At 42.9% G+C, this 91161-nt stretch carries 98 protein-coding genes, 1 tRNA gene and 5 pseudogenes; 43 read left to right on the forward strand and 61 right to left on the reverse strand.

From position 1 onward, the window contains the following. Nucleotides 1-343 precede the first annotated feature (343 nt). Both F6K51_RS09390 and secA read left to right on the forward strand, forming a co-directional pair. Nucleotides 344-1420, forward strand: a complete 1077-nt coding sequence (locus tag F6K51_RS09390) for a hypothetical protein (protein ID WP_293019821.1) — start codon at nt 344-346, stop codon at nt 1418-1420. Nucleotides 1421-1767: 347 nt separating this feature from the next. Further along, nucleotides 1768-4584 carry a preprotein translocase subunit SecA gene (gene secA, locus F6K51_RS09395; protein WP_293019823.1) on the forward strand — a complete coding sequence of 939 codons (2817 nt, stop codon included), beginning with the start codon at nt 1768-1770 and terminating at the stop codon, nt 4582-4584. A 151-nt stretch (nt 4585-4735) separates the two neighbouring features. Here the strand turns inward: secA and F6K51_RS09400 are convergent, their stop codons facing one another. Both F6K51_RS09400 and F6K51_RS09405 read right to left on the reverse strand, forming a co-directional pair. Continuing rightward, complete coding sequence (locus tag F6K51_RS09400) at nt 4736-4936, reverse strand: hypothetical protein (RefSeq protein WP_293019825.1); 201 nt, start codon at nt 4934-4936, stop codon at nt 4736-4738. Between the two features lie 373 nt (nt 4937-5309). Further along, nucleotides 5310-6143: a DUF3153 domain-containing protein gene (locus tag F6K51_RS09405; RefSeq protein ID WP_293019826.1), complete on the reverse strand. Its 834-nt coding sequence runs from the start codon at nt 6141-6143 to the stop codon at nt 5310-5312. Nucleotides 6144-6280: 137 nt separating this feature from the next. Between F6K51_RS09405 and F6K51_RS09410 the strand changes: the two genes are divergently transcribed. Then, nucleotides 6281-6604: a PepSY-associated TM helix domain-containing protein gene (locus tag F6K51_RS09410; RefSeq protein ID WP_293019827.1), complete on the forward strand. Its 324-nt coding sequence runs from the start codon at nt 6281-6283 to the stop codon at nt 6602-6604. Here the strand turns inward: F6K51_RS09410 and F6K51_RS09415 are convergent, their stop codons facing one another. Beyond that, nucleotides 6605-6742, reverse strand: coding sequence for a hypothetical protein (locus F6K51_RS09415; protein WP_293019829.1), 138 nt, complete (start codon nt 6740-6742; stop codon nt 6605-6607). Nucleotides 6743-6901: 159 nt separating this feature from the next. Here F6K51_RS09415 and F6K51_RS09420 point away from each other — a divergent pair, with 159 nt between their 5' ends. Next, entirely contained in the window at nt 6902-7054 is a 153-nt protein-coding gene (locus F6K51_RS09420; protein WP_293019831.1) for a hypothetical protein, read from the forward strand. 40 nt (nt 7055-7094) lie between these two features. On the opposite strand, the gene F6K51_RS09425 is transcribed toward F6K51_RS09420, so the two are convergent. Both F6K51_RS09425 and argB read right to left on the reverse strand, forming a co-directional pair. Continuing rightward, on the reverse strand, nt 7095-7610 hold the full coding sequence (locus F6K51_RS09425) for a hypothetical protein (RefSeq protein WP_293019833.1): 516 nt from the start codon (nt 7608-7610) through the stop codon (nt 7095-7097). Nucleotides 7611-7693: 83 nt separating this feature from the next. Continuing rightward, nucleotides 7694-8587 carry an acetylglutamate kinase gene (gene argB / locus F6K51_RS09430; protein WP_293019834.1) on the reverse strand — a complete coding sequence of 298 codons (894 nt, stop codon included), beginning with the start codon at nt 8585-8587 and terminating at the stop codon, nt 7694-7696. A 71-nt stretch (nt 8588-8658) separates the two neighbouring features. Here argB and F6K51_RS09435 point away from each other — a divergent pair, with 71 nt between their 5' ends. From F6K51_RS09435 to F6K51_RS09455, 5 genes are all read left to right on the forward strand, one after another. Next, nucleotides 8659-8889 carry a hypothetical protein gene (locus F6K51_RS09435; RefSeq protein WP_293019835.1) on the forward strand — a complete coding sequence of 77 codons (231 nt, stop codon included), beginning with the start codon at nt 8659-8661 and terminating at the stop codon, nt 8887-8889. A 239-nt stretch (nt 8890-9128) separates the two neighbouring features. Continuing rightward, nucleotides 9129-9782 (forward strand): hypothetical protein, encoded by a 654-nt coding sequence (locus F6K51_RS09440; RefSeq protein ID WP_293019836.1) that lies wholly within the window; start codon nt 9129-9131, stop codon nt 9780-9782. A gap of 301 nt (nt 9783-10083) precedes the next feature. Then, on the forward strand, nt 10084-12120 hold the full coding sequence (locus F6K51_RS09445; protein ID WP_293019838.1) for a PAS domain S-box protein: 2037 nt from the start codon (nt 10084-10086) through the stop codon (nt 12118-12120). A 20-nt stretch (nt 12121-12140) separates the two neighbouring features. Then, nucleotides 12141-12590, forward strand: a complete 450-nt coding sequence (locus F6K51_RS09450) for a response regulator (RefSeq protein WP_293019839.1) — start codon at nt 12141-12143, stop codon at nt 12588-12590. 2 nt (nt 12591-12592) lie between these two features. Continuing rightward, complete coding sequence (locus F6K51_RS09455; RefSeq protein ID WP_293019841.1) at nt 12593-13906, forward strand: ATP-binding protein; 1314 nt, start codon at nt 12593-12595, stop codon at nt 13904-13906. Between the two features lie 22 nt (nt 13907-13928). On the opposite strand, the gene F6K51_RS09460 is transcribed toward F6K51_RS09455, so the two are convergent. Beyond that, nucleotides 13929-14723: an ABC transporter permease gene (locus F6K51_RS09460; protein ID WP_293019842.1), complete on the reverse strand. Its 795-nt coding sequence runs from the start codon at nt 14721-14723 to the stop codon at nt 13929-13931. Between the two features lie 5 nt (nt 14724-14728). Here F6K51_RS09460 and F6K51_RS09465 point away from each other — a divergent pair, with 5 nt between their 5' ends. Both F6K51_RS09465 and F6K51_RS09470 read left to right on the forward strand, forming a co-directional pair. Beyond that, nucleotides 14729-15700, forward strand: a complete 972-nt coding sequence (locus tag F6K51_RS09465; protein WP_365939931.1) for an adenylate/guanylate cyclase domain-containing protein — start codon at nt 14729-14731, stop codon at nt 15698-15700. A 297-nt stretch (nt 15701-15997) separates the two neighbouring features. Next, the gene (locus F6K51_RS09470) at nt 15998-16138 is read left to right on the forward strand and encodes a hypothetical protein (RefSeq protein WP_293019843.1); all 141 of its coding nucleotides are present in this window, start codon (nt 15998-16000) and stop codon (nt 16136-16138) included. Here F6K51_RS09470 and F6K51_RS09475 read toward each other — a convergent pair. Further along, nucleotides 16104-16568, reverse strand: coding sequence for a hypothetical protein (locus tag F6K51_RS09475; RefSeq protein ID WP_293019845.1), 465 nt, complete (start codon nt 16566-16568; stop codon nt 16104-16106). The two genes, F6K51_RS09470 and F6K51_RS09475, sit on opposite strands and share 35 nt — an antisense overlap. Before the next feature lie 401 nt (nt 16569-16969). Here F6K51_RS09475 and F6K51_RS09480 point away from each other — a divergent pair, with 401 nt between their 5' ends. Then, nucleotides 16970-17251 (forward strand): helix-turn-helix transcriptional regulator, encoded by a 282-nt coding sequence (locus tag F6K51_RS09480; RefSeq protein ID WP_293019847.1) that lies wholly within the window; start codon nt 16970-16972, stop codon nt 17249-17251. A 314-nt stretch (nt 17252-17565) separates the two neighbouring features. Here the strand turns inward: F6K51_RS09480 and hisB are convergent, their stop codons facing one another. Further along, complete coding sequence (hisB, locus tag F6K51_RS09485; RefSeq protein ID WP_293019849.1) at nt 17566-18228, reverse strand: imidazoleglycerol-phosphate dehydratase HisB; 663 nt, start codon at nt 18226-18228, stop codon at nt 17566-17568. Between the two features lie 300 nt (nt 18229-18528). Beyond that, nucleotides 18529-19305 carry an enoyl-ACP reductase FabI gene (gene fabI / locus F6K51_RS09490; protein ID WP_293019850.1) on the reverse strand — a complete coding sequence of 259 codons (777 nt, stop codon included), beginning with the start codon at nt 19303-19305 and terminating at the stop codon, nt 18529-18531. A gap of 517 nt (nt 19306-19822) precedes the next feature. Here fabI and F6K51_RS09495 point away from each other — a divergent pair. The 3 genes from F6K51_RS09495 to ntcA all read left to right on the forward strand — a co-directional run bounded on the left by F6K51_RS09495 (nt 19823) and on the right by ntcA (nt 21419). Further along, entirely contained in the window at nt 19823-20029 is a 207-nt protein-coding gene (locus tag F6K51_RS09495; RefSeq protein ID WP_293019851.1) for a hypothetical protein, read from the forward strand. A 450-nt stretch (nt 20030-20479) separates the two neighbouring features. After that, entirely contained in the window at nt 20480-20629 is a 150-nt protein-coding gene (locus tag F6K51_RS09500) for a hypothetical protein (RefSeq protein ID WP_293019852.1), read from the forward strand. A gap of 112 nt (nt 20630-20741) precedes the next feature. Then, nucleotides 20742-21419, forward strand: a complete 678-nt coding sequence (ntcA, locus tag F6K51_RS09505; RefSeq protein WP_293019853.1) for a global nitrogen regulator NtcA — start codon at nt 20742-20744, stop codon at nt 21417-21419. Between the two features lie 3 nt (nt 21420-21422). On the opposite strand, the gene F6K51_RS09510 is transcribed toward ntcA, so the two are convergent. Beyond that, a complete protein-coding gene (locus F6K51_RS09510; protein ID WP_293019855.1) occupies nt 21423-22469 on the reverse strand; it encodes a GGDEF domain-containing protein in 1047 nt (348 codons plus the stop codon). Nucleotides 22470-22579: 110 nt separating this feature from the next. Between F6K51_RS09510 and F6K51_RS38365 the strand changes: the two genes are divergently transcribed. Next, nucleotides 22580-22915: a transposase gene (locus tag F6K51_RS38365; protein ID WP_365939932.1), complete on the forward strand. Its 336-nt coding sequence runs from the start codon at nt 22580-22582 to the stop codon at nt 22913-22915. A 601-nt stretch (nt 22916-23516) separates the two neighbouring features. Beyond that, on the forward strand, nt 23517-25178 hold the full coding sequence (locus F6K51_RS09515; protein ID WP_293019856.1) for a phosphoglucomutase, alpha-D-glucose phosphate-specific: 1662 nt from the start codon (nt 23517-23519) through the stop codon (nt 25176-25178). Between the two features lie 575 nt (nt 25179-25753). Here F6K51_RS09515 and F6K51_RS09520 read toward each other — a convergent pair. From F6K51_RS09520 to F6K51_RS09580, 13 genes are all read right to left on the reverse strand, one after another. Further along, nucleotides 25754-26863, reverse strand: a complete 1110-nt coding sequence (locus F6K51_RS09520; protein ID WP_364304350.1) for a glycosyltransferase family 4 protein — start codon at nt 26861-26863, stop codon at nt 25754-25756. A gap of 76 nt (nt 26864-26939) precedes the next feature. After that, entirely contained in the window at nt 26940-27647 is a 708-nt protein-coding gene (locus tag F6K51_RS09525; protein ID WP_293019858.1) for a PIG-L family deacetylase, read from the reverse strand. Between the two features lie 22 nt (nt 27648-27669). Then, the gene (locus F6K51_RS09530) at nt 27670-28503 is read right to left on the reverse strand and encodes a class I SAM-dependent methyltransferase (protein ID WP_293019859.1); all 834 of its coding nucleotides are present in this window, start codon (nt 28501-28503) and stop codon (nt 27670-27672) included. 12 nt (nt 28504-28515) lie between these two features. Next, the gene (locus tag F6K51_RS09535) at nt 28516-29580 is read right to left on the reverse strand and encodes a radical SAM protein (protein WP_293019860.1); all 1065 of its coding nucleotides are present in this window, start codon (nt 29578-29580) and stop codon (nt 28516-28518) included. Between the two features lie 68 nt (nt 29581-29648). After that, complete coding sequence (locus tag F6K51_RS09540) at nt 29649-30833, reverse strand: DegT/DnrJ/EryC1/StrS family aminotransferase (RefSeq protein WP_293019861.1); 1185 nt, start codon at nt 30831-30833, stop codon at nt 29649-29651. Continuing rightward, nucleotides 30826-31539 carry a sugar phosphate nucleotidyltransferase gene (locus tag F6K51_RS09545; protein WP_293019862.1) on the reverse strand — a complete coding sequence of 238 codons (714 nt, stop codon included), beginning with the start codon at nt 31537-31539 and terminating at the stop codon, nt 30826-30828. Before F6K51_RS09545 ends, F6K51_RS09540 begins: the two co-directional genes overlap by 8 nt. Nucleotides 31540-31592: 53 nt before the next feature. After that, on the reverse strand, nt 31593-32570 hold the full coding sequence (locus F6K51_RS09550; protein WP_293019863.1) for a GDP-mannose 4,6-dehydratase: 978 nt from the start codon (nt 32568-32570) through the stop codon (nt 31593-31595). Between the two features lie 26 nt (nt 32571-32596). Further along, nucleotides 32597-33223, reverse strand: coding sequence for an HAD family hydrolase (locus tag F6K51_RS09555; protein WP_293019864.1), 627 nt, complete (start codon nt 33221-33223; stop codon nt 32597-32599). Between the two features lie 14 nt (nt 33224-33237). Continuing rightward, complete coding sequence (locus tag F6K51_RS09560; RefSeq protein ID WP_293019865.1) at nt 33238-33858, reverse strand: SIS domain-containing protein; 621 nt, start codon at nt 33856-33858, stop codon at nt 33238-33240. 42 nt (nt 33859-33900) lie between these two features. Further along, complete coding sequence (locus tag F6K51_RS09565) at nt 33901-34608, reverse strand: sugar phosphate nucleotidyltransferase (protein ID WP_293019866.1); 708 nt, start codon at nt 34606-34608, stop codon at nt 33901-33903. Between the two features lie 2 nt (nt 34609-34610). Next, entirely contained in the window at nt 34611-35822 is a 1212-nt protein-coding gene (locus F6K51_RS09570; protein WP_293019867.1) for an iron-containing alcohol dehydrogenase, read from the reverse strand. 5 nt (nt 35823-35827) lie between these two features. Then, entirely contained in the window at nt 35828-37111 is a 1284-nt protein-coding gene (locus tag F6K51_RS09575; protein ID WP_293019868.1) for a DegT/DnrJ/EryC1/StrS family aminotransferase, read from the reverse strand. Beyond that, entirely contained in the window at nt 37108-37878 is a 771-nt protein-coding gene (locus F6K51_RS09580; RefSeq protein WP_293019869.1) for a glycosyltransferase family A protein, read from the reverse strand. The genes F6K51_RS09575 and F6K51_RS09580 overlap by 4 nt, the downstream gene beginning before the upstream one ends. 517 nt (nt 37879-38395) lie before the next feature. Between F6K51_RS09580 and F6K51_RS38370 the strand changes: the two genes are divergently transcribed. Then, nucleotides 38396-38578 carry a hypothetical protein gene (locus F6K51_RS38370; RefSeq protein ID WP_364304357.1) on the forward strand — a complete coding sequence of 61 codons (183 nt, stop codon included), beginning with the start codon at nt 38396-38398 and terminating at the stop codon, nt 38576-38578. 123 nt (nt 38579-38701) lie between these two features. Here the strand turns inward: F6K51_RS38370 and psbU are convergent, their stop codons facing one another. Continuing rightward, nucleotides 38702-39157 (reverse strand): photosystem II complex extrinsic protein PsbU, encoded by a 456-nt coding sequence (gene psbU / locus F6K51_RS09585; RefSeq protein ID WP_293020029.1) that lies wholly within the window; start codon nt 39155-39157, stop codon nt 38702-38704. A 529-nt stretch (nt 39158-39686) separates the two neighbouring features. Between psbU and F6K51_RS09590 the strand changes: the two genes are divergently transcribed. The 4 genes from F6K51_RS09590 to F6K51_RS09605 all read left to right on the forward strand — a co-directional run bounded on the left by F6K51_RS09590 (nt 39687) and on the right by F6K51_RS09605 (nt 43463). Beyond that, a complete protein-coding gene (locus F6K51_RS09590; protein WP_070396150.1) occupies nt 39687-40325 on the forward strand; it encodes a peroxiredoxin in 639 nt (212 codons plus the stop codon). 292 nt (nt 40326-40617) lie between these two features. Next, nucleotides 40618-41604, forward strand: coding sequence for a cysteine synthase A (locus tag F6K51_RS09595; protein ID WP_293019870.1), 987 nt, complete (start codon nt 40618-40620; stop codon nt 41602-41604). 569 nt (nt 41605-42173) lie between these two features. Continuing rightward, a complete protein-coding gene (locus tag F6K51_RS09600) occupies nt 42174-42539 on the forward strand; it encodes a hypothetical protein (RefSeq protein WP_293019871.1) in 366 nt (121 codons plus the stop codon). A gap of 330 nt (nt 42540-42869) precedes the next feature. Continuing rightward, nucleotides 42870-43463, forward strand: a complete 594-nt coding sequence (locus F6K51_RS09605) for a sigma-70 family RNA polymerase sigma factor (RefSeq protein ID WP_075905283.1) — start codon at nt 42870-42872, stop codon at nt 43461-43463. Nucleotides 43464-44080: 617 nt separating this feature from the next. Here the strand turns inward: F6K51_RS09605 and F6K51_RS09610 are convergent. The 4 genes from F6K51_RS09610 to F6K51_RS09625 form a co-directional block, all read right to left on the reverse strand. Next, on the reverse strand, nt 44081-44734 hold the full coding sequence (locus tag F6K51_RS09610) for a GNAT family N-acetyltransferase (RefSeq protein ID WP_293019873.1): 654 nt from the start codon (nt 44732-44734) through the stop codon (nt 44081-44083). Between the two features lie 131 nt (nt 44735-44865). Then, the gene (locus F6K51_RS09615; protein ID WP_293019874.1) at nt 44866-46332 is read right to left on the reverse strand and encodes an aspartate aminotransferase family protein; all 1467 of its coding nucleotides are present in this window, start codon (nt 46330-46332) and stop codon (nt 44866-44868) included. Next, on the reverse strand, nt 46322-47575 hold the full coding sequence (gene ectB / locus F6K51_RS09620) for a diaminobutyrate--2-oxoglutarate transaminase (protein WP_293019875.1): 1254 nt from the start codon (nt 47573-47575) through the stop codon (nt 46322-46324). The genes F6K51_RS09615 and ectB overlap by 11 nt, the downstream gene beginning before the upstream one ends. Before the next feature lie 364 nt (nt 47576-47939). Beyond that, complete coding sequence (locus F6K51_RS09625; RefSeq protein ID WP_293019876.1) at nt 47940-48290, reverse strand: hypothetical protein; 351 nt, start codon at nt 48288-48290, stop codon at nt 47940-47942. A gap of 347 nt (nt 48291-48637) precedes the next feature. Between F6K51_RS09625 and F6K51_RS09630 the strand changes: the two genes are divergently transcribed. Next, nucleotides 48638-48796: a hypothetical protein gene (locus F6K51_RS09630; protein WP_293019877.1), complete on the forward strand. Its 159-nt coding sequence runs from the start codon at nt 48638-48640 to the stop codon at nt 48794-48796. On the opposite strand, the gene F6K51_RS09635 is transcribed toward F6K51_RS09630, so the two are convergent. Further along, nucleotides 48758-50017, reverse strand: coding sequence for a glycosyltransferase family 1 protein (locus F6K51_RS09635; protein WP_293019878.1), 1260 nt, complete (start codon nt 50015-50017; stop codon nt 48758-48760). The genes F6K51_RS09630 and F6K51_RS09635 overlap by 39 nt on opposite strands. A 153-nt stretch (nt 50018-50170) precedes the next feature. Between F6K51_RS09635 and F6K51_RS09640 the strand changes: the two genes are divergently transcribed. Next, nucleotides 50171-50344: a hypothetical protein gene (locus tag F6K51_RS09640; RefSeq protein WP_293019879.1), complete on the forward strand. Its 174-nt coding sequence runs from the start codon at nt 50171-50173 to the stop codon at nt 50342-50344. Here the strand turns inward: F6K51_RS09640 and F6K51_RS09645 are convergent. The 12 genes from F6K51_RS09645 to F6K51_RS09695 all read right to left on the reverse strand — a co-directional run bounded on the left by F6K51_RS09645 (nt 50324) and on the right by F6K51_RS09695 (nt 55316). Beyond that, complete coding sequence (locus tag F6K51_RS09645; protein WP_293019880.1) at nt 50324-50881, reverse strand: CHAT domain-containing protein; 558 nt, start codon at nt 50879-50881, stop codon at nt 50324-50326. The genes F6K51_RS09640 and F6K51_RS09645 overlap by 21 nt on opposite strands. Then, nucleotides 50850-51095: a hypothetical protein gene (locus F6K51_RS09650; protein WP_293019881.1), complete on the reverse strand. Its 246-nt coding sequence runs from the start codon at nt 51093-51095 to the stop codon at nt 50850-50852. Before F6K51_RS09650 ends, F6K51_RS09645 begins: the two co-directional genes overlap by 32 nt. A 173-nt stretch (nt 51096-51268) precedes the next feature. After that, nucleotides 51269-51907 carry a hypothetical protein gene (locus F6K51_RS09655; protein ID WP_293019882.1) on the reverse strand — a complete coding sequence of 213 codons (639 nt, stop codon included), beginning with the start codon at nt 51905-51907 and terminating at the stop codon, nt 51269-51271. Beyond that, nucleotides 51853-52125, reverse strand: a complete 273-nt coding sequence (locus tag F6K51_RS09660) for a hypothetical protein (RefSeq protein ID WP_081431411.1) — start codon at nt 52123-52125, stop codon at nt 51853-51855. Before F6K51_RS09660 ends, F6K51_RS09655 begins: the two co-directional genes overlap by 55 nt. Before the next feature lie 117 nt (nt 52126-52242). Further along, a complete protein-coding gene (locus tag F6K51_RS09665) occupies nt 52243-52587 on the reverse strand; it encodes a DUF5615 family PIN-like protein (RefSeq protein ID WP_293019884.1) in 345 nt (114 codons plus the stop codon). Nucleotides 52588-52654: 67 nt separating this feature from the next. Beyond that, entirely contained in the window at nt 52655-52891 is a 237-nt protein-coding gene (locus F6K51_RS09670; RefSeq protein ID WP_293019885.1) for a DUF433 domain-containing protein, read from the reverse strand. A gap of 303 nt (nt 52892-53194) precedes the next feature. Then, on the reverse strand, nt 53195-53668 hold the full coding sequence (locus tag F6K51_RS09675) for an S-layer family protein (RefSeq protein WP_293019886.1): 474 nt from the start codon (nt 53666-53668) through the stop codon (nt 53195-53197). Beyond that, the gene (locus tag F6K51_RS09680; RefSeq protein ID WP_293019887.1) at nt 53616-53849 is read right to left on the reverse strand and encodes a hypothetical protein; all 234 of its coding nucleotides are present in this window, start codon (nt 53847-53849) and stop codon (nt 53616-53618) included. The genes F6K51_RS09675 and F6K51_RS09680 overlap by 53 nt, the downstream gene beginning before the upstream one ends. Then, on the reverse strand, nt 53831-54346 hold the full coding sequence (locus tag F6K51_RS09685) for a filamentous hemagglutinin N-terminal domain-containing protein (RefSeq protein ID WP_293019889.1): 516 nt from the start codon (nt 54344-54346) through the stop codon (nt 53831-53833). Before F6K51_RS09685 ends, F6K51_RS09680 begins: the two co-directional genes overlap by 19 nt. A 242-nt stretch (nt 54347-54588) precedes the next feature. Beyond that, complete coding sequence (locus F6K51_RS38375) at nt 54589-54849, reverse strand: DUF3368 domain-containing protein (RefSeq protein WP_365939933.1); 261 nt, start codon at nt 54847-54849, stop codon at nt 54589-54591. Nucleotides 54850-54903: 54 nt separating this feature from the next. Beyond that, nucleotides 54904-55074 carry a hypothetical protein gene (locus F6K51_RS38380; protein ID WP_365939934.1) on the reverse strand — a complete coding sequence of 57 codons (171 nt, stop codon included), beginning with the start codon at nt 55072-55074 and terminating at the stop codon, nt 54904-54906. An 8-nt stretch (nt 55075-55082) separates the two neighbouring features. Further along, nucleotides 55083-55316: a UPF0175 family protein gene (locus F6K51_RS09695; protein ID WP_293019890.1), complete on the reverse strand. Its 234-nt coding sequence runs from the start codon at nt 55314-55316 to the stop codon at nt 55083-55085. Between the two features lie 234 nt (nt 55317-55550). On the opposite strand from F6K51_RS09695, the pseudogene F6K51_RS09700 reads away from it, so the two are divergent. Beyond that, nucleotides 55551-56344 (forward strand): annotated as a pseudogene (locus F6K51_RS09700) (IS5 family transposase); the annotation flags it as partial. A gap of 132 nt (nt 56345-56476) precedes the next feature. Here the strand turns inward: F6K51_RS09700 and F6K51_RS09705 are convergent. Both F6K51_RS09705 and F6K51_RS09710 read right to left on the reverse strand, forming a co-directional pair. After that, nucleotides 56477-56728: a hypothetical protein gene (locus F6K51_RS09705; protein WP_293019891.1), complete on the reverse strand. Its 252-nt coding sequence runs from the start codon at nt 56726-56728 to the stop codon at nt 56477-56479. Nucleotides 56729-56767: 39 nt separating this feature from the next. After that, on the reverse strand, nt 56768-56890 hold the full coding sequence (locus F6K51_RS09710; RefSeq protein ID WP_293019892.1) for a hypothetical protein: 123 nt from the start codon (nt 56888-56890) through the stop codon (nt 56768-56770). Between the two features lie 318 nt (nt 56891-57208). On the opposite strand from F6K51_RS09710, the pseudogene F6K51_RS09715 reads away from it, so the two are divergent. The 3 genes and pseudogenes from F6K51_RS09715 to F6K51_RS09725 all read left to right on the forward strand — a co-directional run bounded on the left by F6K51_RS09715 (nt 57209) and on the right by F6K51_RS09725 (nt 62624). Continuing rightward, nucleotides 57209-58475, forward strand: a pseudogene (locus tag F6K51_RS09715) (IS701 family transposase). Nucleotides 58476-58756: 281 nt separating this feature from the next. Further along, on the forward strand, nt 58757-61750 hold the full coding sequence (locus F6K51_RS09720) for a hypothetical protein (protein ID WP_293019893.1): 2994 nt from the start codon (nt 58757-58759) through the stop codon (nt 61748-61750). 136 nt (nt 61751-61886) lie between these two features. Next, on the forward strand, nt 61887-62624 hold the full coding sequence (locus tag F6K51_RS09725) for a hypothetical protein (protein ID WP_293019895.1): 738 nt from the start codon (nt 61887-61889) through the stop codon (nt 62622-62624). Nucleotides 62625-62996: 372 nt separating this feature from the next. Here the strand turns inward: F6K51_RS09725 and upp are convergent, their stop codons facing one another. From upp to F6K51_RS09755, 6 genes are all read right to left on the reverse strand, one after another. Further along, on the reverse strand, nt 62997-63632 hold the full coding sequence (gene upp / locus F6K51_RS09730) for a uracil phosphoribosyltransferase (RefSeq protein WP_293019896.1): 636 nt from the start codon (nt 63630-63632) through the stop codon (nt 62997-62999). Nucleotides 63633-63734: 102 nt separating this feature from the next. Further along, nucleotides 63735-64520 (reverse strand): CHAT domain-containing protein, encoded by a 786-nt coding sequence (locus F6K51_RS09735; RefSeq protein ID WP_293019897.1) that lies wholly within the window; start codon nt 64518-64520, stop codon nt 63735-63737. 48 nt (nt 64521-64568) lie between these two features. Continuing rightward, nucleotides 64569-65696: a tetratricopeptide repeat protein gene (locus tag F6K51_RS09740; RefSeq protein ID WP_365939935.1), complete on the reverse strand. Its 1128-nt coding sequence runs from the start codon at nt 65694-65696 to the stop codon at nt 64569-64571. Beyond that, nucleotides 65697-67124: a tetratricopeptide repeat protein gene (locus F6K51_RS09745; protein WP_293019898.1), complete on the reverse strand. Its 1428-nt coding sequence runs from the start codon at nt 67122-67124 to the stop codon at nt 65697-65699. It abuts the gene before it with no gap. A 31-nt stretch (nt 67125-67155) separates the two neighbouring features. Continuing rightward, the gene (locus tag F6K51_RS09750; protein ID WP_293019899.1) at nt 67156-68049 is read right to left on the reverse strand and encodes a hypothetical protein; all 894 of its coding nucleotides are present in this window, start codon (nt 68047-68049) and stop codon (nt 67156-67158) included. Nucleotides 68050-68057: 8 nt separating this feature from the next. Further along, on the reverse strand, nt 68058-68201 hold the full coding sequence (locus tag F6K51_RS09755; protein ID WP_293019900.1) for a hypothetical protein: 144 nt from the start codon (nt 68199-68201) through the stop codon (nt 68058-68060). Between the two features lie 634 nt (nt 68202-68835). On the opposite strand from F6K51_RS09755, the gene F6K51_RS09760 reads away from it, so the two are divergent. The 3 genes and pseudogenes from F6K51_RS09760 to F6K51_RS09770 all read left to right on the forward strand — a co-directional run bounded on the left by F6K51_RS09760 (nt 68836) and on the right by F6K51_RS09770 (nt 70747). Then, entirely contained in the window at nt 68836-69747 is a 912-nt protein-coding gene (locus F6K51_RS09760; protein ID WP_293020033.1) for an Rpn family recombination-promoting nuclease/putative transposase, read from the forward strand. 416 nt (nt 69748-70163) lie between these two features. Beyond that, nucleotides 70164-70457: pseudogene (locus F6K51_RS09765) on the forward strand (pentapeptide repeat-containing protein); the annotation flags it as partial. A gap of 47 nt (nt 70458-70504) precedes the next feature. Then, nucleotides 70505-70747, forward strand: coding sequence for a hypothetical protein (locus tag F6K51_RS09770; protein WP_293019902.1), 243 nt, complete (start codon nt 70505-70507; stop codon nt 70745-70747). Between the two features lie 203 nt (nt 70748-70950). On the opposite strand, the gene F6K51_RS09775 is transcribed toward F6K51_RS09770, so the two are convergent. Further along, nucleotides 70951-71325 carry a Nif11-like leader peptide family natural product precursor gene (locus F6K51_RS09775; protein WP_293019904.1) on the reverse strand — a complete coding sequence of 125 codons (375 nt, stop codon included), beginning with the start codon at nt 71323-71325 and terminating at the stop codon, nt 70951-70953. 205 nt (nt 71326-71530) lie between these two features. After that, nucleotides 71531-72355 carry an inositol monophosphatase family protein gene (locus tag F6K51_RS09780; protein WP_293019906.1) on the reverse strand — a complete coding sequence of 275 codons (825 nt, stop codon included), beginning with the start codon at nt 72353-72355 and terminating at the stop codon, nt 71531-71533. Between F6K51_RS09780 and F6K51_RS38385 the strand changes: the two are divergent. After that, nucleotides 72294-72464 (forward strand): annotated as a pseudogene (locus F6K51_RS38385) (hypothetical protein); the annotation flags it as partial. The gene F6K51_RS09780 and the pseudogene F6K51_RS38385 overlap by 62 nt on opposite strands. Further along, nucleotides 72449-72625, forward strand: a pseudogene (locus F6K51_RS38390) (hypothetical protein); the annotation flags it as partial. The pseudogenes F6K51_RS38385 and F6K51_RS38390, both read left to right, overlap by 16 nt. Before the next feature lie 159 nt (nt 72626-72784). Here the strand turns inward: F6K51_RS38390 and F6K51_RS09790 are convergent. Beyond that, nucleotides 72785-73351 (reverse strand): thermonuclease family protein, encoded by a 567-nt coding sequence (locus F6K51_RS09790; protein WP_293019908.1) that lies wholly within the window; start codon nt 73349-73351, stop codon nt 72785-72787. Further along, entirely contained in the window at nt 73341-73709 is a 369-nt protein-coding gene (locus tag F6K51_RS09795) for a 2Fe-2S iron-sulfur cluster-binding protein (protein ID WP_075905329.1), read from the reverse strand. The genes F6K51_RS09790 and F6K51_RS09795 overlap by 11 nt, the downstream gene beginning before the upstream one ends. An 84-nt stretch (nt 73710-73793) precedes the next feature. On the opposite strand from F6K51_RS09795, the gene F6K51_RS09800 reads away from it, so the two are divergent. The 4 genes from F6K51_RS09800 to F6K51_RS09815 all read left to right on the forward strand — a co-directional run bounded on the left by F6K51_RS09800 (nt 73794) and on the right by F6K51_RS09815 (nt 76397). Continuing rightward, nucleotides 73794-73880 (forward strand) — tRNA-Ser (locus tag F6K51_RS09800). 612 nt (nt 73881-74492) lie between these two features. Next, nucleotides 74493-75179, forward strand: coding sequence for a carbonic anhydrase (locus F6K51_RS09805; protein ID WP_293019912.1), 687 nt, complete (start codon nt 74493-74495; stop codon nt 75177-75179). Nucleotides 75180-75806: 627 nt separating this feature from the next. Then, the gene (locus tag F6K51_RS09810) at nt 75807-76226 is read left to right on the forward strand and encodes a DUF29 family protein (RefSeq protein WP_293019914.1); all 420 of its coding nucleotides are present in this window, start codon (nt 75807-75809) and stop codon (nt 76224-76226) included. 33 nt (nt 76227-76259) lie between these two features. Continuing rightward, the gene (locus F6K51_RS09815) at nt 76260-76397 is read left to right on the forward strand and encodes a hypothetical protein (RefSeq protein WP_293019916.1); all 138 of its coding nucleotides are present in this window, start codon (nt 76260-76262) and stop codon (nt 76395-76397) included. Here the strand turns inward: F6K51_RS09815 and sbcC are convergent. Next, nucleotides 76376-79396, reverse strand: coding sequence for an exonuclease subunit SbcC (sbcC, locus tag F6K51_RS09820; RefSeq protein WP_293019918.1), 3021 nt, complete (start codon nt 79394-79396; stop codon nt 76376-76378). The two genes, F6K51_RS09815 and sbcC, sit on opposite strands and share 22 nt — an antisense overlap. 130 nt (nt 79397-79526) lie before the next feature. On the opposite strand from sbcC, the gene F6K51_RS09825 reads away from it, so the two are divergent. Continuing rightward, nucleotides 79527-79664, forward strand: a complete 138-nt coding sequence (locus F6K51_RS09825) for a hypothetical protein (protein WP_293019920.1) — start codon at nt 79527-79529, stop codon at nt 79662-79664. 193 nt (nt 79665-79857) lie between these two features. Then, nucleotides 79858-80457 carry a hypothetical protein gene (locus F6K51_RS09830; protein WP_293019922.1) on the forward strand — a complete coding sequence of 200 codons (600 nt, stop codon included), beginning with the start codon at nt 79858-79860 and terminating at the stop codon, nt 80455-80457. A 116-nt stretch (nt 80458-80573) separates the two neighbouring features. Here F6K51_RS09830 and F6K51_RS09835 read toward each other — a convergent pair whose 3' ends face one another. After that, a complete protein-coding gene (locus F6K51_RS09835) occupies nt 80574-81725 on the reverse strand; it encodes a DUF3685 domain-containing protein (RefSeq protein ID WP_293019924.1) in 1152 nt (383 codons plus the stop codon). 568 nt (nt 81726-82293) lie between these two features. Between F6K51_RS09835 and F6K51_RS09840 the strand changes: the two genes are divergently transcribed. Then, on the forward strand, nt 82294-83349 hold the full coding sequence (locus F6K51_RS09840; protein ID WP_293019927.1) for a Fe(3+) ABC transporter substrate-binding protein: 1056 nt from the start codon (nt 82294-82296) through the stop codon (nt 83347-83349). 312 nt (nt 83350-83661) lie between these two features. Here F6K51_RS09840 and F6K51_RS09845 read toward each other — a convergent pair whose 3' ends face one another. Beyond that, entirely contained in the window at nt 83662-85338 is a 1677-nt protein-coding gene (locus F6K51_RS09845; RefSeq protein WP_293019928.1) for an iron ABC transporter permease, read from the reverse strand. 282 nt (nt 85339-85620) lie between these two features. Here F6K51_RS09845 and F6K51_RS09850 point away from each other — a divergent pair, with 282 nt between their 5' ends. Continuing rightward, nucleotides 85621-87006: an aldehyde dehydrogenase gene (locus F6K51_RS09850; RefSeq protein WP_293019930.1), complete on the forward strand. Its 1386-nt coding sequence runs from the start codon at nt 85621-85623 to the stop codon at nt 87004-87006. A gap of 12 nt (nt 87007-87018) precedes the next feature. Here the strand turns inward: F6K51_RS09850 and F6K51_RS09855 are convergent, their stop codons facing one another. The 3 genes from F6K51_RS09855 to F6K51_RS09865 all read right to left on the reverse strand — a co-directional run bounded on the left by F6K51_RS09855 (nt 87019) and on the right by F6K51_RS09865 (nt 88382). Continuing rightward, the gene (locus tag F6K51_RS09855) at nt 87019-87312 is read right to left on the reverse strand and encodes a hypothetical protein (protein ID WP_293019932.1); all 294 of its coding nucleotides are present in this window, start codon (nt 87310-87312) and stop codon (nt 87019-87021) included. Nucleotides 87313-87370: 58 nt separating this feature from the next. Continuing rightward, entirely contained in the window at nt 87371-88111 is a 741-nt protein-coding gene (locus tag F6K51_RS09860) for a hypothetical protein (RefSeq protein ID WP_293019934.1), read from the reverse strand. Between the two features lie 127 nt (nt 88112-88238). Beyond that, complete coding sequence (locus F6K51_RS09865; protein ID WP_293019936.1) at nt 88239-88382, reverse strand: hypothetical protein; 144 nt, start codon at nt 88380-88382, stop codon at nt 88239-88241. Between the two features lie 601 nt (nt 88383-88983). Here F6K51_RS09865 and F6K51_RS09870 point away from each other — a divergent pair. Further along, nucleotides 88984-89553 (forward strand): hypothetical protein, encoded by a 570-nt coding sequence (locus F6K51_RS09870; protein ID WP_293019938.1) that lies wholly within the window; start codon nt 88984-88986, stop codon nt 89551-89553. Between the two features lie 85 nt (nt 89554-89638). Then, nucleotides 89639-89992: a hypothetical protein gene (locus tag F6K51_RS09875; protein WP_293019940.1), complete on the forward strand. Its 354-nt coding sequence runs from the start codon at nt 89639-89641 to the stop codon at nt 89990-89992. A 206-nt stretch (nt 89993-90198) separates the two neighbouring features. Here the strand turns inward: F6K51_RS09875 and F6K51_RS09880 are convergent, their stop codons facing one another. Both F6K51_RS09880 and F6K51_RS09885 read right to left on the reverse strand, forming a co-directional pair. Next, the gene (locus F6K51_RS09880) at nt 90199-90375 is read right to left on the reverse strand and encodes a hypothetical protein (protein ID WP_293019942.1); all 177 of its coding nucleotides are present in this window, start codon (nt 90373-90375) and stop codon (nt 90199-90201) included. 254 nt (nt 90376-90629) lie between these two features. Further along, nucleotides 90630-90803: a hypothetical protein gene (locus tag F6K51_RS09885; protein WP_293019944.1), complete on the reverse strand. Its 174-nt coding sequence runs from the start codon at nt 90801-90803 to the stop codon at nt 90630-90632. Nucleotides 90804-91161 lie beyond the last annotated feature (358 nt).

Below are 91161 nucleotides of genomic sequence, written 5' to 3' on the forward strand. Positions count from 1 at the left end.
CTTCAATCAACTCAAATCACTAACAATTTGTTAACGGCCTTGGTGTAAGGGAACGATAAATTTGCCCAAAATCCCGAGTATTAGTCCAAAATTCTCCCCATCTCCCCATCTCCCCATCTCCCCATCTATTTTTTGCGAGAATGAAACAGCCCTGCCCTTAAAAAAGGGGGGAGCCATACTCAAAGTCCCCCTTTTTTAAGGGGGATAATGGGGGATCTCCGAGGCAAGAAAACACGCCCTAACCCTCACCCCTCACTCAAACAGTTAAGAAGTGTGAAGTTTAGAGCTCAAAGATGGTTAAAACAGTAGATAATAATAAATTTGGCAGAAAAAGGATAAAACTATGGCAGATTACCAGCACTGGGAGGAATCACTCGTCGCACCAATTATACGTCAGGCTCAGCAAAAACTGATGTCTCCCAGGAAATTTCATGCTCTCTGCCAACAGGTGATCAAATCAACTGGTCAAAAAAAGCTATACTTTTATCCACCACCTTCCGAGCTACTGGATGTAACTAACGGGATTACCATCAAAGAGTTAAGACAATTTTTAGATAAATTAGCCAAGTATGTCAGTAGTACCTCCTCAGAAGGACACCGCGTCACACTCTACCTAAAAAGAGTGCGGCTTAGATTAGGTAGGGTAAACAAGACAGTTGTTTTAGTAAAAAAAACCAGAGTATGTCAGCACACTCCAAAATCTGTTGTAGAGGCGAAGCCTTCTAGGAAAAAATTAGAGGTCAACTCCAAAGGGTTGTATGCCAAGGCCATGCTTTCCCAGGATTTGCCCTCCCAGGATTTGCCTACACAACCAGCTCCAATTCATCCTGAAATGCTATCTACAGGGGGAATGAAGGTTGAGGTAGAAATAGCTGGAGCTGGCATGGTTGGTCGGGTAGCTCGCCTGAGAATTAATGGCAAAGACCTGGCATTTAAAGCATTTTTTGACCCAGATTTCGTATGGCAACATGGTCCTTGGGCTGAAATTCCCATTGGGATTAGATTGAAATATGCTCAGGTAACGAAAAACTGTGCAGAATTCTTGTTTGCTAGTCAAGATTGGATGGTATCGGAATGGATTTATCCCGATACTAATCCCGAGTTTCGGCACAATGGCATCACTTATGAACAGTTTGCAGAGCAAGAAGGTCTAACTCAACTCAATTCATTAAATATATATAATTACAATCCATACAATATACGTCTTGATCCAGGGGGAATTCAGAAAGAATACTGGGGCAGACGCTGGCAGGATTTTTTAAGAGGAATTGTCTTTTACCTCAGAAAAGTCCAGCGAGAAGGATTAAAATCCCTGACACCATACCTTTCAAAAAGAATGATTACTTACCTATTCCGGCGATTAATTGTTTTAATTTCTCCTTGGAAGAGTGGCTCGATCGGAGGAAGGGAAAAGCGATGATGAGATGATGGGATAATGAGATGATGGAATGATGAGAGAATCGGTATCCCAAGTCAGACAATCAAGCCAGAGAATAAGGTATAGTTGGATCAGTATTCAATTATCTATTAGAGTCAGACTAATTAACCTTAATAAAAATCTCCCCATCTCCCCATCTCCCCATCTCCCCACACCTCCCACCCTCCCCACCCTTCCCACACTTTCATTTTTATTGACAAATATCTTCACCCTTGCCCATTACCCGATCTTCCCCCATCTTTTGACACAGGAGTTTGGTAGGATATCTATAAAAGTGTCCCTAAACGCACAACTATACATCCCACAACTATACATCTCCCTCTCCTGCTATGCTTAAGAGACTAATTGGTGATCCCAACGCACGTAAACTCAAACGGTACCAACCTGATGTTGTAGAAGTTAACCTCCTCGAAGAAGACATCCAGCACCTATCGGATGAACAACTCAGAGGCAAAACCGCAGAGTTCAAACAGCAGCTGGAGAAAGCCAACACTAGTCAAGAGCGTGATGAAATTCTTGATCAAATTCTGCCAGAAGCCTTTGCTGTAGTGCGGGAAGCAGGAAAGCGAGTTCTGGGAATGCGTCACTATGATGTCCAAGTCATGGGTGGCATTGTCCTGCACAAAGGGCAAATCGCAGAGATGAAAACTGGTGAAGGAAAAACCCTGGTGGCTACTCTACCAGCTTACCTCAATGCCATCGATAGTAAAGGGGTTCACATTGTAACCGTTAACGACTACTTAGCCCGTCGGGACGCGGAATGGATGGGACAAGTTCATCGCTTCCTAGGTCTGAGTGTCGGGCTGATTCAATCGGGAATGTCCCCGGTCGAGCGGCAAAAGAACTATGCCTGTGATATTACCTATAGCACCAACAGTGAATTAGGCTTTGACTATCTCCGGGACAACATGGCCACAGCAATGTCAGATGTGGTGCAACGTCCATTTAACTATTGCATCATTGACGAAGTAGACTCAGTACTGATTGATGAGGCCCGAACCCCACTGATTATTTCTGGGCAAGTGGAGCGACCGACTGAGAAGTACATTAAGGCAGCAGACATTGCCCGCATGCTCTATCCAGAAGATCCAGACAATGGTGAACAACTAGGACACTACGAAGTTGATGAAAAAGCCCGTAACATCTTGATGACCGATGAAGGCTTTATCCGAGCGGAGCAACTTCTAGGGGTTAAAGATTTGTACGACCCCAAAGACCCTTGGGCTCATTATATTTCCAATGCCCTCAAGGCTAAGGAACTGTTTCAGAAAGATGTCAACTATATCGTGCGGAATGGGGAAGTAGTGATTGTAGACGAGTTCACTGGCCGAGTGTTGGCAGGACGCCGGTGGAGTGATGGTCTACACCAAGCCATAGAAGCCAAGGAACGGGTAGACATTCAAAATGAAACCCAAACCCTGGCAACCATTACCTATCAGAATTTCTTCTTGCTCTATCCCAAACTCGCCGGTATGACAGGTACCGCGAAAACAGAAGAAGCGGAATTTGAAAAAATCTACAACTTGCAAGTTACCATTATTCCCACTAACAAACCCTCTAAACGTCGAGACGTCTCTGATGTGGTTTACAAGACCGAGCCAGCTAAGTGGAGGGCAGTAGCAGAAGAATGTGCTGAACTCCATGAACAAGGACGTCCGGTGCTAGTGGGAACCACGAGTGTAGAAAAATCCGAGTTGTTGTCCGGTCTGTTAGCCGAAAAGGGAGTACCCCATAACCTGCTCAATGCTAAACCCGAAAATGTGGAGCGGGAATCAGAAATTGTGGCTCAGGCAGGACGGAAAGGAGCCTTGACTATTTCCACCAACATGGCCGGGCGAGGAACAGATATTATTTTGGGAGGTAATGCTGACTTCATGGCACGGCTGAAGCTACGGGAATATTTTATGCCCAAAATAGTGCAGCCCGAGGAAGACGAAGCCTTTTCCCCCATAGCGGTAACTACTGCCAAGCCTAAATCGGACGCTGTTGGGTTTGCTCCAGGAAAGAAACCGAAAAGCTGGAAGGTTAGCCCTCAGATTTTCCCTACCAAATTGTCCCGGGAAACGGAACAAATCCTAAAAGAGGCAGTAACTTTTGCAGTTGAACAGTATGGACAGCAGAGTTTACCGGAATTAGAAGCAGAAGAGAAATTAGCGATCGCTTCAGAAAATGCTCCCACCAATGACCCAGTGATTCAAAAGCTGCGGGAAGTCTATAAAGCAATTCAAGGGGAATATGACGCATTCACCACCCGAGAACATGATGAAGTGGTAGAAAAAGGTGGCCTGCACGTTGTTGGTACTGAACGTCATGAATCCCGCCGTATTGATAACCAGCTCAGAGGACGAGCGGGACGGCAAGGGGACCCCGGTTCTACCCGATTTTTCCTCAGTTTGGAAGACAATCTTCTGCGAATCTTCGGAGGCGATCGCGTAGCAAGGATGATGGATATGTTCCGGGTTGAGGAAGATATGCCCATCGAATCCGGGATGCTCACCAGCTCCTTAGAAAATGCCCAGAAGAAAGTGGAAACCTTCTACTACGATACCCGGAAGCAGGTATTTGAGTATGACGAGGTAATGAACAACCAACGGCGGGCAATTTACGCGGAAAGACGGCGAGTGCTGGAAGGACTAGACCTCAAAGAACAAGTCATCCAGTATGCCGAAAAGACCATGAGTGATATTGTAGATGCCTACGTTAACCCAGAGTTACCACCAGAAGAGTGGGATTTACAGAGCTTGGTAGGAAAGGTCAAAGAATTTGTCTACTTACTGCAAGATCTAGAACCACAGCATCTAGAAGATATGACGGTCGGGGAAATCAAAACCTTCCTCCATGAAGAAGTCCGCAAAGCCTATGATATCAAGGAAGCTCAAGTCGATCAAATCCAGCCAGGACTAATGCGGCAAGCTGAACGATTCTTTATCTTGAATCAAATCGATAACCTCTGGCGAGAGCATTTACAATCCATGGACGCCCTACGGGAGTCAGTGGGATTACGAGGTTATGGCCAAAAAGACCCCCTGATTGAGTATAAGCAGGAAGGCTATGAGATGTTCTTGGAAATGATGATCGATATCCGCCGCAATGTGGTATACTCACTCTTCCAGTTCCAGCCACAAATGCAACCCCAAGCAGTTTGATGTATTTTTAAGTTTAAGGTTCAAGGTTGAAGGTTCAAGGTTGAAGGTTTAAGGTTGAAGGTTTAAGGTTGGCTGCTTCCTGTTGCCTTTTGCCTTTTGCCTTTTGCCTTTTGCCTTTTGCCTTGGTTGAGTATAGTTTAAGGTTTAAGGTTTAAGGTTTTAAGTTACCGAATCCCGAATCCCGATTCCCGATTCCCGATTCCCGATTCCCGATTCCCGATTCCCGATTCCCGATTCCCGATTCCCGACTTAACTCTATGGTCAATCCCCTATCCATAAACTTTTCTACCACAATACCGATTGCTACTCCACTCATCAATCCACCCACTAGTCCAGCGACGGCCCCAACCACTGTTGTCGTTTCTCCTGTTGCTACCAATCCAGTCAAAGCCGTTACCCAGGTAATAATACTAAGCTGATATAGCGTTTCTAGGACTCATGAGGTACACAAGATTGTTTCACTCTTGACTCTTGCCTTGCCCTCCTGGGAGGGGTTAGGGGTGGGTTCCTAATCCCTGCTCCCTGCTCCGAACGCGCCCCGCGTGGCCCACGGCCTCAGTCCCTGCTCCCTAAAACCTAGATATTTGTACCTCACCAGTTATAGAATTGCTATAGAAAGTTAACAACACTTAAACGGGAAGGTTAAATGTTGATTAACTTAGTAGTTATAGAAACCAATAGCTATTACTGGTTTCTATAACTGGTCTAACTTTAACTGGTCTAAACTACATCACCTTTGATGGTATTGCTGGTTGATTAGTTTCAGTTCTTTCCCAGGGGAAAGACTTGTATTTTATGTAGAAACCACCTAATACCACCAGTATGATAATAATCATACCAATACCTAGGAAGCTGGGTAGCCAAAATGCCACTTCGATATGGTTGATTTGACCAGGTTGCAGTGTCCAAACTAGCTGATGTCCATCATCGTAAATCGTGGGACGAATGGCATTGGGGGATTTCTCAATACTGTTTGCTCCCCAAGGGGTCTCTAGGCTAAACTGCAAATCGAATAGTGAAGCAGCAGTAACCACAATCTTGCCGTTATCAGAGTTGATTACCCCTAGGCTGCGCAAATCAAGGTCATAGCTTAAGTGATTTCGTTGCACCACAAAAAAGTTGTTTTGATCTAGGCGTAAATTAGAGTTAAAACTTGGGTTACTATCACTCTCTGCTGCTAATGGGGAATCTTCTGGGTGACCAACTGGGTTAAAAAACTGCTCAAACTTGGATACTAATTCCTTACCGTTGTTAAAGGGAATTGCGATCGCAATTTCTCGGTCTGAGAGGCGCTGAGTTTTGCCCTGAAGCTGCTTTGCCCGACTTTCGAGACTTCTGAGCCATTCGGTCGCCTCAGCATCGCTCAACTTTGTCAGCTGTTCTCCAAGCTTGATCTGCTGGACAATCTTGCCATGGTGTTCACCGTCAAACCTGACCCCAAGATCATAGTTGACACAACCAGACAGTAGCACTGATGCCAGCACAATCACCCCCAGAACCCGTAAATGCCTCAGAGTTCCACTAACCAACTGCCTTAAACTCACAAAATTTAACTTCACCAACCCTTCTCCTTTTTTTCTTAGTGTCCTTAGGGATTTATGAAACAATAGGTCGATTTGTTACATATATAACCTAAAACCAATACAATAGCATGTTGTAATCATGTTATAGAATCTCATAAACCAGGCCAAATCCTATGAATAAGCCTACTTTACGTAAACTGCATAGTACCTTAGCTCCAATCATCGTACTGCCTTTCATGATCACAGCAATCACCGGGATAGCCTATAGATTAGGGAGAGCCTGGTTTGGGCTTTCTAAAGATCAAACCCACTTTTTAATGGCGATTCACGAAGGAGAATATCTTGGTGATCAACTGAGGCCGATTTATGTACTTTTAAATGGTTTAGGATTAATTTTTATGTTAGTTACAGGTATAGTAATGTATTGGAAAAGTATCAGCAAGAAAGGTATTTTTTCTAGCAAAGTGACAGATAAAAAAACCGCCCCAGATAGTTAATTAACTGACTATAGCAGTTTTTAATTCGGTGAGGTACATTTTTATAGGGAGCAGGGAGCAGGGAGCAGGGAGCAGGGAGTAGGGAGCAGGGAGCAGGGAGTAGGGAGTAGGGAGTAGGGAGTAGGGAGTAGGTCGCACCTCTTGATGGAAAGCGCTAGTGGTTTTGGATGTGGATCAAGACAAGGTGAGCTTTTGCATTACTCACTTACATTACTCGCCGCCTAACCCACCCAACCCTTGGATTTAAGCAAAGTTAAAAAAACAGTCTCTGCTGGCAATATAGCTTTTTTTAGCCTAATGAGGTACACAAATTTTTTTTCCTGTTCCCTCTGCTCCTCCTGGGAGGGGTTAGGGTTGGGTTACTATTCCCTGTTCCCTGTTCCCTGTTCCCTGTTCCCTGTTCCCTGTTCCCTGTTCCCTGTTCCCTGTTCCCTGTTCCCTGTTCCCTAAAACAAAAAAACTGTACCTCACCATATTGAAAAACGCTATATCAAAGCCCAAACCAAATCAATCCACCCAGGGTTAAACTCACCAAACCAACAGCTAGCCAGACGAATTGATTATCCTTAGTGTTAATCTCAGCAGGATCTAGGGGTTCTGGTACCAAGCCTAGGCTAGGCTGCTTGCGATCGCTAAAAGACCTATACACATAACTCTCCCGGTCGTCACTTTCTGCGATCGCACCTAAGTCAGGAATGTTGGTCATCCATTCTGCTGGTCTAGTAAGCTGAGGAGCTTGCAGAATATAGAGTAAATCTTTACCTTGTTTGGAGGTGTCTAGGTCAGGATGGCTAGTCAACTGTTGGCAAAGTGCGATCGCTTCCGCTTTTTGCCCAGCTGCCTCATAAGCCATCACCAACCACATTTGCACCTCTCCCCCGAGCCGAGAGGATAGATTTACCAGATTTCTGGCTGTGGTCAAATGCTCTATAGAAGCACGATATTCTCCTCGTTCAAATGCGGCTTTTCCTGACTGGTACTCAAGGGAAAATTTTTCATTAGCCATTAGTCATTCGTTAATTATTAATTGTTAATTATTAATTGACATTTTCAATTAACAATTTCCTAGTTGCCATTTTCCCTGTGTCCTTAGTTAGTAAATTCTGATGCCACGATCATCGAACCGATTCCTTCATCGGTGAAGATTTCCAGGAGCAGGGCATGGGGAATGCGACCATCAATAATATGAGCCGCACGTACCCCTTGAGCAAGCGATCGCACGCAGCCGTTCACCTTAGGAATCATCCCACCAGAGACTACCCCACTCTCAATCAACTGCCGTGATTGTTGAATATCTAGCTGACGAATCAGGCTAGATGGGTCTTTAGGATCCTTCAAAACCCCAGGGGTATCAGTCAGCAAGATCAGCTTTTCTGCTTCTAAAGCAGCTGCGATCGCACCGGCCACCGTGTCAGCATTGATATTGTAAGCTTGGCCAGTATCATCAGCCGCCACACTAGACACTACTGGAATGTAGCCACTATTGACCAAAGACTCTACTAGCCGCACATCCACAGTGCTCACTTCCCCAACAAAGCCAATACCCTCTTGACCTTCTGGGCGTGCTACGAATAAGTTACCATCTTTGCCACACAGCCCGACAGCATTACCACCGGCGTAGTTAATCCCAGAGACCAACTCTTTATTCACCCGACCCACCAGCACCATCTCCACTACATCCATCGTGGCAGCATCGGTAACCCGCAGACCATTCTTAAATTGTGGCTCAATCCCTAATTTCCCCAGCCAGCTATTGATTTCCGGACCACCACCGTGGATAAGGACTGGTCGTACACCTACACAAGCTAAGAATACAATATCCCGGATCACCTGTTCTTTGAGATTGCTGTCTTTCATTGCCGCACCACCATACTTAACCACGACTGTGCGACCAGCAAACTTTTGGATGTAGGGTAGTGCTTCACTGAGTACCCGCACACGGGTTGCTTCAGTTTCCCTTATGTACTCTTGAGTATAGAGCATAGGCAATCACTCAAATCTATAATCACATCCACAGCAGTGTAAATCATTTTCATAGCTTAGGGCTAGATAGAATGGCTCGTTTCTTAAGAATTGGAACAGACAAAGCTTCAGGGGAACAGAGGTATAGCTGTTTTCTTCTCCTAAAAAATAGATGGGTCAAATGGTCAGATGGTGATATAGGTAGAATTTTCGACCCGACTCCCGACTCCCGACTCCCGACTCCCGACTCCCTACTCCCTACTCCCTACTCCCTACTCCCTACTCCAATTAACCTAGGACCAGGTACCTCACCCAGATATTGAAATCAGATAGTTTTTAGGAAAAATTGCGGATTTAGAAGCAAAAGCCCAGACTAATTTAACAGAATCAAACAAGGCTACTAGCTTCAAGCAGGGCTTTATCTTAGATTTACCTTAATGGGTAATTAGTAATCAGTAATTTTACCTCACTACTACCCACCAATGACCGATTACCATGAGCTCCTGTGTTAGCTTAAGTATATAGCCCAACAAACAATTGCTTATTTACCTGTTTCACCTCGATGCTGAAAATCCTTCTCAAGCAGCTGCGCCACGATCATTATATTCTTTGGTATAACAGCTTAATTATTATACTATTTTTAATTTTAAGTATTTATGTCAAGATTCAGGACAGGGGTTATATAGTCGTAGGACTTTTTGATGATCCTTTTCTTATAAATCGCCCCTACATCGGCACGTTATCAGCTGTCTCTGAATTAATGTGGTGCGTAGTAGTAACCATTTGTTTATGGTGCTGGTTATTGCTGAACAAAATCCAGCCTAATCAAAAAATAAATCGATTTATTTTTTCCTCTGCAATTGGCATTGGAATATTATTAATTGATGATGTTTTCAGGATTAATTTAATACTAGTAAATCAAGGGATTTCCAAAGCGCCGGTGTATTTTATGTATGGCATAGGTGCCATCCTGTATGGATTAGCTTTTTGGAGGATAATTCGAGCTACACCATATATACTGCTGATGATTGCGGCAATTTTATTTGTAATATCTGGTTTGGTGGATTCATCCCATTTCTCAGGACAAGGAACCCGAGCCATGCTAGAAGATGCCACTCGGTTATTGGGTATTATGAACATAACTCTCTATTTCAGCCAGGTATGCTGGCAGGTGATGCTGCAATCTTTATATAGAAAGATAAATCGAGCTTTATAATTCCCAAATTGGGAGTTAAAGTTCTCTGAGCAAAGAATTGTTGTGGGGTAATTTTAAATTACGTAATTTCACAGATTTACAGTCCCTGGTCAAAACGTTAAGAATAGAAGAACCAAGTGTGTCTTACTGTCATGGGAGGTGATTACCTTCTTGATACCCAGTTCCACTTCAAAAGGGAATTAACTCCAACGGATAAGTGGAAGATATGCTACTTGGTACGAAACTAAGCTGGTTAATCTGACCATTGCTGTTACCGTCGGTGCTGCTGGAAATTCACCCTTGCCCAATTGACCAACGGCATATGCTCACAATATTACAAGACATGTTCTCTGGTCATTATATATCCCACGAGCATTGCTATGTCTGGAAGCCTGAATTACTTGGACTTCATGCTGGTTCGGATTTGCTAATTGCCCTATCCTATTACTCTATTCTGCTGTTGGTGATCTATTTTTGGTCTCAAAACCAAGATCTGTCATTACTGAAGATTTTCTTACTATTGAGTCCCTTGGTTTTGTTCTCTGGAACTAGTCACTTGCTAGAGGTCTGGACAATTTGGCATCCAGATTATTGGCTTTCTGGTTTAGTCAAAGGGACTAGTGCCATACTTTCTCTGTCTAGCGCGATCGCACTAGTAGTAGTGATGCCAAAAGTCTTAGCATTCTCCAGTAGAGCTGCACTGGAAGCGACTAACACAGCTCTGGAAAAGGAAATTGCTGAACGTAAGCAAACCCTAGAAGAACTACTGAGATCCCAACAAACCTTGTCCCTCCTGGTAGAGCAAACTCCCCTTGGTTTCATTGAGTGGAGCCTGGATGGTGAAGTGATGCAGTGGAACCATGTAGCCGAAAAAATTTTTGGCTATAAGAAGATGGAAGCCTTTGGGCATCGTGCCCATGAATTGATGAAGCCGCAATCTTCCGTAGAGCAGTTCCAGCGAGTTCTGCAAGACTGTTTGAATTTTCAGTGTAGCAACTGCATTACGGAAAACTACCATCCACAAGATGGCAGTAGTATATTTTGCCAGTGGCACAATGCTCCCTTAATTGAATCTGATGGCACCATCATCGGAGTGGTGTCCGTGGTAGAGGATATCACGAAGCGCAAGCTAGAGGATGATGTCCTCAGCCAAGCCTATGAAGAGTTAGAACAACGAGTATTAGAACGGACAAAGCAACTAGCAGAAGCCAATGAAGTCTTAACAGCTGAAATCAGGGAGCGCCGCCAGGTTGAGTCCGAATTAGGCAACAACCTGGAGCTGCTCAACCGATTTTTGGAATATGTACCCGCAGCTATTGCCATGTTCGATCAGCAGATGAGGTACCAGTTTGTTAGTCGCCACTGGTACTCAGAGTACAACATATATGATGACAACATCATTGGCAAAAGCTACTACGACGTATTTCCAGAAACTCCTGAGGGTTGGAAGAAAATACACCAATGGTGCTTAGAGGGTTATTCAGCAGAGTGTGAAGAAGATTTGTTTATTCGCGCTAATGGTGAACAACAGTGGCTCAAGTGGGAAATCCGTCCTTGGGTTGACATTAGTGGGAAGATTAGCGGTATCATTATGAGTACTGAGGTGATTACAGAGCGTAAGGAAGCTCAAGAGGCCCTCAAACGACTTAATCAAGATTTATCCCGATCTAACCGTGAGTTAGAACAGTTTGCTTACGTGGCTTCCCATGATTTACAAGAACCACTGCGAGCGATTAGTAGCTACACCCAACTCTTAGCTAAAAAATACCAGAGTAACCTGGATGCTCAAGCGGATAAGTATATTCATTACATCGTAGATGGCGCTACTAACATGCAGCAGTTAATCCAGGATCTGCTGAGTTTTTCTCGGGTGGGAACCCATGGTAAAGAATTAGCAGCTACTGACTGCGAGGTAGTACTGAATCGGGTTTTAGACAATTTAAATGTGGCGATTATCGAGAGCGATGTCATAGTTACCCATGACTCCTTACCTGTAGTTATGGGGGATGATATACAACTGAGTCAACTTCTGCAAAATCTCATCGGTAATGCTATTAAGTTTCGCAGCCAAGAGCTACCCAGAGTCCATATTTCAGCGGAACTGAAGGGTAAGGAATGGATCTTTTCAGTTCGTGATAATGGTATTGGTATTGAGCCTGAGTACTTTGAGCGCATCTTTACTATTTTCCAGCGCTTGCATACCCGCCGTGAGTATCCCGGCACAGGCATTGGTCTAGCAGTTTGTAAGAAAATTGTAGAGCGTCATGGCGGAAAAATTTGGGTAGAGTCAGAGCTAGGAGTAGGCACAAAATTTTACTTCTCAATACCACAGCATCATCATGAGTTAAACATTATCTAGAAATTTCAGGAACTGGCATCATGAACATTATGACAAATACTCAACCAATTGATATTCTGCTGGTAGAAGATTCGTCGAGTGATGCCGAACTCATTTTAGAGGCATTATGTGATAGCAAGCTATCCAGTAAGTTTCACTGGGTTGATGATGGAGCTAAAGCGATCGCATTTCTCCGTAAGCAGGGAAAATATCAGGAAGCCCCACGTCCAGCTTTAATTGTTCTGGATCTTAATTTACCAAAAAAAGATGGTCGCGAGGTTCTCCAAGAAATCAAGGAAGACCCCCAGATAAGTACAATCCCAATTATTATATTAACCACATCTGACTCTCAGCAAGATATTATCAATACTTACAGACTAAAAGCTAACTGCTACATTTGTAAACCCATAGATTGGGAAAGTTTTATGTCGATGGTGAAGCGGATTGAAGAATTTTGGTTAGACCTTGTTAGACTGCCATTATATCAATAAATATGGACACCAATTCCCTGAAAATACTGCTAGTAGAAGATAACCCAGCTGATGCGGATATTCTCCAAATCATTTTAACTGATGCTCAAGAGATTCAGTGGTCACTGGTGCAGGTAGAAAAGTTACAAGATGCTATTGATTCCCTCAGTAAACATCATTTTGATATAGTCTTGTTAGACCTATCGTTACCGGATAAACAGGGATTGATTACGGTAACAAAAACCCACGAGGTAGTACCGGATTTACCCATTGTGGTGTTAACGGGTCTTAATGATAGAGTTACTGCCCTAGAAGCATTACGAAAAGGAGCACAAGATTATTTAGTCAAGGGCAAAATTGATAGTGAATTGCTGATGCGCACAATTCGCTACGCTATTGAGCGAGCCAATACTATGAAGCAGCTTCGACAAAGTGAGGAGCAATTGCAACGACTCAATGAAGAATTAGAACATCGCGTTGCAGAACAAACCGATGAATTAAGGCAAAAAAATCAGTACCTGCAAGAGGAAATTTCAAATCGGAAGTCCTTGGAAGAAGAACTTCGTCAGGCGTTGAATAAAGAAAAAGAACTCAATGACCTCAAATCTCGGATTGTTTCAGTCGTTTCTCATGAATATCGCACCCCACTGGCCACAATCCTCTCTTCGGCAGAATTATTAGAACATTACAGTCATAAATGGTCTTCCGAAAAAAAGCGACGTTATTTTCAGCGGATTCAAACGACGGTTCAACATCTGACTAAGTTAGTGAGTGATGTACTGCTATTCAGTAAAGCTGAGGCAGGAAAATTGGAATTCAAACCATTACCTATAGATGTGGTAGCCTTATGTAAGGAAATTGTGGAAGAATTTAAACTAACAGCTAAGACTGGGTTTACTATTAACTTTAACTGTATAGATAATTCAAAGGAAACTTCCTGCTGTAGTAATCAGGGTTGGTTTTGCAAAGCTGATCTAGATGAAAAACTATTGCGGCAGATTCTGTCTAATTTGCTCTCCAATGGGATTAAGTATTCACCGGATGGGGGTGATATCCAATTTGATCTGATCATGAGTGATGATAGTACGATGTTCCGGATCCAAGATTCTGGCATTGGCATCCCCCCAGAAGACCAAGAACGGTTATTTGAGGCTTTCCAGCGCAGTAGTAATGTTGGTACTATCTCTGGTACCGGACTAGGATTAGCAATTGTCAAAAAATGTGTTAACCTCCACGGTGGTGAGATTTGTGTAGAGAGTGAAGTGGGAGTTGGTACAGCCTTTACGGTCACATTGCCATTACACTCATCCCATTATTCAGCAAAGCCTAATACCTAGGTAAGGGTGTAAGTATGCCTAATTAGTCTTGCTGGTGAGCAAATTGGTGAGCACCAAATAGAGAAAGTGCGATCGCAAACCCCAGCAGAATCGGTATCGCATACCAGGGAAACTCAGACAGGGGTAAGTAAGCAGCAGCCCGGAGTCCAGTGCTGGTATAACTTAGAGGCAATAGATAGACAATCACTTTTAGGGCTGTAGGTAAGGTCCCTGGGTCAAAAAACGTCCCACCTAGGAAGGACATTGGAACAATTAAGAAGTTGTTGAAAAGACCAACCATTTCCAAGGATTTGACATTCAATCCCACTATCACCCCTAAACCGGCAAACACAGCACAATTAAGCACTAGCAACAAGAAAAATAAGGGATTGAGAAAACTCCATACTTTCCCAGTAAACAGCACTGCTACCAAAATAACTGAAGCAGATGTCATTAATCCCCGCAAAATCCCCGCCATCATTTTGCCGACATGCAAGGCTAAGGGATGGACTGGCATCAACAAGGTTTCCTCAAAGGTTTTGGTGTATAGCCGATCACCGCAAATGGAAAAGGTAGTGCCAGCAAAGCTAATGGTCATAGACGACAGCGCCACCATTCCTGGCAGAATAAATTCTAAATAGGATTCACCAACTGGGGGAGTCATTGTCCGATCTAAGGTACTCCCTAGGCCGAGACCAAATGCCAATATGTAGATCACTGGGGAGATTAGCCCACTAGCAACGACTTGGGTGGCTCGCACCCGTAACTTTAGCCAGTCCCCCCACAAAACCGTGAGGCTATCTGTGACTATAGTCGGTAACTGGGACGAATCAAGCAAGCATTGTGAATCTTTCGATTAACTCTATTGCTGATGCCAGCGATCAAACCCATGTCTATGCTGCATTGGTAGTCATGGATGACATTAGTGATGAAAAACGCCTCAAGACTACCATGTATCGCTATATGACCCAGGAGTTAGCAGAGGAATTACTTAAGCTTGATGACCATAAATTAGGAGGCGATCGCAAAGAGGTATCCGTTCTGTTCTCCGATATTCGTGGCTATACTGCCTTGACCGAAAGTTTAAAGGCAGAAGAGGTCGTGCGTATGCTCAACGACTATTTTGAGTCGATGGTGGATGCAATTTTTGAATATAAAGGTACCCTCGACAAATACATTGGCGATGCGATTATGGCTGTTTTTGGTTCGCCCTTGCCCCAAGAGGATCATGCTTGGAGAGCAGTGCAAACAGCTTTAGAGATGCGCCGCCGTCTCAAAGAGTTTAATCAGCAACGTGTTGAAACTAATCGAAAACCTTTAAAGATCGGCATTGGGATCAACTCCGATAGCGTCATTAGTGGTAATATCGGTTCAACTAAACGAATGGAGTTTACCTCTATTGGTGATGGAGTCAATTTAGGTGCTCGCTTGGAAACAGCTAGCAAGCAGTACGGTTGTGACATCCTAATTAGTGAAAATACTTACAGAGCCTGTCCTGAACAGATCTTGGCCAGGGAATTGGACAAGGTAATTGTTAAGGGCAAGACCAAGCCAGTATCCATTTATGAATTGGTGGGTCTAAAATCTGAACCGATTTCGGAGTACAAAGAACGAATCATTGAACATTACGATAAAGGCCGTCAGTATTACCTCCAGCGACAGTTCGCCCAAGCCATGGGTGAGTTTGGCACCATTATAGAAAAATATGACAAAGATGACCAAGCCTCTTTATTGCACCTGAGCCGTTGTCAGCGTTTTCTTCAAGAACCTCCTAAGGATGACTGGGATGGTGGCTGGAAGTTGTTAGAGAAATAGTCGTTAGTCCTTAGTAATTGGTAAAAGGATAATTGCGGGTTATAGCAATTATCAGCAGCGTTTGAGCAACATTGCTTATCCTTTTAAGGCAAAAGGCAAAAGGCAAAAGGCAAAAGGCAAAAGGCAAAAGGCAAAAGGCAAAAGGTAATACTAAAGAGGGTTTTAAGCGATGCAGCGCCGACCTGAAGGGAGCCAGTGCCTTCATGATGGGCTCCCCCCCATGAGCAACGGTTGTAGTTTCCACGGGGCTTACAGGGATGTAGGGCGGACGCAGGTGACCCAAACAGAACCCAAACCATGAGCGACTGCATCCCTGTTCCCTGTTCCCTGTTCCCTGTTCCCTGTTCCCTGTTCCCTGTTCCCTGTTCCCTGTTCCCTGTTCCCTGGACTAATCGATTAACGATTAGAGAACCTTGTGAGTGTACTCGTGCTGTTTGACATTATCTTCCTTAGTAACAACTCGCTGCATATTTAGCAACCGCTTGCGTTCTGTGGAAAAGTTGAAGTTATCAAACGTTGTGCCGAGGGGAATATGAGCGATCGCTTCTGGACAACTCTTATAAGTGCGTGCAGCGGCGAGGGCTCGGTTAGTAAAATCATCGCAAAACTGAGCATCTTCTGGGAACTCAGCGGGTTTGAGAAGGCTATCCCCTGAGATTACTTTACCTAGAGTCGTACCACAAGCCACTGAGTAAGATGTAGGAACGCTTTTAAGCAATGCTTCTAGGGAGGCTGAGGGGATGGGTTCAATAATTTGAACTTGATGAACTTCCCCCTCTTCTTTGATAAAGCAGGTGGCTAAGCCCACCACCAGGTAGTTATCGGTAGATAAATCGGGAGCATTAGCTAAGGGAGTTACAGCGGTCATAAGACGATTTCAGTAAACGATTTCAAACCAAGATATATCACGCGCCAAGATATATCAAATCAATAGCTTTGGTGGCATTCTATCAGCAGAGCAGGTCAGCTGATACCGATTAATCCAACAGCCGGTCACCTAACTCTTTTCTAAGTCTTTTATTAGAGTGATGGCTTTTTGGGATTAAAGCAACCGTAATATTACCCAACCAGGAACCATATTTGACTGGAGGTGGATGACGTATAACGGATTGAGCTGTTATTTGTAGATTTAAGGATGGCTGGGGTAAACAACCTGGAAGCGTTATGATTAGGTTTCAAAAAGCAAAAGCAGCTTTTGGCTACCTGCCATTATGTGTTTTTGTTTATACCGTTGATGATATGGCGTTGGAAAATATATAGTAAAGTATAATGCTACGTGAACATCATGACATAACACTACTAAAGTTGCGCCAGCAAGTTGGCTTAACTCAGCGAGAACTTGCTGAGGCTCTTGGAGTAACCCAAAAAACCATTTCCATTTGGGAAAGGGGTAAAATGCAGCCTAAGCTCTCCTTTTGGCAGACTAAGTTAATGATGGAAAAGCTCAACTGCACCCTTGATCAGCTAATCATTGCCACTGAGCTGAAACACCAGAATGAAAATGAAATTAAATCACCCCCAGTGGTACCACATAATCCCAGATTTTTCTAAAACTCAAGGGTGGAATCTTGGCCTTTGGCTAGGTCTGAATGATGTCCCTTGGGGGGCTGACTGCATATAATGGGTTGACTAGCGTCAGCACTAGGGCGCTAGTCGTTTGAATCTATGAGGATTAGCACAATGCTGGTGCCCTTTGGACAATCGTCCTTTGGAATATAGCTGAGTAAAAACCATGTCGTTACCAAAACTGTTACGAGCACTATGCCCAAGGTTAGCGTACTCTACGATCAAATGTAGTTAATGCTCCTTAGACCAGTCTAAAAGCTGTGGAACTCTTAGTCCCATGGCTTTTTGTTTGTTCTCAACTACAAAACCCCCTTAGAGCTTGGAATCATCCCTGCACGACGAGGATCAATTTCCACAGCCATGCGCATTGCTCTGGCAAATGCCTTGAATGTCGCTTCAATAATATGATGTGAATTGATCCCATCTAGTTGGCGGATATGTAGGGTGAGCTGACTATGGTTAACCAGTGCGACAAAAAACTCCCGCACCAGCTGGGTATCATAGGTTCCGACACGCTGGGTAGGAATTTCTAAGCCATAGCTTAAGTGAGGACGCCCAGAAAAATCTAGAGATACCAGAATCAATGCCTCATCTAGGGGAGCCAGGAAATTCCCGAAGCGGAAAATTCCTTTGCGATCGCTTAATGCTTTTGCCAAGGCTTGCCCTAGGGTAATCCCAACATCTTCGTTAGTGTGGTGATCATCAATTTCTAGGTCCCCATTTGCCTGCACCTCCAAGTCAATCAGTCCATGGGAAGAGATTTGATGCAGCATATGGTCTAAAAATGGGATGCCTGTATTAGCGGTGCAGATACCTGTACCATCTAAATTCAGTGACACTTGTACATCAGTTTCCCCAGTAGTACGCCTGACTGAGGCTGTTCGCGCCTTTAACTTAGACTCTTGGGTGTTGAGAATTATCGCTCCGCTCTCGATCTGCGTCGGGTTATCGCTTACTTGCATTACATCTGTGCTCCTGTCTAACTTAGCTTCATCCGCTCAATTGCCTCACAACGAACATGCGCAGCATGAGTGTGAGATCAATTGCGGACAGGGTTTATATCGTTTATACTAGATATAGTAGGGAATATAAATTAAGAGCTAACCGCCACCTACGTGCTTAAAAATAGAACTTATTGTATTGTTCCGGCGGGTCGGGGCATCCTGTGTCGTTAATAAAGTAACCCGTGTATCCGTGCGCCATAGCTGGAGTTGGTAAAAAGCCCACACTGAACCGTGCTTGTCAGTGTGGGAGTATGTCACCTACATCCCCATTATTTCGTAACCAGCGTCTACATATAAAACCTGACCAGTGATGCCACTGGCTAAATCACTACACAAGAAGGCAGCTGCTTTACCCACTTCTTCCTGAGTAACAGTGCGGCGCAGTGGTGCTACTTTCTCTACATGATGAATCATATCCATTATCCCCCCAACTGCTGAAGAGGCTAAGGTCCGGATTGGTCCTGCGGAGATAGCATTGACCCGAATCGTTTGGGGTCCGAGTTCTGCTGCCAGGTAACGAACACTCATTTCCAGTGCTGCTTTGGCAACACCCATCACATTATAATTGGGAATTACTTTAACCCCGCCAAGATAGCTGAGGGTGACAATGCTACCCCCATCAGTCATCAAGTGTTTCCAAGCTGCTGTTAGTCGATTGAGGGAGTAACTGCTAATGTCTAAGGCTAGGGAAAACCCCTCACGGGATGTCTGACTAAATTCTCCCGATAGATCTTCTTTATTGGCAAAGGCTAAACAGTGAATCAGGATGTCCAGTTTGCCCCATTGTTTTGCGATCGCATCCGCAATCGCTTCAATTTGGGCATCGTTTCGGACATCACAGGGCATGATAAGGCTAGGCTCGAGCGGCTCTACCAGGTCTCGAACTTTTTTCTCATAGCGACCTTTTTCGTCAGGCAAAAAGTTCACACCTAAATTTGCCCCCGCGTTGTGCAACTGTTGGGCGATCCCCCAAGCAATGGAGCGGTTGTTGGCGATGCCAGTGACAAAAGCATTTTTTCCGTTGAGATCGAGCATGGTTTTGAGGTTGAGTCGCGCTATGAGTCAGGGTTGAAGGTTAGTTAGCCATCTATGACAGCCCAGTTATTATATCCCTGAATGCAGCAACGTTGAGTTTTTCAGCTCCATCTCAACTAGTAATAGGTAATTGTGAGCCCAAGTCTGGTCAAGTATTAAATTGTTATAATTTTTATTATAAATTTTCAGTATAAACGTTTATTATCGTTTATAAGCAAGCGTGCCAGGTAATAAAACTACCTCTATCGGCGATCTGCAATCACCCGGAAGCGAAATAGCGACTAACTCCCCAAGTTAATAGGGATGGGTTATGGCAAGTTTGGTGAGGTTACTCACCCGACTAGAACCAGGGAAATGGCTATTGTGCACCCCATACCCGTTCGCTCCACACCCCAAACCGGGTCTCCTGTTTACCCTTCAGGCTTACCCCCTGAGGTCAGCACCAATCATGACCCCTGAGGTTTTTAGTGTTTGGTAGCAATTTTTACAAAAAATTAGCTCAGATTGATATTAAGTAGTGGGAATTGACACTCACCGGCCTGTTCGCGTAGCGTGGCCAAAGGCCAAACGCGAACGGCTTTGCCAAAAGGCGCGGGGATTCCTAGATCTACGAGCCGCCGTAAACCGCCGAGTTCCTATTTTTGACGCCGCCAAAAACAAGACAATACAAAACCCGCAAATCCGTGAAAACACCAAATTCCCAGTCAATTCACGACAGACCTAGAGGGCAGTTCTCCTTAGGCGTTCAAGTACTTGTTGGAAGTGCCTTAAAAGTCCGTTTCCCTTCCTTTTCCTCAAGTTCCGGTGTGCCCCACCGTACTTTGTTTTATCTCAAAGGTTATTCTTCTAGGTTCACACGCCAACTGTTGATTGACGATTGGGTTTTTAAAGAGGACTTTCCCTACCCTCTAGGCATTACTTCTTTATGGGCAATCAATTGCGGATCTCTCTTCCGGTTGAGCCAACGGTTTCTCAGCCTGTACCTATCTAGATTATACACCAAACAGACGTGGATTTTCAGAAAGCCGTCCTAGAAGGACGGGGTTTTAAACCCAATATTTTTGATAAATTTGTCGATTCCACGATGATTGGTACTAATCGCCGCTTTCCCCTCAGGGGTTAAGTAAGAATCAAGCCAAGAGCTTGCTAAAATATAGACTAGCAGTTAATACTGTTGGCCTGTTGGCAAATTAGCTCAAAACTTGCCCGGTGCGGTTACAGTCGTCGAATTAAATTCGCCACGGGTCGCACCGCCGAAATTGATGGGCAAGGGGAATTGGAAACGGTTGTAGCAGTTCACAACAAACTAAATAAAACTGTTTAAAATCCGCTAAAATAGCCTAAATATACCAGATTAATGAGCTAATCCGTGGCTTAACATCCCCGGAAGTCTCTTAAATGTAAATAGATAGGGGCATTTGTACAAAGAAATAGATATGGATAGGGTTGTGACGCAGGATACACCACTAGCGGCTGTGTTTCGTCAGATTGGTAGAGGAGCGTTTCCACCAGTCGTAGAAACCTATGAGCGAAGTAAGACGATTTTCTTTCCAGGAGATCCAGCTGAACGGGTTTACTTTTTGCTAAAAGGTGCTGTAAAACTTTCTAGAGTATACGAAGTAGGGGAAGAAATTACTGTAGCACTGCTGCGAGAAAATACGGTTTTCGGTGTTCTATCCCTGATTACTGGTCACCAATCTGATCGGTTCTACCATGCAGTTGCCTTTACAACTGTAGAGTTACTCTCTTCCCCGATTGACCAGGTCGAAAAAGCACTGAAGGAAAACCCGGAATTATCAATGTTGATGTTACGGGGGCTATCGTCTCGGATATTACAGACGGAAATGATGATCGAAACCCTAGCTCATCGGGATATGGAGTCTCGATTGGTGAGTTTTCTATTAATTCTCTGCCGTGACTTTGGGATACCCTGTGGCGATGGCATTACCATTGAACTGAAGTTGTCCCATCAAGCGATCGCAGAAGCTATCGGTTCGACTCGGGTGACTGTCACCCGTCTACTGGGAGACCTACGGGAAAAAGAAATGATTTCGATTCACAAGAAAAAAATTACTGTCCACAAGCCAGTGGTTTTGAGTCAGCAATTTACTTGAAAATTAGTGATTGCAACAACAATAAACCTGATTGCGACCATTAGATTTAGCAATCCGTAGGTTCTCGTCAGCAGATCGCAGTAGGCTTTCCCCTCTATGGTCGTCCGTATGGTTAAGGGAAGCAACACCCAAGCTAATGGTAATTCCGAGCACCAATCTTCCATCAATCTGAAACGGTTGATCGCTAATAATATGTCGCACTCGATTAGCCACTGCTAGGGCTTCTTCACAGTCAGTGTGACTAAGAATGATCACAAACTCTTCTCCACCATAGCGAAAGAGGGAATCTTGAATTCGTAGGTTATGTTTGAGACGACTTGCCAGTAGCTTGAGAGCGCGATCGCCTACCGGATGTCCGTAGTTGTCGTTGATGGACTTGAAATAGTCTACATCTAGGATAATCAGACTCAGGGGCGTTGATTGACTAAAGGCATTTTCGACTTGTCGGGGTAACTCCCATTCCATTGCCCGACGATTGCTCAATTCTGTCAAGGGATCAACCAATGCTATCCTAGATAGGAAATCATTAGTGTGCATTGCTTGCCGGTATAGTCGCACTCCTCGTAACCCTGCCTGAATTTGTGCCTTAAGCAACCGATTTTCTGCTACAGCTATGGCTGAGTCTTGATTACTGATTGAACTGATCCGTAAGTAGGCATCTGCACCGTTTTCTAGGGCTTGAGCACATTCTCTTAACTCCCAGTTTGGGTCTCGGCCCATTTTTGTAATCGCTATTTCGGGCAAGTCATTGATCAAAATGCAGTATATCCAACCGAGCAGCTTTTGTTCTTTAATATGACGACATATTTGTAAACTAGCCACCTGGGTTGCCTGCAAAATTAAAATAGCGGGTTGTCTAGTCTTGATGAGTTGTATGACATCATCAAGTTCCCAAGATACCTCGACAGTGCTAGACCTTATATAGCAAGTCCGCTTCACAAATGCAGTGATAAACTGTTTATTTCCTACTACTAATATAGAAGTATCGTTTTTATTTATAGTTAGCTCTACAGAGCTAATACATTCACCAGCAATTAATAATCTTAACACTGCTACTTCTTCAAGAAAGTATTAGCTAATACGTTTGGCTCTAAATTCACCAGTCTATGGGATTGGCTATGGGATAGATAGATTCTAGATAACTAGATAAATTTCTCCTATTGCTGACTATCGTTTGGGAGCTCAAGTACAGTTGGATCAGTTACCAATTTCCCATTGCCGATTCCCGATTCCCCANTCTAACTGTAGATCAGGCTCGGTGGCATATGAGTGAGAAGTTGGAGGTGCCAGAGGGGATTCATCTTTTCCCCTTACCCCCTTACTCTCCTGAATTACAACCGGCAGAGCGATTATGGCCTGTGGTGAATCAAGCCTTGGGAAATATAGTATTTGACTCAATAGAACCCCTTGAAGACCTTGTTGAGCAACGCTGGCGCTATTTGCTCAATTCCCTGAGAGTTGATCCGCTGCATCAGCTTCTATCATTGGTAGCCTGAGGTAATGGAAGAAGCTGCTTAACTATGGTCAATTAATGTGACTTGATATGAGAGACTTGGTAAAGTAAAAAAAATCAGAATAATTATCGATGTCAGGAGTACCGAAAATAGACATTGCTGAATCAGTAGAAGAACTAAAATCTCTAATGAAGCAGCAGAAAACGAGATTGGGATATGGGGTGCGACTAGTTATAACTAGGAGCCTGTAGAGTATACAGGGTAAACGCATCGAAATTTGTATCAAAATTTACAGTTAAAAACTAAACAATAATATCAAAAATCTATAATTACCCTGTTGATTCTCAATAAGCACAATTCATTCTCAATTCTTGGCCGTGTTATCCTTGGTCGATTTGAGAGTACTCTACATTCGGGTTTCGTACGCAAATCCGACTTTGATTATTGTTCAAAGTCAGCGTAAAATTTGTTGACTTTGAACAAAAAAAAACTGCTTTAGGATGGGATTTATTCGAATTAAAAAAAAAATTGACTTAATGAGAGTTTTGTATGTTACCATTTAGACCAAATTAGATGCGTTTACCCTGGTATAAAAGACAGGGGTATGAGTTAGGGAAAGAACGTCAATAAAAGAATAATGAAGATGAGAGAATCGAAAGAATTAGGGGCTTACATTCTTGGGCCAGATCAAGAAGTTGAGTCACAAAATCTCTTAAGTGATTACTACAGTATCCAACCTCAACCAGGTGACACAAAGCAACGTGTAAAATTTGGTACAGCTGGGCATCGAGGTACATCGACCTTGGGAAGTTTTAATGAAGCTCATATTCTTGCGATCGCTCAGGCGATCGCGGAATTTCGTCAACAACAGGGAATTTGTGGTCCAATGTTTGTAGGAATGGATACTCATGGCCTGTCATCACCCGCCCAAAGAACTGTCTTAGAAGTTTTCTCTGCCCATGAAATAGATATTTACATTGCTCCCTTGACGGGGGATGCTCGCTATACGCCAACACCAGTTATTTCCTATGCAATTCTTCACTATAATAGGGGGAAGATAAGACATTTGGCTGATGGCCTGATTATCACCCCGTCTCATAATCCTCCTTGCGACGGCGGTATAAAGTACAACTCGCCCTCAGGTGGGCCAGCGCAGCCCATAGCAACTCAATGGATTGAGGCGCGTGCTAATCAACTCTTAGGGAATGGTAATCGAGAGGTCAAGCGGTGGACCTATGAAAAAGCTCTAAAGGCTCCTACCACTCATATTTACGATTATATTTCTGGTTATGTTAGAGATTTATGCACAGTTGTAGACTTAAAAGCTCTTTCCACCTCAGATATTCATATTGGTGTTGATCCGTTAGGTGGTTCGAGTGTTTGTTACTGGGATGCAATTGCTGAGCATTATCAACTCAAGCTAGATATCCTTGAGCGAACCATTGATCCAAGTTTTTATTTTCTGGCACCTGATTGGGATGGCAAGCGCCGCATGGATTGCTCTTCTCCTGAGGTCATGGCTAACTTAGTGAAAGTAAGAGATAAGTATGATATAGCTTTTGGCAATGATGCAGATAGCGATCGCTTTGGTGTGGTCACACCTAATGCTGGTTTAATCCCTCCCAACCACTTTCTTGCTGTAGCAATTGGTTATCTGGCTCAATCGCGATCTGATTGGTCTGCCAGCGGTGTTATCGGTAAATCTATTGTGACCAGTGATATGCTCAATCGGGTTGCTCGTTCGATTGGCTACTCACTCTATGAAGCTCCCATTGGATTCAGATGGTTTGTTCCAGGACTGCAAGAAGGTAGTCTAAATTTTGCTGGTGAGGAAAGTGCTGGAGCATCTTTTCAGCGTAAAGACGGTTCTGTATGGACAACAGATAAAGATGGGATTGTCATGAACTTGTTGGCAGCAGAAATTTTTGCGAAAAGTGGAAAGGATCTCAGCAGGCACTATCAAGATTTAACCGATAAGTATGGTGAATGTTACTATACTAAGATTTTTGTTCCTGCTAAACCAGGCCAAAAGAAAAAACTAAGTCAACTCTCAGAGTTTGAAATAAGTGCGTCTACTCTGGCGGGGGATCCTATTGTTGCTAAATTTACCAGGGCTCCGGCGAATGATGCATCATTGGGAGGGATTAAGATCAGGACGACTAATGGATGGTTTGTTGCTCGTCCGTCAGGAACGGAAATGGTAGAGCCCGTTTATAAGGTTTATGGAGAAAGTTTCAAAAGTGAGCATCATCTGGACTTGCTTATGCAAGAAGCTATCCAGATTGTAAATAATGTTACTCAATAAATTTTACTAGTTACTAGTTAGTATAAATACGAACAATAAATACTCTAAATTAAACCGGGCTGATGGCTTATAACTCACATTCCGCAGGTCCTCATGTACGTTTTGAAGATTTTAAAAGTCAGACGGGGCAATGGTTTCAGGAATTAAGTCCCAACCGACTCACGGTTGAATAGTCCTTCATTGTCGGCTATTCGACCCCATTGGGTCGGCTATTAGTGGCGCAGCGAACGCACAGTTTACGCAATTGCTACCCTCAATCGTTGCCCCAACTAATCTCTCCCCTGGACGACTCACATGCCCGAATTGACTGGGGTTTGAGCTGGCTAGCACCACGCTCGTATTAATCTGGGTTTAATGCTTATATAGTAAGCATTCTAGCATTTTTAATAAAATCCCCCAGCAACACTGTCAACCTGCGGAATGTGGGTTATAAGATTTTTCATCGTCGCTGCCATTACAGTGCTGATGAAGTTAGGTGGGCTTCTAGGAAAATACTTGAATGCCTCTACAGTTTGAGAATTTTGTGACCAGGCTCGTGAGTTAAATGTTGTGTTAGTAACTGGGGAGAAATTTCTCTACAGGTCAGCTCGGCTCAAAACATCTTTGTAGAATTTAACGATAGTTTCTGCCATGAGTTTGGAATGCCAAGATTTTTCGTACACAGCTCTTGCCTTTTTGCCAGCATGCAGTAAATGTTCTCGATTATAGGCAATACATTTGATTGCATTCGCCAATGCTCTGGAATCTCCTTTTTCGACCAGCATGGCCCAATCGCCATCATTGACAAGTTCTGGTATACCGCCCACATTCGTTGCAATGAAGGTGCGACCTGATGCCATAATCTCGAGCAACGAAAGGGGAAGGCCTTCAAGCAAAGACGGCAAAACAAATAAGCTACACTGCTCGATCGCTTCATAGATATCCTCAACATAGCCATGTAAAATCACCGAATTCTCCAGCTCAAAGGCACGAATGAGAGACTCGACTCGGTAACGCTCTTGTCCATCACCGTATAAATGGAGCGTTATCTGAGAGTTTTCAGCCTTGAGCATTGCCATTGCTGCTAATAGGAATTCTAACCCTTTTTCCTCAGACAAACGGCTGATACAACCAATATGGTTAAATGCAGTCTCTGCAATTGGACTCATAAAGGTTTCCCAGGATCTATTCTGGGGAGGTAAAAAGGAGGGAATCACATGTAGAGGCTTGTTTTTGTCACGTAAACGCCAAATGTTACTTGCTGCCTGATAAGACATGGCAATCACACCCTGAACGTTCTGCAACACATATTGTTCATCTTTGCCCATCCACCAAACTGAGGGAGAAGCATTGGTGGTTTCTGTAACTACAATCGGAATGTTGTTATGCGCTGTATCTGTTGTATGTTGCACCCAGGCACAAGCTAAGGACTCCACCGGAATAAAGTGAAGGATGTCCCATGACTGTTGTACTAATAACGCTTGGAGAGTATTGAGTTTTTTGTCTAGGGAACCCTCGACATCTAAAGAAATAAAACGAATGTTTTGCTGTTGTAATTGTGCTGTAAAGCTAGGGTGAATGGTTCCTTCCGCGATCATAACCGTCACCTGGTGTCCCAACAGGTCTAAAGCCAGTGCAGTGGCCATGGTTAGGACCTCCGATCCTCCCATATGCTCGAGCCATTGAGTCACAATTACGATGTTCATGGATTGCCAATATTCATAGGTACACTTCTATGTACCTAGTGTACTAATTAGTTTGCAATGCTAATTGATTAAAGCGTCAGGTCTTCTGACGCCAAATACGTTCCACAGCCGTTCCGGCTACAATGCGCTGAGCATGAAACTTAACCCGCTCAAGATCTTCGGAAGAGACTTGTGAGGAATATAGTTGTAAATTTTGGAGCTTTTCTTCAAGGTGTTGACAGATGTCAATCATTTCTAACTCAGCAGCACCTAAGGTTTGCTGAACCCAGGTTTCAATTGTACTGAGTTCTTCAAACCCCGTATAGGGAACATCTTCATAAAAAATCTTTTCCAGCGAAGAAGTGGCTGACCATAACAAAACAGCTTTCTGCAGAATGATGTGATCGATATGGTTGCCAATTCCCAGAGGAACCCAAAGGCGTGTTACACCAGTTTGCGTGTTTAAAAAGGACTGAATAGCTTGAATACTTGCTTCCGCATCGGGATCCTGACGATAATCAGTTACAGTAAAGATTGTATCCAGGTTAGTATAACCCCGAAGTGTCACATCCTTAAGACCGATGCCCTCATGCTGAAGCCCTAACTTATTCGCGTAGGCGATATCCTCTGCATATCGAATATTGCAAATAACGGCCTCGGAGGATCCTGATTCCACACTATAGGGCGCATAAATGCTCTTTTGAAAAACAGTCACAAGCTTAGGTTCGTGACAATATCCTTTCAGCAGAAGACCACCAATCGAATAAGCAACATCATCAGCGTGGGCTGAGAGAAGTAAGTCCATACACGTATTTGAAGTTTTTCAACTACACTGTGCAAAATTCTAAAGACATCCCTGAGGTAAAGCTGGCTGGCTGCATGGGATGAAGACGCTTGTACACAGATACCAACCTTAGACCGACGTCTAAAGCAATCTTTTCTAGTTCTTCTTGATGGTACAATCGCTGTCGGAGTGTACGATAGACTGTGCGCTCAACTGTCCCATCAGGTGCAATCCATTCAAATATTTGGTTACTTGTCATGATTTGTCTATGGGGATCGTAATCTTCAGCTGAGCGCATGGCAACAGAGCGATTCCCAGAAGGGGTTGATACTTGATGAACAATCCCAAAAAAAAGCATTGGTTTAGCTCCGGCTTGGCTAGCTTTGGCCAGTCGTTCTTGACTGCGACCACGTAAATCTGTCATAAAACGTCCTCCTAGCTTAAGGCTAAGGGCAATATTCTTAAGGGCACTCCGTAAACTAGATTTGTCCAGAAAATGGGTTAGAAAGTCATCGACTGCGATCGCAACATCAACCTTCTTCCCATAGGAAGATGTCACAATATCCAGGGAACTGAGATGTAGATTATCTTGCAGGCTAGAGTGTCCTTCCTGGCTGAAACTTTTTAACTTGTCCTGGAAGAAAGAAATCATCTCTGGCGAGCAATCAACTGCGTGGACCTCATAATTACATTGAGCCAGAGGAATTGCTAAGCGACCTGTCCCACAACCAATATCTAAGATACGATGCTCTCCAGATTTCAGCGCCGACTGATAGTATTCAACCGTATCACCGCTATCAGCATCTCCAGAAGCAGAATCCAGTAATACTGGTTCGTAAAAGAGATGTTCCCAGGGACAGCAATATTTTTCCTGCATTGATTGCATCTCCTAAAGTTGTACTCGGTATTCTGACCAGTTCGGATCGATCATATCCTCTAGGTCCATATAGCGACGGTTGTAGCACCAATTACAATCACCACAGATTGCAATTTCCTGTCCCTGATTGAAGCGTGCCAAGTGCTCTTTCCTCAGTTGAACCATCTCGGGACCATTCCAGAAATCTTCGAAGCTTCCCTCACTCCAATTTGCAAATGTGAACTCTTCCACCCCATTAAGGTGATCACAAAATCCCATGCGTCCTCGACTATTGACATAAAGGTATTGCCAAGGATGAATACACAATTTTCTAACCGCTGGCTCATACACTTGTTCTTCAATCAATGAGGCAGAAAGTTCAATACGAGCCCCTGTTTCCTCAACTAGGGTTTTCAAAGCAGCTGTTTCTGCTTTCACGGTTTGGATATGGTACTTCAGATGATTTGGATCGCCATCACTGGTTTTCAAGGGCTCCAGCTTAAAACGGTCAATCCCAAGGTCGAGACCGATGTGAACAATATTCTTGATATCCAGCAAGTTCATACCACTGGCAGTAATGCAGAAATAAACTTGCTGCTTTGGATCTAACCCCGAAGTTTCTGCTGCTCGGATGATCTGGCGAACATTTGCCAACATTTTTTCTAGTTTTGCTCCTACTCGCAGCTGTTCATAGAGTTCGGGATCCGCTGCATCAATGGAAACACCAACAATCACCCCCGCTTCTCCAAGCTTCTGCCACAGGTGGGGTTTATTTACTGTTGCATTAGTGATCAATTTTTTCTGCAGTGGAAACCGCATAGCATAATCGAGATATGCCTCGAAATTAGGTAGTAGTGTACTTTCACCCCAACCGCGCAAATCGACAAAGCGGGCATGAGGAAAAAGTGCATCTGCAATCTCTTTGAACACCTCTAGCGACAGAACATCACCCGCAACGGCTGATTGTCGACACATGGGACAGAGAAGATTACACCGATCAGTTAATTCAATGTAAAGTCCCTGTGGATAATCGCTACAGTGAGCTGAAACTATTTGTGTTTGAGAATTGTTTTCGATTGTTTTGCTGATGGATAACATAAATTATCTCCTCAAAAAATGATACTAATTAATATGGAAAAGCCTTCTAACAGCCCTACAGTCATGACTTAGGCATCATTTGAATCCTCCAAAAGCGATATCCGGGAGGATGAAAGCAAATTAGAACAAACATAATTGACCTGATCTAATGTCATCGTTGGATACAGAGGAAGGGTTATCACCCTTTGAGAAAACGCCTTACTTTTTTCGACTCCAGAAGCTTCTAAATGTCCAAAAGCAGTAAAATTAGTAATGCAGGGATAATGTAGACTGGTTTGGATGCCTGCAAGCTTCAAGTCTTGAACAACACGTTCACGTGTACGTTGATCGGGTGCGACAATTGGCATTAAATGATAAGCTGAGTCACCAGAGAAATGGCGGAAAGGAATTATCCAATTAGACAATGAATCCAGCTGACTATAATAGGCATTCACGATTTCCTGTCGTCGATGATTATTGCTCTCTAGCTTTTGAAGTTGTGTGCGTCCTAAGGCAGCTCTGATTTCATCAAAACGATAGTTAAAACCATGTAGAACTACATCGTAAGATCGGGCGTGTCCCTTGTGGCGTTCCCAGGTTAGCGTAGTCATTCCGTGGGAGCGCAATAAGCGAACACGCTTGGCCAAATCGTCTTGATCGGTTGTGATGAGCCCTCCTTCTCCTGTCGCCAGGTTTTTATTACTAAAGAACGAGAAACAGGCAATATCTCCCAGTTGTCCCACTCGATGACCGTGAGGAAACCGAGCTTGTGAGTCCAGGTAGCGAGCACCCACTGCATGGCAAGCATCCTCAATCACGGCTAAATCATGGCGTTCACAGAGGGCTCGAAGGTCAGCCATGCGACAGGGATATCCTCCATAGTGCATAACGACAATTGCCTTTGTTTGCTGCGTAATTCGATGTTCAACATCTGTGATATCAAGGGTTGGTTCATCCAGGCTAATGATATCTGCAAAAATGGGGCGAACACCCACTGCAATAGCCGTGTTAGCCGCAGCAACAAAATTAAGCGCAGGTTGAATAACTTCGTCTTCTTTTCCTAATCCCAAAGCCAGGTAAGCGAGTTGCAGGGCAGCGGTACCACTCGAAACGGCGATCGCGTGCTTAACTCCCAAAAACGATGAAAACTCTTCCTCAAAAACTTTGACTTCTGGCCCCATAGACAGCCATTGCCGCTGGAGAACTCGCTGAATAGCCTTTTCTTCTTCTACTCCGTAATCCAAATCGCTGAGGGGAACTTTCCAGTTAGACAAGGTCAAATTCCTCCCGTTTCTCAGCAAATAAATCTTGGGCTTTTGCATAGTCATCGGGCCGACCAATATCTAGCCAAAGGCAATTGGCAGGATAAGCACAGACTTGCTCGCCTTCCTCTATTAGCCGTAAAACTAAGTCTGGGAGATCGAGGTATTTGCCATACTCAATATATTTAAGGACACGGGGCTCATAGGCATAGATCCCCATGCTGACCGGATAAGAGGTCTCTGGCTTTTCGATGTAGTCAATCACTTGATGGTGGTCATTCAGCTTCAAGACACCCAAATCAATCTTGACATTCCGAGTATAGCAGGCGATCGTAAGTGCCGCATTCTTATCTCGATGAAACTGAATAAGATGGTTAAAATTTAAATCAGTGAGTAAATCACCATTCATGACCAAAAATGTTTGGTCAAGATTTGGAATGAAGGATAACGAGCCTGCAGTTCCCGTTGGCTCTTCCTCTTCAACAAAATCCAGGTTTATTTTTTCTACCAAGCTATGTCGATGATCAAAGTAAGCCTTCACCAACTCTGCTAAATGGCCCAATGTTAGGGTAATGTTGGTAATGCCATAGCGAAGCAGACGGCGGATGAGAATTTCTATAATCGGAACATCACCTAGTGGAACTAAAGGTTTAGGAAAATTGACTGTAAAGGGCTTAAGGCGCGTGCCTTTTCCTCCAGCTAAAATGACAGCCTTCATTCCTGCGGTAAGATGGTGATCGGTACTTGAGCCAGACCCTTTCATACTACCTCTCAGACAACATAGTCTTGATTTCGATATTGAGCTTGGTGCTGTTTCATATATTCAGCAACCTGTAATAGTCCTGCTTCCAAAGACACCTGAGGCTGCCATCCTAATCGCTGTTTTGCATTTGAAGCATCACACAAAAGTAGATCAACTTCACTTTGCTTGGGACGTTGCCGTTCAGCCGTACTTATAATCTCAGCATGACTGTTTACGACCTTTAAGCAAGTATGGGCAATTTCTGCCACGCTCACTGCATTACCCTGTCCAAAATGGATAGTTTCTCCCTCGATACCTGATGCTTCTGATGCCAATAAGAAGGCTCTCGCAGTGTCCAATACAAAGGTTAAGTCTCGCTTGGGCGTTAAATTTCCTAAACGAATTGTGTTCGTTCCTGCCATAGCCTGAGACAGCACCGTTGGAATAATAGCCCGCGCTGACTGCCGAGGACCATAGGTGTTAAATGGTCGTAGGGTAACGACAGGCAAGTCATAAGTGCAAAAGAAAGATTCCGCAAGTTTATCAGCTGCAATCTTACTCGCAGCATAAGGAGATTGAGCCTGTAAAGGATGATCCTCCCTCATCGGTGTATAGAGGGCAGTACCGTACACTTCACTAGTTGAAGTAATAATAACCCGACGCACTGTTTTTTGTCGGCAGGCTTGCAAGATATTCAAAGTTCCACCTGTATTGGTTGCAAGATAAGAAGCAGGAGCGTGATAGGAATAGGGAATTCCGATCAATGCTGCCAGATGGAAAACAACCTCGCAATTTGCAACCAGATCTGTCACGAAGTAGGGATCGGTAATATCGCCTAGACAAACCTCTAGATTTTCTCGTAACTGAGGCTGAATGTCTTGAAGATGTCCCCAGCTGCCTTGACTATTGTAACGAACCAAAGCTCTGACTTGATGCCCATTCTGAAGCAACATCTCAACAAGATGGCTAGCAATAAATCCACCTGCACCCGTTACTAAAACTGTCATAGCTACTCTTTAGAAATTAGGTTAATCTAGAGATTAGAAGCTGAAATAGCGTCGATGATTTCATCAGGAGAGTCTGCAAGCAGCGAAGCATGCAAAATATATTTAACTGCATCCAGAAGATCAGACGCTAAATACGAAACTTCTGCAGCATTTGTCCATTCAGGTCGATAGAGATTAGATTGAATTAAACAACTTCCTTTGCAGCCAGCGTTGGCCCCTGCTAAAACGTCACTAATTGAATCTCCAATCATCCAACTTTGTGAAATTGAGAGCCCCATTTCTTGCGCAGCCCGCAGTAGCATGCCTGGCCCAGGTTTGCGGTCAATGTGCTCGATCTGCGTCAGGTCTGAAGTTTGAGGAACATGGGGACAGTAATAAATAGCATCAATGCCAATCCCTTGGTCGTGAAGTAGCATCTCCAGTCTGGCATGAATAGATTCTAAGCCCTTCAGACTTAACATCCCCCTTCCTACAACAGATTGATTCGTGACTACGACGCAAGCAAACCCAGCTTCTCGTAGCAAAGATAGTGCAGAAACAGCAGTGGGCTCTAACTCTACATCCTCAGGATTGCAGAGATGGTGAACATGCTTGATCAATGTGCCATCCCGGTCTAAGAAGATCGCTGGCTTAAGTTTTAACTGAGTTGCCATAAGAAGAATTGACCCTAAACATCAATCTTATCTTCAAATAATCCACAAATCTTCTGGCTAAACATATGTCCTAAAACGAGCTGAACATCTTCGATAACACCATAATTATTAGAGGGAATCGTAAGGTTCAAATCAGCCATTGAAGCAACTTTACCACCACCAAACCCGGTGATCGATATCGTTTTGATACTGAGATCTTGAGCAGTTGCACAGGCTTCTAAAATGTCAGGCGAATTACCTGAGGCCGTTAGCATCAATAAAAGGTCACCCGGATTGCCTGTTTCCTTAACCTGAAAACTAAAGATCTTTCGGAAATCAAAGTCATTGCCAAGTGCAGTAATAATCGATGGAGAGCCTGCCAAATTGAGAACTCGCAGCCGTGATTGATAGGTGCGAAAAGCACTAGTTAAGTCACAGTGATAATGGGATGCATTACTGGCACTGCCACCATTCCCAATGAGCAAAACCTGTGCCTGTCGTAATCCAACATCTGCAATGAGATGGGCGATCGCTTCAACCGTATCAAAATCCAAATTAGCGAGTACATCACTGAGTGTTTTAGCATATTTCCTTGGATTTTCAATTATCTGTCGAGGCCGATATTTGCTCTTTTTTATTGATGTAACAGGACTCATGATTTTAATATTTATTTTACAAGACTGCATTTATATTTCGAGTCAAAAAAATTGGGAAAAATCTTGACGAAACTGGTCTAGTCGGCTCGGGGTACCAATGTCATAAAAACGATGTTTACTCATAAAGGTTTGCATTGTTCCAGCGGATGCGAAATCTGGAAAAATATCTTCTTCTAAGCTAGCTGGAATTTTATTGGGAAAGTTATCTATATGGTTAAGATGTAAGACTAAAGCCCCTGCATCAACATATTCAAGTTTCAGATCGGGTCTATCTTTAATGTATTGCTGGAGAAATCCATCAGGGCTGACTCGAACATTATTGGGAACCGGCAGTTCACCTTGATTTGGATAGATTGTCATGATGGCTGTTTGATCGTACTGCTGAGAATGTTGAAACATCAGCGAGTAGTCACACGGCAGAAAAGAGTCACCGTAGACAACAACAAATACATCATTCAACTTTTCATAGGCATTGGATAAGCAGCCTGCTGTCCCTAATGGCATTGTTTCGACACTATATTCAATCTCAACATTCCACTTATGGCCATTACCAAAGTAATCTTTCACTTGTTCCCAGCGATAGCCAAGTAATAGCAAGATTGACCGAATGCCCTGTCGCTGTAGATACTGAATTTGGTACTCCAAGAAAGGATGTTCTTCAACTGGAGCCATAACCTTTGGCAAAGTATCTGTAAGAGGAGCAAGACGCGTTCCTCTTCCTCCTGCGAGAATAACAGCCTGATCAAACATGATTAGGCCTCCTGCATTGCTTTTGTTGAGACAGAACTGTGTGTTTGAGAAAATACATCAATATCTCTACGGGCTCGCTCTATCGCCGTGAGTATCTCAGCCTCATTAACACAGACTAAAGGTTTTTCATGAGTCATCGCAACCAGACCAATCGACCGCAATAAAACAAAGGGATGTTGTTCTAAACCTGAACTGAGATAGCCATGTTTGTTGTCCTTCCGGATCAGTTGGAGGGTTTTGTCAAAATCGAGGGTCTGTGGAAATTGAATCTTCGGATTAGCACCATGGAGTAGACGGTAGTGTAACCAATACTCCTCTTCACTTAACCATTCTCGATTTAAGGAGATGGCAGAAGCTACTAACATTCCTAATCCAACAGCAATCCCATGGGATAATTCACTGTGCTGGACCTCTAAAGCGTGACCCACCGTATGGCCATACTCCAGGGAAATCCCTATTCCCTTTTCATAAGGATCGATAAGAAGTAGCTTCTGTTTTGCCTTTATCCCGAGCAAAACTAATTGAATCCACGTGGAATCATTAGCTGGCTGCCTAATCAAGGAGACCAGCTTTTCTGTTTGTTCAGCATCAAAAACAAGGCAATTTTTGATTAGTTCATTGATGCCAGCAATAAGTTCTTTTTCAGGCAAAGTCTTCAAGAAATTGACAGAGACAAAACTAGCTTCAGGTAAGTAGTACATGCCAAACAGGTTCTTCCCACGCTGACCATTTACGGCCTGTTTGAGTGATAAAATTGAATCTGACATGGCCAGGAAGGTTGTTGGCATATGAACCATAGAAATGCCTCGGTAAAGCAGGCCTGCAACCATCCCAGCAATATTCCCTGCAAGCCCGCCTCCAAGGGCAATCACGATACTGCGGCGAGTTACCCCCGCTGCAATCGCCTCTTCTAAGAGACGATTAACTTGATCTAAGGTCTTTAATTTCTCAGAGGGTTTGACCAGCGCTTTACGCACTGAAAAATTAGAACAATATCGTGATTCAATGACAGTTCCATACAGTTCCCAAACACGATCATCTGCGATAAAAAATATTTGATCAGGATTCTTTTGTTGGCAAAACTTAATGCACTCATGATGTACATCTTGACCAATCAGGATGGGCATGTTGCGCTCGCCAAAGTTGAAGCAAACTTCAAGAAATTTGCTGCTTTTTAGCTGCTCACTAAAGTTCGGGGAAAGCAAAGTTTTCATAATTTCTAATTTATCCCAGAATAGATTTTGTGAAGTGCCGCTGCAATCATATCCATATCCTCACGGGGTGACAATAAAACAGAGTGGTGTAACAGTAATGTTTTTTCATGTACTTCTTCTGAAGAAGGAAGATGAAAACGTTTTTTGTCAACTAAACTTTTCACTGACTCTGACTGCTGAACCCAAGCTTTTTTCTCAGGAACGTACAGTGGATGACGTGATAGAGGAACATATGGTTGATGTACCCATGTTCCAAGCTCTGCTGAGAGTGCTTCCCCAACCCAGGCAACGGTTTTTCCCCGTAAAAATGTCTCATTTAAGAAAAAAGCAAAATGGTAATAGACTTCCTCATCATCTGGTTCGTGATAAGACGGAATAGAAATACCAGGCAATTGTTGTAAGAGCTGGGCAAGATAAGCTGCATTGCTTCTTCTCTGTTCATTTTGGGCTTTAAGCTTTTTAAGCTGGATCGTTAAGATTGCAAGCTGAATATCAGAAAGACATCGATTACGTCCACTAAGGACGTGGCCAGATTCCAGCAACTCTGTTCGTCCTAAAGTACGACCATCTTCGCCTGCTAAGAAACGTCCATCTGTACGAAAGCGATAAATTCTCTCGGCTAGGTCATCATCATTCGTGACGCAGCATCCTCCCTCCCCTGCAGTCAAAGGCTTACCCTGTTGCATGCTAAATGCTCCAACTTGACCGAGTGTACCCACGCACTTACCTTTCCAGCGTGCGCCATGGGACTGGGCGCAGTCTTCTATAATTGTTAAACCATGCTCTTTAGCAATCTGACATAGTGCCGACATATTGGCAATACGACTGTAGAGATGAACTACCAAAATTGCCTTAGTCTTAGAAGTAATCAGCTGCTTCACTGATTTGGGATCAAGACACATGGTCTTTGGATCAACATCAGCTAACACAGGAATCGCTTGCTGAGCCAGAACAGAATATGGACAAGCCACCCAAGTAAGCCCAGGCACAATGACTTCGTCCATCGGCTTAACATCACAAGCTTCCATCGCTAGCTCTAAAGCTGATGTCCCATGATCAGTTGGAATACAGTACTTAGCGCCCAGAAAGCTGCTAAATGCAGAAGCAAATATCTGTTCTTGTAAAGGTTTACCATTAGAGAATCCGCTGATGGTCCAACGCCCACTGCGTAATACTTTAATAACTTCCGATTCAGTTTCTGCATCGGATTGAGGCCATTTGGGCCACTGCCTTTCGAAGATAGGGGTTCCTCCATCAATGGCTAACCTGCTAATTTGAAGAACTATCATATCGAATATCGATAATTGTCATCTGAATTGGAAACTCCACCCAAATAGTATTTAACAGTAGCTTGTTGACTGCAAGCAAACCGAAAATCAATATTTAAGATTTTATTTAGAATCTTGTCATCTTCTCCTACCTGATTATCCAGCTCTTCTTGAGTGAATTCTGCATTAAAGCCAATACGCAGCAGTGATTTAGTCCTGAACAACCACTCATTCATATCTACCGTTGCTACATTTCGAGGATCGTCTGAAACTCGAGGACCATCATACACAACAGCATCTCCCAAACGGATAACTTCGTTGTCTACACACCATTTATAGAGAAGACTTGCAGTCTTTGGATCTGCATGCCAGGGATAATAATCCCCTTCAAAAAGAGAACCGTCAGGGTGGAGTAGAATCCTCCAAGAGTAGGCAGCATCTAGTTGCTGCTCTTGAATACAGTGCAACAAACTACTTAGATGATTAGGCAAAAACTCATTATCGTCATCTAGAAAACAGACAAAAGGTTCCTGGATTTTTTCTAGGGCAGACTGACGTAGTTTAGCCATGCGAGGAGAGGAGTGCTCGTGGTAGGGTACATCTTCAATGGCTACCCACCTGACAAGATCTTTGATTGGTTTGAGTACTGGGCTAGTTTTTAACTCATTAACTCGTTCTGAAAAGACATAATGTATTGTAGGTACTTGCTGTAGTCTGACGCTATTGATGCAGCGCTCTAATTCTCTGTCTCGATCTACACAAAATGTAATAACGGCTACAGTTAACATGTAGTACAGCCCTTTTTAGATGCGAATAAAGCGACGTAAGCATAGTTGCCAAGAAGCTAGACCTATCCTAGATCTGTATGGGTTTAAACCCTCTAACTTTAAATATTTCGTTAGATTTCTTGAATTCGCCAATACTGTGACCATTTATGCAACTTTCTCCTGGGGGGGTGATATCATGTCCGGTTAAATACTTATACTAAGCGTCGAAAGCAAGGCAGAGGGCAGAAGGCAGAAGGCAGAAGTAAAAAAGTAAGGTTTCAAGGGTAATGGTTTTTTATAACTAATTATCCGAACATAATATGATATGCAAGCTGAAATCCTTACTGGGTAATAATTTCAGCCCATAAGTTACAAAAAGATACATTCTGTTTTGGGCGCTCCTTTGGACGTAGTTATAATGGTTTGAGCTTCCAGAAAATGAATCGAGAGTTAATTTCCGACTGTATCTTCCCTGAGTTCATTGGCCTCAAAGCCTTATATAGCAAGCTTTTAATCGATAATTTCACCCCCTCAGCTAATCAAGACTTATTGGCTGAACTACCAGGGCAACAGAACATACTATTATCAGCTCAAACCAGGCCAAGGTTATACTCAACAAACCTATGTAACTCATCCTTGGGTAATTACAGATAATCAACACAACTGTCTCGGAGTTTATTACCTTGACGGACAAGCACGTACCGTCAACTATTCCAGCTAGTTTTTGTGCTCAGCTGAGTTAGAGCCCTTTAAACCCTGGATTGATCTAGCTAAGCGCTTTGCGCTCAGCTAGAAAAGCTTTATCTGGAGACAAAAAATTTAAAGCTAACCACCAATGGCGTTATTAGTACACGCCAGGATTAACGCGATCGTCGCCCGCATTATAAACTTCTGAGGTCTTAGTCACGGTAAAATTACCTTTATCAATTTCCTTTTGTAACTTTTTCTTCTGCTTTGCGCTGAGTCCCTTAATGTTCAGAACATCTTCTACTGACTCGTAGGGAGCATTATCAGCAATCTTACGAGCCAAGTTTGGGTAGAATCCGCGATATTTGCGAAACTTACGCAAAGGAGTATTGTTCAGGTCAGTCTTCTTACCAAACTCGGTGGCTAACTTGCGATCAGCCGCATTGCTCCGGGAACGAGCGATTAAAGCGGTAGATGAGGGCAACGTTAAGTTATTTAACGAAAATGTGTCTGCTGAAGACATAGGGGAAGCGATCGCATTTTGGGGTAAGCCCAAGCACCCCAAGCTAAGCACTAGAAGGCATAACACTGCCAGATGAACCAATTTTTTCATCATAAAACTCCTTACTTACACAACACAGCACTAAGAGAAATTAATCTCTGTGGGTTTAGTTTAATTTTTGTTTCTCATCATCTCATAATATCGAAGTCCAGACACAAGACCTAAACTTTTTCGAGAAGACGATTCCCACCCTAGTTCATTGACAAATGTTGCTTTGTAAGCTATGAGCTATCAGCTATAGCAAAGGGAACAGGGAACAGGGAACAGGGAACAGGGAGTAGGGAATATCGCATCAAAATTCTCTCAATTCCTACACGGATTGCTATATCAGCTATCAGCGTGTCGCGTATCAGCTATCAGCTTATGGGCTACAGATAGAGCTACTGTTAGCGCAGCGTGGCCAAAGGCCAAGGCCACGCTACGCCAATGGATGACGGCTGACCGCTGACGGCTGACCGCTGACCACTGAATAACGAATTCCTAAGCAAATCCTAAAATAGATCTAAAAGCTGACGAATAAACTTGAGTTTTGTGGCACTATAACAATCCTGAGAAGAACAAATAGCAACAGGATTTAGCCATGACTCTACGATTGGGGGATACCGTACCCGACTTTACTCAGAATTCTAGCGAAGGTGAGATTAATTTGTATGAATGGGCAGGAGATAGCTGGGTAGTGCTGTTTTCTCACCCAGCCGACTTCACCCCAGTTTGCACCACCGAGTTAGGTATGGTTGCTAAACTCAAGCCCGAATTTGAGAAGCGCAATGTTAAAGTGCTAGCGTTGAGCGTGGATGATGTTGACTCCCACAAAGGCTGGATTGGAGATATCAACGAAACCCAGACAACAACGGTCAACTACCCGATTTTGGCGGATCCAGATAAAAAGGTGTCTGACCTTTACGATATGATCCACCCCAACGCTGACAATACCCTAACCGTACGCTCTGTTTTCGTCATCGACTCACAGAAGAAATTGCGGTTAGTGTTAACCTACCCTGCTAGCACCGGTCGTAACTTTGACGAAATCCTGCGAGTGATTGACTCCCTACAGTTGACCGATGACTATAAAGTTGCTACTCCGGTTAACTGGAAAGACGGGGATGACTGCGTTATTGTACCATCCATCAAAGATCCAGAAGAGTTGAAGGAACGGTTTCCCAAAGGATATGAGGTAATTAAGCCCTATCTGCGGATGACACCCCAACCTAACAAGTAATATCAAGTTCGGTTGAATACCCAGAATAAAAGTGTGGGGAGATGGGGAGATGGGGACCCACCCCTAACCCCTCCCAGGAGGGGAATGGGGAGATGGGGAGATGGGGAGATGGGGGAGATTTTTATTAAGGGTAATTATCCTGACATGATATAAAATAATTATCAGGTCTGAAGGATGAAGGATTAAGGATTCTTCATCCTTCATTCTTAATTCTTCATTCTTAATTCTTCATTCTTCATTTTTAATTCTTAATTCTTCATTCTTTATAATTTGTAATTTAAACTTGATTGAAATGGATATCAAAGCAGATTTTGTTGATACAGTTGGGAATACACCACTGATTCGGTTAAACAGCTTTAGCGAAGAGACGGGTTGTGAAATCCTAGGGAAAGCGGAGTTTCTCAATCCAGGAGGTTCTGTAAAAGACCGAGCTGCCCTCTATATTATTAAAGATGCAGAAGAAAAAGGCTTACTCAAGCCTGGGGGTACAGTTGTTGAAGGAACCGCTGGCAATACAGGCATTGGTCTAGCCCATATCTGTAATGCTAAGGGATACAAGTGCCTGATTATTATCCCGGAAACTCAATCCCAAGAAAAAATGGATACCCTCAGAACACTGGGAGCTGAAGTTCGCCCAGTGCCAGCAGTACCCTACAAAGACCCGAATAATTATGTAAAGCTTTCTGGACGCATTGCCCAAGAAATGGATAATGCCATCTGGGCGAATCAGTTTGATAATTTGGCAAACCGACAGGCTCATTATGAAACCACTGGGCCAGAACTGTGGCAGCAAACTGACGGAAAAATTGATGCTTGGGTTTCAGCAACTGGTACAGGTGGGACCTATGCAGGGGTAGCGATGTATTTGAAAGAAAAAAATCCTAACCTTCAATGTGTGGTGGCTGACCCCATGGGCAGTGGTTTGTACAGTTATGTCAAGACCGGTGAAATTAAACCGGAAGGTAGCTCTATTACAGAAGGTATCGGTAACAGCCGTATTACTGGGAATATGGAAGGGGCTCCCATTGATGATGCGATTCAAATTGATGACCACGAATGTCTCCGGGTAGTTTACCAGCTGCTGAGCCGGGATGGATTATTTATGGGGGGGTCTGTCGGGATTAATGTCGGAGCTGCTGTTGCTCTGGCTAAACAAATGGGACCTGGTCATACAATTGTGACTGTACTTTGTGATGGCGGTGGTCGTTATCAATCACGGCTATTCAATCGGGAATGGTTGGTATCTAAAGGACTTTCTGTGGGTGATTGCACCTCTTGAGGAAAAAGGATCAAGGGTTCGTAATCTTTGTAAGTATTCAGCCAATGGGAACGGGCAACAGGGAACAGGGAGTAGAAAGAAATCCTTGACACTTGTTACTAATCTTTAAGAATAACACAAATAAAAACAAATAAAAGTACCCTTTCGAGTACTGTCACAGATGCAAGGAAACTTGGTATTCTAATTGATATGGATCAATATCAAGCCTTGCGCTGTGAGCACCTTGAGCACCCTAGGCACCACGGATGTCTCTAAAAAGACACCCACAGACACTCGTGCCAAGGCTTTCCACTTTGGAAAGACACCTCAAGTAAACTGAGCTTTTGGTTATAACTGGAACCATTACTCCTTCGCTCTCTGCGGCCTAGGGGCTGATCGCTGTTTGCATAAAGTGTAGCATGGGCGTTGCGGGTGAGCTGACCGCTCAGACTATATCAGTCTAGATCAGTGTCACAAATCAAGACTTAATTCTCATTATTTATTAAGAATAATCATGAGGCTTCTTCAAGAAAAACTGAAGTAATAAGCCTCAACTTGGTATGTTGATTTTTCTAGAGGAAGTACACCCGATGCAAACCCAAGACCTCCTAAAATCCCCTAATCGTCAAAAATTTGATGCAGTAGTTGATTCTAGCTGGAAACAAAAAGAAAACTCTGAGGTATATACATTTATTAAACGCCAACTCAAGTACTTCAATCTTGAACAGGAACTTGATATAGGCCAGATACTTTTTGAAGGCTGTCTTCGTGGTGTTAGCAAAATTGAATCTGGACAAGATATTCAAGACCCCTCAGACTGGCTAAAATCTACCTGCTTCTACATAATCCTAGAGCATATCCGCATCACTTACGTCTACAGCAGTTCTGACTGGCAGCTGACTACAAGCAATTGGGAGCAAGCATCGCCGACCCACGCCATGGGCACCTACAACTAATGTGGCAACTAATGTGGCAACTGATGTGGTAATTCTTTGATGATCATAAGGGCTATAGTCATTAGGGTCACTCTTGGACAAATGTAAGTAGGGGCATACTAAAACACCGCTATGGAAAGATTTTTTATGCCAATTTGGCAACACAGCTCCGTAACCTCATTGTTTCATGGTTATACCCTTGATCAATTTATTTTCCCCTACCTACTTATCAATGTCACAAATCGAGACTTAATCGTCACTAAGTGAGTAATAGTGATCATAAAGTTTCTCAAATACAATTGAAAGTCAGGGGCATTATCTGCTTTTAGTTTTACTGAGTAACTACACTATATGCAACCTAGAAAACCTCCAAAGTCCCCTAATCGTAAACAATTTGATGCCGCTGTTAATTCTATTTTAAACCAAAGAGATAAATCTGGACTTTTTGCATTTATTGAATTCCGACTCAAGCAGTTCAACCTTGAACACAAATTTGATATCTTTGACATCTTTATCGAAAGCTATATTCGCGGAGTTAGCAAAATTGAATCTGGACAAGATATTGAAAATCCATCAGCTTGGCTAAGAACAACCTGCTTAAATGTGATTAGAGAGCATTTTGCCAAGAAAGGAAAGCATTGGAAAAAAGAACGTGAGTTTAGCTCTATAGAATACCAGATTAGCTCCAATGATGGTTCCGATTATTTATCGGATGAATATGTCAAGGAAATACTGTCAGATATTAGACAACTAGTAAGTCCTCTAGATTTTGATATTTTTGTGTTACGAGTGATGGAGGAATTGTCCTGGATTCAAATTGAAGAACGCCTGAACTTGGCAAGTAATACAGCCTTGCGAAAACGATATCAGCGTATGAGGAAAGTTTTGAGAGACTATTTTTTTGATATCGACAACTCTATGCTCGAAGACTATGGCTTATCCTGAAAGGCAACTTCCGACAAGGGCACAGTGAATAGAAGAGAATCCTTGAAACTTCTTAATCAAGTAAATTTGGTTAACTTGATTTATGTCCAGGTATAGCAAAGGGCTGACGGGCTAAAGGTTAAGTTAATCAAGGGCTTGACAACGGATTCAACGGTTGTATTCAGTTTAACCTTTGAAAAAAGCTAAGTCTACTGCCTGACCAAGTATAGTATCTCCGGTAGACCCGAAGTCCCTAACTTTACCCGTTTCCTAATTATCAGAACCGATATACCATCGTCAATGAATATCCACCAACGCGATTAAGATGGCGTCTAGACTTAGCTTCCACAAATCCAAAACGTTGATAAAGATTAACTGCAGGATTATCTGGCCGCACACTCAGTGATATGGCAGGAAAGTTTCCTCGTGCAACTGCAATAATTTATGTTAAGAGCTCCTACTTTGCCCCAGCCAGCTACGTACTTAAGCAGAATAGGGTGCGTCTTTACAGCTTTCCGCGAGGTTTCATGAGCCGCATATACCAGCATTTGCCACAAAAATGGTTCATCTTCAGGCATAACTGGATTGATCGCAAGTTTCATAATATCTATTGCTTAACTGCAACAATGATGGATATTTTAGATCAGGGAAAGCAAATAAAGCACTATCCTTGAATGTATGCTTATCAATGAAGGATCAAAGAACTGAATTCCATTTTGTTCATAGGTTTTGTAGTCGATCTCAGATATTTTCTGAAATCCTAATCTTTCAAAAATTCGACACGAATACTCACTTGCAGCACAGACCTTTATGAAGGAAACTCCACTGTTCTTAGCAATATAAATTGATTTTATGACTAACTGTGTTGCCAGTCCTTTTTTACGGTAGTTTGGCGCGATCGTTAATTGAAGAAAAGATATACCAGCGTTATTTGGGTCAGTGATACCCTGGTCTAGATCTGCGAAGAAACAATGTCGCTTTTTTAATCCTGTGGACTTTTCAATTAGTTTCCTCTCTAAGGAGACTGTATCAATATTGGGATATGGTTCACTAAGGCGGAAACCAATTATTTCACCGCTACTCGTACTTTCAATGACCAAAGAGCATGGATTGGTGATTACAGAAGGGTGCGTGTGTGTCTGAATAATGTATTCGATCAATTCCTGTTTTGGAACAATTTTAGAGGCTACCATCAATTGAAACTCTGGATCATCATTAACCGAAACCGAGGTTAGGAGATGGGAGATACCTGGTACGTCAGCCAAAGTTGCATTGCGTAATATCTCTGTCATAGATAATCGCCCTAAATTAAATAGATCATGTCATTTTTGTTTTCGGGGCTTAAGTAGCGGTCATGAGTTATTTTAGTACATTTGTTCTGCGAAGACCTGCTCCCTGGCCCATTCCCTATGCCCAATCCTAATCAAGCAATCCCAGAAGATTTATGACCAGCATTAAGAACAGCGTTAATTACTTCTTTTATATCTTCAAGTTTAGCATTGGGGTTCAGTAGGGTAAACTTCAAAAAAGTATTGCCATTAAACCGTGTCTCACCAATAACTATGCCTTCTCCCATCAGAGTCAAGCGAATTTTTCTATTTATAGTATCAATATCTTTATTACCAATAGGTTTATATCGAAAAACTAACGAAGAGAGTTCTGGCTCATTTAACAGTTCTATCTCATCCAATCCCTTAAGGTATAAAGCAACAGCACGAGTAAGATCAAGTAAACCTTGAAGTATATCTTCTATACCAGACTGTTTCATCCCTTGGATCGTGAGCAGGAACTTCAAAGAATCAAACCTCCTAGATGTTTGCAGTGACTTGTCAACAAGGTTCTTCATTCCCAGCTCAAAATCTTCTTTTCGATTCAGATAGTCTGACTCAAAATTTAGATTTTGTATATATTCCTTATTGTTGCAGAGAAATAAACTTGAAGAAATGGGTTGAAAAAGCATTTTATGCAGATCGATAGTAATAGAATTTGCCAAGGACAAATAGCGCGTCCACCTCACTTTTGGATTAAATATCATTGCTCCACCATAAGCAGCGTCTATATGGTGCCACATGCGGTATTCCTTAGCAATTTCAGCTATTTCTTTAATCGGGTCAACACTTCCATAGTCAGTTGTGCCAGCAGTAGATACAACACAAATTGGAATACAATTATTAGAAATATCTTTGACAAGCTGTTCTTGGAATTTTTTTAGATCAATTTTGAATTGTCTATCAACATCAAGCTTGACAACACTCTGTTCACCTAGACCTAATAACCAAGCACTTTTTTCAATTGTAAAATGAGAAACACTTGAACAGTAAATTCTAAATTTACTTTCTAGCTGACCTAATGACTCTCGCCTTGAATCAATATTATATTCTTGCCTCTTGATATCTCTAGCCAACAATATCCCCATCAAATTTGATTGACTTCCTCCGGAGGTAAAAACTCCATCATAACGATGGTTTTTACCAAATATATTCTGTAGAAAAAAGCTAACGACAAGTTCATCAATTTCAGTGGCAAAAGGAGCTTGATCCCATGAATCAAGGGAAGGATTTAAAAGCCCAATCAGATATTCCCCAATAACTGTTTCTATAGATACAGTACTATGAAGGTGAGCCATGTATAAAGGTGAATATATATTGACTGAATGCTCAATATATAGATTAGATATATCTTCTATAATAGAATCTAGACTTTTATCCGACTCAGTCGCTAAGTCAATACCTGAGATGAGTTCTTGCAACTGTTTTGGTTCGACTCCAGAAAAGCAATGCCTGTCATTTTTTAACCGTTCAGCTAGTATTTCATTGATTCTAACGATGCTTTTACTGATAGCATCCAATCCTTCACTATTATTGATGCCTAAGAAATGATTAGTTTTCATTGATGAATTTTTCAATTGTAGACACTACAGTCCCTAAGCCTTTTTCCAGTTCTTCAATACCGATCGTTAAAGGTGGCAAAACTTTAAGAACTTGGTCGTTGATTCCTGCTGTTTCGATGATTAAACCCTGGCGAAAACATTCTCTGGAAATAATTTTGCTGAGTTTTTGATTAAAGCATTCAATGCCCCAGATGAGGCCACGCCCTCTAACTGCAAGCTTAGTATCAAAGCTTTCAAGAAGCTTAGTTAAGGTTTTTTTAACGATTTCTTCTCTTTTTTGTATGCCTTGAATAAACTCATCATTTACCCAGTAATAATTAAGGGCGGCTGCGGCTGTAACAAACGCAAGATTATGTCCTCTAAAGGTTCCATTGTGTTCTCCTGGAGTCCATTTATCTAAGTCCGGTTTTATTAGTGTTATAGAAAATGGAAGACCAATACCAGAGAGTGATTTTGATAAGCAGATAACATCAGGAGAGATGCCAGAATGCTCAAAGCTAAAAAACGTTCCAGTCCGACCACATCCGACTTGAATGTCATCAACAATTAGGATGATATCGTAATCGCGGCATATACTTTCAATTTCTCGAAGCCACTCATAGCTGGCAATCCGAATACCACCCTCAGCTTGAATTGTTTCTAAAATAACTGCTGCTGGGATATCATAACCGCTACCCCGATCTTCAAGATATTGCCGAAACATTTTCGCAGTATTAACTTGAGGACCATGATATCCGTCATAGGGAATAAAATAGCTGCCAACTAACTCAAGGCCAGCCCCTCGTCTTTTTCTGGCATTCCCTGTAAGGGACAATGAACCAAGTGTCATCCCATGAAAAGCATTGGTAAAGGTGGCAATCGTTGTTCTTCCTGTCACTTTTCTGGCAATTTTGATGGCCGCCTCTATTGAGTTTGTTCCAGTAGGACCGGGAAATTGAACCTTATAGTTCATGTTTCTTGGCTTGAAAATAATCTCATTAAATGCATGCAATAAGTCAGCTTTTGCACTAGTCATTAAGTCAAGACTGTGAATGATCCCATCTTCTATAAGATAGGAAATAAGTTGTTCTTTAATGTGATAATTGTTATGTCCATAGTTGAGCGCGCCAGCTCCACAGAAAAAATCAAGATATTCAGTGCCATCTTCATTAATAAGGGTTGCTCCCTTAGCTTTTTTAAAAACAGTAGGAAAAGCTCTACAGTAACTCCTAACCTCAGACTCTATCTCCTCAAAAATATTCATATTTATTTCTAATTTTATGGAATATAAATTTGGGAATTTTATGTTTCTACAGGAGTTGCCATACTAAAAAAGAGTTTATTCACCATAAAACCATTACTGGGTAATGGTTTCAGTTTAAAAAAACTGCTATACTTATAACTCTCTTGCCCAGTAATGTTTACAGATGGGCTTTAATTTAGCATAGTATCTCCGGTAAAACCGTTTTGACATAAGCTATCACAGTTTAGCAGAACAACTACCGAAAAACCAAAATTATCACAATTTCTTTAAAATTGCTATAGTTATGGCACTTCTCAATAGGCAATTGATAACTACCATAAATGGCTAATAGCTAATCCCTGACGGCTGAATGTAATGGTGATTCTTAAGGGTTTCCAGTGAAATAAGCAAATTTATGACGTAGAGTTTCACTGGTCTCAGGTGATTTCTGGGAAACAAAGATTTCTAAATACTCTTCCAACTTGGCGATTTGGTTTTTATAGGTATCAATATCATTGTCACTCAGCCAGCTAAATTGTTTGGCTATAACTAGATCAGCTTTATCTATCAACACGCTAAGGATTTGGTCAGCTTCAGCTAGTTCGAGGATCTCAGCCATACGGTTGCTGTCTGACACAGACAAACTTGGACGGGCTGCCAGTTGGCAATACTCCAGCAATAGTTCCAATCGGCGTAGATTTGATTGGGTTGGGCTTTCTCTTGAGATCGTGTACATAGAAAATCTGTTCATGTCACACCACTTGTTACTTTGATTGGGCTTCAGTCTTGATTGGGCTTCACTACATTAGTGAGATTTTTTATGTAATTAGGACACGAATCGAAAGGATTTCACAAAAGCTTTATATCTAAGAGGTTTTTTTTAAAGCAACTATGAAGCTTGATCAGGTTGAAGGTTGAAGGCTGAAGGTTGATCAGGTTGAATGTTGATCAGGTTGAAGGTTGAATGTTGATCAGGTTGAAGGTTGAATGTTGATCAGGTTGAAGGTTGAACGCGATTGCGTCGCCATTCGCGTAGCGTGGCCAAAGGCCAAGGCCAAGGTTTAAGAGGTTGAACGCGATTGCGTGGCCTTTTGGCCAAGGTTTAATAACCAGTTAACCTGTAACCAGTTAACCTGTTCCCTGTTCCCTGTTCCCTGTTCCCTGTTCCCTGTTCCCTGTTCCCTGTTCCCTGTTCCCTGTTCCCTATTCCCTGTTCCCTATTCCCTTTGCTATATGAGTTAGAATCTCTACCGTAGCTTGCCCAGTTTTTTGCCAACTAAATTCACTGGCTCTAGCAAGACCTGATTGGCGAAGATGCGATCGCATTTGAGCATCGGTTGCTACTGCTGCCATGGCTGCTGTGATTTCCTCAGGGTTGTAAGGATTGATTAATATAGCGGCATCTCCAGCTACTTCGGGTAAGGAGGAGAGATTGGCTGTAATTACGGGAGTACCGCAAGCCATTGCCTCTAATACAGGGATACCGAAGCCTTCCCAAAGACTGGGGAATACAAATGCGATCGCATGTCTAATCATGGTCGGTAATTGTTGCTGAGGAACATATCCCAGGAATTTGACCTGACTGGATATATCCAGTTCCTCCGCTTGGGCTTCCAGCAATGGTGTGTAGCGTTTATCCGTTGCGCCAGCAATCCAGAGTTGGTAGTCCTGGCAATTGGGTAGAGCAGCGAAAGCCTCAATCAGCCGATGGAGGTTTTTGTGGGGGTCTGGGCGTCCGATGTAGAGAAAATAGGGACAATTTTCCCGGTTTTCCCCATCTTTTTCCCCATCTACTGTATCCAGATAATTAGGACTTACGAAATTTAGTTGGTTTTGCCCCCCTGCCCCCCAATTCTGGGGGGTAATGATGTCAAAGTCCCCCAGAATTGGGGGATTTAGGGGGCACTTGCGTAAGTCCTGATAATAATATTGATTGGCATCGTAAGCCAGTAAGACCGGGGTAATTTTTGCGGCTGGAATCTTGAAGAAGTCAGTAAGGTCTCTAGCAGTAGCCCGAGAGTTACAGATGATGTGTTCTGCTTGAGCAAGAACTTGGGGGATATAGTAGCGTTGGTAGGTAGTTAAGGGTGAGAAACCCTGGGGAAACCGTAACCCAATCAAATCATGAACCATTACCACATAGCGGCAATTGGTGAACAGGGGAGCTTCTGGAACAGGAGAAAACAAAAGATCCGTTCGCAATTTTTTATAAATTCGCGGCAGTTGAAACTGAGTCCACAACAGACGACGAAAATGTCCTTTCGTGCCTTGTTCAGGGCTTAAATTCCCTGGAATTGGGTAGCAAGTGTAGGTAGTAGCACTACAGAAACGGCTAGACGCAGTGGAAGAAATTAGTAAGGTAGGGTCGAGAGCTTTTAAATAAGGAAAAAGATTAGCGGCATAGTTAGCAATACCCGTAGGTTGGGAAAATAGAATCGAGAGATTGACCAACAATTGGCTCATAAAAAAAGAATTAAGAATTAAGAATTAAGAATTAAGAATTAAGAATGAGCTATTTTGAAATTCTATATAAGGCAATAGTAATTATCCTTTTAAGGTAATTATCCTCAAAACAAATACTTTACATCATAAGTGCGATAAACGCTATAATTTTTGTTGACTATTTTAATAAAATTAACGTTTATCAACACCTTTATGTTCCCGATTCCCGATTCCCGATTCCCTACTCCCTACTCCCTACTCACTATTCCCTACTCCCTACTCCCTACTCCCTACTCCCTACTCCCTACTCCCTACTCCCTATTCCCTTTACAACCAATTACCGACTAGAATAAAAGGTGCCCAAAACAGAGGTTCATTAAACTTGCTATCCCCAATTAAATCTAGTTGGGCTTTTCTGACAGCTTCTGCTTTCGTTATTTCTGGCTGTTTTAGGTATTCGTAAAACTTGTTGATGAATATAGCAGTGGAATCATCACGCACTTTCCACAATGTCCCTAAGGTAGAACGGGCTCCCGATTTAATCGCAAAACCCGCTAACCCTAACATCGCTTGATCGTCCCCTTTAGCAGTTTGACAAGCACTAAGAACGAGTAAATCAATTTTGTCTTCTCCCAACAATTCTTGAGTACCCAGCAGTTGCTCTAATTCTTTGACATTAATTTTATTTTCCCAGGTTAGTATAAACGTCTCCTCAGCTTTGGAGCTAAACTGACCATGAGTAGCTAAGTGTATCACATTTGAGGTTTTAGTGGTTATTTCCTGGGAAACTCTATCGCTAGTGAAGTCTTGATTGAGCATGACTGAGTCTGGGTTCAACTTTTTAGCAATTTGCTCAATTTCCTGCTTCACCCCTGTAATAGCCAATGGGTTTACCGGAGGCGGAGACAATCACAGCTAAACGTTCTGGCAAAATAATCGGGTAAATTACCGTTGCTGACCTGTCAATCTGATCAATTTTGGCAACATTAGCATCTAAACAAGCTTGCCGGAAAAAGTTATCTAATTCTGCTAATTGTAAATCCTCAATTAACTGCCGTGCCTTTTTTATATCCTCTTTACTAGGATTACCGTCTAACAATAATTAGACCAGTTCTCGGTATACTGGTTCAACGCTTTTTCGGAAGTAAAACTGGATATCTGGATTAATGGAAACCAAATCACCGCGCAAGCTTTTTAAGTCTTTGACCGCTTCGGTATAGGCGGCAATTGGACATAAAGGCGTAGTTGGTTGAGGCGAGTTTTAAATTTTTATTATGGATTAGTACTCGCACTTTCTGCCCGTTTAAAGTAATCTAATTCTACTGAATTATCTCCAGCATCAAGGGCTGTATTGCCTAAACTCAACAGGATAATGCCTAATTGGTTAGTGGCTTCCAGACCCTGAGCAATAGATAAGCTTTCTTCGAGTACCTCTCTACTAGCTTTTACATCCCCCAACACTTGTAAAGCCGCGATGCCTAAACTTCTGAGCATTCCTACTTTAACGGCATAATTTTCTGTAATTGCTAATTGTTGATTAATCTCTTCCATTAGACGTTTAGCACGATTATAAAATCCTAAGCTTGGCAGGGCTTCAGCTTGGTTAATTTTGCTAATCAAAGCACCAATTTTATCTCCCGCTTTATCATAAGTTTGTGCTTTTTTAAATGTTTCTAAGGCAGATTGGTTTTGTCCAGTGTGGAAAAGGAGTCTGGCTTTGGTATTAAGAATTTGCGCCCACAGCAGAGGATTGTTACTGGTAGCTGATTCGACTAACTTAAGGCTGGATTCAATAGCAGTTTGGGCAACATCCCACTGACTTAGGTGTTGGTAAGCTAAGGATAGATAATTCAAACTCAAGGCTTGATGGAGAGAGTCACCCCGAGTTGCGTAATCTTGGGCTGCTTCCAAATTTCCGCTGCTTGGGCAAATTGTCCCCTGTTGAAATAGGCTCTGCCTTGGTTAAGTTTACTAAGTTTACTGGTAGCCTGAGGAGTTTGGGCTTGCAAGGTCGGAGCAATAGTGACTTGGGGGTGGTCACCGGATGCGATCGCTAAAGCAGGAGTAGCTGTCAGTGCTAGCAATAAACTGGGTAATCCGACGGTGACTAAATTTAGGATGGTTTTCATAATTGTCTTGGTAAGATATTAATGGTTAAAGTAGGGTGGGCAAAGTAGTCTAATCATTAATACTCATTGGAACCAAACTGTCTTTGCCCACCTTACAAGCTGCTTGGGAGAGGGGGATTAAACTTGAGGTCTGCGAATTCTCGTATGCATTTCATCTGCAACTACTAAACAACCTTGTAAACTTTCCAACGGTTGTTCGTTCAAAACTCGAGAAAGTAAATTCAGTACAGCTTGACGACTACGACGGCTTGGACGCAATAGTAAAATTCCTGGGTGTGTACCAGGAGGAAAACGGCGAACGTCAGAAAAGTCTAAATCAAGAGTAATGAAAAAACGCCCTTCATTACAAACCCGTTGCCAAACAATTTCATCATCTGCACCGGATAATCCTTGATCAGTTACACGATGAAGCGTTCGCAAAGCGTGGCCAAAGGCCTCAGCTTCCGCTAAAAGCGAACGCATTGATAACCTGCGTCTCTCAAGAACTGGGCATGGGTATTGCTGAGATTCTCATCTAATTTGACTAGCATTATTGTGATCGCAGGGGGATAAGTTCTTCTTCTGAGGTTAAAGCAGCAGCATATGCAATCGCATTTCTAATGTTGTCCAGAGTTAGTGGTGGGTATTCAGCCACAATTTCTTCTGGTGTCAAGCCTTCGGCTAGGTTATCTAGGATTATTGATACCATAATTCGAGTGCCTTTAATACAAGCTTTACCGTGACAGACGTTTAGGTTAGTGGAAATATCTTCTTGCCAATTAGTCATGTTTTAGTGGTTGCAACAATCGTTTCAGTACTGATATCTCTAAAAATGCAGGTTGGGTTTAAGGATAGTGAAACCCAAGCAATGCTAGTGCCAATGTTGGGTAAAGTGCCTCAACCGCTCCCTACCCACTTTGCACCATTTTAGCTAAAGTAGGGTGGGCAAAGTAATTTAATCATTAATACTGATTGGAACCAAACTGTCTTTGCCCACCCTACAATCTCCTTGGTGGTTAAAGTAGGGTGGGCAAAGTAATCTCATCATTAATACTGATTGGCACCAAACTATTTTTGCCCACCCGAAAATCTAATCTTCTTTAATCGCACAAGTTGCTCGCAGAAAATCGAGCGCCTGGTTCGAGTTGACAACAGCGACTAATTCCACATTACCTTCCTCATTAATAATCCAAGCATTAGCTTCCACTATCGGTGCTTTGGTATTAGTGTGTGCTTTACGATCTTCAGCTTCGGGTATGGCGCGCACTATGGATAGATCCGATATATCCCGCACATCCGATAAAATTTGGCCACCCCGTACCATGGCACTGGGATCTTGGGGTATGCCACCCCGTCCGGTAATATAAAAACTACTGGTGGCAGTCCAACGGCAACCTTCAGCGATTTGTTGAGTGCGATCGCTAGTATCTGTGGGTAGTTGAACTAAGCCATTAGCCGGATCGGCGTCAGGATTGTTAATGGTGATCACCCCATCTACCCCAAACTGAGAACTAGCGGGGAAACACAAATAAGCCTTGGGTAGTAATGGCAATATCTCCACCATTGCCTAGATTAGCATTGGCTTGGATCAAGCTACTTTCAATGAGACCTACCAAGGCTAAGGTATTGCCCGGTTGAACCTGTAATTGGGATCCAAGATTACTGCGATCAAAAGGAGTAAAAATACTGCCATTGAGGGTTTGTCCTGGACCAACTACTGTAATATTTACCGGATTTGTTCCCATCTGTAAACCAGGAGTATAATCGTTAATAACGGCGCTTGGTTTGGTTCAGTGGCACTAAATTCAATCCCATCTCCAAATACTACACTCTCGGCAGTAGTGGCAAAAAATGAACCTCCTATATTCAACGAAGCATTTTCCCCAAAGATAATTCCGGCTGGATTAATCAGGAATAAATTAGCGTTACCATTGGCGCGAATCAAGCCGTCAATATTATAAATATTCCCTCCGGTGACACGGCTAAAGATATTGACAATATCCCCAGCATTGTTAAAAAAGGCTGACCCGTTGCTGGGTACAGAAAATTCCGAGAAGCTATGAAATAGATGATCCCAAGTGCGTACCCCTTTTTCAATCAAGAAATTCACCCCATCATCACTAGTCACGGTGGTAGATAAGGTGCCATCACTGCTGATTTGGGCGGTAGCAATGTTGGGGATGAGGAGACTAGAGACTAAAAGATGGCCGAGTAAATAGCATCGCTGAATGGTTTGGTTCATCAACTTGACCCTGGTGGCTGATGTAACTTCGGTTTGAGTGGGATATGGTTATTTTTCCCATCAGCGATGGTCAAACTCACAAATCAAACTCACTACAGGGAGTCAGCTGTCAGCTAAAGTAGGGTGGGCAAAGTAGTCTAATCATTAATCATTATTGGAACCAAACTGTTTTTGCCCACCCTACAATCTAATCTAACACCATTAACCTAATGCTTTTTAGCACCACAAGTCTCTTAATAGATTTATTCGTGGGCAGTTTTCAAAACCTCTGAATATAGCTTACTGCTGACTCTAAAACCAGCTTGGTTAATTAAATCATCCATGATCGGTTTAATGGCTGGAACCATTCCCTGACGTTTTGCTGTCAGCAGAATGCCTAGCACTCCAATAATTCTTAATCCCAAATCCGTTGCTGCTTGTCTACCCAAACGCTCATCAATTAGCAGGTGAGTTGCCTTCATCTCGATTGCTAGGGCGATTGCCTCCGCTTCTCCGACATTCAATCGATTTCGTAATTCACTTACTACTGCTTGGTTTTGGACTGATTGTACTGTTATCTAAGTCGCTAACTGAACTGCCGTGATCACAGCTTTTCCAGCTCTCTCATCCAAAAGTTCTTGATGAACTGCCATCGGAATCAAAACTGTCCCATATAGTTGCTGGAGAAGATTTAACTCCCCTACCCTCGCCAAGTTTGAGATTGGTGAGGTATTGCTCACAATAGTCATGTTTCAACCTATTTTTCCAAAGTTTGGAGGTCTTCCAAGAATTCAGCTACATCGTAGTGAACACAAATTCCCCGCTCTGCTAGCAAGGTTTGAAACTGCATTCGATGCATTCCGAGCAATTCACTAGCCTTTCCTAAACTGATTTTGTCCTGTTGGAAGAACATAATCACAATAGTCAGCAATAATTCGCTTTCTGACAAACCACTTGCTTCTACAATGTCATCAGAGATTACCAAGCTCATGGATATTCCTTTGAGTGTTATGCTTGGATCCTAACATCCCGCCCCTAGCAGCTAGTACCAATGTTAGGTAAAGTTTTTCAACCGCTCCCTACGCGCTTACGCGCTTTGCACCATTTTAGCTAAAGTAGGGTGGGCAAAGTAAGAGCTGATTTGTAAAGAAAATCTAAAGAGAACTCAATGACGGGCTGAGTAGCCTGTAATCTATATGACAAAACGAGTTGAAGCACTGTGTTCATGAGTCGTTTGCCTGAGATCGCCAATCCCCATCGCCAACCCTATCCGAGTGACATGAGTGATAGGGAATGGAAAGTGCTGCGTAAGCTGATACCAGAACCAAAGGGATTTGGACATCCGAGGATAGTTAACCTACGGGAAGTTATCAACGCCATATTCTATGTGCAACGTAGTGGCTGTCAGTGGGAAATGTTGCCCCATGACTTTCCACCCCACCCAACGGTCTATGGTTATTTCCGCAAATGGCAGCCGCTTTGGGATTTGGCAGAGAATGCATGACCAATTGCGTCATCAACTCCGACAACAAATGGGACGACAGGAGGATTCGAGTGTAGCGTTCGCGTAGCGTCGGGCTTTGCCCGAATCGCTGATTCGCAATCGGTGAAGACGACGGAAAAAAGGGGGCGGTCTACGGCTATGACGGTGGCAAAAAAGTTAAAGGCCGTAAACGCCATATTGTTGTAGATTCTCAGGGTCTGGTTATTGGGATGCTGGTGAGTGAAGCTAATGGCCCAGAACGTTTAGGTGCAGTGGTCGTTTTGCATGAAGCTATTGCCCAACTCAGGCAATTAGAAGTGATTTGGGTTGCAGTACGGTTATTCGGGCAAGAACTTTGCTCATGCAGTCCAACAAGTTTGTGGGGAGCATGTGCGAGTGGAAGTAGTTGAGCGAACATCAAAGGAATTTGAGATTCTACCAAAGCGATGGATTGTTGAACGGACGTTTGGTTGGCTCAACGGATTTCGGCGTTTGAGTAAAGATTATGAGTTGTACACGACCAAAGCGCGAAGCGATGATCGGGAGGCTCGCTCATTCGTTTAATGACTCGCCGATTAGCTTCTTAAGCTTTTGTTTACAAATCAGCTCTAATCTAATCATTAATACTAATTTGAACCAAACTGTTTTTGCCCACCCTACAAGCTCTACTATTTGCCATCCACAGCTAAGGTTTCCCCTGGCAAGGGTTCAATGCCAAAGAAGTGGGCTAGGGCCGCAGAATACTGGTGATAGTCCAAGGTCAATAGGACACGACGAATCTTACTGTAGGAAGGAATTCGCCGCTTTGGGGGATTGAATAGCTTGGCGGAGTTCCTCCCGATAGCTTGTTGAGCCAATCGCCAATCGCTCTTAACCCTCGGTTCCCAGCCGCTATAGCCAGAGTAAAGAGAGCTAGACATAGAGCGACTTGATGCCGTTTACCTGAGACCTTGCGCACATCACCGGATATCGGAAAAGGCTTCTAAAATCTCGATGGGCTCTGGGGTTGACTTCTCTAGGGAGAGGCTAAGCAGTAAAACAGCAGGGGCAGATTGGGGGGCAAACCCATGGTCACTAATCAAACTCTCGGTTAATTTGTAAGCCTAGCATTTCTTGGTTTTCATGAGAATGAAATAGCCCTGGGACAGGATTTATGATTGTGATGCATTTTCATTAACAAAACTTCATCTAAATAATAATTCTTAATCTAAATAAGAATTTAAAAACGATAAACTTAAAGTACTACAGAAGTAAGTACCGCTCAGCCTGGAAATCCTAAGTTAAGGTAAATCTTGAAAAAGGAATGCAGTAGTGGGACTTTAGCGATAATTCAAGGCATAAATAGTGCTATGCTATATAGGGTAAGTTTTTTAGGTTGGTTACTTTTTCCCTCCAATCCCATGAAAGAAACTGTTTCCACAGCAATGCCCCCGTGCTTCGATAGATGGTGTCAGCGTTTTGACGATATCTTCCGAACTAAAGCCCAGAGAAAGGAGTTTAGAAACTATCTAGGGGGATTATTGGGAGAAAGTGAAAGAAAAAACCTATCTCAGTTAGCTCAGAACGCTGTAGATGTGTCTTACCACAGTTTAAGGCATTTTGCGGTTCGGGCTAACTGGAGTGAACAAGAGATTAACGAACGCCGGTTACAGGTGATGAATAGCTGTCGTCAGACCAAAATTCCTCATGGGTTCTCGCTAATTGTAGACGATAGTGGACATAGAAAAAGCGGGAATTTTACTGATGGAATAGGAAGGCAATACATTGGAGAAATTGGCAAAACAGATAATGGGATAGTTCTCGTAACCACTCATCTGTATGATGGTCGAAAAAGCCTGCCGTTAGATGTTGAGTTATATCAACACTCAAACTCATTGCCTGAAGGAAAGAAAGACCCAGAATTCATCAAAAAACCGGAGTTAGCCTTAAACTTAATTGACCGGACATTAAAGAGAGGATATTATCCAAAAATTGTCTTAATTGATGCCGGTTATGGTAACAATAGCTCTTTTCTCTTGGAGCTGGAAAATCGTCAATTAAAGTATTTAGGAGGAATCGCGAAAAATCGAAAAGTTGCGGTCAACATAACGAAGGATTGTCAAGAAATTGTTAGGGTGGATGAGTTAGCGCAAAGTTTACCCAGTGAAGCATTCAGGGAGGTTAAGTTAGAACTGAACAAGCCAAAAACCTTGTGGGTAGCGATCATAGAAGTCGAAATATCAAGTTTGAGTGGAAAAAGAAGTTTGGCCATCGTCATGAATCAGCCAACCTTTAATGAAGCCACAAATATTGACTATTTTTTGACAAATTTAGAAGCATCAGTTGTGACTCCAGAATGGGTGGTTGAGACTTATGCTCAAAGAAATTGGGTGGAAGTGTTTTATCGAGAAGCCAAGGGTTGGTTAGGGCTATCTGAATATCAAGTTCGGCACAAACGCAGCCTAATGAGACATTTTATATTGGTTATGTGTGCCTATACTTTTATTGTTTGGCATCAACTTACTGGGGGATTACGAAGGCGATGGGCGTTCCAAACCGTTAAAGACATTTACTGAGACTTTAGAAGCTTTTCGTAGTGCCATGTCTTGCCGTTTTGTCCGTTGGCTCCAGGAAAATCAGGACGTATTTGTCAAGTATAAAGCTAGTTTGGGCTATATTTGGGCTTGAATTTTGCGCTTAGTCCCAGTAGCAGTAATGTTGCTGAGAATCTAAGCTATACCTGCAAGGTTGGTCTTATAGGTTTAATGACGAATACCAACATAACACTGTTTAATTTTAGAGGTGGACGCTGTGGTAGTAGATGAAAATAGACCGTCATGGCAGAGCGAAAATTTTGACCACTGAAGAAATCCAGTTGCTTTTCAGCGAAGGGTTTGCCGATAACCCTTATCCAGAGCGGAATCACCCTCTCTTTGGAGTCTGCCTCTATTTTTACCATTGTGATAAGAATGATAAATAAAAAAAATATTATCGCTATAAGCATATTTATTTTAATAGTTATAGGAATTTTAATAAGTCAACCAATTCTATCTAAACTGGCTCAATCTGCGATTAATAAAAATTGGCCACCAGTTTCTTTTCAAGAAAGACAAATAGAATCAATCAAAATCTCTTCAAAAAGTTTATCAAAAATAACCGATCCAAGTTTTCTTGTGACTCTTGATCAGAATGAGGTAGAAGTATATTTACAAAAGGAATTGCAGAGGTTACAAGCAGAAAACAAGTTTTCTTTTACTCTTGAGAACAAACCAACAATTATTTTTGATAATCAAAGTATAAATATTGATACTATTATCAATGGCTCTATAAAAGATAAAAATGTTAGCTTTAAAGGACATCTTCAAGGGTTAATATCTCTTTATATTAGAGAAACTGATGTTATCTTAAGTCCAGCATTTGAATCCATAGAAATGGAGATAATAAATGTATCAAAGCTTATTTTAAATCCTTCTAAAATAGCTGAATCAATAAATCTTTTATTAAAGCAATATATTGATAATATTAATGGTCAAATAGAGCCAATAAAATATAAAATTCCAATTAAGCCACTGGGAACCCCTGATCAACCTGGAGAATCAATTAATATTCAGATTGGTAGCGGAGATGATGAAAAAGAATTGGCATTACCTCCAGTTATCCTTACCGCAACAGCTATACTTGTTGATCGTTTTGGTCTTCATATTATGGGGCAACTTGACACTGAAGTTGTTTCATCTCCAGAAGGCGATCGAGTTGTAAATGAGGATTTCAATGTTTATAGTGATTCTTTTTATGAGAAGGGAATTATAGCCTTTAAAGAGGAAAGAGAGTCATTACAGAAAACTGGGATTAAAATATCAGGCTCATTCTTAAATAGATTGTTATATCCTGTAATCCCTAAAGTTTCATATGAACAACGTAGATTACAGGCAATTAAACAGTCGATTGAAGAGTTTAACGAATTAAAAGGACCTGATTTTAGTGTTTTCCTTTCCCAGGACAAAATACGTGAAGAACTAGACAAAGAAATTAACATTCGTGTTCAAGATTTAAACCAGAAGGGGCTAGCTAAAGTTGGTAAGGTAAATATTGTATTGGGAAATCAGGAAATATTAGCTGAAGCACCAGTTTCAGGAATAGTTTCACAAATTAATTTGGGTTTTCAAGGTATTGTTAAGGCAGCATCAGCTTTTTCTACTCAATCAACTGAAGAAAACCTTGGTGTTCTTATATCTCCAAGTATTCAAGAATTTGTTATTAATGAGATTACATACCAACCCGAAGATATCACTTCAGTATTTATTCCTACTCTCCCTTCAACATTAAATGCAGTATTGTCTGAGATTACCAACAATTTTAATAGTTTGATTGAACCAATTGTGCTCTCAACGGAGCAACCAAAAATTGGAGATAAAAATGGTGAAATAGATTTTGCTAAAGCTACAGAAGATTTAGAAGGATTAGAGTTTTCCAACCCTAAATTTAAATTTTCAAAGCTTTATTCAGATGCAAATTCTATTCTTATTAGTGAATCTGGTATTTTCCTTCAAGCAGATCTAAATGCTCCAAACCTTCCGGAACGTCCTTCTTTGCCACCTTTATCAATTCCAGAAGATACTGAAAGTGCAACAAAAGCCTATAAAAGGTACTCACAAAGATTTATGGAGCTACACAATACAACTTTTGGGAGTATAGAAGATGATGTAATTGCTCAGGCAGCTATGTCGGTTCAGAGGTTTTCAAGTTACTTCAACTCTATCTGGAAAATTAATAGCCCCCAGATAAAGTATTTAGTTGACTATGGACCAGAAAGTTTCTCAGATAAAAAGATTAGTTTAATTGAAAAACCTAGTTATAGCTGTAATCCAACTAGGGATTGTAGCCGTAAATCTTGTACACGAAATCCATGTAAAAAAGAAAATTCTTGTTCTCGTAAATCTTGTGAAATATCTTCTGGTAAATGTGATTTTGACTGTAGGTCTTGTAGGACAATTAAGGTGGGGGGTTACAGAAGAAGGACTTGTGTACCTGATATAGCGTGTGAAGCCAGAAAGCTCCGTTGTAATGCCAATGAAGAAACCAAAGTTGGTGAATGTAAAGCCAGAGAAAATTTAAAGTATGGTGAATGTGAAGCCAGAGAAAATTTAAAGTATGGTGAATGTGAAGCCAGAGAAAATTTAAAGTATGGTGAATGTGAAACCAGAGAAAAGTTAAAATTGTTGGATTGTAATAGACTTAAGGAGCAGGAACGGCTTGCTTGCAATGCTGGACGTGAATTACAAAACGGATTATCTTCTATCGGTGATATCGGAAAAATCGGCGGCAAAGCAAAGGCAAATGGGATTATTACCTCCGATCTGAGTAGTTTAGAACTTTCTGAAGATGCAAAAAATATAAAATTCCGTCCCAATTTATCAGGAAATATAGATGTTTCTGGTCAAATGAAATTTACACCTTTTGATATCGGTAATATCCTAGTTTGTCCAGTTAAAGGTGCTGCCAATTTCTCGACTAAGGTTAGTTTACCAACGCAAACTCCATCAATATCAGCAAATTTAAAACTTGCTACTGAGGAGCAAAAAGATGATGATGAAAATACACTTGACTTAGCAATTAATATTTCAGAGTTTACCCTGAATGCAAAATTGAATCCTCCACCTGCTACAGCATTGTTACAGGAGAATCCACATATGCTTGTTTTATGTAATCCAGTTCTAGGAGTACCTGCTGTTGGTCTGAGTATACTTGGAGAAGCAAAAGCACTTAAGGGAGATGATCTCATACGCGCACTAGGTGGAAATAAGCTATCAGGGTTATTTGCTGGTGATTATAAATACAAGTTGGATGAAATAAGCATACCTACAGTTATTCCTCCTATTGATTTTGAGATATCTGATGATTCTTTTCTAGCAATTCCTTCCTGGACTGAAAAAGGAATTGTTTATACAGTTAAGCGAAGGTGACACCAGAGGGAATCTAGATACGATTACACTTTCAGTGTTTGAGATAGTCCGAATAGCAATTTATCAATCATTCCCAAAACCTTTACTGTATATTGATTATAGCTTATATATACCCCTTGTAGGAGAAAAATTTAAAATGCCAAATGAAATGAAGCTTATTAATAGAATATGGCCTATTGTCGGTGTTTTTTTAGCATATCTCTCTTTAAACACTTTAGGAAAAACACAATGGGGTTTTGATGGAGAATTAATTGATACTCCCTTGAACTATTTTGAACAGACTCATCTGAGAGGAGTTTTATTATTTGGTCTATTTTTAATACCACTTGTTTGCATTTTTATCTGCTATCTTAGCATGCAGTATCTAGAATTATTTCTCAGCCATTATCCATCACCGAATAGCTATCCTTGGTATTTCAAAATTCCAATTGCATTTAATTTTTTTGAACCAACAGTTTCTTCTTTAACAAAATTATTAATTCAATCTGGGCTGTTTGGATTTTTCATAATTCTTCCAAACGCAACATATATTCAACAGCTTTATAAGTTTATTTTTAGTCATGTTAAACATGGAGAAAAAGTTGGCAGCCATTCCTTTAATTTGACATTTCAGCAGGCTTTAGATCTGACAGTACAACCTCCTAAACCTATTCATATTTTTGACTTTATATGTTCTCATAAAGTCATAATAGGTCATAATTATTCCTATGGTAAATTAACCTTTTTTCCTTTTATTATGCCTACTGTTATTATAATAATTTGTCTGCTGGCTCTAGCTTATTTCTTTATTTATTTGGACAAATTATTTAATAGACGACGAATTATTAATAAAATCATGTCTACCTTACAAGTTATAAGAAATACACTTAGATAAAGTATCAGGAATTAGCGAGCGTTATCTTTTGCTAATTTTTACTATCCTTTTTGCCACTGCTATTGAAAAGTACCGATTATGTAAAATACCAAGATATTCATTATCAAAATATTCGTTATATAAAAGATATACAACAAAACAATAATTTTATAATAGATATTACATACATTGTTTATCGCATAAGCTGCTAACCGAGTACTATAGAGTTTTTTAGTCTAATGAGGTACACAAGATTTTTACCCTCTTACCTCACTTCTCCTCCTGGGAGGGGTTAGGGGTGGGTTCCTCTTCTGACTTCACTGCTCCGAAGCTCCCAGCTCCGAAGCTCCCTAAAAACATGTACCTCACCTAATTGAAAACCGCTATAGTAGATTACTTCGTACCATACAAGCGATCGCCTGCATCCCCAAGTCCTGGAACAATATAGCCATGGTGATCTAAATCTTGATCAATAGCCGCCGTGTAAATCGCTACATCTGGATGCTGCTGTTGGAAATAGTCAAGCCCTTGCTGTGCTGCTAATAAGCACAGAAACTTAATTGACTTCGGGCTAACTTCCTTGAGTCGGTCAACAGCAGCAACGGCAGTATTACCTGTAGCTAACATCGGATCAACCACCAACACATCTCGCTGAGTCATATCATCGGGGAGTTTGAAATAATATTCGATGGGGACAAAGGTATGGGGGTCACGGTACAAACCGATATGACCGACACGAGACGATGGGATGAGTTCTAGAATACCATCTAACAGACCCTGTCCGGCTCGCATAATCGAGACAATAACCATCTTCTTTTCTGAAGCCAGCATCGGAGCTAGCATCGGCGAGATTGGTGTATTGATTGGTTCATACTTCAGGGGCAAATCCCGTGTTACCTCGTATGCCAACAATAACCCAACTTCTTTAAGGAGTTTACGAAATTTGGCTGTACTCGTTCCAGCCTGACGCATCAGGCTTAACTTATGCTGCACAAGGGGATGGTAAATTACTTTGACATTATTGATCATTATAGCGGTTTTCAATTGGGTGAGGTACAGAGTCTTGGGTTTTAGGGAACAGGGAACAGGGAACAGGGAACAGGGAACAGGGAAAAAATCCTGTGTACCTGATTAGGCTAGAAACAAATCATCTACCGACCACTGGGTACTAACCACACTCCTGGCTCCAGCACAGAGAAAACCGGTAGCTAGACTAAGCAAATCATCAGTAATTTTGGTAGGAGTGAAATTAACCTCGCAGGCTGAGACAACAACTTCGGAAAGATTGGGCATCCGCCAACCAGGAGTTAAAAGTTGACCCAGGGTCAGGGCACCATCTCCTAACCTTAACTGAGATTCCAACGGCTTCATGACGTTAGATTTGGCATGATGGCTGGAGTGGAGGATATGCACTTGCTGGGCTAAGGTTTGGTATGATTTGACCGTGGCATCCCGTCCTTGTAAGCGCTGCTCAGCAGGAACGTGATACATTTCCGCAACGGTTTTGCATTCAAAACTGCTAAAGGGCAGATCTTCCGTAGCATCTTCGACTATACCCATTTGCTGACCTTCAATTGCTGGGCGTTGGTGGCAATAGTGGAGGATTTGGCAACTGGGAACCAAGCGAATACCAAAGCGATCGCATAAGTAAGTAGTTTGGGTAACAGATTTAGTGGCAGAGGATTTGGAGGATTTGCTGCCCAAGACCATACCGCGAGTTTGGGGAAGAGAACTCTTTTCTTGCTCCGCTGGTAATAAACCCTCTTGCTCCTCACTTTTTAAGGGCAACGCAGCAAAAGGAATCTGATGTAAAAATATATGAGGCACAATAATCAACTCTTCAATCCCAGTCAGATACTGTCCCACCAGCTTTTCCAACTGCAAGCGCTCAGCAAGTTCCTGAAGAAAATCCCCCATCTTATGTTTCCATTCACTGTTTGAACCAACATAGGGAATAAACCAGTTTTATAAAATCCAATTCTGTAGTGCTTCTCCTCCCTGGCCTACACAAGTAAAAACTTGAGGACTGCGATCCTTGAGCAGGATAAAAATATGGGTATCCTTACCCGTTGTATAGAAACTGAGCAGAGCAGTGGTTGGTTCCTCGATTAACTGCTGCATTTGCTTCCAATCGAGATGATTCACTTGAATTTGTCCTGCCAAAACCGGGTCATAGCTGCGCAGTTGTTGCCAAACTTGCTGTTTTTGTGCCTCTAATGCCTGGATTTCTTTCTCGTATTTTAATAAAGCTTCCCTAGTCAAGGATTGACCAGATTGTTTCACTGCCATTTCCAATGACATGGTTTTATTAGGACTTCCTGCCAAAACTGGAACAGCCTCCGAAGCAGAACCAAAACGGAGGACATTGATACGCCGTTGCAGTTCCTCGTAGTCCTGCAAATGCTGTTCTAGTTCTGGGACAATTTCTCCCCCTTGGTAGAGTTCATTACTAGCCATCATATCTACCAACCGTTGAGCACGGGAACGTTCAGTATATTCCACTGCTTTCTCGATCTGCCCTAAGTTGAGGCAAGCTTGTACTATCTTGCCATATACCTCAATGGAATCAGCAATAATCTCTTGGCGACGCTCCTCATCAATTACCCAACTCCGGCTTTGTTCTATAGCTTTGATAGCTAGGGAGTAGCCTTCGATAGCTAGTTGCCAATTGTTATTTTTTAGAGCAAGGTTACCTAAATTTCGACTAGCTGTTAGGCAATTAATGGGGAAGTTTTCTGGAGTCCAAATTTCTAGGGCATGTTGATAAGCAGTAATGGCTTGTTCGATATTCTCAGCTCTATCTCCTTTTATTCTATCCGAGTAGGCATTGGCGAGATTGTTTTGAGTCATTGCCCAATCTTGGGGTAATGCTGACTTGGTACGGATTTGTAGGGCATGTTGATAAGCAGTGATAGCTTGTTCGATATTCTCGGCTCTATCTCTTTTTAGTCTATTATTGTAGGCAATACCGAGATTGTTTTGAGTCATTGCCCAATCTTGGGTAAATGCTGACTTGGTACAGATTTTTAGGGCATTTTCATAATAAGCGATGGCTTGTTCAATATTATCTGCTCTGTTCCCTTTGATTCTGATCTAGTAGGCAGCACCGAGATTGTTTTGAGTGCTTGCCCAATCTTGGGTAAATGCTGACTTGGTACGGATTTGTAGGGCATGTTGATAAGCAGTGATGGCTTGTTCGATACTCTCGGTTCTATCTCCTTTTATTCTATGATAGTAGGCATTACCGAGATTGTTTTGAGTGGTTGCCCAATCTTGGGTAAATGCTGACTTGGTACGGATTTGTAGGGCATTTTTAAAAGCAGTGATGGCTTGTTCGATATTCTCGACTCTATCTCCTTTTATTCTATTAATGTAGGCATTACCGAGATTGTCTTGAGTCATTGCCCAATCTTGGGAAAATGCTGACTTGGTATGGATTTGTAGGGCATGTTGAAAAGCAGTGATGGCTTGTTCGATATTCTCGGCTCTATCTCCTTTTATTCTATTAGTGTAGGCATTACCGAGATTGTTTTGAGTCATTGCCCACTCTTGGGAAAATGCTGACTTGGTATGGATTAGTAGGGCATGTTGATAAGCAGTGATGGCTTGTTCGATATTCTCGGCTCTATCTCCTTTTATTCTATCAGTGTAGGCATTACCGAGATTGTGTTGAGTGGTTGCCAAATCTTGGGGAAATGCTGACTTGGTACGGATTTCTAGGGCATGTTGACAAGCAGTGATGGCTTGTTCGATATTCTCGGCTCTATCTCCTTTTATTCTATTCTTGTAGGCAGCACCGAGATTGTTTTGAATATCTGCCCACTCTTGGGGAAATGCTGACTTGGTACGGATTTGTAGGGCATGTTGATAAGCAGCGATGGCTTGTTCGATATTATTGGCTCTATCTCCTTTTATTCTCTTATTGTAGGCATTGCCGAGATTGATGTGATTCCTTGCCCAATCTTGGGGTAATGCCTCCAAGGTTAAAACTGTGGCAACGGCTTCATAACTAGCAATGGCAATTTCTAGGTTATTAGCTATATCACCTAGAGGAAACTGTATAATCAAATTGCCGAATGTGCCAAGAACTCCAGCAAGATATTTAGCTTCTTCTGGCTGAAGTTTAGGGAGGGCTTCCCTTGCCCAAGATAGCAGTATCTGCCCTAAGTTTTCATCTAGCTTGTCAAGGTTCTGTTCCAGTAGGGGGTAAATGGATTGAGGACTATGGTCAGTTTCAACTGCCTGCAAGATGGACATTAGGAAATTGAAATAGTCTTCTAAAGGAACTTCAGTCGAATGAATCTTGAGTATCTCTGCTAAGTGCTGAGCAAAACTTCGCAACCAATTGGCATTGTTATCTCCATCCTCTTCCATTTGTGCTGCTACTGCTGCCATTATCTGCACCAACTCCTGATTCACTAGTTCTGTGTTGGCTTGCAGTATTTCCCCTTCCTGTCCTTTGGGGCATTGCAGCAGTTGTTGGATCAGGTTTAAATAAGCTTCAATTGCTTGTTCGTCCATATTTTCCTATTCTATTTCCTGTTACCTAATTCTAAGCAGATGCTTCTACTACCTGGAAAGAGCGATAAAATGCTTGCCAATTATTGCTATCTTCTGCCAACCTTGTCCACAATTCCTTAAGCCGTTTCGGATTCAACTTCGGAGCTGCTTCCTTTTGATTAGGCGTTAACCAAGGTAAATCTAAGGAATCGTCTAAGACAATAGCCAGAAACTCCTCTTGCCCTGTGCTATTAAATCTTATCTTTTCATTGTAATATGTTGCCCCTAGCTGAGGCATAAGTATTTTCTTGTCTTTGAGTCGATTAAGTGGAGCAAAAGCTTGGGAAGGACAGACTACATAGTTGCTATCTTCTAAACCGCGATTTAATAACAACACATGCTGTTGGTCACAATCTAGCTCCACATGTATATAGTAGGGAATGTTACAACCAATTACAGGTGGCTCGTCTCTATTCCCTGGGGGTACAACCAAGCCTCTGAGAGTAGGATCTGGAGTAAAACGAAGCCAATGGGAAGGAGATGCCGCTTTTTGAATCAGGGCTTGCCAAAGCCAATCCATTTGCCAGTAAGGAAATTTCTGCTGCCATAACCAGCCATAAGCAATTCGCCAGGGAGATTCTTTGTCATCCGCTGGTCTTCCTCGTTTATTCTCCCAATTTACCCCATGTTTGGCCATTTCCTCCCCAAACTGCTTTTTCAGCTTTTTCAGTACTTCGGCCAGGGTAGCATTAATGCTCTGTTCATTAAACGCTCCCAGTTTTTCGTCCATTTTGCGAGCAATCTCCACATTCTCTTCTTGCCAGTTTTCAGGACTAAAACGCAGTTGAAAGCATACTTTTTGGGTTTCGGAGCTTTTGGATATAGGGAAAATATGGTCAGCTATTTCTGCCAGAAAATGTTGTTGTTGAGATTGTTGGTTGGTCATGGTATTTATCATAAGAAAGGGAGCAGGGAGTAGGGAGCAGGGAGCAGGGAGTAGGGAGTAGGGAGTAGGGAGTAGGGAGTAGGGAGTAGGGTGGCACAGGCTTCTAGCCTGTGAAACTTAACTCTCATAAGCTGTTCGCGTAGCGTGCGCATAGCGCATTAGCTGATAGCTGACCGCTGAATGCTTAACTAAATTATGCCATGTAGATTGCGAATTGTGTTAGCTAATTAAAAATTTTTATTTGTTTTTATTTTAGCATATTTTAGTTTATTAGTTCATACTTAAAACGCCTATTTTTAAAGTATATTTTCCATTCAATACCGTCCCAAATTTTTATATCAAAGCCCTATACACCTATTTATTGAGTCAATAGGCTAGAAGTCAGAACCATTTATATTGACAATCATGGCTATGACCAAGAAGACTAATCGCAACCGAAAACGTTGGCTATTAATAGAGTTCGTTGTGGAGTTACTAGCTTTGTTCCTTGATGCAAACCTAATCATAGTCTTGAATCTTTGCTTGTTGATTTGGCGTTGGCTCAGGGAAGAAGAAGAGGAGTAGGGTCCATATCATAGTTGTAAAAAAGAAAGTAAGTGTGGGAAGGGTGGGGAGATGGGGAGTGTAAGGTAAACAGGATTTTTTCCCTCTTCCCTCTTACCTGCTCCCTGCTCCCTGCTCCCTGCTCCCTAAAACCTAGATATTTGTACCTCACAAGTCTTATAATTGCTATAGTTGTAGTCTACTACTTTTTTGATTAAACGCACCCTCAGCCCAATCTCAGCCATGAAATTCATCAGCCCCAAAACCGACTTTGCCTTTAAAAAAATCTTTGCCTCCCAGGAAAGTAAGCCGATTCTGATTAGCTTCCTGAATGCTCTTGTCTATCACAATCAACCTCTCATCGAAGATTTAGAAATTATTGATCCTTATCAGTCTTCTCCTCTGCCAATCCTCAAAGACTCTTTCCTCGATGTGAAAGCTAAGCTGAAGGATGGTTCTCTAGTGATTATTGAAATGCAGGTTTTGCAGGTAGAGTCTTTTGCTCGTCGAGTTTTGTATAACGCAGCTAAAGCTTACTCACTACAATTAGGTAAAGGGGAAGGCTACCGTTATCTCAAACCAGTGATTGCTCTGACCATTACCGATTTTATTATGTTTCCTGAGCATAATCAGGTAATTAATCATTTTGAGTTCCGAGAAAAAAGTACCAACATCAGCTACGTAGAAAATCACTTACAATTATTGTTTGTAGAGTTACCGAAGTTTGAGAAACAGTTGGAGGAGTTAGAAGAATTGGATGAGTTGTGGATGTATTTTTTAAAAAATGCCCCTTCCTTAGATACAGTCCCAGAGAAAATGGCACAACTCCCAGAGTTTAAACAGGCATTTGGGATTGCTTCTCAGGCGAATTTAACCAGGAAAGAGTTGGAGGAACTAGGAAAACGAGAAATGTTTATTCATGACCAACAAGGGCTGATTCTATTTGCTGAGAAACAAGGGAGAGAAAAAGGAATGAAACAAGGAATGAAACAAGGGAGAGAAGAAGGAATGAAACAAGGAATGAAACAAGGGAGAGAAGAAGGGGAGAAAGAAAAAGCCCAAACAATTGCACGCCAACTTTTGCCTCTTTTGGATGATGAAACGATTAGCCAAACTACTGGCATACCTGTAGAGGAAATTAGGAAGCTTCGCTGAACAAATCAAAAGGCAATAGACTAATGAAGAATTTAGAATGAAGAATTTAGAATGAAGAATGAAGAATGAATTTTTAGCATTAGCCAGTTTTGTAGGGTGGGCAAGGGGAGATAAATTGGTTGGAGCGCTTGGGTTGACCAATCACCTTGCCCACCAGGATTAACTGTGGCTAGCTCGCTTGGCTTTTGGCGTTGCTGAATCAACTAATGAATAGCAGTAGAGTGGGCATCTTGCCCGCTCGACCAGATATTGATAACGGGCAAGATGCCCGTTCCACCAAGATGCCCATTCTACAGGTGCGACCCAAGGGCGCGAGGGATTGCTCGCGCCCTTGGAGGCGCGCACCTACTCTTAAAACCAGATGATCGCGCATTCATTCGAAGATTCAGCAACGCCAACCCTGACGGGGTGTCAATCTCAGTAGTCTTAATCTCAGCCATGCTGACTTAAGTGATACTGACTTAAGGGATGCCAAACTCAGTGGGGCTGACTTGAGTGGGGCTGACTTGAGTGGGGCTGACTTGAGTGGCGCTAGCTTGATTTCAGCAAACTTAAGCCATGCTAATCTCAGTAATGCCCAAGTCACAGGAACTCGGTTTGGCAAAAATCCCGGTCTGCTTGAACAGACCAAGGATAACCTAATCAAGGGAGGAGGGATATGGGAACCTAGTATCACAGAAGTGCTTCTGGCATTGATCGAGTTAAATTAACCCATAAACTAGAGCAAGACCCCCGTTTTGCAGCTCGTTTTTATCGATTGCTTGCTGCTGCTATTGCTGATCGAATACACCTGACCACAATTAGCTTACTTTACTTCGAGAAAGAGTATCAGATAGAAGACCCGATGGCGACTCACCTGAAGATTGATGAACTAACAACCTCCAGTCACTATCGGTTCATGGCGAAACCGATTCATAAGGACTCGCTCAAAACCTATGAAAAAGTTATTTTAGACAAAACTAAGGCAGCGTTACTGATTAATGGGGTGATTGAATCGTGAGCTATCAGCTATCAGTTATCAGCTATCAGCTATCAGCTATCAGTTTATGCGCTACGCGCACGCTACTTGAGGTGCTATCAGCTTTTGAATAAAATAAGCTGAAAACTGATTAATGACGGCTGACGGCTGACCACTGATGGCTGACCACTGATGGCTGACCGCTGACCGCTGACCGCTGACCGCTGACCGCTGATAGCTAAAAATTAATCCTCTTTTTTAATCACTTTAAACTCATCTAGCAATTGCACCCAATTGATGGCATCTCTCTTATCATAAACCCACCCGATCAGATTGATATCTCCTGTTTCCCAAGCAAATTTCCACCAAGCATCTAACTGTTCCTCTGTAACATCTAATCCTATTATTTCATTTTTAAAAGTATCACTGGTAGGCTGACTGGAGTGATGCCCCTGGATAAACTGTTGCCAGTCAGCTACGGTAAACTTAAAATCGTAATCCTGTGCTACCTTAACTACCTCTTCTGGATTTATAGTAGCTATTAGCTGCTGTTTTAAATCTTCTTGTTGAGAAACAGCATGGAAAAATTGATCAACATTTTCTGTATAAATTATAGACATTAGGTATAAAAAATGCGTCACTTAGGGACGCCAATTAATCGACTTTACATCTATTATTATAAATAATTAGTCAGCTGTCAGCCGTCAGCCGTCAGTGGTCAGCCGTCAGCCGTCAGCCGTTGGCCTTGGCCTTTGGGCCACGCTACGCGAATGGCTGAAAACTGATAGCTGATAGCTGATAACTGATAACTGAATGCTTACTATTTTATTTCCAAGAAGATAAAGGTGGTGTCTCTAACAAGGCAGCACTAAGACTGTCGTGAATCTTGGCATTAGTTGCCAGAATCCGCCCAGAATTAATATCAATAGGACTGCGATCATAAGCGGTAACTTTACCACCAGCTTCTTCTAGGATAACGATGCCAGCCGCTACATCCCAAGGAGAAAGCCCTCGTTCCCAATAGCCATCCAATCGTCCAGTAGCAACATCACACAAATCGATGGATGCAGAACCACTACGGCGAACTCCTTGAGTCAGATGAGTCAGGTAACAGAACTCGGCATAGTTGTTATCGGAAGTCTGCCGCCGGTCATAGGCAAATCCAGTCACTAACAAGCTCTTACTCAGGTCAGAGACTTGGGAAACCTGGATTGGCTGACCATTGCAGGTTGCCCCTAAGCCCACAGCTGCACACAATAACTCATCCCGAAAGGGATTATATACTGCTCCCACCTGAGGCTTGCCGTCAATCAACAACCCCACAGAGGTAGCAGCAATGGGGTATTGATGGGCATAATTAGTAGTACCATCGAGGGGGTCAATCGCCCATAGGTATTTACTTTGATTGTCTCCCAGTTGACCCGATTCTTCTGCCAGAATCGAATGGTCTGGCACATCGTTTTTGAGTATATCTAAGACTACTGCTTCAGCTTCTTTATCAGCTGCAGTGACTAAATCTCCAGGACGTCCTTTCTCTTCTATAGTTTTGAGATTGCCCCAGTAAGTTTTCAAAACATCACCAGCAGCAGTGGCAGCTTTAGCGGCAATATCAAGGAAAGTTTGTAGTTGTTCGGAGGTATGTTCTGTCATTGAGCAGATAACCTGTAGTTTATCAATTGAGTCGGTAAGCAGTCAGCGGTTAGCGGTCAGCGGTCAGCGGTCAGCGGTCAGCGGTCAGCGGTCAGCGGTCAGCGGTCAGCGGTCAGCGGTCAGCGGTCAGCGGTCAGCGGTCAGCGGTCAGCGGTCAGCGGTCAGCGGTCAGCTGATTTTATTCAAAAGTACCTCAGCGTGGCACAGGCTTTGGCCTTGGCCAAAAGGCCACGCTACGCGAATGGCCACGCTGTGCGAACGACACTGTGACTGTACCAATAAGCACCTCAAGTAGCTTGGCCACAGGCCGAAAGCTGATAGCTGATAACTGATAGCTGATAGCTGATAGCTGATAGCTGATAGCTGATAGCTGATAACTGATAGCTGATAACTGATGGCTGATAGCTGATGACTAATAACTAATAACCACTAAGGATTTTGACGGCGAAATTCTGCTGGTGTCAAGCGCAAAGGCTGATCTGGGTTCCAAATCCCATAGCCCATAATTCTGGCGTATTCTTGAGCACGGGCTATTTTAGCATCATATTTGTTATTGGGGACTAGGGGTGAAGCTAAGGCACAGCCCTTAGCTACCAACTGCTCATTGACCAACACACCATCTAGCCATACATAGGCTAACCAGCGGCTATAGCGGTCTTTTTCCTCAACATCAAGCTCTAACATAACCGATTTTTGATCACCAGTTTCACTAATTTCACTGAGCATCTTCTGTAAACAGGTTTTCGCCTGATCTCCCCAAGGCTTTTGTTTCCAGCTTGGTGCCTCTATACCAATCATCCGGATTCGTGCCATTAATGGTGGATCTTGATTGGATATCAACACATCCACCGTGTGTCCACTGATCACCCGTTGCACTTGAGCTTCAATCTGGTTGGGGACATTTGTTAATTGGCATCCCCCAAGCAAGAGCAGAAAGCAACTAAGCAGGCTCCCCGCTCTACTGCACCTCTGCTCGGCTATTGTCCTAATCCTCATCCAGTGGCAGCCCAAACCGAACCTTCCCTTTAGCAAAATATCGACCAAACTGAAGTTCATAGACTTCATCTTCATCCTGAGTCTCTACCTCTAGGTCTGACCGGGGATAACTCACACATAATAGAGCATAGCCTTGGTCCCGCAATTGTGGAGATAGTCCCATGGCTTCCGGTTGGTAGACTTTTCCTGCCAATACTCGCACTGCGCAAGTGGTACAAGCTCCATTGCGGCAGGCAAAGGGTAGCTCTACACCCTGCTTTTCTGCGGAATGCAAGATATAGCGGTCAGTTGGCACGTTTACCTTGTGCTTAGCACCAGTTTGGCGATTATGAATCTGAATGGTGTACGATTGAGTCATTGACTTCGTATATAATTTTCTGTATAATAAGAAATCGGGCGATGAATTGAAAAAGATTCAAAGCTCCAACTGAATACTTTACCTGGAGAGGTGGCCGAGTGGTTGAAGGCGCAGCACTGGAAATGCTGTTTAGGGGCAACTTTAACGAGGGTTCGAATCCCTCCCTCTCCGTTCCAATTCAATCAATAATATCAGCATTCAGCGGTCAGCAGTCAGCGGTCAGCAGTCAGCCGTCAGCCGTCAGCCGTTAGCCGTCAGCCGTCAGCCTTGGCCTTTGGCCACGCTACTTGAGGTGCCGTCAGCCGTCAGCCGTCAGCTAAAAGCTCACGCTACTTGAGGTGCCGTCAGCAGACGTAACAGAGATTAAACCAATACTTACCTGGTAAGCTATCAGCTATTAGCTGATATAGCACTACGCGCTACTGTTAGGACATTCCTAAACTCCGAAACTTACTCATAGCTGACTTTTGACTTCTGACTTCTAACTTCTGACGCTAAGCGTAGCGCTATAGCTGATAGCTGATATAGCAGTCGCCAGGGCAGGCGCGGACATGACAAAAGTCTCAAACCTAAGTAAGCGCAAGAGTTTGACTTCTGACTTCTGACTTCTGACTTCTGACTTCTGACTTCTGACTTCTGACTTCTGACTTCTGCTATAGCTGATAGCTGATAGCTGATAACTGATAGCTGACCGAAATACAAACCTGAAAGTCAATTAAGACGGCTATTGCCTATAAAATTATTGAAGATCCCAATTATAGAACATCTAGCTGTAAGCCTTAAATGAAGCAGTTGATTCAAGGTCTGCATCAATTCCAGACCAATTACTTCCAGACCCACCGAGACCTATTTGAGTTACTGTCTCACGGGCAGCATCCCAGGATACTATTCATCACCTGTTCAGATTCTCGAATTGACCCGAGTCTGATTACTCAAACTGAGCCTGGTGAAATGTTCATCATCCGCAATGCCGGGAATATCATACCGCCTTATGGAGCAAGTAATGGCGGTGAACCAGCAGCAGTAGAGTATGCTATTTATGCCTTAGGCATTAATGAAATTGTCGTATGCGGTCACTATCGCTGTGGAGCGATGAAAGGTTTACTGAAAATCGACAAGCTAGAAGAGGACATGCCAGCCGTTTACCAATGGCTCAAGCATGCCGAAGCTACTCGCCGGATTATCAAAGAACACTATCAAGACTATGAAGGTGATGAACTCCTGAATGGGGCGGTGGAGGAAAATGTCCTTAACCAGCTACAAAATTTACGTACTTACCCAGTTATTCAATCTCGACTCAGAAGTGAGGAAATTCGGCTTCATGGCTGGGTCTATAAGATAGAAACGGGAGAGGTTCTGGAATATAGTCCACTGCAAAAGCAATTTGTACCACCTCAAACCCAGTTTTCAAGAGGAGCATGGATAACACCTCAGCAGCAAGCAAGAATTTATAAAGGTTCTCCAGAATAAACTCTAAACTAAGTAATAATAAACCAGAAAAAAAGTAGATGCAACCCTGATTAGAGGTGCTATAATCCAATTAGCATCATTTTTCCTCTTAGCCTCTGGTAAACTGTTGTCAGTAGTCGTCAACAGTTTACAGCCAACAGTTAAATCAGCTTCTTAGTTTACAACAACCTATTTGCAACCCTATGTGTAGATGCCCTGATAGTTGATTCCCTTTGGACTAGTTATTGTCCTACCGTCTTGATAACGTTAGTCAACAGAAGATCCGAAACTAGCTCGTTTATAACAGCCTCTATACTGCCGAGATTTCGGTTTAGATATTACTATAGTAGAAGCTATTTCAGGAATAAGATAACCGTACAATTGCGGAATTAGTTGAATAGCCTAATTGGGAACATTGAGCAATTTTACGGTTCTTTTGGTCATGGGTAATGGGTTAAGGGGAGTAGGGAGTAGGGAGTAGGGAGTAGGGAATCGGGAGTCGGGAGTAGGGAGTCGGGAGTCGGGAATCGGGAGTCGGGAGTCGGGAGTCGGGAGTAGAAATATGTCTTAAGCTTTACTTCGACTGCTATATCTTTGGTTCGGTATTAGTCGCGACGGGGAAATTGAAAAGCGGAGGAATAATAGCGAATGGAAGAATTAATGACTCTCAAGGAATTGCTCTACGAAGGCAAAATCCCTGAAGCCCTGGAACTGATTGAAGAATTGGAGGAGATGAGCAAATCGGATAAACTGAATAAACTATTTAGCTATGGAATTATTCTGCTGTTACATCTAATTAAAAAAGCTGCTGAAAAACGGACGACTAAATCTTGGGAAGTATCAATCCGTAATTCTGTTAAACAAATTCAACGTACTAATAAGCGCCACAAGGCTAAAGGAACTTATTTAACCGAAGAGGAATTATTAGAAACTTTAGAAGATGCCTATCAATCCGCACTAGACCGCGCTTCATTAGAAGCATTTGAAGGAAGTTATGAAGCTGAAGAAATTGCTAAAATGGTGGAGCGGGAGGAAATCATAAAAACAGCAATGGATTTGATTTTATAGGGCTGAATGCTTACATAATTTCTTACATAATTTTTGTTCAGAACTTCCCTACTCCCTACTCCCTACTCCCTACTCCCTACTCCCTACTCCCTACTCCCTACTCCCTGTTCCCTACTCCCTATTCCCTTTGCTACAAATATTAGCATTGATTACATCGATAAACTTAACTGAGAGCCAAGGGATGTCTTAGATACTTCAATCCTGGTCTGAAAGGCTTCTTTAAACTGAGGCATATGAGTCACGGTTAAAATACAAGCAAAATCGGATGCGATCGCATTAATTGCTGCAATCAATCGCTCACACCCCTCGGCATCTTGGGTGCCAAACCCCTCATCCACAATCAACATTTGTAAGGATGTGCCTGAGCGTTGAGCCAACAGTTGTGCTAATGCCAGACGAATGGCAAAATTAATCCGGAATGCTTCACCACCGGAATAGGTTTCATAAGGTCTAGTACCAGTGGCATCAGCAATTAAAATATCTAAGGTATCAATCAGTTTGGTTTTTTTCTTAGAAGACCGACTCCCGGCCTTTTGGGTAACAATTTGGATGTGTAACTGATTCCCAGTCAGTCTAGCCAAAATTTGATTGCTTTGGGCTTCTAGTTGAGGCAAAATATTCTCTATCATTAGAGCCTGGATGCCATTTTTGCCAAATGCGATCGCTAATTCCTGATGCACCCGATATTGCCGCTGGAGTTGTTGCAGCTTTTCGAGTTGCTGTTGATACTGAGTTTGTAGGGATTCCAGTTGCTGCAACCGTTGTTGGAGACGCCCCTGCTGGGATAGTTGTTTATCCATTTGCCGTCGGCGCTGCTTCATGCCCTGTTCTAAGGCTTGGATGTCCCTAGTAACATCAGGACTTTGTTCCATTTGCTTGACAATGTCCTCAATTTGTGTATTAACCTCCTTGAGATTAGAGCGTCTGCTCTGGAGGGTTTGATTTAGGTTTGCCAAGCGTTGACCGACTTGGGGCTGTTGCTCTTGGGCAGTTTGTAATTCCTGATAAGGCAGTTGCCAAGATTGGGCTTGACGCAAGGAGGCTCTAACCTGATTATGAGCATCCAAGTTATAGCCAATCTCAGCTATGTATCGATCTAGCTGATCCAATTGCTGCTTCAACGGGGAATTCGTTTGTAACTGATCCACCGAGGCTTGAAGAGTATCCAGCTTCTCTTGCAGCTGTGGTTTCTGGGCATCAATTTTTCCCTGACGCCGCCGTGCTTCTTCTAGCTTAGCCGAGTGGATTTCAGCCCAGCGCCAGCGGTCAACTTCCCCCCGTGCTAGAGCATGGGTTTGTTCATCGTAGTTGAGCTGTTGGACTCGGAGGTCGAGTTGCCTGAGTTCTTCGTGTAATTCTACCCCATAACCAGGAATACTAAGGGATTGTTGCAGTTCTTTCTTTTCCTCTGATACTTCATAGAGTCGGTCGTAAACTTCGTCAGTGGCTTCTAGTTGTGCTGCTAGTTGTCCCCGTTGTTCTAGCAACTCTTCATAAGGAGAGAGTTGTTTGGAAATTTGGGAGTATTCATGGCGCAACACCTGAAGTTCTCGTTCACAAACTGTTAGCTGCTCTCGTACTACCCAGAATTGATCTTGAACATCCTTGTGCTCGGCAGTCGTTTTCTGAATCACTCGGTCAGAATGGGCTGCATCTAGAGGCTGCTCGCATAAGGGACAAACTGCGTTCTGAACTTGCAGCAATTCGATTTTTTGGGTCAGTTCCCCCAGTAATTTTTCATAGCGACGTTGGTTTTCATGGAGGCGTTCTCGAAAGCCTCGACGTTCTAGTCCTTTGTCCTGTAACCGAGACAGGTAAACCCGCTTTTTCTCTAATTCCCCAAGTTCAGCCTCTAACTGAAGTGCCGCCTGTCTCAGCTGAGGTGTTGTTGCTACTTGCTGGGATAACTGTTTTTCAGAAGAAACCAGTTCTTCTAATTTGGCACTGAGTCTGGCTTGAACCCGGTCAAGTTCGCTTTGGATAGACCCACGGCGTTGCAACAAGGGAGAGACTTCTAGTTGCAGATTATCTAGCTGCTTGAGGCGTTCACGAGCTTGGTTAAGTTGTGCCAGGGCTGTAGCCACTTGCCCTGAACGGGAGAGAGTATCTTTAATATCTTGCTCTTGAGTACCCAAGGCTTCGAGTTGAGCTTGGATATCACGAATTTGCAGATTAAGTTGATTAATTTCTTGATTAAGCTGCTGTTGGAGTTGTTGTCGTTGCTGTTGCGCTTTCTGATAAGTCTGTAATTTGGCGGCAAGACTTTCTTCAAGTTCTTGTAGCTGGAGGTATTCGGCATAACCAGCAGTAATTTGTTGGTCTTGAGAGAGTAGTTCAGAAAGTTGTTGTTGTTGAGCAACAGCAGTAGCAATGTCTTGTTGTATGCGATCGCAATCTTGAGTAAGATTACGATATTGTGTCCTCACAAAGTTTAGCTGTTGTTCCCAGCTATTCCGCTGATGTCCAACAGCTTGTAGTTGTTTGAGTTGTTGCGCGTCTTGGTCTTGGTCTTGTTGCAGCTGGTGTAAGGCAGTTTCCAGGGTAGCTGTTTCTTTTGCGATCGCATCCCGTTCTCCCAGTTGTTCCTTAATACCCTGCAAACTTTGTTCTAGCTGTTCTACTTGACCTTTCAACTGCTTTGACAAATCCTTTGCCTGGTCTGCCAATTTTTCGTACTGGTCTAGTTTGAGCAAATCTGCCAGAATTTGTTTCCGTTCACTGGGACGCCTGACCATAAACTCATCGGCTCGACCTTGACGCAGGTAAGAGGAGTTGATAAAGGTATCGTAATCTAGCTTGAGATTCGCTATTATTAATAATTGAGTTGCTCGTACTCCTTTCTGGCTTAAACACTTAAAACCATTTGGTGTTTCCACTTGAAAGTCTAGGGAACTCCCCTGTTTCCGATGGCGAGTCCGAATAATTCGATGGGTTTGTTGATTATTTTGAAAAATAAAGTCTACTCGGACTTCCTTCGCCCCAGTATGGATGACATCGTTTTCTGAGGCAACACGGCTTTGTCCCCAAATCGCCCAGGTAATGGCTTCTAGCAGGGACGATTTCCCGGCTCCATTCTGACCACAAATACAGGCAGTGTGAAGACCCCGAAAGTCTAGAGTTGCGTCGCGGTAGCTGAGGAAGTTTTTTAGGGTTAGTTGGATAGGAATCATCTAGGTTCCACAAGCCTTACACACTTTGATTAGTGTAGCGACGTATATATCAGTTTTCTAGGTCTTGAACACTCATTTTTACAAAAATTAATAATTCCTCAGTAAGCAAAAAGTCTTAGCTAGACCATCAGTGGTCAGCGGTCAGCGGTCAGTGGTCAGTGGTCAGCGGTCAGCGGTCAGCGGTCAGCGGTCAGTGGTCAGCGGTCAGTGGTCAGTGGTCAGTGGTCAGTGGTTAGCCGTCAGCCGTTGGCCAATGGCTGAGAGCTGATAGCTGAGAGCTGATAGCTGAGAGCTGATAGCACCTCAAGTAGCGTGCGTGGCACAGGCTTCTAGCCTGTGAGGTAGCGCATATGCTTACGCCATTTCGGTTTTGGAACCATGTTCCATAGTGAACTCGATCAGGCGTACTATTAATTTAAGTAGGATGAATCTAATCGGACATCGAAACTGGGGTAAACATTATGTCAAAAGCTACGGTGCAATATACAACCAAGGATTTAAAGGAACTCGGCTTTTTCGTTGAAGTCCCCGGCAGAACCGACAATGCCAAAAACAGAGCCAAAGCCCTCGAAGAGATTCAACGGCGCATGGAAGACTCAGAAGACACTACCGTCAATGAGGATAGCTTTGCCGATGGCTTGAGTGCTGAGGATTTGATTTTAGTTGAGCCACTAGCTACCGATAGTAAAGATGGTGAGGAAGCAGAGATTATTCAGTCAGTAAAAGCGATCGCATCTTTAGCAAGTTTAAGGGTGAATTTGGAACAAGCTTACCAACAAGCGGTGGAATTACGGCCAGTGATCGAAGCCTTATTTTCCCCAGACCCCCTGACACCGGAACATATGAAACTGGCAACGGATAGAAATTTTGCCAAAACCTTAACAAAATTTGCTGAAGCTAAAGCCGCTCACGATCAGTATTTGCCCATTGCCAAAGAAGCTTGGGAAATATTAGCTCCCGCTTTGCCACCATCTCAGCATCAAGCTAATCCTCTAGGCTCGGAAGTAGTAGAGCATACTGAGAGTAATGGCAAAAAGGGTGTGACTGTGAATGAGTCATGAAACCTATGCCTAGAGGCAGGGGCTTCTAAAATTGTTTTCTAAAATTGTTTAGGTGGGGAGGGTTGAATCAGTCCCTATGCCGGATGTAATGGTATTTTTTTACTTTCCCCTCTTCCCTACTTCCCACGTCCAGAATTTTTCCCAAACCTGGCCTCTTGGACGCTACTACCAATGCCCTGAATTACACCACGAACCACTAGACCAATACTTCTACCAAAGACTTGGGTCAACAGATACACCACACCATTACCAATCCAAGTGACAGCCGCTTGCACACGGGGAGAAAGAGCATCCCGTAGCTCATAGGCTAAAGTCACAGCTAGCTGGAAACCTCCCAGCTGTTCTAATTCTCGACGCCGGGGAGCATAGATACTGGTTTGTTTAATGCCAGTGTCAGTTAGGATAAATAAATCATATCGACTCTCGAAAATTGCTTGTGGCTCACCAAATAGTTTATCTTGGCGATATCGCCAGGAGAGATTATTGCGAAATCGAGCAATTTCCCGAGATGACATTAGATTTTTATGATAAAAATTTACCTTAATAATTTCTACATCAGCCAATTGATTTAATAACGGTTGAATCACCCCATTAGCAATTTGGATAATTAAATTGTCCAGGATAAATTCTGACCGTTGAATTGCTTCAGGGGTGTGGGCTGGATAAGAGACATTATCAATGATTAATGAGCTCTCAAATAGTCGATGACCTAATAAATCAATTACTAGAGGAATTTTATCAAGAATTTCTTTTTTGACGATGGGATAGTTACCAAGCAAAATAGTGACAACTTCTAGTTGAGTATTGTCCGTGTACAAGGTATAATACTTTCCGAAGAAATCTGTAACTGATGCTTCCCACAGATCTTTCAGAATCAGCTGTTGCTTCTGAGGTAACTGTTCCAGTGTTACTTGAGACAAGCGCAAATCTTCAACCAGCTCTTCAAAGGTTTGGAAGACTAAACCAAGTAACTCTGCTCTTTTCTCTACTTGGAGAATGTCAATTTCTAGGGGAACACCAGAGAGGTTGGATAAACCAGATTGAAGTTTTACCATTGTCCGGTTCATTGTCCGGTCAAATATCTGCTCAACTAGTGGTGGCTTAGGGCTAAGCTGGGATTGAGCCATTGGCGCAACAGTCAGTGACCTTTCCGGTTTAGGCATTGGGACTAAGGAATTGTCCCGTGACGGTTCCACCAGAATGATGCTAGCAGGTAATAGCTGATCCNCCACCAAGATGCCCATTCTACGGCAAGATGCCCATTGCACAAAACTTTTAAAATCATTCCATTATTAAGCAACGCCGGATTTTTTACCACTCCCCCCACTCCCCACATTCTTACTCCGACTCCCGACTCCCGACTCGCTCAGTAGTCAGTAGCCGCTAAATCTTATCAATTGTAGTAATGCTGGTAAGGGTGTTGCCAAATTTCAGGCACGAAGAATTGCTAAACCCTTTATCTGAAAAGGTTTTTCAGTCCCTGTTTCCTAAGGGCGGAAGTTCCCTCCTGGGTGCAGCGCTATAACTTTCAGCTCTATTCCTCTGGAAAATTTTTGGATAAATTTCTGATAAGCCATTAAAAATATTCTATTATAATGAGTAAAGTTCCTCTTCTACACACTGACCTAATCATCTACTATAGGGTCAAGTATATAGTCAAATCAGGTAATTGAAAGGATTTATCTGGCATTCGACCGTCTAAGGTAGTTTACAAAATTCCCAAACTAATCGATAATTTATTTCGATAGCAGTAGGTATGGTAACTCAGGTGCTGGATTACCATACCTACTGCATAAGTTTAGCGACAATCCTAAGGAGAGAAAGTAGTAGTTGCTGATGAACATCAATAGAAGAAATATCTTACTAGCAGGTGGTACAGCCATGGCGGCTTACACCTTGGGTGAACTGGGTAAACCTCGTAGAGCAGCCGCCCAGAATGAGGTAGTCAATGTCTACTCCTCTCGTCACTACAAGACCGATGATGACTTGTACGACAACTTCACCCGCATCACTGGTATTGAAGTGAATCTGATTGAGGGGAAAGCAAATCCATTAATAGAACGGATTAAAAGTGAGGGGGCGAATAGCCCAGCTGATGTCTTAATCACTGTTGACGCTGGTCGTCTGTGGAAAGCTGACCAGGCTGGTATTTTTGCCCCGGTTAATTCATCGGAACTCAACGCCAAGATTCCCGCTAACCTGCGACACCCTCAAAATCACTGGTTTGGGTTCACTAAGCGAGCGCGGGTGATTATGTATAATAAAAACAGAGTCAACCCTGCGGATCTGTCAACTTACGAAAATCTGGCTGATCCCAAATGGCAAGGTCGCATTGCTATCCGCTCATCAAGCAACGTCTATAATCAATCTCTGGTTGCGTCACTGATTGCCAGCCTGGGTGTACCAGCAGTAAAATCATGGGTCGAGAGCTTTGTGGGTAACTTTGCTCGCAAGCCTCAGGGTAATGATCGAGCCCAAATTGAAGCGGTTGCTGCTGGGATTGCGGATATTGCGATCGCAAATACCTATTATCTACCTCGCTATATTAAATCCGATGAACCTGCCAAGCAGGCGATATTCAAGAAAGTTGGTGTATTTTTCCCCAATCAGCAAAACCGGGGTGCCCACATTAATATCAGTGGTGGCGGCTTGGTGAAAACAGCTCCTAATCCAGGAAATGCTATCAAATTCTTAGAGTATCTAACCAGCCCTACCGCTCAGACCTTCTTTGCTCAAGCTAATAGCGAATATCCAGTGGTTCCTGGAACACCGATTGATCCGGTACTTGCGGGCTTTGGTTTTCCTTTCAAGGAAGATCCCACCAGTGTTTCCAAATATGGTCCCAATAGTGCTACAGCAGTTCAACTGATGGATATTGCTGGTTGGGTATAACAGTTGTAAATTAGGTGAAGTACTGTCGTATTAGGGAGTAGGGAGTAGGGAGTCGGGAGTAGCGCGCAGAAAGCAAAAACTCCTCTTTTCTCTGTTCCCTATTACCTTTTTTTTGAATCCAACACCATGAAGAATTAAGAATTAAGAATTTAGAATTTAGAATTTAGAATTAAGAATTAAGAATTAAGAATTTAGAATTTAGAATTTAGAATTTAGAATTCTGCCTTCTCCATTCTTCATTCTGCCTTCTCCATTCTCCATTCTTCATTCTGCCTTCTCCATTCTTCATTCTTAATTATTCATTCTGCATTATTATCCCTGAGACTTAGCAATCTTTAAACTCAATAAAATTACTGGAATAATTCCTACTAAAACAATCGCTAATGCTGGTGCTGATGCCTGTATTAATCGTTCATCGGAGGCATACTGGTAAACTCTTACTGCCAGGGTATCAAAATTAAAAGGTCGCATGATCAGAGTTGCTGGTAACTCTTTCATCACATCCACAAACACTAACATCGCTGCTGTCAACAATCCTCCCCACATTAATGGGGCGTGAACTTTAATTAGGGTAAGCGTAGGTCCATAACCGAGACTGCGAGAGGCATCATCTAAACTAGGCTTAATCTTACCTAGGCTGGATTCAACGGTATTGAATGAAATTGCTAGGAAGCGTACAAGATAGGCGTATACTAAAGCAATGATGGTGCCGCTAAAAAGTAAACCGGTGGATAGGCCAAAGGTTGCCCGCATCCAGCTGTCAATGGTATTATCCAACTGACCTAAGGGCATTAAGACACCAACTGCAATCACTGAACCAGGGATAGCATAACCCATGGCAGCAGTGCGTACTGCTAAGCGCATCCCTAGTTTGGGCACTAGACGTTGCCCATAAGCCATGACTAATGCTAAGACCATGGCAATCGCAGCTGTTGTAATGGCTAATAGTAAACTATTTGTAGCTAGCTGCCAAAAATTATCATCTAAGGTTTCCTCGGCATTTTTAATGGTCATGTGCAGCAAAAATGCTGCGGGTGCTAAAAATCCAAGAGCAATGGGAAGGAAACAGGCTAACAGCGCCAGTATGCCTCGGCCCCCAGTTAGTGAAAATGGCTTGATTCGTTGGTAACTACTGCCAGTCTCATAATAGCGAGATTGCTTACGAGACCAGCGTTCTAGTAGAATTAAAACAATTATGAATAGTAGCAAACAGGCGGCTAGTTGAGCAGCAGCTGACCTCTCACCCATTCCTAACCAGGTACGATATATCCCTGTAGTGAAGGTACTGACACCGAAATACTCTACTGTGCCAAAGTCGCTGAGGGTTTCCATCAGTGCTAAGGCCAAACCTGCCATGATCGCTGGTCTAGCTAGGGGTAGAGCCACGGTGAAGAAGCCACGCCAAGGGGTGCATCCGAGGGAACGAGCAGCTTCTAGGGTACGGACGGATTGCTCTAGGAAAGCTACCCTGGTGATTAGGTAAACGTAGGGATAGAGCACCAAAGACAACATGGCGATCGCACCCCACAGAGACCGGACATTGGGAAACCAATAATCCTGCACGCTAGTCCAGCCAAACAGCTGCCGCAGCCAGGTCTGTACGGGTCCAAAAAAGTCCAGCATATTGGTGTAAGTATAGGCAAGTAAATAGGCTGGTGCTGCCAGAGGCAGTAGTAGCGCCCATTCAAACACCCGGCTTCCCCAGAAGCGACACATGGTTACTAGCCATGCTGTTGAAACCCCAAGGATTAAGACTCCACTACTTACACCTAGGATTAACCACAGGGAGTTGACAATGTAACTGCCTAAGACAGTGGAGACTAAATGAGTCCATACTTCTGAAGAATCGGAGAACATACTGCCCAGCACAAATAGGACTGGTGCGCAAATTAGGAGTGCGATCGCAATTACCGAGACTGTCCAACCAGGCAAACCCAGACGATGCCATGGTTTGTTACCGCTCAATAGTGCTGAAATTTTTAGTGGCATCGGGAGTTTTCAGGCAAATGATTGTTTTGAGGAATGTTTTCAAGGAGCTGAACTCAGAGGCTGTTTATACAGTCAATGTATAGACAGCGATGAGTTGCTTAATATTGGTGGGTTACGGCGGACAGCTCTCTTCAAAGGTGAGCTTTTAAAGTACTCCCCGCCTAACCCACCCTACGCTAAACTCTTGCAAGTATTTAGCAATAAACTATCCTATCAAATAATTGCTAACCTTGAACCAGAAGAAAATGATTTTTTTTTTCCGTTCAGGGGTTAAATTTTAAGATGCTTGAACTACAAACCAGTCAATTCAAAGATATTTTGGCTCAGCAGCGCAATTTTTTCAGCACCGGTAAAACCAAAGATGTGGCATTCCGGATCGCCCAACTCAAGCGCCTCAAGCAAGTTATTTTAGAAAATGATGCTGCCATTTTAGAAGGGTTGAAAGCCGACCTGCACAAGGCGGAATTTGAATCTTATGCTACCGAAATTATCCTGGTGCAGGAAATTGATCACACCCTCAAGCATATTAAATCCTGGGTCAAGCCCAAAAGAGTCCCGGTCTCAATGGCAAATTTTCCAGGCTCGGGTCAAATTTATCCCGAACCCTTGGGAGTAGTACTGATTATCAGTCCCTGGAACTATCCATTTGCTCTAGCCATTGCTCCTTTAGTGGGTGCGATCGCAGCCGGAAACTGTTGCGTGATCAAACCCTCTGAAATCTCCCCTCACACCTCTGGTGCGATCGCAGAGATTATCCAGAAAAACTTTGACCCTGGCTATATTGCTGTAGTGCAAGGGGGAGTAGAAACCAGTCAGGAACTGTTAGCAGAAAAATTTGACCATATCTTGTTCACCGGCAGCACCCAAGTTGGCAGAATTATCATGACTGCTGCTGCCAAACACCTAACCCCGGTTACTCTAGAGTTGGGGGGTAAAAGTCCCTGCATTGTGGAGACAGATGTGCCGATAGAGACTACAGCAAAACGAATTGTTTGGGGTAAGTTTCTCAATGCCGGTCAAACCTGCGTTGCACCAGACTATCTGCTGGTCAATCGGGAGATTAAATCTGATTTACTCGAACAAATCAAAGCCTGTCTCCATAAATTTTATGGAGACGATCCCGCCAAAAGTCCAGATTATGCTCGGATTATCAGTGATAAGCATTATCACCGTTTGAGTACCTTACTCAAGGATGGTGAGATCATAATTGGTGGACAAACTAATCCAGAAGACCGCTATATTGCTCCCACGGTCATCGACAATATTTCCTTAGAGGATAAAGTGATGGAAGAGGAAATCTTTGGTCCGATTCTACCTGTGATTGAATACAGTAATTTAGATGAAGCGATTGGGATAGTTAACCAAAGACCAAAACCATTAGCGCTATATTTTTTCTCCAGAGACAAAGCAAAGCAACAGCAGGTTTTGCAACAGACCTCTGCTGGTGGTGTTTGCTTGAATGAAACAGTTATGCATCTAAATGTTCCTTCCCTACCATTTGGTGGGGTTGGTGATAGTGGCATGGGTGCTTATCATGGGAAAGCTGGTTTTGATACCTTTTCTCACCAAAAAAGCGTGCTGAAGAAGTCCTTCTGGCTGGATTTGCAGTTGCGCTATGCTCCCTACAAAGACAAACTGGAACAGATCAAGAAATTTATTAGTGGTTAGTTATTATTGGTTTTAGGGAGTAGGGAGTCGGGAGTCGGGAGTCGGGAGTCGGGAGTCGGGAGTCGGGAGTCGGGAGTAGGGAGTCGGGAGTCGGGAGTAGGGAGTCGGGAGTCGGAAGGTACCGCCGAGTCGGGAGTAGGGAGTCGGGAGTCGGAAGGTACCGCCGTCTTGGGGAGCCAGTTGCTGATCTCCCCATCTCCCCATCTCTTCATCTCCCCATCTCCCCACACTTCCCACACTTCCCACACTTCCCACACTTCCCACACTTCCCACACTTCCCATCTCTTCATCTCCCCATCTCCCCATCTCCCCATCTCCCCATCTCCCTATCTCCCCACACTGGGCGCGGCGCTATAATTAATCCCTAATCATCATCGGACTTCTTAGGCTCATCCTCACACCAGACTCCACTGGCTAAGCCACTCCAGCAGATCATTTTCCATTTAGCCATGGATAGTTTAGGAATTTTAGCAACGAATAGCCAGTCAGAGTAATCTAGGTGCTCATAGATACCATCTTTGGCACCACTATGATTCAGCCAGCCCCAGCCAGAGATACCTTTATAGCCCCGGTGCTCCGTATCATCACCAAACCGGAAGGAGTATTGATGTTTACCGAAGTAGTCTACTAAATCAAAGGACTTGAACTTCTTAGACTTGATTGTCCCCTTACCCATGCCAATGTTGTACTTGCCATAGGCTTTCTCCGTGACATAGGCATCGTTGTCTTTATGTCCCACAATCTTGTAGCTAAAGTCGATATCCCAGTAGTCAGTTGTCCCTTTTTTGTAATTCTTCCCTTCTTTTTGTCCACCGAAGGCTTTTCCGTAGATGTGGATCTCACCTGTGCTGGTGTAGTCGAGGAATACTTCTGCCCCCTCGTACTCAAAATCAAAGGTATAGATATCTCTGGCATTACCAGTGAGCAGTCCATCAAGACGCAAGCCATAGGGTGGCGGACTGGCACTAGCACCAGGGTGATTGCAAAGTTGGAAAGTACACTTTTGTGGAGCAAATGTGGGCTTGAATGAGAAGGGAACTAAAAAATTGACCGGAATCTCAAATTCACAGTTGTAAGAGGATTCGTGGATATTTTCGTCAGGCATGATTTGCCCTCCATCAGGTAGTTTAGCAGGTAGTCTTAATCTCTCCCAATGGTCTCATAATTTACTAACAGGTTGCGGTACCCTTAAGGGTACCTTTTAGTTAACGTTTATTATAGCATGTTTCAGTTTAGTGAGATCCAAAATTTGGGGGAGTAGGGAGCAGGGAGTAGGGAGCAGGGAGTAGGGAGCAGGGATTAGGTTTAAAAGTTTTTGGAGTGGTAATTTCGGGCGCGGTAAAGGGGGTGATAGTGGAAACAATTATGTACCTCATGAGTATGATAATTTCGATAGCTGGTCACTTTTACCTATGTAGAGTCCTGCTCTATTTGTAATATCATGTCAGGATAATTACCCTTAATAAAAATCTCCCTATCTCCCTATCTCCCCATCTCCCCATCTCCCCAGACCTCCCACCCTCGCCACCCTCTCCTTAATTATGGCTATTCAACCAGACTTGATATAAATGTTATGGTTATCAGCAGGAGACTGGCTGACGGGGGGACAGAGCGGTTATAGCCCTTGTGTAGCAAGGGATACGGCAGAAAAATCCAAAAAAAGATAGGTCAAATATAGTAACCCTGACCCATCTACAAAAAATGATAGCGTGCGCCATACCAGAAAATCCTACAAAATCAGCTGCATCACAGTAGGTATTTGTTAATCACCTTAGTCGTGGCCAGCCTACAACTACTCAGACAGGTCAAACTAGAAGTGTTAGCTCAAGCGCTGCCGTTACCTATTTTGTTTGAGAGTCGCCCTTCAGAAATTACGTCGGTTTTTACGGATCAAACAGTTCAACATCGTTTCAATCTGGTTTCCCTGTGTAAGTGCTCTGCGCTGAATGGATGTTTAAACCAAACGATAGAATATATTTGGCGATAGATCGTACCAGCTGGGGGGTGATTAATATCTTGATGGTTAGTGTCATCTATGATCATCGTGCCTGGCCGATTTACTGGGAGTTCTTGGATAAAAAAGGCAGCAGTAATTTTGATGAGCAAACAGCTGTTTTGGGTAAAAGTATTGGGTTACTCTCCAACTATAGGGTGGTGGTGTTAGGAGACCGGGAATTTTGTTCACCCAAACTGGGAAACTGGCTGCGTTTGCAGGGTGCATACTTTTGTTTGAGACAGAAATATAACACGCTTGTTTGTTACGATACTGAGGTGGAACGGGAGTTAAAAGACTATGGGCTTAAGCCAGGAGTAAAGCTGTTTATTAATGACTGCCAAGTTACCAAAAAAAAAGGATTTGGGACGTTTAATATAGCCGCTAAATGGAAAAGAAATTCCCAGGGATTTAATACGAAAGAACCCTGGTATATTTTGACTAATTTTGATGATGTCGATACGGCTATTGTGGCCTACCAAAGACGATTTTCAATTGAGGAAGCGATGCAGCGCGGTCTTGGGGGTTTCCCCCGGAGACAAAACCTTAGATAGTGGAGCCTTTATAGTTAGCAGGTTATGCAGAAAAGGGTTAAATATTTTTTAATAAGGCGACCCTATCTTACGGTAAATTCAAACCATGAGCGACTGCATCAAGACAATGTTTCGAGATTTTCAGTCGGGAGGCTATAGTATTGAAGGCTCTAAGCTAACAGGTGAGTATCTTTCAAAATTGATGATTGTTGTGGCGATTGCTTATACCAGTGCCATGCTTCAAGGGCGACACATTAAGCAGATGGGAATTCAAAAATATGTGGTCAGACCTGAAACCCAATCAAGTGGACAACGGCGACATAGCGGTGCGACCCAAGGGCGATTTACTCGCCCATTGGAAAGCGCACCGTCCGCTTTTTATGTTGGCCAACATCAGCATTCGTGGCTTCGCTTAAGGGGATTGTGCGAAAAAATAGTGGACGAAATGCATGCAAATTAACCGTCGTTGGCTCAACTATTACAAGAAGGGTGAGCGGGCTATAGAGTTGGCACTGTCTACGTTATAAGCTTTATGTCCCCCTGTCAGGGAGACTGGTTAAGAAAAACCCCCTGACTTGATAAGCCTAGGGGGATTTGAGGAACTAATTTCTATGAACTAATTTAAAGCCAGCCGTCAAAGATTCTTGTCAGAGATTGCTAAAGAGACTAAGTGGTAACCTGTGCGGGTGACTCATCAGTAACCGCTCCGTTCTCTTCGATTTCCATTTCCTCATACTTAGTAAAGCACTTACGCTTAGCACCTACAGCTAGGTCGAGCACAATGGGTACTTCTAATTTGATCGGAACTTGGAACACACAGGGGTTATAGTATTTGTAAGCCATGGGTTTTACCTCTTGCTGTAATTACTTTCAATCAACACATTTATATAATCTCAAATCTAACTCTGGCTTGGCAGTACCCTTGAGGGTACCTTTTTTCAACTGATGATATTCTCCCATAACTTAGGGGTGATTATCGCTTAAGGTCTACAATAAAACTCCTCCATCCTGAGTTCAGAATGGAGGATATAGAGGAGAGATAGGACTTAATTTATGTCCAGATTTTAAAAGCTAGCCGTCAAAGATTACTAAAGATACTAAGTGGCAACTGGTTCAGTTTTATCAGTATCCGCTCCGTTCTCTTCGATCTCCATTTCCTCATATTTAGTAAAGCACTTACGCTTAGCACCTACAGCTAGGTCGAGCACAATGGGTACTTCTAATTTGATCGGAACTTGGAACACACAGGGGTTATAGTATTTGTAAGCCATGGGTTTTGCCTCTTGCTTTAATTAATTTCAATCAACACATTTATATAATGTCAAATAATCCTCTGGCTTGGCAGTACCCTTGAGGGTACCTTTTTTTGACTGATAATAAGATAGCCTAACTTAGCTGTGATTATCGGTTAACCATAAAAACTCCTCCATCCTGAGCTCAGAATGGAGGCTAAAGAGGAGATATAGGAATTAATTTATGCCCAGATCTTCCTGTTAAAGATTCCAAAAGAGATTAAGTGCTAACGGGTTCAGCTGGCTCAGTAACCGCTCCGTTCTCTTCGATCTCCATTTCCTCATACTTAGTAAAGCACTTACGCTTAGCACCTACAGCTAGGTCGAGCACAATGGG

Source organism: Moorena sp. SIO3I8, assembly GCF_010692325.1.
Classification (GTDB): Bacteria; Cyanobacteriota; Cyanobacteriia; order Cyanobacteriales; family Coleofasciculaceae; genus Moorena.

Excerpts from the sequence above, each read along its gene's own strand:
- F6K51_RS09455 (WP_293019841.1), top strand. The coding sequence starts at position 12,593 with ATGGACACCAATTCCCTGAAAATACTGCTAGTAGAAGATAACCCAGCT.
- F6K51_RS09580 (WP_293019869.1), bottom strand. The coding sequence starts at position 37,878 with ATGTTAACTGTAGCCGTTATTACATTTTGTGTAGATCGAGACAGAGAA.
- F6K51_RS09880 (WP_293019942.1), bottom strand. The coding sequence starts at position 90,375 with ATGGCTTACAAATACTATAACCCCTGTGTGTTCCAAGTTCCGATCAAA.
- F6K51_RS09545 (WP_293019862.1), bottom strand. The coding sequence starts at position 31,539 with ATGAAGGCTGTCATTTTAGCTGGAGGAAAAGGCACGCGCCTTAAGCCC.
- F6K51_RS09570 (WP_293019867.1), bottom strand. The coding sequence starts at position 35,822 with ATGAAAACTTTGCTTTCCCCGAACTTTAGTGAGCAGCTAAAAAGCAGC.
- F6K51_RS09790 (WP_293019908.1), bottom strand. The coding sequence starts at position 73,351 with ATGAGGATTAGGACAATAGCCGAGCAGAGGTGCAGTAGAGCGGGGAGC.
- F6K51_RS09515 (WP_293019856.1), top strand. The coding sequence starts at position 23,517 with ATGAGAGAATCGAAAGAATTAGGGGCTTACATTCTTGGGCCAGATCAA.
- F6K51_RS09855 (WP_293019932.1), bottom strand. The coding sequence starts at position 87,312 with ATGGGGAGATGGGGAGATGAAGAGATGGGAAGTGTGGGAAGTGTGGGA.
- F6K51_RS09610 (WP_293019873.1), bottom strand. The coding sequence starts at position 44,734 with ATGACAGAGATATTACGCAATGCAACTTTGGCTGACGTACCAGGTATC.
- F6K51_RS09535 (WP_293019860.1), bottom strand. The coding sequence starts at position 29,580 with ATGTTATCCATCAGCAAAACAATCGAAAACAATTCTCAAACACAAATA.
- F6K51_RS09480 (WP_293019847.1), top strand. The coding sequence starts at position 16,970 with ATGCTACGTGAACATCATGACATAACACTACTAAAGTTGCGCCAGCAA.
- F6K51_RS09705 (WP_293019891.1), bottom strand. The coding sequence starts at position 56,728 with ATGTCTAGCTCTCTTTACTCTGGCTATAGCGGCTGGGAACCGAGGGTT.
- psbU (WP_293020029.1), bottom strand. The coding sequence starts at position 39,157 with ATGAAAAAATTGGTTCATCTGGCAGTGTTATGCCTTCTAGTGCTTAGC.
- F6K51_RS09425 (WP_293019833.1), bottom strand. The coding sequence starts at position 7,610 with ATGGCTAATGAAAAATTTTCCCTTGAGTACCAGTCAGGAAAAGCCGCA.
- F6K51_RS09775 (WP_293019904.1), bottom strand. The coding sequence starts at position 71,325 with ATGTCTATAATTTATACAGAAAATGTTGATCAATTTTTCCATGCTGTT.
- F6K51_RS09735 (WP_293019897.1), bottom strand. The coding sequence starts at position 64,520 with ATGGGGGATTTTCTTCAGGAACTTGCTGAGCGCTTGCAGTTGGAAAAG.
- F6K51_RS09635 (WP_293019878.1), bottom strand. The coding sequence starts at position 50,017 with ATGAGCCAATTGTTGGTCAATCTCTCGATTCTATTTTCCCAACCTACG.
- ntcA (WP_293019853.1), top strand. The coding sequence starts at position 20,742 with ATGGATAGGGTTGTGACGCAGGATACACCACTAGCGGCTGTGTTTCGT.
- F6K51_RS09555 (WP_293019864.1), bottom strand. The coding sequence starts at position 33,223 with ATGGCAACTCAGTTAAAACTTAAGCCAGCGATCTTCTTAGACCGGGAT.
- F6K51_RS09410 (WP_293019827.1), top strand. The coding sequence starts at position 6,281 with ATGAATAAGCCTACTTTACGTAAACTGCATAGTACCTTAGCTCCAATC.
- F6K51_RS09675 (WP_293019886.1), bottom strand. The coding sequence starts at position 53,668 with ATGGTGGAGATATTGCCATTACTACCCAAGGCTTATTTGTGTTTCCCC.
- F6K51_RS09685 (WP_293019889.1), bottom strand. The coding sequence starts at position 54,346 with ATGAACCAAACCATTCAGCGATGCTATTTACTCGGCCATCTTTTAGTC.
- F6K51_RS38380 (WP_365939934.1), bottom strand. The coding sequence starts at position 55,074 with ATGACTATTGTGAGCAATACCTCACCAATCTCAAACTTGGCGAGGGTA.
- F6K51_RS09625 (WP_293019876.1), bottom strand. The coding sequence starts at position 48,290 with ATGTACACGATCTCAAGAGAAAGCCCAACCCAATCAAATCTACGCCGA.
- F6K51_RS09865 (WP_293019936.1), bottom strand. The coding sequence starts at position 88,382 with ATGAGGTACATAATTGTTTCCACTATCACCCCCTTTACCGCGCCCGAA.
- F6K51_RS09435 (WP_293019835.1), top strand. The coding sequence starts at position 8,659 with ATGGCTCGTTTCTTAAGAATTGGAACAGACAAAGCTTCAGGGGAACAG.
- F6K51_RS09795 (WP_075905329.1), bottom strand. The coding sequence starts at position 73,709 with ATGACTCAATCGTACACCATTCAGATTCATAATCGCCAAACTGGTGCT.
- F6K51_RS09780 (WP_293019906.1), bottom strand. The coding sequence starts at position 72,355 with ATGACAGAACATACCTCCGAACAACTACAAACTTTCCTTGATATTGCC.
- F6K51_RS09445 (WP_293019838.1), top strand. The coding sequence starts at position 10,084 with ATGCTCACAATATTACAAGACATGTTCTCTGGTCATTATATATCCCAC.
- F6K51_RS09575 (WP_293019868.1), bottom strand. The coding sequence starts at position 37,111 with ATGATAGTTCTTCAAATTAGCAGGTTAGCCATTGATGGAGGAACCCCT.
- F6K51_RS09605 (WP_075905283.1), top strand. The coding sequence starts at position 42,870 with ATGCAACCTAGAAAACCTCCAAAGTCCCCTAATCGTAAACAATTTGAT.
- F6K51_RS09595 (WP_293019870.1), top strand. The coding sequence starts at position 40,618 with ATGGATATCAAAGCAGATTTTGTTGATACAGTTGGGAATACACCACTG.
- F6K51_RS09560 (WP_293019865.1), bottom strand. The coding sequence starts at position 33,858 with ATGAGTCCTGTTACATCAATAAAAAAGAGCAAATATCGGCCTCGACAG.
- F6K51_RS09600 (WP_293019871.1), top strand. The coding sequence starts at position 42,174 with ATGCAAACCCAAGACCTCCTAAAATCCCCTAATCGTCAAAAATTTGAT.
- F6K51_RS09885 (WP_293019944.1), bottom strand. The coding sequence starts at position 90,803 with ATGGCTTACAAATACTATAACCCCTGTGTGTTCCAAGTTCCGATCAAA.
- F6K51_RS09420 (WP_293019831.1), top strand. The coding sequence starts at position 6,902 with ATGAGGTACACAAATTTTTTTTCCTGTTCCCTCTGCTCCTCCTGGGAG.
- F6K51_RS09530 (WP_293019859.1), bottom strand. The coding sequence starts at position 28,503 with ATGCAGGAAAAATATTGCTGTCCCTGGGAACATCTCTTTTACGAACCA.
- F6K51_RS09805 (WP_293019912.1), top strand. The coding sequence starts at position 74,493 with ATGAAGCAGTTGATTCAAGGTCTGCATCAATTCCAGACCAATTACTTC.
- F6K51_RS09520 (WP_364304350.1), bottom strand. The coding sequence starts at position 26,863 with ATGAACATCGTAATTGTGACTCAATGGCTCGAGCATATGGGAGGATCG.
- ectB (WP_293019875.1), bottom strand. The coding sequence starts at position 47,575 with ATGAATATTTTTGAGGAGATAGAGTCTGAGGTTAGGAGTTACTGTAGA.
- F6K51_RS09695 (WP_293019890.1), bottom strand. The coding sequence starts at position 55,316 with ATGAGCTTGGTAATCTCTGATGACATTGTAGAAGCAAGTGGTTTGTCA.
- F6K51_RS09550 (WP_293019863.1), bottom strand. The coding sequence starts at position 32,570 with ATGACAGTTTTAGTAACGGGTGCAGGTGGATTTATTGCTAGCCATCTT.
- F6K51_RS09830 (WP_293019922.1), top strand. The coding sequence starts at position 79,858 with ATGTCAAAAGCTACGGTGCAATATACAACCAAGGATTTAAAGGAACTC.
- F6K51_RS09670 (WP_293019885.1), bottom strand. The coding sequence starts at position 52,891 with ATGACTAATTGGCAAGAAGATATTTCCACTAACCTAAACGTCTGTCAC.
- argB (WP_293019834.1), bottom strand. The coding sequence starts at position 8,587 with ATGCTCTATACTCAAGAGTACATAAGGGAAACTGAAGCAACCCGTGTG.
- F6K51_RS09720 (WP_293019893.1), top strand. The coding sequence starts at position 58,757 with ATGATAAATAAAAAAAATATTATCGCTATAAGCATATTTATTTTAATA.
- F6K51_RS09745 (WP_293019898.1), bottom strand. The coding sequence starts at position 67,124 with ATGGACGAACAAGCAATTGAAGCTTATTTAAACCTGATCCAACAACTG.
- F6K51_RS09760 (WP_293020033.1), top strand. The coding sequence starts at position 68,836 with ATGAAATTCATCAGCCCCAAAACCGACTTTGCCTTTAAAAAAATCTTT.
- F6K51_RS09660 (WP_081431411.1), bottom strand. The coding sequence starts at position 52,125 with ATGAAAACCATCCTAAATTTAGTCACCGTCGGATTACCCAGTTTATTG.
- F6K51_RS09725 (WP_293019895.1), top strand. The coding sequence starts at position 61,887 with ATGCCAAATGAAATGAAGCTTATTAATAGAATATGGCCTATTGTCGGT.
- F6K51_RS09860 (WP_293019934.1), bottom strand. The coding sequence starts at position 88,111 with ATGCCTGACGAAAATATCCACGAATCCTCTTACAACTGTGAATTTGAG.
- F6K51_RS09470 (WP_293019843.1), top strand. The coding sequence starts at position 15,998 with ATGAGCGACTGCATCCCTGTTCCCTGTTCCCTGTTCCCTGTTCCCTGT.
- F6K51_RS09680 (WP_293019887.1), bottom strand. The coding sequence starts at position 53,849 with ATGGGAACAAATCCGGTAAATATTACAGTAGTTGGTCCAGGACAAACC.
- F6K51_RS09525 (WP_293019858.1), bottom strand. The coding sequence starts at position 27,647 with ATGGACTTACTTCTCTCAGCCCACGCTGATGATGTTGCTTATTCGATT.
- F6K51_RS09840 (WP_293019927.1), top strand. The coding sequence starts at position 82,294 with ATGAACATCAATAGAAGAAATATCTTACTAGCAGGTGGTACAGCCATG.
- F6K51_RS09440 (WP_293019836.1), top strand. The coding sequence starts at position 9,129 with ATGCTGAAAATCCTTCTCAAGCAGCTGCGCCACGATCATTATATTCTT.
- F6K51_RS09450 (WP_293019839.1), top strand. The coding sequence starts at position 12,141 with ATGAACATTATGACAAATACTCAACCAATTGATATTCTGCTGGTAGAA.
- F6K51_RS09590 (WP_070396150.1), top strand. The coding sequence starts at position 39,687 with ATGACTCTACGATTGGGGGATACCGTACCCGACTTTACTCAGAATTCT.
- hisB (WP_293019849.1), bottom strand. The coding sequence starts at position 18,228 with ATGCAAGTAAGCGATAACCCGACGCAGATCGAGAGCGGAGCGATAATT.
- F6K51_RS09565 (WP_293019866.1), bottom strand. The coding sequence starts at position 34,608 with ATGTTTGATCAGGCTGTTATTCTCGCAGGAGGAAGAGGAACGCGTCTT.
- fabI (WP_293019850.1), bottom strand. The coding sequence starts at position 19,305 with ATGCTCGATCTCAACGGAAAAAATGCTTTTGTCACTGGCATCGCCAAC.
- F6K51_RS09810 (WP_293019914.1), top strand. The coding sequence starts at position 75,807 with ATGGAAGAATTAATGACTCTCAAGGAATTGCTCTACGAAGGCAAAATC.
- F6K51_RS09750 (WP_293019899.1), bottom strand. The coding sequence starts at position 68,049 with ATGACCAACCAACAATCTCAACAACAACATTTTCTGGCAGAAATAGCT.
- secA (WP_293019823.1), top strand. The coding sequence starts at position 1,768 with ATGCTTAAGAGACTAATTGGTGATCCCAACGCACGTAAACTCAAACGG.
- F6K51_RS09615 (WP_293019874.1), bottom strand. The coding sequence starts at position 46,332 with ATGAAAACTAATCATTTCTTAGGCATCAATAATAGTGAAGGATTGGAT.
- F6K51_RS09475 (WP_293019845.1), bottom strand. The coding sequence starts at position 16,568 with ATGACCGCTGTAACTCCCTTAGCTAATGCTCCCGATTTATCTACCGAT.
- F6K51_RS09875 (WP_293019940.1), top strand. The coding sequence starts at position 89,639 with ATGAGCGACTGCATCAAGACAATGTTTCGAGATTTTCAGTCGGGAGGC.
- F6K51_RS09850 (WP_293019930.1), top strand. The coding sequence starts at position 85,621 with ATGCTTGAACTACAAACCAGTCAATTCAAAGATATTTTGGCTCAGCAG.
- F6K51_RS09390 (WP_293019821.1), top strand. The coding sequence starts at position 344 with ATGGCAGATTACCAGCACTGGGAGGAATCACTCGTCGCACCAATTATA.
- F6K51_RS09845 (WP_293019928.1), bottom strand. The coding sequence starts at position 85,338 with ATGCCACTAAAAATTTCAGCACTATTGAGCGGTAACAAACCATGGCAT.
- F6K51_RS09665 (WP_293019884.1), bottom strand. The coding sequence starts at position 52,587 with ATGCGTTCGCTTTTAGCGGAAGCTGAGGCCTTTGGCCACGCTTTGCGA.
- F6K51_RS09755 (WP_293019900.1), bottom strand. The coding sequence starts at position 68,201 with ATGCGCACGCTACGCGAACAGCTTATGAGAGTTAAGTTTCACAGGCTA.
- sbcC (WP_293019918.1), bottom strand. The coding sequence starts at position 79,396 with ATGATTCCTATCCAACTAACCCTAAAAAACTTCCTCAGCTACCGCGAC.
- upp (WP_293019896.1), bottom strand. The coding sequence starts at position 63,632 with ATGATCAATAATGTCAAAGTAATTTACCATCCCCTTGTGCAGCATAAG.